Annotated in this window: 103 protein-coding genes, 5 tRNA genes, 1 pseudogene and 1 riboswitch (2 of these 110 only partly in view); of the genes and pseudogenes, 56 read left to right on the top strand and 53 right to left on the bottom strand. The window is 72.3% G+C overall.

Going from position 1 to position 109,928, the window contains the following annotated elements; all coding sequences use genetic code 11:
• Positions 1-782: the 3' portion of a PLP-dependent cysteine synthase family protein gene (locus tag ACZ5DC_RS09775; RefSeq protein WP_366750338.1), read on the top strand. 169 nt of this gene lie to the left of the window's left edge; 782 of the gene's 951 nt are visible here — the last part of the coding sequence; its start codon lies beyond the left edge, outside the window; it ends in the stop codon at positions 780-782.
• A 94-nt stretch (positions 783-876) separates the two neighbouring features.
• On the top strand, positions 877-1,338 hold the full coding sequence (locus ACZ5DC_RS09770; protein ID WP_468651096.1) for a hypothetical protein: 462 nt from the start codon (positions 877-879) through the stop codon (positions 1,336-1,338).
• A 7-nt stretch (positions 1,339-1,345) separates the two neighbouring features.
• Here the strand turns inward: ACZ5DC_RS09770 and ACZ5DC_RS09765 are convergent, their stop codons facing one another.
• Positions 1,346-1,804 (bottom strand): type II toxin-antitoxin system PemK/MazF family toxin, encoded by a 459-nt coding sequence (locus ACZ5DC_RS09765; protein ID WP_468651094.1) that lies wholly within the window; start codon positions 1,802-1,804, stop codon positions 1,346-1,348.
• Between the two features lie 238 nt (positions 1,805-2,042).
• Here ACZ5DC_RS09765 and ACZ5DC_RS09760 point away from each other — a divergent pair, with 238 nt between their 5' ends.
• On the top strand, positions 2,043-2,795 hold the full coding sequence (locus ACZ5DC_RS09760) for an MBL fold metallo-hydrolase (RefSeq protein ID WP_468651092.1): 753 nt from the start codon (positions 2,043-2,045) through the stop codon (positions 2,793-2,795).
• Positions 2,796-2,869: 74 nt separating this feature from the next.
• On the opposite strand, the gene ACZ5DC_RS09755 is transcribed toward ACZ5DC_RS09760, so the two are convergent.
• Together ACZ5DC_RS09755 and ACZ5DC_RS09750 are read right to left on the bottom strand one after the other, a co-directional pair.
• The gene (locus tag ACZ5DC_RS09755) at positions 2,870-4,132 is read right to left on the bottom strand and encodes a PTS transporter subunit EIIC (RefSeq protein ID WP_468651090.1); all 1,263 of its coding nucleotides are present in this window, start codon (positions 4,130-4,132) and stop codon (positions 2,870-2,872) included.
• 156 nt (positions 4,133-4,288) lie between these two features.
• Positions 4,289-5,590, bottom strand: a complete 1,302-nt coding sequence (locus tag ACZ5DC_RS09750) for a PTS transporter subunit EIIC (protein ID WP_468651088.1) — start codon at positions 5,588-5,590, stop codon at positions 4,289-4,291.
• Positions 5,591-5,745: 155 nt separating this feature from the next.
• Here ACZ5DC_RS09750 and ACZ5DC_RS09745 point away from each other — a divergent pair, with 155 nt between their 5' ends.
• The 3 genes from ACZ5DC_RS09745 (at position 5,746) to ACZ5DC_RS09735 (ending at position 7,300) form a co-directional block, all read left to right on the top strand.
• On the top strand, positions 5,746-5,979 hold the full coding sequence (locus ACZ5DC_RS09745; protein ID WP_014672981.1) for a PTS sugar transporter subunit IIB: 234 nt from the start codon (positions 5,746-5,748) through the stop codon (positions 5,977-5,979).
• 78 nt (positions 5,980-6,057) lie between these two features.
• Positions 6,058-6,792 carry a ribonuclease PH gene (rph, locus tag ACZ5DC_RS09740; RefSeq protein ID WP_366750344.1) on the top strand — a complete coding sequence of 245 codons (735 nt, stop codon included), beginning with the start codon at positions 6,058-6,060 and terminating at the stop codon, positions 6,790-6,792.
• 115 nt (positions 6,793-6,907) lie between these two features.
• On the top strand, positions 6,908-7,300 hold the full coding sequence (locus ACZ5DC_RS09735; protein WP_468651085.1) for a prefoldin domain-containing protein: 393 nt from the start codon (positions 6,908-6,910) through the stop codon (positions 7,298-7,300).
• A 24-nt stretch (positions 7,301-7,324) separates the two neighbouring features.
• Here ACZ5DC_RS09735 and ACZ5DC_RS09730 read toward each other — a convergent pair whose 3' ends face one another.
• Genes ACZ5DC_RS09730 through ACZ5DC_RS09715 form a run of 4 tightly spaced genes read right to left on the bottom strand, consistent with a single transcriptional unit; the run spans position 7,325 to position 10,659 of the window.
• On the bottom strand, positions 7,325-7,978 hold the full coding sequence (locus tag ACZ5DC_RS09730; protein ID WP_468651083.1) for a DUF1707 SHOCT-like domain-containing protein: 654 nt from the start codon (positions 7,976-7,978) through the stop codon (positions 7,325-7,327).
• 9 nt (positions 7,979-7,987) lie between these two features.
• Complete coding sequence (locus ACZ5DC_RS09725; protein WP_468651081.1) at positions 7,988-9,001, bottom strand: ABC transporter ATP-binding protein; 1,014 nt, start codon at positions 8,999-9,001, stop codon at positions 7,988-7,990.
• A 1-nt stretch (position 9,002) separates the two neighbouring features.
• Entirely contained in the window at positions 9,003-9,857 is an 855-nt protein-coding gene (locus ACZ5DC_RS09720) for an ABC transporter permease (RefSeq protein ID WP_468651299.1), read from the bottom strand.
• Position 9,858: 1 nt separating this feature from the next.
• Entirely contained in the window at positions 9,859-10,659 is an 801-nt protein-coding gene (locus ACZ5DC_RS09715) for an ABC transporter permease (RefSeq protein WP_468651079.1), read from the bottom strand.
• Positions 10,660-12,009: 1,350 nt separating this feature from the next.
• Between ACZ5DC_RS09715 and ACZ5DC_RS09710 the strand changes: the two genes are divergently transcribed.
• Entirely contained in the window at positions 12,010-14,838 is a 2,829-nt protein-coding gene (locus tag ACZ5DC_RS09710) for a transglycosylase domain-containing protein (RefSeq protein WP_468651297.1), read from the top strand.
• Positions 14,839-14,886: 48 nt separating this feature from the next.
• Here the strand turns inward: ACZ5DC_RS09710 and ACZ5DC_RS09705 are convergent, their stop codons facing one another.
• The 3 genes from ACZ5DC_RS09705 to ACZ5DC_RS09695 form a co-directional block, all read right to left on the bottom strand.
• Positions 14,887-15,207, bottom strand: coding sequence for a DMT family transporter (locus ACZ5DC_RS09705; RefSeq protein ID WP_103810145.1), 321 nt, complete (start codon positions 15,205-15,207; stop codon positions 14,887-14,889).
• 44 nt (positions 15,208-15,251) lie between these two features.
• A riboswitch (guanidine-III (ykkC-III) riboswitch) is annotated at positions 15,252-15,324 on the bottom strand.
• A gap of 64 nt (positions 15,325-15,388) precedes the next feature.
• A complete protein-coding gene (locus ACZ5DC_RS09700) occupies positions 15,389-15,748 on the bottom strand; it encodes a GroES family chaperonin (protein WP_014672972.1) in 360 nt (119 codons plus the stop codon).
• Between the two features lie 22 nt (positions 15,749-15,770).
• On the bottom strand, positions 15,771-16,100 hold the full coding sequence (locus tag ACZ5DC_RS09695; protein WP_366750348.1) for a DUF3618 domain-containing protein: 330 nt from the start codon (positions 16,098-16,100) through the stop codon (positions 15,771-15,773).
• A 93-nt stretch (positions 16,101-16,193) separates the two neighbouring features.
• On the opposite strand from ACZ5DC_RS09695, the gene bcp reads away from it, so the two are divergent.
• The 4 genes and pseudogenes from bcp to ACZ5DC_RS09675 all read left to right on the top strand — a co-directional run bounded on the left by bcp (position 16,194) and on the right by ACZ5DC_RS09675 (position 17,513).
• On the top strand, positions 16,194-16,661 hold the full coding sequence (gene bcp / locus ACZ5DC_RS09690) for a thioredoxin-dependent thiol peroxidase (protein ID WP_468651075.1): 468 nt from the start codon (positions 16,194-16,196) through the stop codon (positions 16,659-16,661).
• Between the two features lie 115 nt (positions 16,662-16,776).
• Positions 16,777-16,927 (top strand): annotated as a pseudogene (locus ACZ5DC_RS09685) (HNH endonuclease); the annotation flags it as partial.
• Positions 16,928-17,284: 357 nt separating this feature from the next.
• A complete protein-coding gene (locus ACZ5DC_RS09680) occupies positions 17,285-17,425 on the top strand; it encodes a zinc finger domain-containing protein (RefSeq protein ID WP_468651295.1) in 141 nt (46 codons plus the stop codon).
• 15 nt (positions 17,426-17,440) lie between these two features.
• Positions 17,441-17,513 (top strand) — tRNA-Leu (locus ACZ5DC_RS09675).
• Positions 17,514-17,569: 56 nt separating this feature from the next.
• On the opposite strand, the gene rdgB is transcribed toward ACZ5DC_RS09675, so the two are convergent.
• Positions 17,570-18,172 (bottom strand): RdgB/HAM1 family non-canonical purine NTP pyrophosphatase, encoded by a 603-nt coding sequence (gene rdgB / locus ACZ5DC_RS09670; protein WP_468651073.1) that lies wholly within the window; start codon positions 18,170-18,172, stop codon positions 17,570-17,572.
• A 26-nt stretch (positions 18,173-18,198) separates the two neighbouring features.
• Positions 18,199-19,533 (bottom strand): SGNH/GDSL hydrolase family protein, encoded by a 1,335-nt coding sequence (locus tag ACZ5DC_RS09665; RefSeq protein WP_468651071.1) that lies wholly within the window; start codon positions 19,531-19,533, stop codon positions 18,199-18,201.
• 195 nt (positions 19,534-19,728) lie between these two features.
• On the opposite strand from ACZ5DC_RS09665, the gene ACZ5DC_RS09660 reads away from it, so the two are divergent.
• Positions 19,729-21,042 carry a DUF445 domain-containing protein gene (locus ACZ5DC_RS09660; RefSeq protein WP_468651069.1) on the top strand — a complete coding sequence of 438 codons (1,314 nt, stop codon included), beginning with the start codon at positions 19,729-19,731 and terminating at the stop codon, positions 21,040-21,042.
• A 64-nt stretch (positions 21,043-21,106) separates the two neighbouring features.
• On the top strand, positions 21,107-22,660 hold the full coding sequence (locus ACZ5DC_RS09655) for an MFS transporter (RefSeq protein WP_468651067.1): 1,554 nt from the start codon (positions 21,107-21,109) through the stop codon (positions 22,658-22,660).
• 138 nt (positions 22,661-22,798) lie between these two features.
• Here ACZ5DC_RS09655 and ACZ5DC_RS09650 read toward each other — a convergent pair whose 3' ends face one another.
• On the bottom strand, positions 22,799-23,269 hold the full coding sequence (locus ACZ5DC_RS09650) for a hypothetical protein (protein WP_468651065.1): 471 nt from the start codon (positions 23,267-23,269) through the stop codon (positions 22,799-22,801).
• A 196-nt stretch (positions 23,270-23,465) separates the two neighbouring features.
• On the opposite strand from ACZ5DC_RS09650, the gene ACZ5DC_RS09645 reads away from it, so the two are divergent.
• Positions 23,466-24,419 (top strand): GlxA family transcriptional regulator, encoded by a 954-nt coding sequence (locus ACZ5DC_RS09645; protein ID WP_468651063.1) that lies wholly within the window; start codon positions 23,466-23,468, stop codon positions 24,417-24,419.
• Between the two features lie 34 nt (positions 24,420-24,453).
• Here the strand turns inward: ACZ5DC_RS09645 and ACZ5DC_RS09640 are convergent, their stop codons facing one another.
• On the bottom strand, positions 24,454-24,756 hold the full coding sequence (locus ACZ5DC_RS09640) for a hypothetical protein (RefSeq protein ID WP_468651061.1): 303 nt from the start codon (positions 24,754-24,756) through the stop codon (positions 24,454-24,456).
• 200 nt (positions 24,757-24,956) lie between these two features.
• Between ACZ5DC_RS09640 and ACZ5DC_RS09635 the strand changes: the two genes are divergently transcribed.
• The 7 genes from ACZ5DC_RS09635 (at position 24,957) to ACZ5DC_RS09605 (ending at position 34,441) form a co-directional block, all read left to right on the top strand.
• Positions 24,957-25,382, top strand: coding sequence for an Hsp20/alpha crystallin family protein (locus tag ACZ5DC_RS09635; protein ID WP_366750359.1), 426 nt, complete (start codon positions 24,957-24,959; stop codon positions 25,380-25,382).
• A gap of 348 nt (positions 25,383-25,730) precedes the next feature.
• Positions 25,731-26,210, top strand: a complete 480-nt coding sequence (locus ACZ5DC_RS09630) for a DUF2267 domain-containing protein (RefSeq protein WP_468651058.1) — start codon at positions 25,731-25,733, stop codon at positions 26,208-26,210.
• Between the two features lie 229 nt (positions 26,211-26,439).
• A complete protein-coding gene (locus tag ACZ5DC_RS09625; protein ID WP_468651056.1) occupies positions 26,440-27,966 on the top strand; it encodes an ATP-binding protein in 1,527 nt (508 codons plus the stop codon).
• An 89-nt stretch (positions 27,967-28,055) separates the two neighbouring features.
• The gene (locus tag ACZ5DC_RS09620; protein WP_468651054.1) at positions 28,056-28,994 is read left to right on the top strand and encodes a PD-(D/E)XK motif protein; all 939 of its coding nucleotides are present in this window, start codon (positions 28,056-28,058) and stop codon (positions 28,992-28,994) included.
• A gap of 40 nt (positions 28,995-29,034) precedes the next feature.
• Positions 29,035-32,013 carry a Z1 domain-containing protein gene (locus ACZ5DC_RS09615; RefSeq protein WP_468651052.1) on the top strand — a complete coding sequence of 993 codons (2,979 nt, stop codon included), beginning with the start codon at positions 29,035-29,037 and terminating at the stop codon, positions 32,011-32,013.
• A 119-nt stretch (positions 32,014-32,132) separates the two neighbouring features.
• Positions 32,133-33,170 (top strand): DNA cytosine methyltransferase, encoded by a 1,038-nt coding sequence (locus ACZ5DC_RS09610; protein WP_468651050.1) that lies wholly within the window; start codon positions 32,133-32,135, stop codon positions 33,168-33,170.
• 62 nt (positions 33,171-33,232) lie between these two features.
• Positions 33,233-34,441 carry a DNA cytosine methyltransferase gene (locus ACZ5DC_RS09605; protein WP_468651047.1) on the top strand — a complete coding sequence of 403 codons (1,209 nt, stop codon included), beginning with the start codon at positions 33,233-33,235 and terminating at the stop codon, positions 34,439-34,441.
• A 13-nt stretch (positions 34,442-34,454) separates the two neighbouring features.
• On the opposite strand, the gene ACZ5DC_RS09600 is transcribed toward ACZ5DC_RS09605, so the two are convergent.
• The 5 genes from ACZ5DC_RS09600 to ACZ5DC_RS09580 all read right to left on the bottom strand — a co-directional run bounded on the left by ACZ5DC_RS09600 (position 34,455) and on the right by ACZ5DC_RS09580 (position 40,157).
• The gene (locus ACZ5DC_RS09600) at positions 34,455-35,411 is read right to left on the bottom strand and encodes a DUF6339 family protein (protein WP_468651045.1); all 957 of its coding nucleotides are present in this window, start codon (positions 35,409-35,411) and stop codon (positions 34,455-34,457) included.
• Complete coding sequence (locus ACZ5DC_RS09595) at positions 35,411-36,388, bottom strand: hypothetical protein (RefSeq protein ID WP_468651043.1); 978 nt, start codon at positions 36,386-36,388, stop codon at positions 35,411-35,413. The genes ACZ5DC_RS09600 and ACZ5DC_RS09595 overlap by 1 nt, the downstream gene beginning before the upstream one ends.
• Positions 36,385-38,499, bottom strand: coding sequence for a helix-turn-helix transcriptional regulator (locus ACZ5DC_RS09590; RefSeq protein WP_468651041.1), 2,115 nt, complete (start codon positions 38,497-38,499; stop codon positions 36,385-36,387). The genes ACZ5DC_RS09595 and ACZ5DC_RS09590 overlap by 4 nt, the downstream gene beginning before the upstream one ends.
• A gap of 157 nt (positions 38,500-38,656) precedes the next feature.
• A complete protein-coding gene (locus ACZ5DC_RS09585; RefSeq protein ID WP_468651039.1) occupies positions 38,657-39,079 on the bottom strand; it encodes a very short patch repair endonuclease in 423 nt (140 codons plus the stop codon).
• A gap of 64 nt (positions 39,080-39,143) precedes the next feature.
• On the bottom strand, positions 39,144-40,157 hold the full coding sequence (locus ACZ5DC_RS09580) for a tetratricopeptide repeat protein (RefSeq protein ID WP_468651037.1): 1,014 nt from the start codon (positions 40,155-40,157) through the stop codon (positions 39,144-39,146).
• Between the two features lie 123 nt (positions 40,158-40,280).
• Here ACZ5DC_RS09580 and ACZ5DC_RS09575 point away from each other — a divergent pair, with 123 nt between their 5' ends.
• Complete coding sequence (locus ACZ5DC_RS09575) at positions 40,281-41,306, top strand: permease (protein ID WP_468651035.1); 1,026 nt, start codon at positions 40,281-40,283, stop codon at positions 41,304-41,306.
• On the top strand, positions 41,303-42,031 hold the full coding sequence (locus ACZ5DC_RS09570) for a TIGR03943 family putative permease subunit (protein ID WP_468651033.1): 729 nt from the start codon (positions 41,303-41,305) through the stop codon (positions 42,029-42,031). The genes ACZ5DC_RS09575 and ACZ5DC_RS09570 overlap by 4 nt, the downstream gene beginning before the upstream one ends.
• 9 nt (positions 42,032-42,040) lie before the next feature.
• Here the strand turns inward: ACZ5DC_RS09570 and ACZ5DC_RS09565 are convergent, their stop codons facing one another.
• Both ACZ5DC_RS09565 and ACZ5DC_RS09560 read right to left on the bottom strand, forming a co-directional pair.
• The gene (locus ACZ5DC_RS09565; protein ID WP_468651031.1) at positions 42,041-43,513 is read right to left on the bottom strand and encodes a glycoside hydrolase; all 1,473 of its coding nucleotides are present in this window, start codon (positions 43,511-43,513) and stop codon (positions 42,041-42,043) included.
• Between the two features lie 382 nt (positions 43,514-43,895).
• On the bottom strand, positions 43,896-45,287 hold the full coding sequence (locus tag ACZ5DC_RS09560; protein WP_468651293.1) for an MFS transporter: 1,392 nt from the start codon (positions 45,285-45,287) through the stop codon (positions 43,896-43,898).
• A 190-nt stretch (positions 45,288-45,477) separates the two neighbouring features.
• Here ACZ5DC_RS09560 and ACZ5DC_RS09555 point away from each other — a divergent pair, with 190 nt between their 5' ends.
• From ACZ5DC_RS09555 to ACZ5DC_RS09540, 4 genes are all read left to right on the top strand, one after another.
• Complete coding sequence (locus ACZ5DC_RS09555) at positions 45,478-46,017, top strand: winged helix-turn-helix transcriptional regulator (RefSeq protein WP_468651029.1); 540 nt, start codon at positions 45,478-45,480, stop codon at positions 46,015-46,017.
• Between the two features lie 44 nt (positions 46,018-46,061).
• Positions 46,062-46,385, top strand: a complete 324-nt coding sequence (locus ACZ5DC_RS09550; RefSeq protein WP_468651027.1) for a DUF6412 domain-containing protein — start codon at positions 46,062-46,064, stop codon at positions 46,383-46,385.
• Positions 46,386-46,502: 117 nt separating this feature from the next.
• Positions 46,503-47,213, top strand: coding sequence for a YidC/Oxa1 family membrane protein insertase (locus tag ACZ5DC_RS09545; RefSeq protein WP_468651025.1), 711 nt, complete (start codon positions 46,503-46,505; stop codon positions 47,211-47,213).
• A 143-nt stretch (positions 47,214-47,356) separates the two neighbouring features.
• Positions 47,357-48,214: a fumarylacetoacetate hydrolase family protein gene (locus ACZ5DC_RS09540; RefSeq protein WP_366750369.1), complete on the top strand. Its 858-nt coding sequence runs from the start codon at positions 47,357-47,359 to the stop codon at positions 48,212-48,214.
• A gap of 169 nt (positions 48,215-48,383) precedes the next feature.
• Here ACZ5DC_RS09540 and ACZ5DC_RS09535 read toward each other — a convergent pair whose 3' ends face one another.
• The 3 genes from ACZ5DC_RS09535 to ACZ5DC_RS09525 all read right to left on the bottom strand — a co-directional run bounded on the left by ACZ5DC_RS09535 (position 48,384) and on the right by ACZ5DC_RS09525 (position 50,928).
• Positions 48,384-49,250 (bottom strand): LLM class F420-dependent oxidoreductase, encoded by an 867-nt coding sequence (locus ACZ5DC_RS09535; protein WP_468651022.1) that lies wholly within the window; start codon positions 49,248-49,250, stop codon positions 48,384-48,386.
• A 95-nt stretch (positions 49,251-49,345) separates the two neighbouring features.
• Positions 49,346-49,855 (bottom strand): heme-degrading domain-containing protein, encoded by a 510-nt coding sequence (locus tag ACZ5DC_RS09530; RefSeq protein WP_468651020.1) that lies wholly within the window; start codon positions 49,853-49,855, stop codon positions 49,346-49,348.
• Positions 49,855-50,928 carry a Gfo/Idh/MocA family protein gene (locus ACZ5DC_RS09525; protein ID WP_468651018.1) on the bottom strand — a complete coding sequence of 358 codons (1,074 nt, stop codon included), beginning with the start codon at positions 50,926-50,928 and terminating at the stop codon, positions 49,855-49,857. Before ACZ5DC_RS09525 ends, ACZ5DC_RS09530 begins: the two co-directional genes overlap by 1 nt.
• Positions 50,929-50,983: 55 nt before the next feature.
• Here ACZ5DC_RS09525 and ACZ5DC_RS09520 point away from each other — a divergent pair, with 55 nt between their 5' ends.
• From ACZ5DC_RS09520 to ACZ5DC_RS09500, 5 genes are all read left to right on the top strand, one after another.
• Positions 50,984-52,222 (top strand): ROK family transcriptional regulator, encoded by a 1,239-nt coding sequence (locus tag ACZ5DC_RS09520; RefSeq protein ID WP_468651016.1) that lies wholly within the window; start codon positions 50,984-50,986, stop codon positions 52,220-52,222.
• Between the two features lie 169 nt (positions 52,223-52,391).
• Entirely contained in the window at positions 52,392-53,417 is a 1,026-nt protein-coding gene (locus ACZ5DC_RS09515; protein ID WP_468651014.1) for a hypothetical protein, read from the top strand.
• A gap of 300 nt (positions 53,418-53,717) precedes the next feature.
• Positions 53,718-54,497 (top strand): HAD-IIA family hydrolase, encoded by a 780-nt coding sequence (locus ACZ5DC_RS09510; protein ID WP_468651012.1) that lies wholly within the window; start codon positions 53,718-53,720, stop codon positions 54,495-54,497.
• Between the two features lie 102 nt (positions 54,498-54,599).
• A complete protein-coding gene (locus ACZ5DC_RS09505) occupies positions 54,600-55,169 on the top strand; it encodes a hypothetical protein (RefSeq protein ID WP_468651010.1) in 570 nt (189 codons plus the stop codon).
• Between the two features lie 8 nt (positions 55,170-55,177).
• Positions 55,178-55,849 (top strand): class F sortase, encoded by a 672-nt coding sequence (locus ACZ5DC_RS09500; RefSeq protein ID WP_468651008.1) that lies wholly within the window; start codon positions 55,178-55,180, stop codon positions 55,847-55,849.
• 304 nt (positions 55,850-56,153) lie between these two features.
• On the opposite strand, the gene ACZ5DC_RS09495 is transcribed toward ACZ5DC_RS09500, so the two are convergent.
• A complete protein-coding gene (locus tag ACZ5DC_RS09495) occupies positions 56,154-56,840 on the bottom strand; it encodes a FadR/GntR family transcriptional regulator (protein ID WP_468651006.1) in 687 nt (228 codons plus the stop codon).
• Positions 56,841-56,918: 78 nt separating this feature from the next.
• A tRNA-Lys gene (locus ACZ5DC_RS09490) sits at positions 56,919-56,992 on the bottom strand.
• 187 nt (positions 56,993-57,179) lie between these two features.
• Here ACZ5DC_RS09490 and ACZ5DC_RS09485 point away from each other — a divergent pair.
• From ACZ5DC_RS09485 to ACZ5DC_RS09470, 4 genes are all read left to right on the top strand, one after another.
• Positions 57,180-58,466 (top strand): peptidoglycan-binding protein, encoded by a 1,287-nt coding sequence (locus tag ACZ5DC_RS09485; protein ID WP_468651004.1) that lies wholly within the window; start codon positions 57,180-57,182, stop codon positions 58,464-58,466.
• 58 nt (positions 58,467-58,524) lie between these two features.
• The gene (locus ACZ5DC_RS09480) at positions 58,525-59,661 is read left to right on the top strand and encodes an SPFH domain-containing protein (protein WP_468651002.1); all 1,137 of its coding nucleotides are present in this window, start codon (positions 58,525-58,527) and stop codon (positions 59,659-59,661) included.
• Between the two features lie 148 nt (positions 59,662-59,809).
• Positions 59,810-60,415, top strand: a complete 606-nt coding sequence (locus ACZ5DC_RS09475; protein ID WP_366750381.1) for a lytic polysaccharide monooxygenase auxiliary activity family 9 protein — start codon at positions 59,810-59,812, stop codon at positions 60,413-60,415.
• Between the two features lie 119 nt (positions 60,416-60,534).
• A complete protein-coding gene (locus ACZ5DC_RS09470) occupies positions 60,535-61,002 on the top strand; it encodes a DUF3592 domain-containing protein (RefSeq protein WP_468650999.1) in 468 nt (155 codons plus the stop codon).
• Positions 61,003-61,058: 56 nt separating this feature from the next.
• On the opposite strand, the gene ACZ5DC_RS09465 is transcribed toward ACZ5DC_RS09470, so the two are convergent.
• The 7 genes from ACZ5DC_RS09465 to ACZ5DC_RS09435 form a co-directional block, all read right to left on the bottom strand.
• Positions 61,059-61,132: transfer RNA gene (locus ACZ5DC_RS09465), tRNA-Lys, on the bottom strand.
• A gap of 96 nt (positions 61,133-61,228) precedes the next feature.
• Positions 61,229-61,981: an IclR family transcriptional regulator gene (locus ACZ5DC_RS09460; RefSeq protein ID WP_366750383.1), complete on the bottom strand. Its 753-nt coding sequence runs from the start codon at positions 61,979-61,981 to the stop codon at positions 61,229-61,231.
• A gap of 230 nt (positions 61,982-62,211) precedes the next feature.
• A complete protein-coding gene (gene ehuA / locus ACZ5DC_RS09455; protein WP_468650997.1) occupies positions 62,212-62,994 on the bottom strand; it encodes an ectoine/hydroxyectoine ABC transporter ATP-binding protein EhuA in 783 nt (260 codons plus the stop codon).
• Positions 62,984-63,634 carry an ectoine/hydroxyectoine ABC transporter permease subunit EhuD gene (gene ehuD / locus ACZ5DC_RS09450; protein WP_366750385.1) on the bottom strand — a complete coding sequence of 217 codons (651 nt, stop codon included), beginning with the start codon at positions 63,632-63,634 and terminating at the stop codon, positions 62,984-62,986. The genes ehuA and ehuD overlap by 11 nt, the downstream gene beginning before the upstream one ends.
• Complete coding sequence (gene ehuC / locus ACZ5DC_RS09445; protein WP_468650995.1) at positions 63,631-64,278, bottom strand: ectoine/hydroxyectoine ABC transporter permease subunit EhuC; 648 nt, start codon at positions 64,276-64,278, stop codon at positions 63,631-63,633. Before ehuC ends, ehuD begins: the two co-directional genes overlap by 4 nt.
• A complete protein-coding gene (gene ehuB / locus ACZ5DC_RS09440) occupies positions 64,278-65,192 on the bottom strand; it encodes an ectoine/hydroxyectoine ABC transporter substrate-binding protein EhuB (RefSeq protein ID WP_468650993.1) in 915 nt (304 codons plus the stop codon). Before ehuB ends, ehuC begins: the two co-directional genes overlap by 1 nt.
• Before the next feature lie 89 nt (positions 65,193-65,281).
• On the bottom strand, positions 65,282-66,235 hold the full coding sequence (locus tag ACZ5DC_RS09435; protein ID WP_468650991.1) for a D-2-hydroxyacid dehydrogenase: 954 nt from the start codon (positions 66,233-66,235) through the stop codon (positions 65,282-65,284).
• Between the two features lie 234 nt (positions 66,236-66,469).
• Here ACZ5DC_RS09435 and ACZ5DC_RS09430 point away from each other — a divergent pair, with 234 nt between their 5' ends.
• The 4 genes from ACZ5DC_RS09430 to ACZ5DC_RS09415 all read left to right on the top strand — a co-directional run bounded on the left by ACZ5DC_RS09430 (position 66,470) and on the right by ACZ5DC_RS09415 (position 68,464).
• On the top strand, positions 66,470-67,201 hold the full coding sequence (locus ACZ5DC_RS09430; protein WP_468650989.1) for a maleate cis-trans isomerase family protein: 732 nt from the start codon (positions 66,470-66,472) through the stop codon (positions 67,199-67,201).
• Positions 67,202-67,325: 124 nt separating this feature from the next.
• Positions 67,326-67,694 (top strand): hypothetical protein, encoded by a 369-nt coding sequence (locus tag ACZ5DC_RS09425; protein WP_366750390.1) that lies wholly within the window; start codon positions 67,326-67,328, stop codon positions 67,692-67,694.
• 136 nt (positions 67,695-67,830) lie between these two features.
• Positions 67,831-68,400 carry a bifunctional DNA primase/polymerase gene (locus ACZ5DC_RS09420; RefSeq protein ID WP_468650986.1) on the top strand — a complete coding sequence of 190 codons (570 nt, stop codon included), beginning with the start codon at positions 67,831-67,833 and terminating at the stop codon, positions 68,398-68,400.
• Positions 68,391-68,464, top strand: a tRNA-Lys gene (locus ACZ5DC_RS09415). The genes ACZ5DC_RS09420 and ACZ5DC_RS09415 overlap by 10 nt, the downstream gene beginning before the upstream one ends.
• Positions 68,465-68,574: 110 nt before the next feature.
• Here ACZ5DC_RS09415 and ACZ5DC_RS09410 read toward each other — a convergent pair.
• Entirely contained in the window at positions 68,575-69,789 is a 1,215-nt protein-coding gene (locus tag ACZ5DC_RS09410; RefSeq protein ID WP_468651291.1) for a M6 family metalloprotease domain-containing protein, read from the bottom strand.
• A 375-nt stretch (positions 69,790-70,164) separates the two neighbouring features.
• On the opposite strand from ACZ5DC_RS09410, the gene ACZ5DC_RS09405 reads away from it, so the two are divergent.
• Positions 70,165-71,967, top strand: a complete 1,803-nt coding sequence (locus ACZ5DC_RS09405; RefSeq protein ID WP_468650984.1) for a putative bifunctional diguanylate cyclase/phosphodiesterase — start codon at positions 70,165-70,167, stop codon at positions 71,965-71,967.
• On the opposite strand, the gene ACZ5DC_RS09400 is transcribed toward ACZ5DC_RS09405, so the two are convergent.
• From ACZ5DC_RS09400 to ACZ5DC_RS09380, 5 genes are all read right to left on the bottom strand, one after another.
• On the bottom strand, positions 71,946-73,043 hold the full coding sequence (locus tag ACZ5DC_RS09400) for an LLM class flavin-dependent oxidoreductase (RefSeq protein ID WP_366750393.1): 1,098 nt from the start codon (positions 73,041-73,043) through the stop codon (positions 71,946-71,948). The genes ACZ5DC_RS09405 and ACZ5DC_RS09400 overlap by 22 nt on opposite strands.
• 101 nt (positions 73,044-73,144) lie before the next feature.
• Entirely contained in the window at positions 73,145-74,482 is a 1,338-nt protein-coding gene (locus ACZ5DC_RS09395) for an AAA domain-containing protein (RefSeq protein WP_468650982.1), read from the bottom strand.
• Positions 74,479-76,068 carry a hypothetical protein gene (locus ACZ5DC_RS09390; protein ID WP_468650980.1) on the bottom strand — a complete coding sequence of 530 codons (1,590 nt, stop codon included), beginning with the start codon at positions 76,066-76,068 and terminating at the stop codon, positions 74,479-74,481. Before ACZ5DC_RS09390 ends, ACZ5DC_RS09395 begins: the two co-directional genes overlap by 4 nt.
• A complete protein-coding gene (locus ACZ5DC_RS09385) occupies positions 76,059-77,315 on the bottom strand; it encodes a hypothetical protein (RefSeq protein ID WP_468650977.1) in 1,257 nt (418 codons plus the stop codon). The genes ACZ5DC_RS09390 and ACZ5DC_RS09385 overlap by 10 nt, the downstream gene beginning before the upstream one ends.
• Complete coding sequence (locus tag ACZ5DC_RS09380) at positions 77,212-78,156, bottom strand: phosphatase PAP2 family protein (protein WP_468650975.1); 945 nt, start codon at positions 78,154-78,156, stop codon at positions 77,212-77,214. Before ACZ5DC_RS09380 ends, ACZ5DC_RS09385 begins: the two co-directional genes overlap by 104 nt.
• Before the next feature lie 240 nt (positions 78,157-78,396).
• Between ACZ5DC_RS09380 and ACZ5DC_RS09375 the strand changes: the two genes are divergently transcribed.
• On the top strand, positions 78,397-78,993 hold the full coding sequence (locus tag ACZ5DC_RS09375) for a histidine phosphatase family protein (protein ID WP_468650973.1): 597 nt from the start codon (positions 78,397-78,399) through the stop codon (positions 78,991-78,993).
• Positions 78,994-79,196: 203 nt separating this feature from the next.
• On the opposite strand, the gene ACZ5DC_RS09370 is transcribed toward ACZ5DC_RS09375, so the two are convergent.
• Positions 79,197-80,705: a hypothetical protein gene (locus ACZ5DC_RS09370; RefSeq protein ID WP_468650971.1), complete on the bottom strand. Its 1,509-nt coding sequence runs from the start codon at positions 80,703-80,705 to the stop codon at positions 79,197-79,199.
• Positions 80,706-80,971: 266 nt separating this feature from the next.
• Between ACZ5DC_RS09370 and ACZ5DC_RS09365 the strand changes: the two genes are divergently transcribed.
• A complete protein-coding gene (locus ACZ5DC_RS09365) occupies positions 80,972-81,382 on the top strand; it encodes a hypothetical protein (RefSeq protein ID WP_468650969.1) in 411 nt (136 codons plus the stop codon).
• A 34-nt stretch (positions 81,383-81,416) separates the two neighbouring features.
• Positions 81,417-82,283, top strand: a complete 867-nt coding sequence (locus ACZ5DC_RS09360) for a spermidine synthase (RefSeq protein WP_468650967.1) — start codon at positions 81,417-81,419, stop codon at positions 82,281-82,283.
• Positions 82,284-82,344: 61 nt separating this feature from the next.
• Here ACZ5DC_RS09360 and ACZ5DC_RS09355 read toward each other — a convergent pair whose 3' ends face one another.
• Positions 82,345-82,893, bottom strand: a complete 549-nt coding sequence (locus ACZ5DC_RS09355) for a hypothetical protein (RefSeq protein ID WP_468650965.1) — start codon at positions 82,891-82,893, stop codon at positions 82,345-82,347.
• Positions 82,894-82,992: 99 nt separating this feature from the next.
• Between ACZ5DC_RS09355 and ACZ5DC_RS09350 the strand changes: the two genes are divergently transcribed.
• The 3 genes from ACZ5DC_RS09350 (at position 82,993) to ACZ5DC_RS09340 (ending at position 86,675) form a co-directional block, all read left to right on the top strand.
• Positions 82,993-83,706, top strand: coding sequence for a response regulator transcription factor (locus ACZ5DC_RS09350; RefSeq protein WP_468650963.1), 714 nt, complete (start codon positions 82,993-82,995; stop codon positions 83,704-83,706).
• Positions 83,703-85,106, top strand: a complete 1,404-nt coding sequence (locus ACZ5DC_RS09345) for a sensor histidine kinase (protein ID WP_468650961.1) — start codon at positions 83,703-83,705, stop codon at positions 85,104-85,106. Before ACZ5DC_RS09350 ends, ACZ5DC_RS09345 begins: the two co-directional genes overlap by 4 nt.
• Before the next feature lie 111 nt (positions 85,107-85,217).
• Positions 85,218-86,675 (top strand): glycoside hydrolase family 18 protein, encoded by a 1,458-nt coding sequence (locus tag ACZ5DC_RS09340; RefSeq protein WP_468650959.1) that lies wholly within the window; start codon positions 85,218-85,220, stop codon positions 86,673-86,675.
• Positions 86,676-86,690: 15 nt separating this feature from the next.
• On the opposite strand, the gene ACZ5DC_RS09335 is transcribed toward ACZ5DC_RS09340, so the two are convergent.
• The gene (locus ACZ5DC_RS09335; protein ID WP_468650957.1) at positions 86,691-88,118 is read right to left on the bottom strand and encodes a GH1 family beta-glucosidase; all 1,428 of its coding nucleotides are present in this window, start codon (positions 88,116-88,118) and stop codon (positions 86,691-86,693) included.
• A 183-nt stretch (positions 88,119-88,301) separates the two neighbouring features.
• Positions 88,302-89,351 (bottom strand): LacI family DNA-binding transcriptional regulator, encoded by a 1,050-nt coding sequence (locus tag ACZ5DC_RS09330; protein WP_468650955.1) that lies wholly within the window; start codon positions 89,349-89,351, stop codon positions 88,302-88,304.
• A 492-nt stretch (positions 89,352-89,843) separates the two neighbouring features.
• Between ACZ5DC_RS09330 and ACZ5DC_RS09325 the strand changes: the two genes are divergently transcribed.
• From ACZ5DC_RS09325 to ACZ5DC_RS09305, 5 genes are all read left to right on the top strand, one after another.
• A complete protein-coding gene (locus ACZ5DC_RS09325) occupies positions 89,844-91,163 on the top strand; it encodes an ABC transporter substrate-binding protein (RefSeq protein ID WP_468650953.1) in 1,320 nt (439 codons plus the stop codon).
• 264 nt (positions 91,164-91,427) lie between these two features.
• On the top strand, positions 91,428-92,420 hold the full coding sequence (locus ACZ5DC_RS09320; protein WP_468650951.1) for a carbohydrate ABC transporter permease: 993 nt from the start codon (positions 91,428-91,430) through the stop codon (positions 92,418-92,420).
• A gap of 14 nt (positions 92,421-92,434) precedes the next feature.
• On the top strand, positions 92,435-93,355 hold the full coding sequence (locus ACZ5DC_RS09315) for a carbohydrate ABC transporter permease (RefSeq protein WP_468650949.1): 921 nt from the start codon (positions 92,435-92,437) through the stop codon (positions 93,353-93,355).
• 265 nt (positions 93,356-93,620) lie between these two features.
• Entirely contained in the window at positions 93,621-95,063 is a 1,443-nt protein-coding gene (locus ACZ5DC_RS09310; protein WP_468650947.1) for a GH1 family beta-glucosidase, read from the top strand.
• A gap of 125 nt (positions 95,064-95,188) precedes the next feature.
• On the top strand, positions 95,189-96,244 hold the full coding sequence (locus ACZ5DC_RS09305) for a LacI family DNA-binding transcriptional regulator (protein WP_468650945.1): 1,056 nt from the start codon (positions 95,189-95,191) through the stop codon (positions 96,242-96,244).
• A gap of 121 nt (positions 96,245-96,365) precedes the next feature.
• On the opposite strand, the gene ACZ5DC_RS09300 is transcribed toward ACZ5DC_RS09305, so the two are convergent.
• The 4 genes from ACZ5DC_RS09300 to ACZ5DC_RS09285 all read right to left on the bottom strand — a co-directional run bounded on the left by ACZ5DC_RS09300 (position 96,366) and on the right by ACZ5DC_RS09285 (position 99,122).
• Positions 96,366-96,438, bottom strand: a tRNA-His gene (locus ACZ5DC_RS09300).
• A 105-nt stretch (positions 96,439-96,543) separates the two neighbouring features.
• Complete coding sequence (orn, locus tag ACZ5DC_RS09295; RefSeq protein ID WP_468650943.1) at positions 96,544-97,146, bottom strand: oligoribonuclease; 603 nt, start codon at positions 97,144-97,146, stop codon at positions 96,544-96,546.
• Between the two features lie 110 nt (positions 97,147-97,256).
• Positions 97,257-98,474, bottom strand: a complete 1,218-nt coding sequence (locus ACZ5DC_RS09290; protein ID WP_366750412.1) for a helix-turn-helix domain-containing protein — start codon at positions 98,472-98,474, stop codon at positions 97,257-97,259.
• Positions 98,475-98,852: 378 nt separating this feature from the next.
• Positions 98,853-99,122: a hypothetical protein gene (locus tag ACZ5DC_RS09285; RefSeq protein WP_468650941.1), complete on the bottom strand. Its 270-nt coding sequence runs from the start codon at positions 99,120-99,122 to the stop codon at positions 98,853-98,855.
• A 326-nt stretch (positions 99,123-99,448) separates the two neighbouring features.
• On the opposite strand from ACZ5DC_RS09285, the gene ACZ5DC_RS09280 reads away from it, so the two are divergent.
• Together ACZ5DC_RS09280 and ACZ5DC_RS09275 are read left to right on the top strand one after the other, a co-directional pair.
• A complete protein-coding gene (locus ACZ5DC_RS09280) occupies positions 99,449-99,976 on the top strand; it encodes a universal stress protein (RefSeq protein WP_366750414.1) in 528 nt (175 codons plus the stop codon).
• Positions 99,977-100,134: 158 nt separating this feature from the next.
• Positions 100,135-100,689 (top strand): hypothetical protein, encoded by a 555-nt coding sequence (locus ACZ5DC_RS09275; protein ID WP_468650938.1) that lies wholly within the window; start codon positions 100,135-100,137, stop codon positions 100,687-100,689.
• A 76-nt stretch (positions 100,690-100,765) separates the two neighbouring features.
• Here ACZ5DC_RS09275 and glmS read toward each other — a convergent pair whose 3' ends face one another.
• Together glmS and ACZ5DC_RS09265 are read right to left on the bottom strand one after the other, a co-directional pair.
• The gene (gene glmS, locus ACZ5DC_RS09270) at positions 100,766-102,583 is read right to left on the bottom strand and encodes a glutamine--fructose-6-phosphate transaminase (isomerizing) (RefSeq protein WP_468650936.1); all 1,818 of its coding nucleotides are present in this window, start codon (positions 102,581-102,583) and stop codon (positions 100,766-100,768) included.
• A 62-nt stretch (positions 102,584-102,645) separates the two neighbouring features.
• Positions 102,646-102,903 carry a hypothetical protein gene (locus ACZ5DC_RS09265; protein WP_171155966.1) on the bottom strand — a complete coding sequence of 86 codons (258 nt, stop codon included), beginning with the start codon at positions 102,901-102,903 and terminating at the stop codon, positions 102,646-102,648.
• 165 nt (positions 102,904-103,068) lie between these two features.
• On the opposite strand from ACZ5DC_RS09265, the gene ACZ5DC_RS09260 reads away from it, so the two are divergent.
• Entirely contained in the window at positions 103,069-104,634 is a 1,566-nt protein-coding gene (locus ACZ5DC_RS09260) for a purple acid phosphatase family protein (protein WP_468650934.1), read from the top strand.
• A gap of 47 nt (positions 104,635-104,681) precedes the next feature.
• Here ACZ5DC_RS09260 and ACZ5DC_RS09255 read toward each other — a convergent pair whose 3' ends face one another.
• Positions 104,682-105,569 carry a DUF4429 domain-containing protein gene (locus ACZ5DC_RS09255; protein ID WP_468650932.1) on the bottom strand — a complete coding sequence of 296 codons (888 nt, stop codon included), beginning with the start codon at positions 105,567-105,569 and terminating at the stop codon, positions 104,682-104,684.
• A 79-nt stretch (positions 105,570-105,648) separates the two neighbouring features.
• Between ACZ5DC_RS09255 and ACZ5DC_RS09250 the strand changes: the two genes are divergently transcribed.
• Entirely contained in the window at positions 105,649-107,250 is a 1,602-nt protein-coding gene (locus ACZ5DC_RS09250) for a beta-N-acetylhexosaminidase (protein ID WP_468650931.1), read from the top strand.
• A 62-nt stretch (positions 107,251-107,312) separates the two neighbouring features.
• Here ACZ5DC_RS09250 and ACZ5DC_RS09245 read toward each other — a convergent pair whose 3' ends face one another.
• The 3 genes in view from ACZ5DC_RS09245 to ACZ5DC_RS09235 are tightly spaced (each overlapping or abutting the next) and all read right to left on the bottom strand, a layout consistent with a single transcriptional unit that may run on beyond the window.
• Positions 107,313-109,082: an IucA/IucC family protein gene (locus ACZ5DC_RS09245; protein ID WP_468650929.1), complete on the bottom strand. Its 1,770-nt coding sequence runs from the start codon at positions 109,080-109,082 to the stop codon at positions 107,313-107,315.
• Entirely contained in the window at positions 109,079-109,636 is a 558-nt protein-coding gene (locus tag ACZ5DC_RS09240) for a GNAT family N-acetyltransferase (protein WP_468650926.1), read from the bottom strand. The genes ACZ5DC_RS09245 and ACZ5DC_RS09240 overlap by 4 nt, the downstream gene beginning before the upstream one ends.
• Positions 109,633-109,928 carry the final stretch of a lysine N(6)-hydroxylase/L-ornithine N(5)-oxygenase family protein gene (locus tag ACZ5DC_RS09235; RefSeq protein ID WP_468650924.1) on the bottom strand. It continues 991 nt past the right edge of the window, so 296 of the gene's 1,287 nt are visible here — the last part of the coding sequence; its start codon lies off the right edge, out of view; its stop codon occupies positions 109,633-109,635. The genes ACZ5DC_RS09240 and ACZ5DC_RS09235 overlap by 4 nt, the downstream gene beginning before the upstream one ends.

Below are 109,928 nucleotides of genomic sequence, written 5' to 3'. Positions count from 1 at the left end.
ACGGCCGGCTGACCCCGGGCTGCACGATTCTCGAACCCACCTCCGGCAACACCGGCATCTCCCTCGCCATGGCGGCCAAGCTCAAGGGCTACCGGATGGTGTGCGTGATGCCGGAGAACACCTCGCAGGAGCGCCGGGACCTGCTCGGCATGTGGGGCGCCGAGATCATCTCCTCCCCGGCCGCCGGCGGTTCCAACACCGCCGTGCGCGTGGCCAAGGAACTGGCCGCCGAGCACCCCGACTGGGTGATGCTCTACCAGTACGGCAACCCGGACAACGCGGGCGCCCACTACGCCACGACCGGCCCCGAGATCCTCGCCGACCTGCCCTCGGTCACCCACTTCGTGGCGGGCCTCGGCACCACCGGCACCCTCATGGGCGTGGGCCGCTACCTGCGCGAGCACAAGCCGGGCGTCCAGATCGTCGCCGCCGAGCCGCGCTACGACGACCTGGTCTACGGCCTGCGCAACCTCGACGAGGGCTTCGTCCCCGAGCTGTACGACGCGTCCGTCCTGACCACCCGGTTCTCGGTCGGCTCGGCCGACGCGGTCACCCGCACCCGGGAGCTCCTCCAGCAGGAGGGCATCTTCGCGGGCGTCTCCACCGGCGCCGCCCTGCACGCGGCGATCGGCGTCGGCCGGAAGGCCGTCAAGGCGGGCGAGAGCGCCGACATCGTCTTCATCGTGGCCGACGGCGGCTGGAAGTACCTCTCCACCGGCGTCTACACCGCGGCCACCACGGAAGAGGCCATCGCGACACTCCACGGCCAGCTCTGGGCCTAGGTGCGGCCTAGGGTCGCTGTCCCGGGACGGCGGATCCGCGCGCGCCGGTGGTACGTCACATCCGTACCAGGACACCGGCAGAAAGGCGGACCCCATGCGCCGTACGACGCTCCTCGCCCCCGCGGCGGCAGCGCTGCTCCTCGCGGGCTGCGGCTCCCAGCAGGACACCGGGAGCAGCGACAAGGTGTCGGCACCGGCCCGCACGGGCACGCCGTCGCCCACCGAGTCCGCCGGAGGCTGCACCGGTCACGTCGAGCTGACGGCCGCCGATCACGGCCGTACCGTGTGCGTGACCGAGGGCGGCGAGGTCCGGCTGACCCTGGACGGCACCCGGGCCCGCCCCTGGCGCCCGCTCGCCGCGCGCGGTACGGGACTGGAGGCCGTCAACGCGGGCTTCGTACTCCAGCCGGGTGACGCCACGGCCGCGTACCGGGCCGTGGCCGCCGGCACGGTGCAGCTCACGTCGTCCCGCCCGCTGTGCGCCGAGCCGACCGCACCGGGCCGGGTCTCCTGCAAGGGCGTCGAGGACTGGACGGTCACCGTGCGCGTCCGGTGAGGCGGAGCTAACCGGCCAGGTGCCGGACCTGGTCCCACAGGACCGGGTCGACCACGCCCACCCGGCGGCGGAAGGCGTCCACCGGGACCTCGCGCAGCTCGTCGGTCCGCAGGAAGCTGGGCCGCCCCTGGGTGTCACCGACCGCGCCGGGCGGCAGCGGGATCACCCCGCAGCGCTCGTCGTGGTACTTGCTGGTGATCTTCGCGACGGTGGCCCGCCCGCCGCGCACGGCCAGCACCAGACAGGGCCGGTCCTTGGCCGCGGCCCCGTCCTCGTAGGGGACCTCCGCCCACCAGATGTCCCCGGGGCGGGGCCGTACGGCGTGTGCCGTCCGCGTTCCCGGGCGGCCCGGTGCCCGCGGGCGCCGGCCACCGGGCCGGTGCCCGCGGCCCCAGCCGTCGACGAGCGTGGCGACCAGCGCGAGCAGTACCACCGCCGCGAGCGCCAGCCACCAGGACGTGTCCATACGACGACGTTACCGGCGCGCGACGGACATCGCGCGCCCTCTTCCGATCCTCGTGCGCCCTGCTTCCAGCCGAACCGGTGACAGTGCAGGTGAGTTCGCCCACAACGGCCCCGGGCGGAGGAGCGACCCGCGCTCTCGCGCCTTAGGCTCGACGGACCGCACGACCCCCGACAGCCCCCGCCCCGCAAGGGGTTTACGTCCCGCCCACCGGTTACCCGCCTACGGAGGTTTCTGCTTCATGAAGCTCACCGTCGTCGGCTGCTCGGGGTCGTTCCCGTCCGCGGAATCGGCCTGTTCGAGCTACCTCGTCGAGGCCGACGGCTTCCGGCTGCTCCTCGACATGGGCAACGGCGCCCTCGGCGAGCTGCAGCGCCACTGCGGTCTCTACGACCTCGACGCGATCTTCCTCAGCCATCTGCACGCCGATCACTGCATCGACATGTGCGCGTACTTCGTGGCGCGCTACTACCGCCATGACGGCGGCCGGTGCGACCCGCTGCCGGTCCACGGCCCCGAGGGCACCGAGCACCGCCTGACCACGGCCTACGCGGACACCCCCTCCGCCTCCTCGATGAGCGAGGTCTTCGACTTCCACACGGTGAAGCCGTCCACGTTCGAGATCGGCCCGTTCACCGTGCACACCGAGCGGGTCCGCCATCCCGTGGAGGCGTACGCCGTCCGGATCGAGCACGACGGCAGGTCCCTGACGTACTCCGGCGACACCGGCGTCACCGCGGCGCTGGACGAGCTGGCCCGGGACACCGACCTGTTCCTGTGCGAGGCCGCGTTCACGCACGGCAAGGAGAGCATTCCCGACCTGCACCTCAACGGCCGCGAGGCGGGACAGACGGCGGCCCGCGCGGGCGCGCGGCGACTCGTCCTCACCCACATCCCGCCGTGGACCGACCCCGAGGTGAACCTGCGGGACGCCCGTGAGGTGTTCGACGGCCCGGTGCACCTGGCGGCACCGGGACAGAGGTACGAGATCTGACGCCCCGGCCGCGCACGACGAGGCCCCCGGAGCGTCCGCTCCGGGGGCCTGCTGTCATGCGGTGACGGCCGGTCTCACGCCTTGGCGAGGTCCTCGACCTCGTCCTCGGGCTCACGGCCCGGGGTCTTCAGGTCGAACTTGAGGATGGCGAACCGGAAGGTCACGTAGTAGATCGCGCCGAAGACGAGACCGACCGGGATGATCAGCCACGGCTTGGTCGCCAGGTGCCAGTTGAGGGCGTAGTCGATCAGGCCGGCGGAGAAGTTGAACCCGGCGTGCGCGCCCAGGCCCCACGTCACGGCCATCGACACCGCGGTGAGCACGGCGTGCAGGACGTACAGCAGCGGCGCGACGAACATGAAGGAGAACTCGATCGGCTCGGTGACGCCGGTGACGAACGAGGTCAGCGCGAGCGAGACCATCATGCCGAGCACCGCCTTGCGGCGCTCCGGACGGGCGCAGTGGGCGATGGCGAGCGCGGCGGCCGGCAGGCCGAACATCATGATCGGGAAGAAACCGGTCTGGAACAGACCGGCGGACGGGTCGCCGGCGAGGAAGCGGGTGATGTCGCCGTGCACGATCTCGCCCGAGGCGTTCTTGAAGTCGCCGAGCTGGAACCACGCCACGGTGTTGACGAACTGGTGCATGCCGACCGGGATGAGCGCGCGGTTCACCGCGCCGAACAGGGCCGCGCCGCCGGCTCCCAGACCGGTCATCCACTCGCCGAAGTGCGCTATGCCGTTGCCGATCGGCTCCCAGACGAGGCCGAAGAAGACGCCCAGCACGATGCCGACGAAGGCCGTGATGATCGGCACGAGCCGGCGGCCGTTGAAGAAGCCGAGCCAGTCGACCAGCTTCGTGCGGTGGAACCGCTGCCACAGCACGGCCGCGAGCAGACCCATGATGATGCCGCCGAGGACACCGGGGTCGTTGTACGTCGCCTCGACGATCTTGCCGTTCTCGATGTGCTGCTCGGTCAGCGGGAAGGCCTGGAGGACCTTGCTGTAGACGAGGAAGCCGACCACCGCGGCGAGGGCCGTGGAACCGTCGGACTTCTTGGCGAAGCCGATGGCCACACCGATGCAGAACAGCAGCGGAAGGGAGCCGGTGAGCGCGCCGCCCGCGTTGTTGAACACGGCGGCGACCTTGTCCCAGCCCAGGCCGTCCTTGCCGAAGATGTCGTCCTGGCCGAGGCGGACCATGATGCCCGCCGCGGGCAGCACGGCGATCGGGAGCTGTAGGCTGCGACCGACCTTCTGCAGGCCCTGGAACAGGCCTGCTCCCCGCTTCTTCCCCGGCTTGGCCGCCGGGGCCGCCGTTTCGGTGGCGGTGCTCATACTTCCTCCATCGGGCAAGGCGCCGCCCGGGAACCATGGAAGGGGACGGCAGCGTCTCTGGTCTACACCACCTGTGGTGTAGACCTGTTGTAGCACGATGAAGGCGGCGTAAGGAACCCGCGAATCCGCTACCGCGGCGCTACGCGCTGTGCGCCGTCAGGCCTCGGTGACGTCCTCGACGTCATCCGCCGGCTCCCGCCCCGGCGTCTTCAGGTCGAACCGCGTGATCGCGACGCGGAACACCAGGTAGTACACGGCCGCGAAGCACAGGCCGATCGGGACGATCGCCCACGGTCTCGTCGCCAGGTTCCAGTTGATCACGTAGTCGATCAGGCCCGCCGAGAAGCTGAAGCCGTCGTGCACCCCGAGCGCCCAGGTCACCGCCATCGACACCCCGGTGAGCACCGCGTGCACCGCGTACAGGGCGGGCGCGATGAACAGGAACGAGTACTCCAGCGGCTCGGTGATGCCGGTCACGAACGACGTCAGCGCGACCGACAGCATCAGGCCGCCGACCTCCTTGCGCCGCTCCGGCCGCGCGCAGTGCGTGATGGCCAGCGCGGCGGCCGGCAGCGCGAACATCATGATCGGGAAGAAGCCCGAGGTGAACTGGCCGGCGTCCGGGTCCCCGGCGAGGAACATGTTGATGTCGCCGTGCACGGGCCTGCCGCCCGGCGGTGTGTACGTGCCGAACTGGAACCAGAGGGGCACGTTCAGGAACTGGTGCAGGCCGATCACGAGGAGCGCGCGGTTGGCGACACCGAACACGCCGGCCCCCCAGGCGCCCGCGTCCCGCAGCCAGCGGCTCAGGCTCTCCAGCGCGTCGCCGACCGGCGGCCAGACCCACAGGCACAGCGCCGCGAACGCGATGGCCACGAACGCCATGATGATCGGCACCAGCCGGCGGCCGTTGAAGAAGCCCAGCCAGTCCACCAGCCGCGTGCGGTGGTACCGCGCCCAGAAGAAGGCCGCCAGCAGCCCCATCACGATGCCGCCGAACACCCCCGGGTTCTGGAACGTGAACGGCGTCACCGCCCCCACCCCCGCGCCGGAGCTCACCTGGCAGCCCACGTCCGGCACCGCCGAGGAGCCCCCCGGGCACCGCTGCGGGAACTGGTGCAGCACGCTGTAGTAGACGAGGAAGCCGGTCACCGCCGCCAGCGCCGTGGAGCCGTCCGCCTTCCTCGCCATCCCGATCGCGACCCCCACGCAGAACAGCAGGGGCAGGCCGAGCGACCCGTCGAGCAGCGCGCCGCCCGCGCCCTTCATCACCTTCGAGACGCCGGTCCAGCCCAGACCGTCCGCACCGAACACGTCGGGCTGGCCGAGCCGGTTGAGGATGCCCGCCGCCGGCAGCACCGCGATGGGAAGCTGAAGGCTGCGGCCCATCTTCTGCAGGCCCTGGAAGACGCGGTGCCGACGGGCCCGGGCGGGACCCGCCGTGCTCGGTGCACTCATGGGTTTGGCGACCTTCCCCACGGTGGTGTAGACCAGTCGACGGACGGTTCCGCTGTCGTGATCGCCATCATCCGGCACGGACGGCATGACCGCTCGCGAAGATGGGCCAACTGTGGGTTACTGCGACAAAGCGGTTCGGAGCAGGGAGAAGGAACATGGCCAGCAAGGCTGAGAAGATCGTCGCCGGACTCGGTGGCATCGACAACATCGAGGAGATCGAGGGCTGCATCACCCGGCTGCGCACCGAGGTGTCCGACCCCGCTCTGGTCGACGAGGCCGCCCTGAAGGCCGCCGGCGCCCACGGCGTCGTCAAGATGGGCACGGCCATCCAGGTCGTCATCGGCACCGACGCCGACCCGATCGCCGCGGAGATCGAAGACATGATGTGAGCCGTCCCGGTTCACCCCGAAGGGGCTCTTCCCGACACCGGAAGAGCCCCTTCCCCGTGTACGGCTAGGCTCGTCGCCATGTCTCGCATCGACGGCCGTACCCCCGAACAGCTCCGCCCGGTCACCATCGAACGCGGATGGAGCAAGCACGCCGAGGGCTCCGTCCTCGTCTCCTTCGGCGACACCAAGGTCTTCTGCACCGCCTCCGTCACCGAGGGCGTCCCGCGCTGGCGCAAGGGCAGCGGCGAAGGCTGGGTCACCGCGGAGTACGCCATGCTGCCCCGCGCCACCAACACCCGCGGCGACCGCGAGTCCGTCAAGGGCAGGATCGGCGGCCGCACCCACGAGATCTCCCGGCTCATCGGCCGCTCCCTGCGCGCCGTCATCGACTACAAGGCGCTCGGCGAGAACACCGTCGTCCTCGACTGCGACGTCCTCCAGGCCGACGGCGGCACGCGCACGGCCGCCATCACTGGCGCGTACGTCGCGCTCGCCGACGCCGTCGCCTGGGCCCAGGGCAAGAAGCTGGTCAAGGCCGGCCGGCAGCCGCTCACCGGCACCGTGAGCGCCGTCTCCGTCGGCATCGTCGGCGGGGTCCCGCTGCTCGACCTCTGCTACGAGGAGGACGTGCGCGCCGACACCGACATGAACGTCGTCTGCACCGGTGACGGCCGCTTCGTCGAGGTCCAGGGCACCGCCGAGGCCGCGCCGTTCGCCCGCGAGGAACTCGACGCCCTGCTCGGCCTCGCCGTCACCGGCTGCCGGGAACTCGCCGTCATCCAGCAGGCGGCACTGGCGGCCACGCGCGCGTAAAGAGATCCCCAAGTCCGCGGGGCAACCCGGCGGACCCCCGCGACGTCCCAGTGGGTACGGGCGCACGGCTCACCGGCGTGCGCCCGGCCAGCCGTACCAGGGGAGGGACACCACCATGGCCGCCAGCCGACGCCGACTCACCGTTGTCGCCGCCGTAGCGACCGCCGCGCTCGCCGCCGGCCTCACCACCGGCTGCGACGCCGTGGACAAGGCGCTGGACTGCGTGCAGACCGCCGACGCCATCGCCGACAACGTCACCGGACTCCAGCAGGCCGTGGAGAACGCGGCGAACGACCCCTCCCAGGCCGACGCGTCGCTCGACTCCATCGAGAAGAGCCTGCGGAAGATCGGCGACAAGACGGACGACACCGACGTCAACAAGGCCGTGGACGACCTTCAGCAGGCGGTCGGCGCCGTACGCACGGCCATCAGGAACGGCGACGGGACACCGGACGTCAGCCCCGTGACGGACGCGGCCGGAGAGCTGACCAAGGTCTGCACGTCGTAGGCGCGGACCCCCGGCGCACCGCGCTCAGCGCAGCTTCCTCAGGCGTTTGCGCTCCCCGCGCGGAAGCTTGCGCTCCACGCCCACCCCGCCCCAGAACGCCACCCCGCTGATGATCACGCGGGGCGCGCCCGGCTCGGGCGGGCCGTCGTCCCGCGGGTGTTCGAAGGCCCCCATCACACCGATGCCGCGCACGACGACCTCGACACCGGGCGGCACGATCACCTGGACCCCGCCCATGATCACCACACAGTGGATCTCGACCTCACCGGCGGCGAAGTCCGCCTCGCGCAGGTCGAGTTCGCCGCCGCCCAGGAACGCGAGGCAGGAGTACCGCCTCGGCACCGTCCAGCGGCCCTTGCGCTCGAAGCCCGACAGGATCGCCGCCGCGCCCCTCGAGGAGCCCTCCGCGCCGGTGATCCGGCCCGCCCAGCCACCGCCCGCCGCCGGGGACTTGACGAAGGAGACCGGCTGGGCCGGTGCGGCGGCGCCGGCCACCGGCAGGTCGCGGGTCAGCGGCGCCAGCTCGCCGTACGTCCGCGCCGTGTAGGCCGCCTCCAGCCGCTCGTCGAACTCCGCCATGTCGAGCCGGCCCTCGGCCAGGGCGTCCCGCAGGACCTCGGCGACCCGGTCACGGTCGGCGTCGGACGCGCGGAGGTCCGGGACTGCGTCGTCGCTCATGCCGGCAGCCTACGAGACGGCCTTCTCCGCGTACATCCGGGCGATGACGGCCTCGATGTCCGGCTCCCGCACCGACAGGTCCACCAGCGGGTACCGGGCGGCCAGATGCGCCACGACCGGTGCCGCCGACTGCCCCGCCGGGAACGCCAGCCACTGCCGGGGGCCCTCCACCCGCACCACCCGGGCCGACGGCACCTGGACCGGCGGCAGCTCCCGCTCCAGGTCCACCACCAGCGTCCGCTCGCTCTCGCCGGCCTCGTGCAGCCCCGCCAGCGCACCGTCGTACACCAGGCGCCCGTGGTCGATCACCATCACCCGCGAGCACAACTGCTCGATGTCCTGGAGGTCGTGCGTGGTGAGCAGCACCGTCGTGCCGCGCTCGGCGTTCACCTCCCGCAGGAACTCCCGCACCCTGGCCTTCGACACGACGTCCAGACCGATCGTCGGCTCGTCCAGGTACAGCACGTCCGGGTCGTGCAGCAGCGCCGCCGCGATGTCACCGCGCATCCGCTGCCCCAGCGACAGCTGCCGCACCGGCACGTCCAACAGGGCGCCCAGGTCCAGCAGTTCCACCAGCCGGTCCAGGTTCTCGCGGTAACGGGCGTCCGGGATGCGGTACATGCGGTGCGCCAGCCGGTAGGAGTCGATCAGCGGCAGGTCCCACCACAGCGTGGTCCGCTGACCGAACACCACCCCGATCCGGTGCGCGAGCCGCGACCGCTCCCGCGCCGGATCGATGCCCGCCACCCGCAGCCGCCCGGCGCTCGGCGTCAGGATCCCGGTCAGCATCTTGATCGTCGTCGACTTCCCGGCGCCGTTCGGCCCGATGTACCCGACCATCTCGCCGCGCCCCACGGTGAACGACAGCGAGTCCACCGCCCGCACCTCGTGCCGCTCCCGCCGCAGGAACCCGGTCCTGCGGCGCACCTCGAAGACCTTCTCGACCCGCTCCAGCGCGATGAAGCCGTCCCCCGGGACGCCGTCCCGTGCGATGCCGTCGTCCCCTGTGATCACGTCACTCACGCTAGCTCCCTGTGCTGCGGTACGAACGAAGTCCCGCCCGCCAGGCCAGCCCCGCGAGCGCGCCGCAGCCGACCGCCACCAGCGGGGGCGTGAACGCGGTCCACTCCGGCAGGCCCAACGGGTACGGCCGCCCCAGCACGTAGGTCGCGGGCAGCCAGTTGACGAAGGCCAGCGGCAGCACGAAGGTCACCCCGCGCACCAGCTCCTTCGCGAACACGGTCGGCGGGTACTGGAGCAGCGTCGTACCGCCGTAGGTGAAGGCGTTCTGCACCTCCGAGGCGTCCTGCGCCACGAACTGGAACGCCGCGCCCGCCACGAACACCGCGCAGAAGATGCCGCAGCCGCTCACCACCATAACCGGCATCAGCAGCAGCCTGTCCGCCGTCCAGTCGATGTCCACCCGGGTCAGCGACCAGCCCAGCACCAGCGCCCCCTGCGTCACCCGGCCCAGCCGCCTGAGCGCGAACCGGTCCGCCGCCACCTGCGCCAGCACCGGCGCAGGGCGCACCAGCAGCGTGTCCAGCGTGCCGTCCCTGACCCGCCGGCCCAGCCGGTCCATCGACCCGATCACCAGGTCCGCCAGCCCGAAGGAGGTCGCGGACAGGCCGTACAGGAACGCCACCTCGGGCAGCGGGTAGCCGCCCAGGGCGTCCACCCGGGAGAACATCAGCATGATCGCGACGAAGTCGAGGAAGGTCGCGGCGAAGTTCCCGAACGTGGTCATGGCGAAGGACGCCCGGTAGGCCATCGTGGAGCGCACCCACATCCCCGCGATCAGCCGGTACGCCCGCACGCCCTCGGCCAGCCGGCGGGCCGGGCCGGGAGCCTGGCGGGGGCCCTGGCCGGGGGCCTGGATCTCAGCCACCCTGCACCACCACCCGGCGCGTGGCCGCCGACTGCACCAGCCGCCCGGCCCCCAGCAGCGCCACCGCCCACGCGGCCTGGAAGAGATAGGTGGGCAGCGGGTCCGCGCGCCCCAGCAGCACGTCCGCCGGGCCTTGCAGCAGCGACGACCAGGGCAGCACCCGTACGACGTCACCGAGCGCGCCCGGGAACACGTTCAGCGGCAGCAGCATGCCCGAGCAGAAGACGCCCAGCAGCCACGCCATCTGCGCCACACCGGCGCCGTCCAGCAGCCAGAACGCGCTCAGCGCCACCAGGTAGCGGATGCCGAAACCGACCAGCATGGCCAGGACCACCGCCACGAGGAACGCCACCCAGGTGCCGGCGTCGGCGGGCAGGTACACCGGGAAGCACAGCGCGCCGAACACGAACGGGACCAGGCCCCGGCCCAGCAGCTGGAAGAACGCCCGGCCGAGGTCCGCAGCCAGCCACCACAGCTGGAGATCGGCGGGCCGGTACAGGTCGATCGCCACGTCCCCCGTACGGATGCGCTCCATCAACTCGTCCTCGACGCCGCCGCCCCCGATCGCGAGGGTCGACAGGAACGCCTGCCCCAGCCAGACGTACGTCACGGCCTGCGCCTGGTCGTACCCGCCCAGATGGGGCCTCTCGTCCCACAGGGCACGGTACGTGTAGACGAGGATGAGACCGAAGACGGTGTTCGTGAACACCCCTGCCGCAGTGGCGGCCCGGTAGGTCGCGTACCGTCTGAATCCCCCTGTCGCCACGGCCGCGTACAACCGTCCCGCGCCCACGCCAGTCGACCTCCTCGGACCGCTCGACACCGAAGCGCAGGAGCCTAGTCCGGAGGCCCGGCGGCCGGCCACGCGATTTCCGGTCGGAAGCGTGCCGGAATCCGGGAACGGAACGCCAGGTGCGAGAGTCTTCAAACAGGGGGAGCGCAGAAGCGTACGAGGCGTACGGGAACGTACGACGCGAAACAGGAGTCCGTGCACGACATGAGCGACGAGCCGCAGCCGCAGCAGCGGAACGAAGGCGTGGCACCGAAAAAGCCGCTGCCGGCTGAAGGGCCCGGAAACCCGGGACGCCGCGAACCGAGCAGCGCACCACCGAATCCCACGGAGGGTGCCAGGAGCGACACCAGCGCACGCGCCGGGGGGCCCGAGGGCCGTGACGGTGGTGTGAGTGACGGGGGCGCCCGGGACGGTGAGGGTGCGTCGAAGGGCGCCGGGGGCACTGGCAGCCGTGGGGGTGCCGGGCGCGCCGAGAGCGCCGGGCGGGCCGGAGGCGCGGGGGAGCCGCAGCGCGACGAGCGGGGGGCCGACGACGCCACCCGTGGCGCCGGTGCGGGTGGCCCGGAGACGGCTGAGCGTGGCGCGGGCCGGACGGCCGGGACCGGCAACGGCCCGGCGGGCTCCCCGGCCCGCCCCGGTTCCGGCACGCCGGGCCCGGCGTCCCGCAACCGCACCGGTGTGCCGGGCACGTCCTCCCAGGACGGCTCCCGCCCCGGGGACCCAGCCGAACAGGACCGGGACCGGACGGCGTCCATCGCCCGAGCCCGCCAGGCGGCCCGCGCCCGCACGGAACAGACGGGTGCGGCGGGAACCGCCGGAAGCACGGCCTCCGGGGTTCCTGGCCGTGGCCCGGCGTCCGGCGACGGCTCGGGGGCCGGCCGTGGGCCGGCGTCCGGGAGCGGCCCGGCGACGGGGCGTGCCGCGGAATCGGGACGTGAGCGGGAAGCCGCCGGCGGCCCGGCCGCTGGCCGTGGCCCGGTGTCCGGCGACGGCTCGGGGTCCGGCCGTGGCCCGGTACCTGGTCGTGGTTCGGCGACTGGACGTGAGCAGGGAGCCGTCGGCGGCCCGGCCGCCGGGCGGGGTTCGCAGGACGGGTCCGGCCGGACGTCCGGCGGTGGCCCGGTGTCCGGGGGGCCGTCGGCCGGTGGTGCCGGCGTGGCATCCGGCCGCGGCGCGGAGCCCGGTCGCGGTCCGGTGCCCGGCCGGCGCGCGGAGTCCGGCGACGGGCCGGTGTCCGGCGCGGCCGCGGCCGCCGACGGTGACAGTGGTGCCCGCGCCGCCGGGGGTGCGTCCGCCGGCGGCGGGAAGCCGGGCGGCTCCGGGCAGGAGCCGCCCGCCGAGAGCACCCAGGTGCTCCGCCGTGTCACCCCGCCCCGCGAACCGCGTTCCGGCGCCCGGCAGGAGGCCGACTCCGCCCCCGCGCCCGAGACCACGCAGGTGCTGCGGCGGGTCAACGCGCCCCGCTCCGGTGAGCCCGCCGGTGAGCCGGACCCCACCCGCGGTACCCCGCCCCCCACCGTGCCCCGCCCCGGCGGCGAGAACCGCGCCGCCCAGGCGTCCGGTGCCGCCGCTCCCTCCTCCCCGGCCGCCGCCCGGGCCGCCCGCGCCGCCCGCGCGGCCGGCACCGCCGCGGCGGGAGCCGGTGCCGGGGCGGCAGCCGGCGCCCAGGCCGCCAAGCCCGCCGCCGCGTCGGCGACCGGCGCCGCGGCCGCCTCGGCCGCCTCGGCCGCCGGCCCCGGCACCGATCCCCAGAACGCCACCGGAGCCCTCACCACCACCCTCCCCGCCACCGACGGTGAGACCGCCGACGGCAAGGGCAAGAAGGGCAAGAAGGGCAAGCGGCCCAAGCGGACCGGCTGGCGGCGGATCATCCCCACCTGGCGCATGGTGCTCGGCACCTTCTTCGTCGGCGTACTGCTGCTCGTCGGCCTCTTCTTCGTCGGGTACTCCCTGGTGAAGATCCCCCCGGCCAACGCGTTCGCCACCAAGCAGAGCAACGTCTTCCTGTACGCCGACGGCTCACAGCTGGCCCGCGACGGCGAGGTCAACCGCGAGAACGTCACCCTCGCCCAGGTCTCCAAGGACGCCCAGCACGCCGTACTGGCCGCCGAGGACCGCGACTTCTACACCGAGTCCGCCATCGACCCCAAGGCGATGCTCCGGGCCGGCTGGAACACCGCGACCGGCAAGGGCAAGCAGTCCGGCTCGACGATCACCCAGCAGTACGTGAAGAACTACTACCTGGCCCAGGAACAGACGGTCACCCGCAAGGCCAAGGAGTTCTTCATCGCCATCAAGCTCGACCAGAACAAGTCCAAGGACGAGATCCTGGAGGGCTACCTCAACACCAGCTACTTCGGCCGCAACGCCTACGGCATCCAGGCCGCGTCCCAGGCCTACTACGGCCGTGACGCCGCCGACCTCGACCCGGCCCGCGCCGCCTACCTCGCCGCGCTCGTCAACGCGCCCAGCGAGTACGACGTCGTCGCCCACCCGGAGAACCGCAAGGCGGCCGTCGCCCGCTGGAACTACGTCCTGGACGGCATGGTCACCAAGGGCTGGCTCAGCGAGTCCAAGCGCGCCGGCATGAAGTTCCCGATGCCGAAGGAGCAGACGGTCTCCACCGGCATGTCCGGCCAGCGCGGCTACCTCGTGGAGGCGGTCAAGCAGTACCTCACCGCCAACAACATCATCGACTCCGACCACCTCACGGCCGGCGGCTACCGCATCACCACCACCATTCAGAAGGACCGGCAGGACGCCTTCGTCAAGGCGGTCGACGACCAGCTGATGTCCAAGCTGGACAAGAAGAACCGCAAGGCGGACACCTACGTCCGGGCCGGCGGCGCCTCCGTCGACCCCAAGACGGGCAAGGTCGTCGCGATGTACGGCGGCATCGACTACGTGAAGCAGTACACCAACGGCGCCACCCGCGGTGACTTCCAGGTCGGCTCCACGTTCAAGCCGTTCGTGTTCACCTCCGCCGTGGAGAACGGGTCCACCACCCAGGACGGCCGCGCCATCACCCCGAACACGGTCTACGACGGCACCAACCAGCGCCCCGTCCAGGGCTGGAACGGCGGCGCCTACGCCCCCGAGAACGAGGACCAGAAGTCGTACGGCCCGATCACCGTCCGCAAGGCCACCGACGCGTCGGTGAACTCGGTCTACGCGCAGATGGCCGTCGACGTCGGCCCCGCCAAGGTCAAGCAGACCGCGATCGACCTGGGCATCCCCTCCGGCACCCCGGACCTCCAGCCGTACCCGTCCATCGCCCTCGGCACCGCCACCGCCAGCGTCCTGGACATGGCGGAGGCCTACGCCACGCTCGCCAACCACGGCAAGCACGGCACGTACACCCTGGTCGAGAAGATCACCAAGGACGGCACCGACGCGGTCAAGCTGCCCGAGCAGCCGGCCAAGCAGGCCGTCAGCCGGGAGGCCGCCGACACCACGACCTCGGTCCTGCAGAGCGTGGTCGAGACCGGCACCGCCACCGCCGCCCAGGCCGCGGGCCGTCCGGCGGCCGGCAAGACCGGTACCGCCGAGAGCGACACCGCCGCCTGGTTCGCCGGCTACACCCCGGAGCTGGCCACGGTGGTCTCCGTCATGGGCCAGGACCCGGTGACGGCCAAGCACCAGCCGCTGTACGGGGCGCTCGGCCAGCAGCGTATGAACGGCGGCGGCCCGCCCACCCAGATCTGGGCGCAGTACACGCACGACGCGCTGCAGGGCAAGCCGGTGAGCAAGTTCGACCTGGAGCTCCAGCGGGGCGCCGACCAGGTCCAGGAGCCGCCCGCCACCAGCACCGCCCAGCCCGGCACCGACGGCGGCGGCAACGACGGCGGCGCCACCGCCACCCCGACGGACGGCGGCACCACCGGCGGGGCCACCCCGACGGACGGCGGCACCACCGGCGGCGGCACCCCGACGAACGGCGGCACCACGGGCGGCGGCACCCCGACCGACGGCGGCACGACCACGGACGGGGGCGCCACCACCGGCGGCGGCACCCCGACCGGCGGAGGGACCACCACGGACGGCGGCGCCACCACCGGTGGCGGCGGGGACACGACCGGCGGAGGCACGCCCACCGGCGGCGGGACCGCCGCGGGCGGCACACCGGGCGGCGGCACCACCGGGACGGACGGGGGGCCGGGAGGCTTCACCGGCACCTGACGCCTGACGTCTGACGTCGTAACCCCGGACGTCGTAAGCCCTGACGCCTCAGTGACCGCTGGTCGCCTTCAGCCCCACCACGGCGACCAGCAGCAGGCACACGAAGAAGATCCGGGCGGCGGTGACCGGCTCACCCAGCACCACCATGCCGAGCACCGCCGCACCGGCCGCGCCGATACCCACCCACACCCCGTACGCCGTACCGATGGGCAGGGACTTCGCGGCGTACGACAGCAGGACCATGCTCGCGACGATGCCCGCGCCGGTGAACAGACTGGGGACGGGCCGGGTGAACCCCTCGCTGTACTTCATCCCGATCGACCAGCCCACTTCCAGCAGACCGGCGACGACGAGCAGAACCCAGGCCATGACGGCACCTCCGAGACGCGGCGACTTTCCTACGGGTCGTTCCAGGTGCGTCGTCTTTGCCTTGGACCCGGTACGGCGCGTCTCGTCGGGCTCCTTCCGAACATAGCAAAAGCACGGCAAAGAGGGCCGGTGACGATGGTCACCGGCCCTCTCGCTCCCTGTCCTCCAGGTACAGCCCGTCCTACAGGTACAGCCCCGTGGAGTCCTCCGACCCCTCGAACCGGTCCGCGGCGACGGCATGCAGGTCACGCTCGCGCATGAGGACGTACGCCACGCCCCGCACCTCCACCTCCGCCCGGTCCTCCGGGTCGAACAGGACACGGTCCCCGGGCTCCACCGTCCGTACGTTCTGGCCGACGGCGACGACCTCGGCCCAGGCCAGCCGCCGGCCGACCGCCGCGGTGGCGGGAATCAGAATGCCGCCCCCCGACCGCCGCTCGCCCTCACCGGTCTCCTGCCGCACGAGAACCCGGTCGTGCAGCATCCGGATGGGCAGCTTGTCGTGGTGGGGAGTGCTGTGCTCGTTTCTGTTGGCGCTCACGGCTCGAACCTACCTGTCCCGGTCAGTCCCTGCGCCGCCGGGCCCCGAGGGCGAGCAGCCCCACGACCCCCACGACGACGAGCGCGACGGGCACCACCCGCTCCAGGCGCGGTGCCCCCTGATCGTTCACGAACTGTGCCCGTACCTCGCTCACGACACGGTTGACCTGCACGTACGCCCGTCCGACCGTGTGGTCGACATGGGCGACGGCCTTGGCCTTCGCATCGCCGACGATGGTCTTCGGATGCACCCGCACCCCGATCTCGTCGAGCGTCTCGGCCAGCACTTCACGGCGGCGCTTGATGTCCGCCTCGATCTGCGCCGGGGTTCTGGTGTCCGACGTGTCCGCCACCGTACGGCCTCCCAAGTCTGCTGATGCTGTTCCGGACAGTTTGTCAGCTCTGGGCGGCGCCGCACCGCAAGGCCCCCCGGTTAGGCTGGCCCGATGAGCGAGCGACTCCAGCCGGGGGACGTGGCCCCCGCCTTCACCCTCCCCGACGCCGACGGCACCGAGGTGTCCCTCTCGGACCGCAAGGGCCGCAAGGTCATCGTCTACTTCTACCCGGCCGCGCTGACCCCAGGCTGCACCAAGCAGGCCTGTGACTTCACGGACAACCTGGAACTGCTGGCCGGCGCCGGCTACGACGTCATCGGCATCAGCCCCGACAGCCCGGAGAAGCTGGCGAAGTTCCGCGAGAAGGAGTCCTTGAAGGTCACCCTGCTCGCCGACCCGGACAAGAAGGTCACCGAGGCGTACGGCGCCTACGGCGAGAAGAAGAACTACGGCAAGACCTACCTGGGCGTCATCCGCTCCACGATCGTCGTGGACGAGGACGGCAAGGTCGAACGGGCCCTGTACAACGTCCGCGCCACCGGCCACGTGGCGAAGATCATCAAGGACCTGGGCATCTGACCCCGCCCACCGCGTGAACGGCCCGCCCCGGGAAGCCCCCGGCGCGGGCCGTTCCCCGTGATCCCGGGCGTGACTGTCCGATAGTCGGTTCGTTACTCCGTACGGGCAGGGAACGCACGCCCGGATGGAGGTCGTCGGGGGTCATCACACGCACATCAGCCGCAGGATCAAGGCCTACGGCATCGACACCTCGTACTTCCGGCTGCCCGGAGGCCCTGCTCGTGGAGCAAGCGGTCGGCCAGGCCCGGCGCATTCCGAGTGACCGGCTCACGTCGACGGGGTCATCGTCTTCTTCGGTGCTCAGCCCAACGGCAAACAGCGCCGGCACCTCTTGCGGCGCCGAGACGCTACGCCGCCTCGGACGGCCGGATACCGGCACGCAGCGCGCGCTGCTGCGCCAACGGGTCGCCGAAGAGGGCATCTCGACCGTGCACTTCCTAGGACAGGCGCACCAACGTGGCAGGACTCGCGCGGACCGCGTCAGACGTCCAGAGGACATCCTGGTCAGGCACGACGGCCGACGTCGGACGCGCACCTACCTGCTCCGACGCGCGCTGAGCGAGGTGGGCGTACCGGAGGAGTGCGCCGAGTGCGGCACCGGACCGGAATGGGGCGGGCAGCCGATGACGTTGGAGGTCGACCACATCGACGGTGACTGGAGCGACGACCGGCGCGAGAATGTCCGGCTGCTCTGTCCCAACTGCCACGCGGCCACGGGCACCTGGTGCCGAGGGGGTCGGCAACGGCATACTTCCGCCCAGTAAGGTGGAGCACGGCAGGCGCTCGTACTCCAATGGCAGAGAGACAGGCCTTAGAAGCCTGGTGTTGTCGGTTCAAATCCGACCGGGCGCACGCAGACGGAGAGGTCCGGGACCTTCGTTTCCCAGGTCCCCGACCTCTCCGCAAACTCAGCCCAACAGCTCCCGCACCACCGGCACCAGCGCCCGGAACGCCTTCCCCCGGTGGCTGATCGCGTTCTTCTCCTCCGGGCTCAGCTCGGCGCACGTGCGCGTCTCGCCGTCCGGCTGGAGGATCGGGTCGTAGCCGAAGCCGTTCGTGCCGGCCGGAGCGTGCCGCAGGGTGCCGCGCAGCTGTCCCTCCACCACCCGCTCCGTGCCGTCCGGCAGGGCGAGCGCCGCCGCGCAGGCGAAGTGGGCGCCCCGGTGCTCCTCGGCGATGTCCGAGAGCTGGGCCAGCAGCAGGTCCAGGTTGGCCGCGTCGTCGCCGTGGCGGCCGGCCCAGCGGGCGGAGAAGATGCCGGGGGCGCCGCCCAGGACGTCGACGCACAGGCCGGAGTCGTCGGCGACGGCGGGCAGGCCGGTGGCCTGGGCGAGGGCGTGCGCCTTGAGCAGGGCGTTCTCGGCGAAGGTGACGCCGGTCTCCTTGACGTCGGGGACGTCCGGGAAGGCGTCCGCGCCGATGAGCTCGTGGGGGAGTCCGGCTTCGGCGAGGATCGCCCTCAGCTCGGTGATCTTTCCGGCGTTGCGGGTGGCGAGGATCAAGCGGGTCATGTCCGCCAGTATTCCTCGCCGCCCGGTCACAGCTCCGCCTGCCCCGCGCCCTTCAGGGTGCCGAGGTCGAAGACCTCGGCCATGGTGCGGTAGCCCAGGTCGCTGGGGTGCAGGTGGTCGCCGGAGTCGTACTCGGGGCGCAGCCGGCGCGGGTCGTAGGGGTCGCGGAGGGTCCTGTCGAAGTCGACGACCGCGTCGTAGACCCCGCCGGCGCGGATCCGCGCGTTGACCTGCTGGCGTACGGCTTCCCGGGCGGGGGTGTAGCCGTGGTGGCCCTGGAACGGCATGAGGGTGGCGCCGATGACCTTCAGGCCGCGGGCGTGGGCCTGGCGGACGAGGGTGCGCAGGCCGGTGACGATGCGGTCGGGGTCGGCGAGCCGGGGGTTGCGCAGGATGTCGTTGATGCCGAGGTCGATGACGACGACCTTGACGTCGGGGCGGTCGAGTGCGTCGCGGCCGAAGCGGTCGAGGCCGCTCGGGTTCTCGGCGGGCCGGCCGAGGCCGTCGGCGAGGACCTGGTTGCCGCTGATGCCCTCGTTGACGACGCTGTAGCGGGGCAGCTCCCGTCCGTTCCGCAGGGCGCTGCGCAGCCGGCCGGAGAGGATGTCGGGCCAGCGGTGGTTGGCGCCGGTGGTGGAGGTGACGCCGTCGGTGATGGAGTCGCCGAAGACGACGACGGTGCCGGTGGCCTCGTTGCTGAGCACGTCGAGGGCCGTCACGTACCGCCAGTACGGGGTCTGTCCGGTGTACGGGGCGCCGGTGGTGTCCTCGGTGCGGTCGCCGGTGGCGACGTAGGAGATCTGCCGGGCGCGCGGGTGGTAGGTGACCGGTCCTGAGGGGGTCGGGGAGTAGGTGGTGATCAGGACGTCGGTGTCGTGCGGGAGGGTGAGGTGCACGGCGTCGCTGACGGCTTGTGCGCCGGCGGGTATGACGACGCCGGGGGCGCCGTTGAAGGTGAGGCGCCGCATCGTTTCCGCGGTGGCGGCCGCGCTGCCGTCGCCCAGGGCGAGGGCGAGGGAGGCGTGGCTGATGGTGAGGGCGGACTGGCCGTACAGATTGGACAGCGTGACGCGGGCACTCGTACCGCCGGCGCTGGTGTGCACGACGTTGCGGACGGAGCGGCCCGCGAGGCCGGTCGTCTCGGTGCCGGGTTCGCCGCCGACGGGGGCGGTGGCCCAGGCGCCGACCCAGGTGCCGGTGGAGGCGGGGGCGGCGTGGGAGTCGCGGTGCGGGCGGTTGTCACCGAGGGTGTCGCGGGGGGTGCCGTCGTCGGCGGCGACGGTGAGGTACAGGGCGGCGGACAGGGCCACGACCAGCGCGACGAGCGCGCTCAGGACGGCATAACCATGACGCTTGGTCACGCTTGTGTTGTTCTCCTCGACAGATGGGAGCCGGGGGCTCCGATCTTTCTCACCCATGATGGGTCATGGGCCGGGGTGATGTGACAGGACCCTGCCACGACAACCCTTCAGACAGACGCCGGGAACTCCTGTTTCGTTCCGGGAGTCGGGCAGGAAGGGACAATTGTGTGCGGGATCACCGAACGGGTGGAGCTGATGGAACCTAGCGAGACGGGTACACCGGGGCGGGTCGCGTCGTACAAGACGATGACGGCGTTCACCCCGGCCGACGAGGAGCGCCGGCGCGGGGTGCGCCGGATGAAGGCCACGGCGACGGGCATGCTGCTGTTCGTCGCGGTGGTCTACGTGCTGGCGAAGGTGGCCGCGAACGCGGGTGCCGGGGCGTGGACGGACTATGTGGCGGCGGCGGCCGAGGCGGGCATGGTCGGTGCGCTCGCCGACTGGTTCGCGGTGACGGCTCTCTTCCGGCACCCGCTGGGGCTGCCCATCCCGCACACCGCGATCATTCCCACGAAGAAGGACCAGCTGGGTGTGTCGCTGGGTGAGTTCGTCGGTGAGAACTTCCTCTCCGGGGACGTGGTGCGGCAGCGGCTGCGGGCGGTGGGCATCGGCAGCCGGCTGGGGGCCTGGCTGGCCGAGCCGGAGCACGCGGACCGGGTGACGGCGGAGCTGGCGACGGCGCTGCGGGGCGCGCTGACGGTGCTGCGGGACTCCGATGTGCAGGCGGTGGTCGGTGAGGCGATCACCCGGCGGGCCAACGCGCAGGAGATCGCGCCGGGCATCGGCAAGACGCTGGAGCGGATCGTGGCCGACGGCGGGCACCGGCGGGTGGTGGACCTGGTGGTGGCCCGGGCGCACGACTGGCTGGTGCTGCACCGGGACGACGTGATGGTGGCGGTGGAGGGGGGTGCGCCGGGCTGGACGCCGCGGTTCGTGGACCGGAAGGTGGGCGAGCGGGTCTACAAGGAGCTGTTGCGGTTCGTGACGGAGATGCGGGACATGCCCTCGCACCCGGCGCGTGGCGCGCTGGACCGTTTCCTCGGTGACTTCGCCTCCGATCTCCAGTCCGACACGGACACCCGGGCGCGGGTGGAGCGGCTGAAGGGCGAGGTGCTGGGCCGGGGCGAGGTGCAGGATCTGATCGCGTCGGTGTGGACGGCCGTACGGTCGATGATCGTGGCGGCGGCGGAGGACGAGCGCAGCGAGCTGCGGACGCGGGTGCGGGCGGCGCTGCTGTCGCTGGGTGCGCGGATGGCGACCGAGCGGAAGGTGCAGGACAAGGTCGACAGCTGGGTGGAGGGTGCCGCGGTGCACGTCGTGACGACGTACCGCGGGGAGATCACCTCGTTGATCACGGACACGGTGGCGAGCTGGGACCCCGAGCACACGACCCGCAAGATCGAGGCGCACATCGGCCGGGACCTGCAGTTCATCCGCATCAACGGCACGGTGGTGGGTTCCTTGGCCGGGTTGGTGATCTACACCCTCTCGCGCTGGCTGGGGGCCTGACCGGACTGTTCCGCGCAGGCCAGGGCACCCGGTATTGCGTCCTTCGGACGTGGAGGGAGCGCCCATGAGCACAGCCGAGGCCGGCACCGACCGGACCCTCACCACCGACATCCCCGCCCGGCTCGACCGCCTGCCCTGGTCCCGGTGGCACTGGACGATCGTCATCGGGCTGGGGACCGTGTGGATCCTGGACGGCCTGGAGGTCACGGTCGTCGGCAACATCGCCAGCCGGTTGTCGGAGCCCGGCAGCGGTCTTTCGATCAGTTCCGGTCAGGTCACCGGTGTCGCCGCCGCGCTGTATGTGGCGGGCGCCTGCGCGGGTGCCCTGTTCTGGGGCCGGCTGACCGACCGTTTCGGCCGCAAGAACCTCTTCATGATCACCCTGGCGGTGTACCTGGCGGCGACGGCGCTCACGGCCGTCTCCTGGGAGGCCTGGTGGTTCTTCCTGTTCCGCTTCCTGACCGGTTTCGGCATCGGCGGTGAGTACGCGGCCATCAACTCCGCGATCGACGAGCTGATCCCGGCGAACTACCGCGGCCGGGTCGACCTGATCATCAACGGCAGCTTCTGGCTGGGCGCGGTCGGCGGCTCCCTGCTGTCGATCGTCGCGCTGGACACGGGGCTGCTGGCGAAGGACGTCGGCTGGCGCCTGACGTTCGCGCTCGGCACCGTCCTCGCCCTGGTCATCCTGCTCGTACGGCGGCATGTGCCGGAGAGTCCGCGGTGGCTGCTGATCCACGGCAGGGACCGGGAGGCGGAGGAGATCGTCTCCGGCATCGAACGCCGGGTGGAGGAGGAGCGGGGGGAGGCGCTCCCCGCGGCCGAGGGCGAGCTGGAGATCCACCAGCGCAAGAGCGTGTCCTTCATGGAGATCGCCCGCACGGTCTTCGGCCGTTACCGCAGGCGGGCGGTGCTCGGCTTCTCCCTCTTCATCGGCCAGGCGTTCCTGTACAACGCGATCACCTTCGGCTTCGGCGCGATCCTGACCAAGTTCTTCGACGTGCCCTCCGGTCACACCGGCTACTACTTCGCGGTGATCGCGGTCGGCAACTTCTGCGGTCCGCTGCTGCTGGGCAAGCTCTTCGACACGGTCGGCCGGCGGGTGATGATCTCCTCGACGTACCTGCTGTCGGGTGTGCTGCTGTTCGCCACGGCCTGGCTGTTCGACCGGGGCTCGCTGAGCGCGGGCACGCTGACCGCCTGCTGGTGCGCGGTGCTGTTCTTCGCCTCGGCGGGCGCCTCCAGCGCCTACCTGACGGTGTCGGAGATCTTCCCGATGGAGACGCGGGCGATGTCCATCGCGTTCTTCTACGCCCTCGGCACCGCGGCCGGCGGCATCAGCGGTCCGCTGCTGTTCGCCGACCTGACGGGCACGGGCCGGGTCGGCGACACGGTCCTCGCCTTCTGCATCGGCGCGGCGCTGATGTGCGCGGCCGGGCTGGTCGCCGCGTTCCTGGCGGTACGGGCCGAGCGCCGCTCCCTGGAGGACATCGCCCGCCCGCTGACGGCGGTGGCCGGCCGGGCCAAGGCCGCGGCCCAGGGCACTCGGCCGTCGAGGGGCACCCCGGGTTCGCAGGGCCCCGGCCCCACGGCACCGCCGGCGGCCAGCAGGCCGTGAGGGGCCGGGGCCGGGGGTGGTGCCGGGGTTTCCCCGGCTGGGCGCCGGTCCGGAGTGGGGCGGGTGAGCGTCAGGCTCTGTCGCGGAGCCCGGCGGGTGACCCGTCAGGCGCCGCTCGCGGAGCCCGGTGGGTGACCGTCAGGCGCCGGTCGTGGAGCCGGGCCGGACGATCATCAGGACGGTCACCGCGGCCCACAGCAGGTTGAACAGCCCGGTGACCATGCCGAGCCGCGCGGTCCGCCCAGCGCCCGCGCTTCCTCCGAGGAGCGCGGACTGGGCGGGCAGCACCAGTGCCGCGAGGACGAGGGCCGCGAGGGCGGTGAGGGCGATCGACACGATCAGCCAGGCGCTGCCGAGCACGCCCATCTCGCTCGCGGTGGCGAACCCGAAGACGGGGACGACGACGCCGACGACGGCGTAGACACGGCAGATGCGGTGCAGCAGGCGCAGGGTGCCGGTGGGGTCGCCGTCACCGTGGCCGGCGTCGTCGCCGGGCCCGGTGGCCAGGGCGCGGCGGGCGGCGGGCGGGAACATGCTGGCGGCGACGGCGACGGGACCGATGGCGAGGATCGCGGCGATGACGTGGACGGAGAGCAGGAACTTGGTCACGGGGGGACGCTAGAGGGCGCGGATGTGCCGCAGAAGTGGCGGGATTGCCAGTGCCCAACGGATTCTCGCCAGAGGGGGCGCCGGTCCGGTGGACCGGCGCCCTTTTCCGTCGCCGATCCCTGGTCGGCGGGGGATGGCAAGGCCGGCAAGGGTACGGCCCGGTTGGCGACAATCCGTCGTACGCTACATTCCTGCCATGCACACGGTGGCCGTACTGGCGCTGGACGGCGTCATCCCGTTCGATCTCTCCGCACCCATCGACGCCTTCGGCCGGGCGCGGCTGCCCGACGGCCGGGAGCCGTACCGGGTACGGGTCTGCTCGGTGCGGGAGGAGGTGGACGCGGGAGCCTTCACGGTCCGGGCGCCGTACGGCCTCCAGACGCTGGCGGAGGCGGACACGATCATCCTGCCCGGGGTGGCGCGGCCCCCCGAGGCGCTGCCGCCCGGGGTCGCCGAGGCCCTGCGCGCGGCGGCGGCGAACGGCACCCGGATCGCGTCGATCTGCGTGGGCGCGTTCCTCCTCGCGGCGACGGGCCTGCTGGACGGACTGCGCGCGACGACGCACTGGGTCGCGGCCGCGGACCTGGCCCGGCGCCACCCCGCGGTGAGGGTGGACCCGAACGTCCTGTACGTCGACAACGGCCAGTTCCTGACGTCGGCGGGCGCCGCGGCGGCCCTCGACATGTGCCTGCACATGATCCGCAGGGACTTCGGCTCGGCGGTCGCCGCGCACGCGGCCCGGCTGAGCGTGATGCCGCTGGAACGGGAGGGCGGGCAGGCCCAGTTCATCGTCCACGACCTGCCCCCGGCCCCGGCCGGCACCACCCTGGAGCCCCTGCTGGCCTGGCTGGAGGACCACTGCGACCAGGATCTGGCACTGGCCGAGATCGCGGCGAAGGCCGGCATGAGCACCCGTACCCTCAACCGCCGGTTCCGGGAGCAGACCGGTACGACGCCTCTCCAGTGGCTGCACCGGGCGCGGGTGCGACGGGCCCAGTACCTGCTGGAGACCACCGCGTACCCGGTGGAGCGCATCGCCGTCCAGACGGGCTTCGGCTCACCGACGGCGTTCCGGGAACGGTTCCGCAAGGTGGTGGGGACGAGCCCGCAGGCGTACCGGAGGGCGTTCCGGGCGGGGGAGGGGACGTGACGTGCCGCGGGCCGGGTCAGGCCGGGGGGCCGGGTCAGGCCTTGCGGTCGGCGACGGCCCAGGAGGCGACGGCGACGGCACCCGCGACACCGAGGACGGACGGCCAGGCGCCGATCTTCTTGGCCAAGGGGTGGGATCCGGCGAACGCGGCGACGTAGGCGGCGGTCAGCGCGCCCGCGGCCTTCCCGCCGGCCCGGGTGCGCCACTGCTGGGCCGCCGCGGCGCCGGCGACGGCCAGGACGGCTCCGCCGAGCTGACGCTTCCGGGTCCAGCGGGCGACGCCGTAACCGCCGAAGAGCCCGGTGGCGGCGACGACCGCGCTGGGAACTCCGGCCATGGTGGCCTCCTCGTTTTCCGTGTTCCGTGCCGTTGGGTCTGGCCCGAGGCTAACGCCGGTCCGAGGGCGACGCGCGAGCGGGGCGGGCGAGCCGCATCGGGGCCGAACCTGAGTCGAGGCTTGTCAAGTTTCCGGCGGAGAGTTATATAAGAAGCCGAAGGGCATCGCACCCCAGCCCCTGATGGAAGGAGTGACCTGTGATGCTCATGCGTACGGACCCGTTCCGGGATTTCGACCGGCTCACGCAGCAGCTCTTCGGCGCGAACACCCGCCCGTCCGCGATGCCGATGGACGCCTACCGTTCCGGGGATGAGTTCCTGGTCCACTTCGACCTTCCCGGGATCGACCCGGAGACGATCGAACTCGACGTCGAGCGCAACGTCCTCAACGTCCGCGCGGAGCGCCGCAACCCCGCTCCCGAGGACGCGGAGATGCTGGTCGCCGAACGGCCCACGGGTACGTTCACCCGCCAGCTGTTCCTGGGCGAGACGCTCGACACGGACCGCATCGACGCCTCCTACGAGGCCGGCGTCCTGACCCTGCGCATCCCGGTGGCCGAACAGGCCAAGCCGCGCCGCATCCAGATCACCGGCGGGGGCGGCGACCGCAAGGAGATCGGCGGCTGAGACCGCCGGATCAGCGGCTGAAAAGCGCCGCCCAGGCCGTGTGCCGGGCAGGGCGCGCGACCGCTCGCGACGCGTGACGACCACGTGCCCCGCATGCCAGGCCGGCAGGCGGGGCACCAAAGCGCACGGCAGGCTCACGCGGCGCATGCGGCCCAAGAGGCTGACGGTCCAGGCGGCCGGTGCGGCCCGAGCGGCCCGTGCTCCCCCAAGCGGCCCATGCGGCCCAAACAACCTGTGCAGCCCAAGCGCCCCGTGCCGCACATTGGCCGAACTCCCGCCCATGCCCGCTGAATTACGGGGTACCGGGCTTTCGGTGCCCCGAAGCGTCCCGGAAGAGGAGCCAGCACGATGACCGTGACGACCCCGCAGCCCAGAACCACCATCTCCACCCCGTCCCTGCGCCCGCGCGTCAAGGAGGAGGCGGAGACCGCCGACTGGCTGAAGCTGACCGAGGCGGTACGCGACGCGGGCCAGTACCCGACGAGGGTGGAGGCGGAACGCGTCACCCGCATCGTCCTGTCGGCCCTCGGCGGCCACGTCACCGGCGACGAACGCGTGGCCCTGGCCCAGGCCCTCCCCCGGGAGGCAGGCCGCGTCATCGCCTCCCAGATCCCCGCGACCCACCCGTTGACGGCCCGCGAGTTCGTGGAGTCGGTGGCCACCCGCATAGAGGGCTCGACCCCGGCGACGGCCCGCTGGGACGTCAGCTCGGTCCTGAGCGTCCTGTCGACCCACGTCGGCGAGTCGCTGACCACCCGAGTCCTGGCGCAACTCCCGCCGGGGTACGCGCTGCTGTTCGGGCGGGCGGAACTGGCGGCTACGGCCTAGAAGTCACGAAGGTCACGGGCGCCGCAGAACGCGGCGTCCGGCCTCGCCGGGTGATGGTGTATCCACGCTCATCGCTAGAAGCCGGAGAGCACCGGCGGGCCTGACGCGCCAGGGCATGGTTCCGGACGTGCAGTTTCCCTCCCCACGGTCGACTACAGTCGCCTCTTCGTCGCATGATGTCCGATGTCCGATTTCCGGGTAAGCGGGCACTCAGGCGAAAAGGCAGGTCATGGTCAGCGAGTGGCAGTTCGAAGTCCCCACGGCCGGCACCAAGCGGCTGCCACCCGACGGGCGCTACATGGAAGCGCTCAGCAGCCAGGGTTACGGCTTCGAAGCGGCCATCGCCGACCTGGTGGACAACTCCATCGATGCCGGAGCAGCGAACGTAGTCATCCACTTCCTGCGCGACGGTGACCAGTTGGTCAGCCTGGTGATCGTCGACGACGGCAAGGGGATGAACGAAGACGAGTTGGACGTGGCCATGACGGTGGGCGGTCGTCGAGGCTATGCCAAAGGGTCGCTCGGTATGTTCGGCACCGGCTTGAAGTCCGCGTCGCTCAGCCACGCCGACTCGGTGACGGTGGTGAGTCGCACCAAGCGCACTCGCCCCGCTGGTCGGCGCTGGCTGATGGAGCACGCGAAGAAGGGTTTCGACTGCGACATCATCGATTCCGACTTCGCCCAGGACTTCGTCGACTTCTATCAGGGACGACCGATCGGGTTCCAGGGCACGATCGTCCGATGGGACGGGGTCAAGGACTTCCCCAAGCAGGGCGGCGGAGGCCAGACCGACCGCTACCTGCATCGCACGGTCAACAAACTGGGCCTGCACCTGGGGCTCTATCTGCATCGATTCCTGGCCCGGCACGACTTCCACATCACCATCTCCGTCCAGGACGTCCGGACCGGCATCGAATACGCCAACTACGGTGTCGAATCGCTCGACCCTTTCGGCTATCCGGTATCGGGCGACGGAGGCTATCCGAGCACTTTCATCGCCGAAACGGCTTCCCTGGGACCCATCGACCTGCACGCCCATATCTGGCCGCCGCGTTCCTCACTGGACGAATACAAGGCTTTCGGTGCGGTCGTCGAGCGGGAGGGTTTCTACTTCTACCGGAACGACCGCCTCGTCCAAGCCGGTGGCTGGAACAACTACCGTCAGCCGGAGCAGCACCTGGCCCTCGCCCGGGTGGCGGTGGACCTCCCGGACGACCCTGAAGGTGAAGTGTTCCGACTGACCGTGAAGAAGGAGGGAGTGCAGGCGTCTCCCGAGTTCACGGCCGCTCTGGACAACGCCAAGGACGATCAAGGGCGTACATTCGGCGGATACCTCGCGGATGCCGAGCGGGTCTACCGAGACGCGAGGAAACGCGCCGGTGTCACACGCAAGGCCGCTGTTCCGCCGGGGCGTGGCATGGATCCGCAGGTGCGCCAGGTGATCGAAGAGGAGCTGCCGTTGCTCCACGAGGAACCATTGCAGTTCCGCTGGCAAAAGCTGCCCAACGACAGGTTCTTCGAGATCGATCAGGAGGCCCAGGTTCTCCTGCTCAACCAGCACTACCGCGCCGCACTACTGGGTGGCCGCAGCGGTACGCTCAATGATGCGCCGATGGTCAAGGCGCTGATGTACCTGCTGATGCAGGACGCCTTTCAGCGTGAACGGCTGGGGAGCCGACTCAAGGACAACATCGAACTCTGGCAGTCCGTTCTGGTCGCCGCCGCACGCACGGAACTCGATCGGGTGGCCGACTGATGGACAGCCGGAGAGGCGGGTTCGCGGATTCCCCCGACGAGGTCGACCCTGCCGCGGAGGCGAGCACGATCGAACTGCCCTGGACGACGGTGGAGCACTACCTCGGACGCGGCCTGGGAGCCAGCTATCGACTCTCGGCCGTCGACGATCCGTTGGTCTCCTACGAGATCGCGGACGCGGGCCGCGGTATCGCCTTGCACGTCGAACTCGCCGGACACCACCATGCCCCACGCTCACCCTTGGCGGCGGTTCGCATAGACCGCGTTCTCCACGGCGGCCGGCGTCTGGCGCGTGTCACGACCTCGGAACCCGAACTGCTCCGGGACTTCCATGACCTCCTACTGGCGGTGGCGGATCGCATCGTCGTCGACGGACACGACCTTGCGCGGGCCTTCGACGAGACGGTGCGTGGTTGGAGCGCTCTGTTGGGGAGGCCGACCGGACTCTCACGGGAGCGGCGCCTAGGACTTCACGGAGAACTCGCCGTCCTGGTGAGGATGGCCGCGACCAAGGGATGGCAGGCGGCACTCGACACCTGGGTGGGTCCGACGGGTGAGGAGCACGACTTCGCCCTCGGTTCGGCGGACCTGGAGGTCAAGACGACGGCCACGGAACGCCGTAGACACACCGTCCATGGTCTCGGACAGCTCACGGAGACGGCCGGACGGCCGCTTTGGTTCGCCTCGTTGCGCCTGACCCGAGGCGGTGTCGGTGGGCGCACTCTCGCGGACTCGGTGAAGGCCGCGCGGGACGCGGCCGCCGCGGAGCGCATCGCCCTGGGACGACGATTGGACGCATTGCTTGACGCGGTGGGCTGGGACGCCGAACAGCCGGACGACGAGCGTTGGACGCCACGCGACAGTCCGCTGGTGATCAGGGCGACCGACATGCCTCGCCTCACGGTGGACGACCTGCCCGAGGGCACGGTCGGACGCATCGACACGGTGAACTACACGGTGGACGTCACGGGGTTGTCGTCCATCGGGCACGTTCCGCCTCTCGACCTCTCCGATCTTCCGCTCCCTTGACCCACGAAGCTCGGCGTTCGCCGGCACTCCGAGGAAACACATGACCAGTAGTTCCACCGACGCCCTTCTCCTGCAGGTGCTCGACGCCGCTCTCGCGGACATGCGCACCAGCCGCCCCAAGAATCTCGAGCGCGCACTGGGCTACCAGGCGGAGAGCATCTCTCCGGAAGCCGAGGATCTGGCACGTGAGGACGTCGTGCGCGCGGCACTCGAAAGATCCCACCCGACGGACCCGCTGGTCGAGGCATGGCGCAGGAGACTGACCGACTGGGACTTCCTGCCGGACGCCCCGTGGTCCAAGAACCTCGAGCGAACCCAACAGCGCCGGGACGACATCTACGGTCTGCTCGGCGTGTCCGAGCAGACGCGCAAGCTGCTGGACAGCCTCGTTCCCGTGTCCCGGGTCGACGCTCCCGTGGTCATCAGTGAGGAATTCGTCCCGTGGTACACGCCGCAGTCGATGCAAGGACGGTCCTGGTATTGGCCGGCCTATCGTTCCTACCTGGAGAGGAAGGGCTGGGGGCCCGAGGCGGTGGCAGGGCTCGACGTCGCCACCGATTCGGTGGTCGAGCGGCTGGCCGATCCGACACAGTCCGCCGCCTACCAGTCGAAGGGACTGGTCGTCGGCTACGTGCAGTCCGGTAAAACCGCCAACTTCGCCGGGGTGATCGCCAAGGCCGTAGACGCGGGTTATCGTCTCGTCATCGTCCTCGGTGGAACCCTCAACATGCTGCGGGCACAGACCCAGCGCCGGCTCGACATGGAATTGGTCGGGCGCGAGAACATCCTGCGCGGAGCGAGCGAGTACGAGTCCGACTACGCCAACGATCCTGCCTGGATCCAGGGCAGGTTCACCAGCTTCGGCGATCTGCCGTCGACCCGAGGCGGGTTCGACATCGTGCGGCTCACCACGCGGGACGACGACTACAAGAGCTTGCTGCAGGGGATCACGGCGCTCGAATTCGAGAAGCAGGAGCCGGCGCTACCCCTGCACGATCCACGCAATCTGCACCGGTCGTCGGCGCGCCTCATGGTCGTCAAGAAACACAAGACGGTCCTGGGCAAGCTCGTCAAGGATCTGAAGAAGATCAAGACGCCGCTGTCGGAGATTCCCGTTCTGATCATCGACGACGAGTCCGACGAGGCCTCGGTCAACACCTCCAACCTGGCGAAGCCCGACGCGGAACGCAGCGCCATCAACCTGAAGATCTCGGAATTGCTGCAACTACTGCCGCGTGCCCAGTATGTCGGGTACACGGCCACCCCATACGCGAACGTGTTGGTCGACCCCAGCGACGCCGAGGACATCTTCCCGAAGGACTTCATCGTCTCCCTGCCGCGCCCGGAGGGATACATGGGCGCCCGTGACTTCCACGACCTCGACGCCGCGCTCCCGGAGGGTGAGCGCGACTTCGCCAACTCCAACGAATTGGCCCACGTGCGCAACATCACCGTGCACGACGAGAGCGGCGACGACGACTTCTGCCTGCAACAGGCCATGGACATGTTCGTCCTCACGGCGGCCATGAAGCTGTACCGAGAGGACAAGGGGGGACTGGGAGACCGCTACTTCCAGCACCACACGATGCTGATCCACGAGTCCGTGCGCACCGACGTGCACCGCGAACTCCTGGGCAAGGTCACCGAGATGTGGTGGAACGCCGGATACATGGGAGAGTCCGGTCGTCGGCGCCTGAAGGAGCTCTTCGAGACGGACGTCGCTCCGGTGTCGGCCGTGCGTGCGGACGGCCATGCCGTCCCGCCCTCCTACGAAGCGCTGGCTCCGTACGTTGGACCGGCCGTCGCCCGTATCGGCGGTGACGACCGCCCGATCATCGTCGTCAACGGCGACAAGGACATCGAGACCGGAGAGGCGGACTTCGACAAGCGCTCCATCTGGAAGATTCTCATCGGCGGCCAGAAGCTCGCCCGTGGATTCACCGTCGAAGGACTCACCGTCTCCTATTTCCGTCGCCGTGCGGGCAATGCGTCCACCCTGATGCAGATGGGGCGTTGGTTCGGTTTCCGCGAGGGTTACCGGGACCTGGTACGCCTCTTCCTCGGCCGCGCGGAGACCGTGGGAACCAAGGAGATCGACCTGTATGCCGGGTTCGAGGCGATCTGCCTGGACGAGGAGAACTTCCGCAAGGAGCTGAAGCAGTACGCGAAGATCATCGACGGCAGGCCCCAGGTCACCCCCGACCAGGTGCCTCCGCTCGTCTCGCAGCACTTGCCCTGGCTCAAGCCGACCAGTCCGAACAAGATGTACAACGCACGCCTGGTCGAGTTGCGGTCCCCCGGGCAGTGGCAGGAACCCACGGCCTACCCGACCCGGGCGGCCGACCTCCGACACAACACCCTGCTGTGGACCCCGGTCCTGGAGTCGCTGTCCTCGACAGCCGAGTCGTTCGCCTATCACTTCCCGGCCGAGGCGGACCGCGACGCCGTCACCCATCGGTTCGAGGCATTCGTTGGGACGCTCACGCCCGCAGCGCTGCTCGACCTGATTCGACGGGTGCGCTGGGGGGCTCCGTCGCAGTTCGCTCCCCATCTCGCGTATTTGGCCGAGATCAACGAGACTGCTTCGTCGGACGTCGACGACTGGCTCGTGCTCGCACCGCAGCACGCGAAGCGCGGACAACGTCTCCTTATCGGTGCCGGGGACCGCTCGTACGCCTGGTTCGGACGCGAGCGGCGGCGGGGTCCGCTCTTCGGCGCCTTGAGCGAGCCCAAGCACCGCGCGGTGCCCCTGCGCATCGCGGGCGGCCTCGCCGACTCGGGGGACCGGAGCACCGAGGCCCTGGTCGCTCCTCGCAGGGGCGTCGTCGTCGTGTATCCGGTGGTGGAGCCGAAGCACCGGGCCGACATCGGCGAGGACGGTCGGCTCGCGCCCGAGAAGATCACCATGGCCTTTTCCTTCGTGGCGCCCGCGTCGGCTCGACGCACCGACGGTCGCGTACTGCGCTTCACCACGATCGACTCGGGCAAGGAGAAGCAGGCGATCATCGACGCCCCGTGATCGAAAGCATCCCTGGTGTGCCCGGTCGGCCAGTACCCTTGATCTGGGGGTTCTTGCCGGCCGGGTAGGTGTGGGCTCGCACGGCCTCCGTTCCAGGACGACGGGAGGACGAGGGCAGCGTGATCGGGGGGAAGGCGCCGTCCGCGGCGGCGCATGGTGACGGGTTTTCGTCGACTCGTCTCACCTCGCTGGAGATCTGTGCCGGGGCCGGAGGGCTCGCACGCGGTCTGGAGGACGCGGGGTTCGATCCGGTGCTGCTTCTCGACAACCGGCCGGTCGCCTGCGAGACGCTGCGTATCAACCGGCCCCACTGGGACGTCCGAGAGATCGATTTGGCCGACTTCGATCCCGTGGACGAGCAGCAGGTCTACGACGTTGAACTCCTCTCCGGGGGACTGCCCCGGATGAAGTCGCCGGCGGCGGCGAATCGCACCAGAGGAAACGACGCGGAACTCGCTGTACTCACGGCTGCGGTCGACCTGATCTACGGCGTGCAGCCGAAGGCGATTCTGCTGGAGAACGTGCCGGATCTGGCGCGAAAGCCCGAGTATCAGCCGATTCGCGAATCGGTTGGTAAAGAACTCTGCCACCTCGGTTACCGCTTCCGGTGGCATGTGCTCAACGCCAAGCATTACGGAGTGCCGCAGCACAGAGAGGTCGGCTTCCTCATAGCCTTCAAGGGCGACCTGATCGACCGATTCAAGTGGCCGATGCCGCATCCGGGACCGGTCCCGACGGTGGGAGAGACACTGCGGGATTCCATGGGAGCCCGTGGATGGACCGATGCCGACAAGTGGGCCGACCAAGCCGTTGCGCCCGCGCCCACCATCGTCGGTGGCTCCTGGGATCGCGGTGGAGCGGATCTCGGACCGACCGGCGCCAAGCGCAAGTGGGCTCTGATGGGGGTTGACGGAGCCACCGTCGCCGACGAGGTGCCGGGCGCGGATTTCGTCTGGAACCCGGCAGTCGGCCGCAGCGGACTCGTCCCGCTCACCGTCGAGCAAGCGGCTCTGTTGCAGGGTTTTCCGCAGGAGTGGCGCATCGCCGGTCGGAAGACCGCGCGCTACAGGCAAGTGGGCAACGCCACACCCCCTCCGCTCGCGCGGGCGGTGGGCGAGGCCATCGCCTCCGTCCTGCGGTCCGAAGCCGGGTCCTGATGCTCTGGACGGTTGGTGAAGGAGGGGTCGGACGGGTCGCCTGACCGATAGACTTTGCCACCATGACCAGCGCACCGCCCGAAGAGGCCCGACGAGGGCAGTTCCAGATCGTCGACCTCTTCGCGGGGCCCGGTGGACTGGATCTGGCGGCCGACGTTCTGGGCATTCCGTCGATCGGGATCGAATGGGACGACGACGCAGTGGCCACTCGAATCGCCGCCGGGCTGCCGACGGTCCACGGCGATGTCCGACTTTTCGGCCCCGATCACCGCGACTTCAAGGATTGCAACGTGCTGGCGGGCGGACCTCCGTGTCAGACGTTCTCCATCGCCGGAAGCGGCTCGGGGCGCAAAGCGCTCGAAGACGTCACGAAGTTCATCCATCGCATGCACGACTGGTACAAGCGTGAGAAGGCGGGCCAGGAGGGGGAGTCCTGGGAGGACATCCAGCGAGAGCTGGAGAAGCTCGACGACGAACGCACCGGGTTGGTCCTCCAGCCGCTTCGGTGGATCTTCGAGGCGATGCTTCGCCCGCGCCACGGCGGGGCGGAGCCCCGGCCCTTCGACGTCATCGTGTTGGAGCAGGTCCCCGCGGTCATCGCTGTGTGGCACGAGTACGAGAAGGTGCTGCAGGCCGTGGGGTACCGCACCACGGCGAAGGTCTTCCACACGGAGCAGTACGGGGTGCCGCAGACGCGTCGTCGTGCGGTGCTCGTCGCTCGGCGTACCGAGTTCCCCAAGCACTTCGTGCCGCCGACGCACCAGCAGTACCGCAAGGGTGTCGTGCCCACCGACACGCTCTTCGGACCCCGCGAGTCGTGGGTTTCGATGGAGAGGGCCCTCAAGGAGGTGTACGCGCGCGGCATTGTGGACGAGGCGGCGCAGCGCGTCGAGCCGTTCTGTGTCGTCTCCAACTACGGCAGTGGTGGCGATCCCAAGGCACGAGGTCGACGCGAATCCGACGAACCGTCCGCGACCATCACCGGCAAGTGGAAGCGGAACCGGATCGTGAGCCGTGGCAGGCCGGAAAGGGAGCTGGACCGCCTGAGCAACGAGGAAGCCGGTGTGTTCCAGAGCTTTCCCTATCGGTATCCGTGGCGGGGTAACGACCAGGCTCAGCAGATCGGCAACGCTGTGCCGCCGCGATTCGGGGTGCACGTGTTGAGCGCGGCACTCGATCTCGGCGTCCCCGGGGACGACGTATGGGAAAAGCTGCTGCGGTGGTCGTCGGAACCGAGGGAGCAGGCCACGCCTGGCGAAGGCGCGGCCTAGCCCGTCATCCGCCTCAGCGCATCCACAGCGGCAGTTCCTTCTCGAGGCTGACACCCGGACGCTGCGCCGGCACGGCGGTGTCCTCGGTTGTCTCCCCCTTGGCGCGATCGCGACGGCGCAGGGGTGCCTCGGACAAGAGCTTGTCGAACAGCGGGACGAGCGCATCGACGGAATCCGGCGGAACGCGACCGTCGTGCGGGCCTTCCGGCAGCCGGTCCCACCGCACGGGGGGCGCTTCCTCGGACGTGGCGATCCAGTCCTGGAGTTCGTCCACCAACTGCGGGTCGTCCGGCGCGATGACGTCGTAGACGAGCGTGCTGCCCGCGGCGTTCACCGCGGAGGATAGCGCGTTCACATGGTCGGCCGGGCGTGGTACGCCGCTGGAGAGCAGCCTCTCGAAGACGCGCAGCAGAGCGTGCGCGGTCGGCCGATGGTCGATGACGTCCAAGCGGAGCGTCGTGTTGAGGATGTCCTGGAGGGTGAAGGCGGTTTGCACGGGGCGGTAGTCGGGGCCGTTCCGGAACAGCTCCGCAGCCCACCACAGGCGAGAGAAGCACTGGGTGTAGTGAGGTCCGCAGAAGCGTGAGCTCTGGGCGATCTCGGCGTTGCCACGCCAGCGCCACACCACGTAGTCGGGCGCCACGAGCAGGGCGAGATGGTTCCACAGCCTCCGGTCGCCTGCCTCCGCCCGCGTCATGCGAAGGGTGGCGTGAAGACGGGGCGCGAGCCAACCATCGGACGCGTGGCGGTCGTCAACGAAGTGCGTCATGGCCTGGTCGACGAGTTCCCGGATCGGCGCGGTGCGCCATCGGGCCTCGGTGTCCGAAAGGGACGTGCTCGCCTTGCGCAAGGCCACCTGAGGCGGGTTCTCCTGGCCCGACTGTATGCCTCGGCTCAGATACTTGGCCACGGCCGCGTCGGGCAACAAGCCGAGTACCTGCGGAATGTCGGACGGCCCGCGACGCGGCATCAGTCGGCGCTCCTCTCGGCGCGGTCGACGGTGCGCACCGCGTGTGTCAGTTTCTTCGCGATCTGTGCGCGACGTCCGGCTGCGTACTGGACGCCCGTCTGCAACTCGGACCACCCGAACCCCTTCGTGCGGCGTTCGTTGATCTCGTACAGGGCGTCGGTGAGTTGCCGGCCGGGCAGTACGTCCGGAAGCATCGCGCGCAGTACGGCCTCACGCCACCCGGTGGGCATCACGGGGGTTCCGTCCTCGTCCCGGTCCAGGTCACCGGCGGCCGTGTGGAACATCGCCGTCCAGGCGTCCTGTGCGATCTGGGAAGCCGCCATCTCGCGCACGACACGCTCCGTCGCACTGCCACCGCGGCCGTCGAGCACCTCGACAAGGCCTTCGACGGCAGCGGTGTTGAGGTAGACCGTGGGCATGTCGCCGGACGTCTCCACGATCCACGGCGCTTCCTTGAAGGGGCGCAGCCACGGGTGGGGACCGTCGCGAAAGTCCACTTGCACGATCTCGATCTCTCGCTGGCGGACTGGTGTGGTCTCCTGGAGATCGATGTACCAATCCTCCTCCGCGGACCCTACGAGGCGGCCGGGGATCCCTTCGATGGTGGCGACGACCAGCAAGGACAGCGTCGCACGCCGCAGGTGATCGGTGCGTGAAAGGGTGATCGAGCCGGTCATGGCACCGTTCGACGCAGGACGAAGGCGGGCCGTGGTACGTGCGTTGGTGGCCTTCTCGGTCAGAACCGCCAGGCAGGTCACGTCCCGCCAAGGGCCTTCCCGCAACTCGGCATCCGGAAGAGCCACGCGGAGGTCCAGTCTTGCCTCCTCCCACCGTGCGCGTCCGGATTGGTGCAGGGCGACCACTCGCTCCGTGGTCGAGACGTTGGTGTAGGGCAGCGGCTTGCCGTCCACCGAGACCGACACGATCTGGCAGGTCACGTCGCCGAGGAGCGTCGGGTAGGGAAAGACCGGCTTCATGCCTCACCCCCGCGGGCCTTGGGCACGTCGACCACCAGACGGGCGTAGCCACCCCTGACCGGATGACTGGCCGGATCGGTGACGCCACTGAACACCGCGGTGCGGACACCGGGCTCGACGACGATCGTCCCGTTCTCCGCGCGGCAGGTTTCGGAGCCGACGAGCAATTCCCACTCCACGGAGGGTCGGCCGCCCGAGCGCACGTCGAACTTGGCCACCGGAGCGAGGACCCACGGGTCGTCCGCGTCGGGCAGCCTCAGATGGACCGTGACGTGCCAGGCGCCCCGGTCGTCGAGCCTCGCCTCGATGTTGCGTACCGTCGGAAACGACTGGGCCCGCCGACCGCCGATGCCCGCCCCGGTGTCCAGCTTCAACAGCTCACGCAGTACCGCCGGACCAGTGCTGCGCGTGATCTCGCGCTTGCCCAGGAGCGAGCGGACCGTGTGGTCGATCGCTGATCGAAACTCCTTGAGCCTGGCGAGAGCGCCCCTTTGGTAGGCGGTCGTCAATTCCTCGGTCCTGTCCCACCGGTCGTGTTCGGGCGGTTCGGAGGCCCTCAGGAAGGCTTCGGCCAGGGCCACGTCCTCACCGTCCCGTCCGGTCGCGTAACCGGCGAGCAGGACGGCCTGGAACGGGGGCGATCCCAGGGGGAGGTCCCGAGGGCGCTGCTCGGTGATGGTCATCCGATTTCCGCGCATGCAGATCACCTGGTTGATGCGCGTGTCGTACTCGTCGGCCGGCGTGAGGAGCAGCACGGCGAGGTGTTCGCAGCCCTTGTCACGCGGTCGACCATGGTCTTTCAGGGGAGACACCACCAACGGAACGTCTGCGCGGACCACTTGGTCGGCGGCAGTCAGTTTGTCGACGGTGTTCCCGTCGAGGTACGCCCGCAGAGCACGGCTCAACGCCGGATGGTATTCGTGGGGATCCACTTGCTGCTCGGGCAGATAGACCTCACCGTTGCGCAGGGTGGTGACCCGGGCGTCGAGAAGAGGCTTGGCGGACCGACCGCCTATCATCGCGGCCCAGAAGTCGTCGGCGAGTGACCGGACGAGCTTGTCGTGCATCTCCTGGAGGGTTTCGGCGGCCCCCGATGCGTCGTAGGCGCCCACGATGAGGAAGGACGTGCCGGGCTCGGTACCGGACCGCTGCAGATGCAGGCGGCCCAGGGTTTCGTCGTCGGCCCACCACGAGCGCGATACTCCGCGATGCTCGGGTTCGGTGTCCGGCTCGCCGAACCAGGCGGGACCGGCGAAGGCCTCGCCGTCCACCTCGTGCCAGGGCAGATCCAGGCGCCCGATCACCCGGCCTTCGGTGCGTCCCTCGTGCGGCTCCGACAACGTGGAGTTGATCAATACGAGGCCCAAGCGGCTGGTCGCCCAGAGAGTCGCCTTGCCCAGGCCGTAGGAGCCGCCGGCCCGACCGGCCGTGATCTTGTGACTGTCGAGTTGGCGACGCACGACCGCGGCGAAGCGGCCGTCGCTGTACTCGGGTCCGGTCAGCCCGGAGGCGTTGTAGTCGTCGATGCGCAGAAGCCGCAGTCGACGCTCCTGGGAGAGATCGGTCAAGGCGGAGCGGAGGCTGCGCGAGACCTTCTGGCTGCCTCGTGCTGCTTCCTCGTAGTGCGGCAGCAGATCCTTCCAGCGCATCGCGGCGAGGAAAGCGTCGAGGTGCGCCCCGTCCAACTCGTGGAGCGTGTAGTGGACGCGAACCGGTGAGCGGGAATCACAGCGCTCGTCGAGCGAGTTCTGCGTCGCCTCGCGCGCGAGCACGGACAGGTCCGCGTCGAAGGCGAACGCGGCCGCGTTTCCGTACTCTCGGCCGCCGTCGGTGTGTGCGAGGCGATGATGCCAGCGGATCGGTCGGTCCATCGGTACGTCCGTCGTTCGCGTCACCAGAGAGGCCAGGTCGGTGCCCAGGATCTCGGCGATGCGCGCCTTGGTCTCGTCGCGGGGTTCGGCGCGTCCGGTGATCCACGCCGAGACGGCCGCGCGCGTCTTGCCGAGCTGAGCGGCGAGGTCCGCCTGAGACATGCCGGCCCGGAGCAATTGGCGACGGAGCCAGGAACCGAAGGCCTCGCCCTCCACGGCGGATGGTGCCGAATGCGGCATCGTGCGTCATGCCTCCTGTCACGGGCCGGCCCGACGGGCTGTCGGCTCGGACCGCACACAGTAACAGCTTTTTGACAATGGTGAGCATGTCAAAAAAAATCTGACGGTGTCGCCGCCGAGGTACGGTTTCCATGGCCCGCGACGGCGCGACCACCCGTCAGCTGCGGTCGGGCCTCGTTCGACGCGCCCTGACGAAAGCGACCACGCGTGCTGCGGCCTCGATCGGGTCTTCGTGCTCCCAGACCCGAACGGCCAGCCAACCGGCCGATGCCAGCCGCTCATCGGTGTCCATGTCGCGCCGACGATTGCCCTCGATCTTGGTACGCCAGAAGTCGGCGTTGTTCTTGGGCCAGGTCGCATGCTGCGGACAGCCGTGCCAGAAACAGCCATCGACGAACACGGCGACCTTCGCCGGGCCGAAGATGACATCGGCTTCGCGGCGCACGCCCTTCAGCGGCCTGCGATGGACTCGATACCTCAGCCCCGCCGCATGCAGTGCACGCCGCAGGGCCATTTCGACTTCCGTGTTCCGGCTCTTCTGTCGGCTCATCCGAGCGCGGGTTTGGGGGGTGGTGTCCACGGTTGGTCGTTCTCTCGTTGCTGCTGGGGGACGTTGCGGAACGGGCCGCCACGCCCCTGTCGGGCTACGCTCCGTGACACTCCCCATACTGCCGCCCTGCCACGCACCAGCACTCCGCACCCTTCGGGGGCGGCCAAGCCACCGCTCGCCCCCGTGCCGCCAGCGTCGTCGCGTACTGGGGCAGCAGGGTCGGGTCCGACGGGGACGTGCCCTCCGAGGCGGCGAACGCCTCGTACGACGGGACCGTGCCCGTGACGATGCCCAGGTTGGCCGTGCCCGAGGCGGACAGTTCGCGCAGGGAGGACTCTATGGTCGACAGGTGCTCGGTGTGGGACGGGTACTCGGACGACAGCGTGGGGTACGCCGCGAGGAGCTCGGAGAGTTCCGGGGCCGGCCAGTGCAGGACGGCCACCGGGAACGGGCGGGAGAGGGCCTCGCGGTAGGCGCCCAGTTCGGCGCGGAGGCGGGAGATCTCCGCCGCCAGTTCCGCCGGGTTGTCCGAGCCCAGGGACCACACGCGTTTGGGGTCGTGGAGTTCGTCCAGGGAGACCGGGGACGTGTGCAGGGTGTCCGCGAGGGTGTCCCGGTCGTCGTGCGGCAGGCCCAGCATGCGGCGGACGCGGTGGCGGCCGTAGAGGAGGGGGTGGGTGGCGGGCGGGGGTTCCTCCGAGGCGTCCGGCAGCAGGAGGTCCGCGGCCTCGCCGAACGTCTCCGCCGCCGCCTCCAGTTCGTCGTGCGACTCCAGGGCCTCCGCCACGATCACCCACGGGGCCGGGTCCCGGGGCGCCGTCGTGCGGATGCCCTCGATGATCGCCCTCGCCTCCGCCTCGTGGCCGTACTCCCACAGGTTCGACGCCTTCAGGGCGCGGACCAGGGCGGGGTTGTCCAGCCCGTCGGCGGACGTCAGCAGGCGGTCGTAGAGCGCGGTCGCCGCGGGGCGGTCGCCGGACAGCTCCAGGTGGGCCGCCGCCCGCAGGAGAAGGGTCTCGGCGTCCTCGGGGTACAGGCCGGCGGTCCGCTCCAGGCGTGCCGCTTCGGCGGTGTGGTCGACGTTCTCGGCAGGCGTGTCGGGGCGCATGGGGGACACCGTACTGCCGGGACGTGACAAAAGTGAGGCGCGGAGGGCTGCCGGGGAGGGGGCCGGCCCCGCGGTCCGCACATCTGGATATCTTCTGTTCCGACATCTACACACGGAGTCGGCATGCGGAACGCGGTTGTGCCGGTCGGGGACGACCGTCCGGCCGGCGCCGGGGAGGGCGCGGGCGCCCCCGCACCGCCCCGGTACTGGCCCCTCCTGCTCCTCGGCGCCGCCGTCGTCCCCGGCGGCGCGATCTTCCTCCTCGGGCGCTGGGGCGACGTCCCCGCCGTGCAGGCCTGGCGGACCGTGTGCCTGGCCGTCACCGTGCAGGCCCTGCCGTTCCTGCTGCTCGGCACGGCCCTGTCCGGCGCGATCAACGCCTTCGTGCCGGAGGGGGTGTTCAACAGGATCCTGCCCCGGCGGCCCGCGCTCGCCGTACCCGTGGCCGGGGTCGCGGGGGTCGTCCTGCCGGGGTGCGAGTGTGCCTCCGTTCCGGTCGCCAACAGCCTCATCGGCCGCGGGGTCACCCCGGCCGCCGCCTTCGCGTTCCTGCTCTCCGCGCCCGCCGTCAACCCCGTCGTCCTCACGGCCACCGCCATCGCGTTCCCGGGGAACCCCGCCATGGTGCTCGCCCGGCTCCTCGCCTCCCTCGCCACCGCCGTCGTCATGGGCTGGCTGTGGCTCCGGTTCGGGAGGGCCGAGTGGCTGCGGCCCGTCGTACGGCACACCGGGCATCAGCACGGGCACAGCCGGTGGGACGAGTTCCGGCGCGGGTTCCAGCACGACTTCCTGCACGCCGGCGGGTTCCTCGTGCTCGGCGCCATGGCCGCGGCCACCTTCAACGTGGCCGTCCCGCGTTCCGTGCTCGACACCTTCGCCACCGCCCCCTGGCTGTCCGTGCTCTTCCTGGCCGGGCTCGCCGTGCTGCTCGCCGTGTGCTCCGAGGCCGACGCCTTCCTGGCCGCCTCGCTGACCGGGTTCCCGCCGGTCGCGCGGCTGGCGTTCATGGTGGTGGGGCCCATGGTCGACCTGAAGCTCATCGCCCTCCAGGCGGGGACCTTCGGGCGGGCCTTCGCGGCACGGTTCTCCGCCGCGACCGTCGTCGTCGCCGTCACGTGCAGCGCGCTGATCGGAGGGGTGCTGCTGTGACACGCGCCGGGAAGCGCTCGCTCCAAGCGGGGCTGCTCGCCCTCTGCGGACTCGGGCTGCTGCACGTCTCCCTCTTCACCGACCTCTGCCTGCGCTACGTCAAGGAGGGCATGCGGCTCCCGCTCATCGCCTCCGGGGTCGTCCTGCTCCTGCTGGGGATCGCGAGCGCCGCCCTCGACAGGACGGAGCCGACCGAAGGACCCCACGACCACTCCGGCCTGCCCCGCGTCTCCTGGCTGCTGCTCCTCCCCGCCCTCAGCCTGCTCCTCTACGCCCCGCCCGCCCTCGGCGCCTACACCGCCGCCCGGCAGCCGGCGAAGTCCGTCACCCATGACAGCGACTTCGATCCGCTGCCCGCCACCTCGCCCCTGCCCATGACCCTCTCCGACTTCACCAGCCGGGTGCGGGAGGACCGCGGGCAGGCCGTCAAGGGGCGCACGGTCCGGATGACCGGGTTCGTCACGCCCCTGTCCGGCACGCGGGGCGGCGGCTGGGAGCTGACCCGGATCATCCTCAACTGCTGCGCCGCGGACGCCCAGTCGGTCAAGGTGCGGATCTACGGCGGCCCCGGGCTGCCCGCCGACACATGGGTGACGGTCACCGGGACCTGGCACCCCGGCGGGCGGCTCGGTACCCGGTCCGCACCGGTCGCGCTGGACGCCCGCACGGTCACGAAGGTCCCCCGGCCGTCGAACGGCTACCAGGACGCCCTCCCCCTGCGATGACCCTCCCCGTCACACGGTGACGCCGTCGATCTGGAGCGTCTGCACCGACCTGCCCTCGAACGGCACGGACACCGACGTGCCGTTCAGGCGGATGTCCGAGTGGGCCGTGTACCGGTCGCCGCCCGTCGTGACCGTGTTCCAGCGGGGCACCAGGCCGGCCGGGCCGCCGGTCGCGGTGGCGAAGCGGGAGAGGTCGAAGGTCAGGGTCTGGGCCGCGGACGAGGTGTTCGCGGCGACGATCACCAGGCGCTTCGCCGGCCGGTCCAGGGCCGCCGCCGCATGGCTCACCCCGGTGTCCAGGATCGTCATGCCGGGGCGGATGTGGCGGGTGAACTGGGCGAGGACGTAGTACTTCGTCTGCACCGCGCCCGGCTGGAGGGTGCCCGGGTCGTAGGCGATCGTCGCCCAGCCCGGACTCGGGTCCATCACCTGCCAGTACACCCAGGCGGTGGGGTGCAGCCAGCGGAAGTCGTACAGGAGGTTGCTCGCCGTCGTCAGGCCGGTGGCGTCGCCGTCGCCGGTCTCCGAGTTCCACAGGGCCTTGCCGGCCGTGGTGACCACGTCCGTGTAGAGCAGGTCGCGGCGGCCTCCGGAGCCCTGGTAGCCGTGGACGTTGACCCGGTCGACGTACCCCTTCGTCGTGGCCGAGAACGAGTTCCAGGTGGTGCGCGCCAGGTCGTAGCCCGTCTCGTCCGACGCGGAGATCCGCGTGCCCGTCAGGCCGCGCTTGTCCAGCTCGCCGCGCAGGTACGGCAGTACGGACGCCTGCGTGCCCGCGCCGATGTGGCAGCCCTCCTGTGTGCCGGTCGCCGTCCACCAGGACGACGAGGGCTCGTTGAAGGCCTCCACCGTCGCGAAGTCCACGCCCCAGTGCTGCTTCGCGTACAGGGCGACCGCGGCGAGGTGGGAGGCGTGCTGGTGGTGGTTCCAGGACTGGAGGTTGTCACCGCCGTCGGCCGCGCCGGACGGGTTGTGGTCGGAGCACATCCACCACATGGGGGAGTTGGCGAAGAGTTCCGAGATCGCGCCGCGCTGGGTCGCCTTCACGAGCATGGCCCGCTGGGCGGCGTCCGCCGTCCACTTCCAGGCCGCGGACGCCGGGTCCTCGTTCGTCCAGTCCTGCCAGTAGCCCTCGATCTGCTTGAAGGAGGGGATGTTCGGGGAGACGGCCATCGACGCGCCGTTCACGCTGTTCCGGCTGCACGCGCCCAGGTTGTAGCGGGCGATGTTCAGGCCCAGACCGGGCAGGGACGTGCCGTTGTACGTGGTGTTCCGGGTGGTGAAGAAGATGTCGGCGAAGTCGTCCCGCGTGCCGAAGACGTTCGCCCACCAGGCCAGGGAGGTGCCCCAGCCCTCCCAGGTGCCGTACGTCGTGGAGGGGTTGACGGCGATCGTCGCGTCCGCCCGGGCCGTGCCCGTGGCCACCGCGCTGCCGAGGAGGCCGCCGCCCGCGGCGGCCAGCAGTGTCCTGCGTCGGATCATGGGTGGTTCGCTGCCTCTCCGTGCGGCTCCGGCACCGCGTTCCTGGGAGCGGTGCCGACTCGTCCCCCCGGCATGCCACAGGAAGCATCGGGGGTGTCGGAGGGCGTTGTCGAGGGTGGTGACGGCCCTTTCCCCAACCGGTTGAGGAAGTCCGGTTCCGGCCTACGGCCCTTCTCTCCCGGGCCAGTTGGAGGCGCCGCGCCTGTCGTGCGGGCGGCTCCCGTGGAGGCGGGCGCGGACGCGGGCCGCGGCGGGCGCGGTGGTCCGGGGACACGCCCGGCCAGGCCCTTCACGCCCAGCCCATGCCCTTCGCACCCGGCTCACACCCCCGCGCCCGGTTCACGCTCGCTTCCGCGGTGCCGGCACGCTCACCGCGCCCCGCTCACGCCCGCTCCCGCAGTGCCAGCACGCTCACCGCGCCGGCCACCGCCAGTCCCGCCGACACCAGCAGGGCGATGTCCGTGCCCCGGGCCAGGCTGCCGGCCGAGGTGGCGATGGCGATGGTCAGGGCCACACCGGCGCAGGAGCCGACGTAGCGGAAGGTCTGCTGGGCGCCGGAGCCCATGGCGGCCCGCTGCGGCGGCACCGAATCGACGGCGAGCAGCGGCAGCGCGCCGTTGAGCAGGCCGCTGCCGAGGCCGCCGACGATCAGGCCGGGCAGCAGCCGGGTCCAGGAGCCGGAGCCGACGGCGCCGAGCATCGTGATCATGGCGATCGTGTGCAGGCCGAAGCCCAGGGCGAGCTGGGTGCGGGCGGGGACGCGACCGGCCAGGTGCTTGACCTGGAGGGCGACGACGAAGCTCAGCCCCGACCAGAGCAGGAACAGTCCGGCCGTGGCCGCCGGGGAGAGCCCGAGCGACTGCTGGAGCAGCGCCGGCAGGAAGCTGAACAGGCCGATCACGGCCAGCCCGGTGAACAGGCCGCCCGCCGAGGAGGCCAGGAAACGGGCGTGGCGCAGCAGTCCGAGGTCGATCATCGGGGTGGCGGTCCGGTGCTCCACCGCGACGAACACGACGACCAGGACGACGGCCGCGGCGAACAGCAGCCCGACCGGCGCGCGCAGCCAGCCGTCCCGGCCCAGCGTCAGGGCCGCGACCAGGGCCACCAGCGCCAGCCCGAAGGTGAGCGCGCCGAGGGCGTCCGGCCGGCCGCCGCGCGGGGCGCGCGACTCGGCCAGGGCGCGGGTGCCGAGCGCGGCCACGACGAGGGCGGCGGCGCCCAGGACGCCGTAGGCCACCCGCCAGCTCGGCAGCGCGCTCGCGAGCAGCGGGCCCGCGGCGATGCCGCCGCTGACGAAGGCGCCCCACACCCCGGTGGCGTGCAGCCGGCCGCGCGGGCTGGGGAAGGCGTGCACGATCAGGCCGAGGGCGCTGGCCAGCAGGGCCGCGCTGGCCGCGCCCTGGGCGACGCGGGCCAGGGTGAACTGCCAGGTCGACGTCGTGAAGGCGCCCAGTGCGGTGGTGAGGCCGAGGGCCAGGGTGCCGGCGAGGAAGACGCGGCGGCGGCCGTGGTCGTCGGCGAGGCTGCCGGCCACCAGGAGGAGGGCGGCGAGGCCGAGGGGGGCGCCGTTGAGCAGCCAGGCCTGGGCGGACAGCGGGGTGTGCAGGGCGGCGGCGGTGGCCGGCAGCGTGACCATCGGGGCCGTGTACGTCATGAGGGCCACGGCGGTGGCGGCGCTGGTCAGGGCCAGGGTGGCGCGGGGGCGTGCCGGGGCGTCCCGGGGACTGGTCCGGCGCAGGGCGGCGGGGGAGGTGGCGGAGTCGAGCCGGGGCATGGCCTGTCCTGTCGTGAGGTCATCGGGTCCGGTCATCGGGCGTGTCCATCGGGTCCGGTCGTCGGGGCCGGCCCGGTCCGTCGGGTCCGGTCCTTGCGGTTCGGTCGTTGAACCGACCCCCTTTCCGTCACCGTAGCACCGTAGGTTCGTTGACTGAACCCATATCCGGCCAGTGGTTACAGTGGAGGGCATGGCTCTGGGCAAGGACTACGTGACGCAGGAGTGCTCGATCGCCCGCGCGCTGGAGGTCGTCGGCGAGCGGTGGACGCTGCTCGTCGTCCGCGACGCGATCTACGGCGTCCGGCGCTACAACGACTTCCTGGTCCATCTCGGCATCCCGCGTGCCGTCCTCTCGGCCCGGCTCCGCACGCTCACCGAGGAGGGGATCCTCGTGAAGCGCCGGTACCAGGAGAGCCCGCCCCGGGACGAGTACGTCGTCACCGAGCGCGGCGCCGCCCTGTGGCCCGTGCTGCGCGCCCTCGGCCACTGGGGGCGCGAGCACGTCGACGCCCACCGGCTGCGGCTCTTCCGGCACGCGGACTGCGGCGGGGAGGTCGAACCGTTCGGGACGTGCGCGGCGTGCGGAACCGTCGTGCCGGTCGCGGACGTTGTCATGGTGCCGGGGCCGGAACTCGACTCCGCGCCGGCGGACCCGGTCAGCAGGGCGCTGCTGCGGCCCAAGCGGCTGCTGGAGCCCCTGGAGACCGAGCCGCCGCAACCGGCATACTGACGACCGGTTCGCACAAGACGAGTGCCGCGGAGGGGGGAGTGCCGATGTCCGGCCGTGTCGCCGCCGCGCGTCCCCTCGCCCACCTGCTGCTCCTCGTGCACCTGCTGCTGCTCCAGGCCACGCTGCTCGGCACCGGCGGCCTCGGCACCGCCGTCGCCCTCGCCGCGACCGTCGCCGCGGCCGTCGCGCTCGCCGTCTGCGCCCTGCCGGCCGCGCGCGGCGTGCCCGCCGCAGCGCCCACGCGCGTCCGCACGGCGATACGCGACCGCGCCCGCCGTACGGCCTTCCTGCCCCAGCGCGATCCCGACGCGCCCGGCCGCCGCCGGCCCCGCGCCCCCGGACACGCCCGTCCGGCGACCGCCGCGTAGGGCACGTCCTCACCCACGTCAGTACGTGACCCCGCGCGGGTCGTCCTGCCGATCACCCCACCGGACCGGCTGCTCCCGGTCCCTCCCGGCACGACGAGACCCCCGGAGGGCTCACCCATGTCCGTTTTCGCGCGCCTGGTCGAGCACCTGGCCGACCTGCTGGCCCCGCTCTTCCACGCCTCCGCGGCAGCCGCCGCGATCGTCCTGTTCACCGCGCTCGTACGGCTCCTCGTCCACCCGCTGTCCCGGGCCGCCGCCCGCGGCCGGCGCGCCCGCGCCGCACTCCGGCCGGGAATCGCCGCACTGCGCGAGAAGCACGCCAAGGACCCGCAGCGACTCCAGCGAGCGATCCTGGACCTGCACGCCGAGGAGAAGGTCTCCCCGCTCTCCGGCTGCCTGCCCAGCCTGCTCCAGGTGCCCGCGTTCTTCCTGCTCTACCACCTCTTCTCCAGCACCACGATCGGCGGCGAGCCCAACGGCCTGCTCGGACACCGCCTGTTCACGGCCCCGCTCGGCGGACACTGGGCCGACGCGCTGGCGGACGGCGGGGTGTTCGGCCCGGCCGGGCTGGTCTACCTCGGCCTCTTCGCCGTCGCCGCGGCCGTCGCCACCGCCAACTTCCGGCGCGCCAGGCGCACGTCGGCCGGACAGCCCGCGCCGGCCGGCGCCGGGGGCGAGGTGCCCGGGCTCGGCGCGGTCGGCCGGGCCGTGCCGTTCCTGTCCTTCTTCACGCTCGTCACCGTGGCGGTCGTCCCGCTCGCCGCCGCGCTGTATGTCGTCACCAGCACGGCCTGGAGCGCGGCGGAACAGTTCCTGTTGTCCCGGTGACCGGCCGAGCCCCCTGTGGCCGTGATGACGGTCCAGTACGTGAACAGGGTCTTGTGGACTGGACGGTCTGATTGGAGGATCAGCCAGTCCTCCGATGGCTGCACCCATCGGCCGGGCGCCGCCGATCGAGGGAGATGGTGACCATGAAGCTGCTGCGAGTCGGTACGGCAGGGGCGGAGCGACCCGCGCTGCTCGACGCCGGGGGGACCCTGCGGGACCTGTCGGGCCTCGTGGACGACATCGACGGCGCGCTCCTCGCCGACGACGCCGCGCTGGGCCGGATCCGGGCCGCGGCCGGGACCGGTGAACTGCCCGCGCTGGACGCCGACGGACTGCGGATCGGGCCCCCGCTCGGCCGCATCGGCAAGATCGTGTGCATCGGGCTCAACTACCACGACCACGCCCGCGAGACGGGCGCCGAGCCGCCCGCCGAGCCGGTGGTCTTCATGAAGGCGCCGGACACGGTTGTCGGGCCCAACGACACGGTGCTGGTGCCGCGGGGCTCGGAGAAGACCGACTGGGAGGTCGAACTCGCCGTCGTCATCGGCCGTACGGCCCGCTACCTGGACTCGGCCGAGGAGGCGCTCGCGCACGTCGCCGGGTACGCGGTCGCGCACGACGTCTCCGAGCGGGAGTTCCAGATCGAACGGGGCGGCACCTGGGACAAGGGCAAGAACTGCGAGACGTTCAACCCGCTCGGCCCGTGGCTGGTGACGGCCGACGAGGTCCCGGACCCGCAGGGGCTGTCGCTGAGGCTGTGGGTGAACGGCGAGTTGAAGCAGGACGGTACGACGGCCGAGCAGATCTTCCCGGTGGGGGAGGTCGTGCGGTACCTCAGCCGGTTCATGACGCTGTACCCCGGCGACGTCATCAACACGGGGACGCCGGCGGGGGTGGCCATGGGGCACCCCGAGCCCAAGCCGTACCTCCGCGGCGGGGACGTGGTGGAACTGGAGATCGCGGGACTCGGGCGGCAGCGGCAGGAACTGAAGAACGCGTAGACGCTCCGCTGGGTTTCCGGGTTGGGAGCTGGGGGTTGGGGCCGGAGCCGGGAAGCCGGGGGCGCCGGGAGCCGGGGAGCCGTCGTACGCCGGTCACGTCCGCGGGGCGGGGCCGTGTGGCTCTGTGCCGGTCACGGCCCCGCCCCCCTTGCCCCTGGCGCCCGGCGGCCTACGCCAGCAGGGTGGCGAGGGTGCGCCATTCCGTCCTCGGGAGGGAGTCGCCCGCGTCCGCCCGGACCACCTGGAGGGCCACGTGGTCCGCGCCCGCCTCGTGGAAGGCGGTGACGCGCTCGCGGACGCGGGCCTCGTCGCCCCAGGCGAAGACCGCGTCGACGAGACGGTCGCTGCCGCCGTCGGCGATGTCGTCCTCGGTGAAGCCCAGGCGGAGGAAGTTGCCGGTGTAGTTGGGGAACTCCAGGTAGGGGGCCAGGTAGGCGCGGGCCGTCTCCCGGGCACGGGCCGGGTCGGTCTCCAGGACCACCTTCAGCTCCGGCGCCAGCAGCGGTCCGTCGCCCAGGATCTCCCGCGCCCGCGCGGTGTGCTCGGGCGTGACCAGGTAGGGGACCGCGCCGGCCGCGCGGTCCCCGGACAGCCTCAGCATCTTCGGGCCCAGCGCGGCGAGCAGGCGGCGGTCGGCGGGTACGCCCGCCGCGTCCAGCTCGTCGAGGTAGCCGACCATGGCCGCGTACGGGCGGCGGTAGTCCTTCGCCAGCGCGCTGTGGCTCACGCCGAGGCCCAGCGCGAAGCGGCCGGGATGGGCCGCCTCCACCTCGGCGAAGCCGGCCGCCGTCGTCGAGGCGTCCCGCTGCCACACGCTCTGGATGCTGGTGCCGACGACGACCCGCCGGGTGGCGCCGATGAGCGGGACCGCGTGGTCGACGGTGCTGTTGCCGCCCAGCCAGATCGCGCCGTACCCGAGTTCCTCCAGCTCGGCGGCGGCCTCGTCCAGTTCCCCGCGCCGTGACGCGTCCTCCGAGCGCAGCTCGACGCTCCAGACGCCGTGGCGGCCGACGGTCTCCTTCAGTGAAGCGGTCATCGGGTGTGAGCCCTCCGGTGGTGGTCCGCGCCGTGATCCCACGGCCTCGCTTCCTGCCAACCGGAGGGCGTCCCCGCCGGATTCCCGCCGTTCGCTCAGTCGGCCGAACGGCCCAGGAACTCCTCCAGCGCCTCCACCACGAACCGGTGGTCCTGAAGCTGGGGCAGTCCGGAGACGGTCACCGCGCCGATCACGCCCACGCCCTCGACCCTGACCGGGAAGGAGCCGCCGTGGGCCGCGTACACGTCCGGGTCGAGACGGGAGGACTCCTCGAACGTCGTCCCCTTGGCGCGGAAGCGGGCGCCGACCAGGTAGGAGGCGGCGCCGTAGCGCTCCACCACCCGTCGCTTGCGGGCGATCCAGGCGTCGTTGTCCGGGGCGGAGCCCGGCAGCGCGGCGTGGAAGAGCTGCTGGCCGGCGCGGTGGATGTCGATGGCGACCGGTGCCTGGCGCTCCCGGGCCAGCTCCACCAGGAGGGAGCCGAGCGCCCAGGCGTCCTCGTGGGTGAACCGCCGGAAGACCAGCCGGCGTTCCTGGGCCTCCAGCTCCTCCAGGCTCGGCGTGAGTTCGGGCGTCGTCCCCGGGGTGGTCCGCGGGTGCTGCATCAGAGGGTCACCGTCACCTTGTCGCGGGCGGACCTGCGGGCCGCCTCCAGTACGTCGAGCGCGGCGGCCGCCTCCAGGGCGGTCACCGGGTTGGGGCCGGCGCCGCGCAGGGCGGCGGCGACGGCGGCGTAGTACGCGGGATAGTCGCCGGGCAGGGTCGGTACGGGGGTGCCGCCGCCGCTCAGCGGGGACTCGCCGGCACCTACCCGGCCCCACAGGGACTCGTCCTCGGCGCCCCAGTCGGGGGTGCCGCCGGGGCGGCTGCCCTCGCGCAGGGCCGCTTCCTGGGGGTCCAGGCCGTACTTGACGTAGCCCGCGCGGGAGCCCAGCACCCGGAAGCGGGGGCCGAGCTGGGCGGTCGTCGCCGAGACGTAGAGGTGGGAGCGGACGCCGCTCGCGTGGGTGAGCGCGATGAAGGTGTCGTCGTCGGCCTCGGCGCCGGGGCGGCGGACGTCCGACTCGGCGTAGACCTCGGTGACCGGGCCGAACAGGACCAGGGCCTGGTCGACCACGTGGCTGCCGAGGTCGTAGAGCAGACCTCCGATCTCTGCCGGGTCGCCGGACTCGCGCCAGCCGCCCTTCAGCTGGGGGCGCCAGCGTTCGAAGCGGGACTCGAAGCGCCAGGCGTCGCCGAGTTCGCCGTCGGCGAGGAGCCGCCGGAGGGTCAGGAAGTCGTTGTCCCAGCGGCGGTTCTGGAAGACGGAGAGCAGCAGGCCGCGCTCCTCGGCGAGGGCGGCCAGCTCGCGGGCCTCGGCCGCCGTACCGGCGACCGGCTTGTCCACGACCACCGGCAGACCCGCCTCGAGGGCGGTGGTGGCCAGCGGGACATGCGTCTTGTTCGGGGAGGCGACGACGATCAGGTCCAGCTCGTCCGCGCGGCCGAACAGCTCCTCGGGGGTGGCGGCGATCCGCACGTCCGGGAACTCGGCGCGGGCCTGCTGCTGCCGCTCCGGCTGGGAGGTGACCACGGTGTCCAGGGCGAGGCCCTCGGTGGCGGCGATCAGCGGGGCGTGGAAGACCGAGCCGGCGAGGCCGTAGCCGATCAGACCGACGCGGAGGGGGGTAGCAGTCATGCCTCCACTTTGGCAACAGTGTTGCGGAAGTGCAAGCGGCGGGGACAATGGGGGTGTGAAGCGGGTGAGGACGGCGACGACGGCGGGGCCGGTGAACGGCGGGGTGGCGGGCGCGAACCTGGGGGCGCTGCGCAGTCACAACACCGCGCTGGTGCTGGGGCTGCTGCGGGACGCCGGGGCCGAGGGCATCAGCCGGCTGGAGCTGGCCGAGCGCACCGGGCTGACCCCGCAGGCCGTCAGCAAGATCACCGCGCGGCTGCGGGCGCAGGGGCTCGCGGCGGAGGCCGGGCGCCGGGCGTCGACCGGGGGCAAGCCGAGGACCGTACTGCGGCTGGTACCGGAGGCGGGCCACGCGGTCGGGGTCCACCTGGACCGCGACGAGCTCCGGGTGGTGCTGGTGGACCTGGACGGCGCCGTGGTGGGGGAGCGGCGCGGCGAACTGGACCTCGGCGCGGGGGCCGAGGCCGTCCTGGGGGCGGTGGGCGAGGCGGTCCGGGGGGTCGTCGGGGAGGCGGGTGCGGGGCCGGGTGCCGGTGCCGGTGCTGGTGCCGGTGCCGAGTGCGGGGGCGGGGATACGAGTGCCGGCGGCGGGCTCGCCTCGGTGGGGTCCTTGCTGGGCTCCTTGCTGGGTGTAGGAGTCGCGCTGCCGGGCCCCTTGGACCATGTGCGGGGGGTTCTGCACCGGGTCACCGGGTTCCCCGAGTGGGACGGCTTCCCGCTGCGGGACGCGCTCGCGGAGCGGCTCGGGGTGCCGGTGGTGGTGGACAAGGACACCAACGCGGCGGCGCTCGGACTGGCCGTCGGGGGCGAGGAGGGCGCGGCGGGCCGGTCCTTCGCCTATCTGCACCTCGGCACCGGGCTCGGGGCCGGGCTGGTGATCGACGGCAGCGTGCACCGGGGGGCGCGGACCGGGGCCGGGGAGTTCGGGCACCAGGTGGTCCAGCTGGACGGACCGGTGTGCGAGTGCGGGGACCGGGGCTGCGTGGAGGCTCTGTGCCTCGCGGCCGTGGCGCGGGGCGAGGTGGCCGAGGCGGCGCGGGTGCTGGGGGTGGCGGCCGGGAACCTGGTCGGGCTGCTGGACATCGACGTGGTGCTGCTGGGCGGCCGGACCGTCGCCGGGGCCCCGGAGACCTACGTGAGCGGGGTCGGAGAGGTGCTCGGGGCCCGGGCCCGGCGGGAGGGCACGGGCGGGGACGCGGTGCCGGTACGGGTGGCTCCGCGCGGGGAGCGGATCGTGGCCGAGGGCGCCGCCCAACTGCTGCTGGCACCGCTGTTCGGGCGGGGGGAGGACTGACGCACGCGCCCACGGGCGGGTGCGGGTGCCGCTGCGGTCGAGGTGCGGGGCGCGGGTCCTGGCCGGTCTCGTCCGGGGCCGTGCCGCTGCGCCGGGCGGGCGGACTTCGCGCCCGGGTCCGGTGTGGCTCGGCCGGAACCCCGGCCCCACCCGGCATGGTCATGTGTTCATGCGACTGTGCACGTCCCTGTCCCTCTGCCTCTCCGCAGCCGCCGCCGTCGTCGTGCCCGCCGCCGTCCCCGCGTCGGCGCACGCCGCGTCCGCCGGTACGACCCCCTCGTGCGTCGCCGCCGACGCGCGGGCCTTCCCGCTGGCCACCCGGATCCGGGGCGGGCCCACGTCCTACGAGGCCGGCGGCGGGTACGGCACCTGGTACATCGACCTCACCAACACCACCCGCCGGACCTGCGCCGACATCCACCCGGTCGTGGTCCTCGTCGACGACAAGCGCGCCCTGCGGCCGGGGCAGCCCCGGCTGGAGTTCTACGACGGCCCCCGGGCCCGGCCCGTGACCTTCGAGACCACCGACGAGCAGGAACTGGTCGGGGTGCTGGACGGCGCCGGGTTCGGCGGCTTCACCGTGCCGCCCGGCCGGACCGTCAGCGTCCGGGTCCGGCTCGCACTCACCTCCGACACCGCACCCGACCAGGTCACCGCCAACGCGGCCGTCGTGCAGCGGCGGGGCCAGGACGGCGACTGGGTCGGGCAGTCCAACGCCTACCGCTTCGGGATCGGCGAGGAGGCGACGGACATCCCGGAGGGCTCCCTGGAGGACGCCCAGGAGGCCGCGCAGAAGGACTCCCCGGAGTCGCAGGGGGTGGGGGCGACCGCCGGCACGCGGACGGGCGAGGGCCTGCCGACCGCGCCGTCCGGCGGCGCGAGCCGGGACGCCGGGGCCCTGCCGACCGCGCCGTCCGGCGGCGCGAGCCGGGACGCCGGGGCCCTGCCGACCGCCCCGTCCGGCGGCGGCACGGCACCGGCCGCTTCCGCCGTCCCCGCCGCGTCCAGCGCCTCCGGCACCGGCCCCCACGCCCCGGACGCCTCCCTGCCCCTCGCGCAGGACGAGGCGGCCGGGGAACGGGCGCGCGAGCTGGCCCGCACCGGTCCGGGGCTCGCCCACGGCCTGCTCACGGCCGTCGCCGCGCTGGTGGCCGTGGGCGCGACCGCGCACCTCGTGGCCCGGGGCCGTCGCTGACGAGCCCCGCCCCCGCCGCGTCCTGGGCGGGGGCGGGGAGGTGTCCGGGGCGTCGGTGCGGGTGCCGGCCTGTACCGGTCGGGGGTTGGCTCACCGCCGTCGCCGTGCCGGTCGTCGTGGACGTGACCCTGTGCTCCCCGGCCCTCGACCGTCACCGCGCCGGGGCGAGCCCCCTGACCAGTGGGTACCAGGTGATCGACGGGGTCAGGACGGGCAGGCGCTGACTAGGCTGGGGGCGTCGGTACGCCGTGGTTCCGGCGCCCCGTTCCCCGACCGTACGTACGCCAGGAGACGCACAGCATGGCAGACCGCAAGCCCATAGAGTCATGGCTCACCGACATGGACGGCGTCCTGATCCACGAGGGTGTCCCGATCCCGGGAGCCGACGCCTTCCTGAAAAAGCTGCGCGAGTCCGGCCGGCCCTTCCTGGTGCTCACCAACAACTCCATCTACACCGCCCGTGACCTGCACGCCCGGCTGCGGCGCATGGGCCTGGACGTGCCGGTGGAGAACATCTGGACGTCGGCCCTCGCCACCGCCCAGTTCCTGAACGACCAGCGGCCCGGCGGCAGCGCCTACGTCATCGGCGAGGCCGGTCTCACCACCGCGCTGCACGACATCGGTTACATCCTCACGGACCACGACCCCGACTTCGTGATCCTCGGCGAGACCCGCACCTACTCCTTCGAGGCACTGACCAAGGCCGTCCGGCTGATCAACGACGGCGCCCGGTTCATCGCCACCAACCCCGACAACGTCGGCCCGTCCACCGAGGGCGACCTGCCCGCCACCGGCTCGGTCGCCGCCCTGATCACCGCCGCGACCGGCAAGAAGCCGTACTTCGTCGGCAAGCCCAACCCGCTGATGATGCGGGCCGGGCTGAACGCGATCGGCGCCCACTCCGAGACCTCGGCGATGATCGGCGACCGGATGGACACCGACGTGCTCGCCGGCCTGGAGGCCGGGATGCGTACGTTCCTGGTGCTCAGCGGCGTGACCCAGCCGAACGACGTGGACCGCTACCCGTTCCGCCCGTCCGAGGTCGTCGCCTCCATCGCGGACCTGGTCGACCTGGTCTGACCCGGCCGAAACACGGCCTCACCCGTTCGGAGCAATCCGGCGCCTTCCGAGGATGCGGAGGCGCCCGGGGCGGGGGAGCCTCCTGATAACTGGAGGTTCACGATGGGCTCACTACGCCTCACGTTCTGTACAGCTTTCCCCGCGGCCGCCCTCGCCGTCGTCGCCGTCGTCGCCCCGTCGGCCCACGCGGCGGACGGCGGCCCGGTCACCGTGACCCCGGCCGGCCCGGCACCGGGCGACGACGTCACCCTTCGGGTCAGCGGCTGCTCCGGCCGGCAGGGCAGCGCCGCCTCGTCCGCCTTCGTCGCCGATGCCCGGCTGACCGGCGACCAGGGCGGCCTGAGCGGCGAGACCCGCGTCCGGTCCACCCTGGAGCCGGGCGCCTACACCGTGAAGGTCTCCTGCGCCGGCACCGTGCTCACCGGCAGCGTCACGGTCGCGCGGCCGGGCGGCGCGGCCGACCGGCGGGAAGAGCCCATCCGGCTGCCCGCCCAGTCCCCCTCGCCGATCGCCCCGGTCCCCGCGGGCGGCGGCGGGACCACCCACTTCGCCACGGTGGCCACCAGCGGCTCCGGCCCCGACGCCGTCCAGGCGGCGACCGGGCTGGCGCTCGCCGGGATCGCCGCGGTCGCCGTCGGGCTGCGCGCCCGCCGGAGCCGCGGCACCCACTGAGCGGCGCCATGTCCGACGACCAGGGGCACACCAGCGGCACCGGACGGCTCGTCACCGGCCTGACCTGGGCGCTGCTGCTGTTCGGGCTGTGGCTGTGGGGGTGCGGCGTGAGCGACGTCCCGCGGGGCACGGACGGCCCCGTCACGGGTGACGTCCTCGCCCCCGGCCGTGCCACCGGCCCCGCCCGGCTGCCGCGCGCCGCGCAACCGCTGGCCGACGCGGTGCCCCAGCGCGTCGACATCCCCCGGCTGGGCGTCCAGGCCCCGGTGGTGGCCCGCGGTCTGGACGCGCGCGGCGCGATCGACCCGCCGCCCTACGACCAGCCCGGCGTGGTCGGCTGGTACGGCGCCGGACCCGTGCCGGGTGCCGCCGGGGCGGCCCTGCTGGTCGGACACGTCGACACCGAGACCCGGCCCGCCGTCTTCTACCGGCTCAGCACCGCCCGGCCCGGTGAGCGGGTCCGGGTGTTCCGCGCGGACGGCAAGGTCGCCGAGTTCACCGTCGACGACGTCCGCGTGCTGCCCCGGGACGGCTTCGACGCCCGGCTGGCCTACGGCCCCCGTGTGCCGGGCCGTGCCGAGCTCCGCCTGATCACCTGCGGCGGTTCCTTCGACCGGGCGAGCGGCAGTTACACGGCGAACGTCGTGGTGTCGGCGTATCTGACGGGGACGGCCGGTTGAGCGTGCGGCGGGGAGCCGGCTGGTGCTGTCGCCGAGGCGGTCCGCCAGGACCGGCCCCGTCCGCCGATCACCTGCGGCGGTTCCTTCGACCGGGCGAGCGGCAGTTACACGGCGAACGTCGTGGTGTCGGCGTATCTGACGGGGACGGCCGGTTGAGCGTCCGGCGGGGAGCCGGCTGGTGCTGTCGCCGAGGCGGTCCGCCAGGACCGGCCCCGTCCGCTGATCACCTGCGGCGGCTCCTGGGACCGGGTCAGCGGCAGTTGCACGGCGAACGTCGTGGTGTCGGCGCATCTCTCCACGGTCATCACCGGGGCGCGGCCAGCGGGGACAGCCGGCTGCGGATGTTGCCGAAGTGGTCCCGTATGGCCCGCTCCGCCCGCAGGGAGTCGCCGGAGCGCACCGCGTCCAGGATCTCCCGGTGCTGGCGGCAGGTGACCCGGGGGTCCTGCGGCACGTCCACCAAATCCCGCTGCACCCGGTGGAAGGCGTCCCAGAACGCCTCCAGCACCTCGCCGAGCAGCACGTTGTCGAGTCCCCGGTAGAGGGTGGCGTGAAAGGCGCGGTCCGTCTCGCCGAGCCCGGTCCCCTCGGCGGCCTCCCGTTCCATGCGCTCCACGAGCGCGTCGAGCTCCACGAGGTCCGCCTCCGGCAGCCGCCCGGCCAGCCGGGACACCAGCCCGGTCTCGACGGCCTCGCGCAGCTCCAGCAGCTGGAGCAGGGAGTCCTCGCCGCGGTAGTGGCCGGCGACGGTGCGGAAGGCCAGGCCCTCGATCATCGGCGCGAACGACATGGAGCCGACGTACGTCCCGAAGCCGTGCCGGATCTCCACGATGCCCATCGCCTGGAGCGCCTTCAGCGCCTCCCGCACGGAGTTCCGGCTCGCCCCGAGCAGCCGCATCAGCTCCGGCTCGGTGGGCAGCGGAGCACCCGAGGGCAGCCGCTCGTCCACGATCAGCTTCTTGATCCGCTCCTGAAGGTCCCGGGCTGCCATGGCCAGAGGGTATCCGGCCATGCGTGTCGCGCGGACATGCGGAAGGCCCCCCGCTTCCGCGAGGGGCCTTCCGGTCGGTGCGCCGCCAGGGACTCGAACCCCGGACCCGCTGATTAAGAGTCAGCTGCTCTAACCAACTGAGCTAGCGGCGCCTGCTGACGGAGAAAACTCTACCCGACCCGTGGGGGTGCTTCCGACCACCGGGAGATGGCGTGACAGCCACGCGGGGGGATCGCGTACATCGTTCGGACCGTCAGAATGCGCGTTCCGTACCCAGTTGGGAAACTGATCAACGTGCACACTCGCGGACACATCACGCCCGAATGTGAGGCAGATCGCATGACCGCTCCGCTGTTCGAGGAGATCGACCCAGCGAGCGACTGTGACTGCCCCGGCTGCGTCCACGGGCGCCGGCCGACTCCCCGCTCCCTGTTCACCCGCGCCCGTCCGGCGGCCCGCGGAGTCGTCGTCGTGGCCGCCGCGTCCGCCGCGCTCGGCACGGTCACGCCCGCCGCCGCCGTCACCCCCGGCCACTCCCCGCACCACCAGGCCCTGCCCGGCGACGGCGTGCCCGACACCCCGCAGGGCGCCAGGGCCCCCCTGCACGGCCGGGCGGGCAGGCCCGCGGAGCCGGACGCCGTCCCGGTGCCCGCCACCACCCGGACCCAGATCATCAACCGGGCCAAGGTCTGGGTGGCCGCCAAGGTGCCGTACAGCATGGCTGACTTCTGGTCCGACGGTTACCGGCAGGACTGCTCGGGCTACGTCTCCATGGCCTGGGGGCTGCCGAACAACGAGTGGACCGGCAGCCTCGGCCAGTTCGGCGTCAAGATCAAGAAGGAGGAGCTGCAACCCGGCGACATCCTGCTCTACCACAATCCCGACAACCCCGAGAAGGGCTCCCACGTCGTGATCTTCGGCGGCTGGAAGGACAGCACGCACACCTCCTACACGGTCTACGAGCAGACGCCCCCGCGCACCCGCAGCCAGACCACCCCCTACCCGTACTGGAGCAACACCGACAAGTACGTCCCCTACCGCTACAAGGGCGTGACGAAGGCCGGGGCCGCCGCCGGGCCGGCGCCCGGCGGGAAGGCGGCGGTGGCCTATCCGGGCGCGGCCTACTTCGGCCCCGGCGCCGACAACGCGTACGTCACCCTGCTCGGCCGGATGCTGATCGCCCGGGGCGGGGCGTCCTACTACGCCAAGGGGCCGGGGCCGGTCTGGGACGCGGCGGACCGGCGCGCCACCGAGGCGTTCCAGCGGGCCCAGGGCTGGAGCGGCGCGGACGCCGACGGGATCCCCGGCCGGCGCACCTGGGAGCTGCTGAGCACGGGCCGGGGCAAGGACATCGCGTCCCCGGTCGCCGCCCCCGCCTCGCACGGGGTGCCCGGCTACCCGGGCCGCGCCTACTTCCGGCCGGGCCGGAGCAACGACCACGTCACCCGGCTCGGCGCCCAGCTGGTGAAGAAGGGGTTCGGCCGGTTCTACGCCCACGGTCCGGGCCCGCACTGGGGCGAGGCGGACCGGCGCGCCGTCGAGGCCTTCCAGCGAGCCCAGGGCTGGCGGGGCGGTGCGGCGGACGGCTACCCGGGCCCGGAGACGTGGCGCCGCCTGTTCGCCTGACCGGCCCGGCACCCCACCCCCTGTTCATGACGCGTCTGGCGCGGAGGCTGGAGCACGCATGAGTACGACCACATCCCACACGCCGCCCGAGTCCGGGGGGCAGTCGCAGGGCGCGGCCGCCGGCCCCGGCACCCGGCCGGCCCGCCTGATCCGGAACGAGGCCACCACCGAGATCCCCGTCCACCTGCTCTTCCGGGACGAGTCCGACCCGGTGAAGGTGCCGCTCCGGCCGGCCGTGGTGGCCCGCCGGCAGGGCACGGGCGAACAGCCCCGGCTCAGGCGCCCGGCCCCGGCGCGCAGACGGCCGCTGCCGGAGGTCGACCCGGAGCTGGCGGAACGCCCGGCGCGGGTGCTGCCCGGGGCGGCCGGGGTGCTCGCCGGGGTCTGCGGGGTCACCGGCTGCCTGGCCACCACCTGGTGGGCGGGGCTGTTCCCGCCGCTCGCCGCGCGGGCACTGGGCCTGCCGGCGGATCCGGGCGGCGGTCTCGGCCCCGCGCAGTGGGCCGCCTATGCCGGGGCCGGGCTGTTCGGGGCGTTCGGCTTCGGCGGGCTGACCCGGGGACGGACCGGGCGGGCCTGGGTGCTGGGGCTGTTCGGGCGGTACCGGGGGACGGTCCGGCGCACCGGGCTGCTGTGGGTGAACCCGCTGGTGCCGCGCCGCCGGGTGGACGTGCGGCTGCGGCACTGGCGCAGCGAGGCGATGCCGGCGGCGGACCCCGACGGGATGGCGCTGCGGGTGGTGGTGCTGGTGGTGTGGCGGGTGCGGGACACCGCGCGGGCCCTGCTCGGCATCGACGACCACGAGACGTACCTGCGGGAGTGCGTGGAGGCCGCGCTGGCCCGGGTGCCGGTGGAGCCGGCGGGCGGGACGCGGGGCGGGGCGACGGCGGCCGGGGCCGCGCTGACCCGGCTGGTGGCGGCGGAGACGGCGCCGATCGGCGTGGAGGTGTTCGCGGTGCGGCCGGTCCGGGTGGAGTACGCGCCCGAGGTGGCCGGGGCGGTGCACCGGCGGCGGATCGCCGCCCTGGACGCCCGGCAGCGGGCCAGCATGCTCAGCTCGGTGGTGGACTCGGTGGAGGACACGGTGACCCGGCTGACCGTGCGCGGTCTGGTCGAACTGGACGACTACGAGCGCAAGGTGCTGGTCCGTGACCTGACGGTGGCGTTCTGCTCGGGGCGCGGCGAGCCGGTGTAGGGCGGGCGTGGTGAGCCGGTGGGCGGCGGGCGCGCGACCAGTCTGCGATTGGTATGGACATGTTCAACTGGCGGCAATAATCTGAGGCTTGGTCTAGACCTACTCTGCACGGCTCATCGAACTCCCCACGTTCTCCAGGAGCGGCAGCATGCGCACCAAGACCAAGTTGTCCGCGGTCGTGCTGGGCGCGGTGACCGCCGGAGCGTTCGCGCTCTCCACCGGCGGCGCCAGCGGGCACGGCTACACCGACCTCCCCATCAGCAGGCAGAAGCTCTGCCAGAACGGCACCGTGGCGAACTGCGGCCAGATCCAGTGGGAACCGCAGAGCGTCGAGGGCCCCAAGGGCTTCCCGGCCGGCGGTCCCGCCGACGGCCAGCTCTGCAACGCGGGCCTGAGCCAGTTCGCCCCGCTCAGCGCGCCCAGGACGCCGTCCGGCGCCGCCTGGCCCACCACCAAGGTGACGGGCGGCCAGTCGTACACGTTCCGCTGGCAGTTCACCGCCATGCACGCCACGACGGACTTCAAGTACTACGTCACCAAGCCGGGCTGGAACCAGGACCACAACCTCTCCCGCTCGGACCTCAACCTCACCCCGTTCCTGACGGTGCCCTACAACGGCCAGCGCCCGCCGGCCACCCTCAGCCACAGCGGCACCCTGCCGACCGGCCTGAGCGGACACCACGTCATCCTCGCGGTGTGGACGATCGCCGACACGGGCAACGCGTTCTACGCCTGCTCCGACGTCACCTTCTGATCCCCGCTCCGTCACGGGACGGAAACTGAGGTTCCCCTGAGGCCCGGCGCCCCGCGCGCCGGGTAGGTTCCCGCCACACCGCTCGACCGGCAGCGGCGGACCTTCCTCGGGGGAACCTCATGTTCGAGTCACTCTTCTACGCCGTTCCGGCCCTCATGCTCGCGGGCATCGGGTCCGCCGCGTACCTGCTGGTCCGCCGCGCTCGACGGATCAGCAGGACGTGGGCGCACGGCCTGACCGCCGAGGCGCGCTGCCTGCGGATGTTCACGACGACCAGCGGGGGCGGCGGGGACACCTCCGTGCGCACGACCGTGCACCACGTCTACGAGTTCACCACCCGGGAGGGCCGCACCGTCCGCTTCGAGGAGGAGGACGGCCCCACGACCGTCCTGGAGGGCGACGTCGTGACCGTGCGCTACCTGCCGGAGCTTCCCGGGCGCGCCACCGCGCTGCCCCCGGCACGCGGCAGGCTCGCCGTCGGCACCGGTGCCGGACTGGTCTTCCTCGGCGTGGCCGGCGCCTTCTGCGTCGGCTTCATGGCCGTGGCCCACATGATGTTCTCCGAGTCCGCCGGCATGCTGCCGTAGCCTTCCACGCCCGGACGCCGAAGGCCCCCCGCTTCCGCGAGGGGCCTTCGATCACGTGCGCCGCCAGGGACTCGAACCCCGGACCCGCTGATTAAGAGTCAGCTGCTCTAACCAACTGAGCTAGCGGCGCGTGACTCCCGCCTGCCTCGGGTTCTGCTCCCCGCGGCCGGCGACAAAGAAAATACTACCTGGTCCCGCGGGGTGCTCGTGACCACCCGTGCGCCCCTCAGATGGTCAGCGACAGGACCACCGGAGCCGCGTTCCGGTTCAGTGTCTCCGCCGCCCGCTTCAGCCGGTGCGCGTGCTCCAGCGGGAGCGAGACGGCCAGGCAGCCGACCGTGGAGCCCGCGGTGAGCGGTACGGCCGCGCAGACCGTGCCGACCGCGTACTCCTGGAGATCGAGCACCGGCACCGTCGGCGGCTGCGACTCCAGCCGGGACAGCAGCAGCTTGTCGCTGGTGATGGTGCGCGAGGTGAGGCGGGCCATCTTGTGCCGGGAGAGGTGATCACGGCGGGCGTTGTGGTCCAGCTGGGTCAGCAGGCTCTTGCCCACGGCGGTGGCGTGGGCGGAGTAGCGGAAGTCCACCCACTCGTTCACCGCCGGGGCGGCCGGCCCGGCGGCGTACTGGGTGACCCGGACCTCGCCGTCGAGGTACCGGCTGAGGTAGACGGCCGCGCCGACCGAGTCGCGCAGCCGGTCCAGGGTGAGCTGGAGCTTCTCGCGCAGGGCCCGTTCCCGGTCGTGCGCCGAGGTGATCCGGCGCAGGGTGTCGCCGGTGACGTAGGCCCCGTCGGTGATCTGTTCGACGTACCCCTCCCGGCGCAGCATCCGCAGCAGGGCGGTGAGCCGCTCGGTGCCGAGGCCGGTGCGGCGGGCCAGTTCGGTGTCGGTGGCGCCGGCGGGGTGCCGGGCCACGGTCTCCAGGACACGCAGCGCGTCCTGTGCGGAGTGGTACGGGGCGGTCGGCTCGATCCTCATGTCGTTCCCCCTCGGCCACGACCCGGGTCGGCGGATCGTCTCCACGATAGCCGTCAAAGCGGCACGGGGGAGAGGGGGTTGCGAGATTGCGCCCCCCGCGTGCGGGCCGCCAACCGGGGCGAACATCCGTTGGCATATGCCAGGGTCATGTCCCATTGCATGGACCTCGGCTGTTCCGCCGTGGGCCGGCCCCGCGCGGGGCCGGCCCACGGCGGAACAGCGGCGACGCTTCACAGCACCGCGCTGACGAACTCCCGCGTGCGCTCCCGCTCCGGGTCGCCGAAGATCTTCTCCGGCGGTCCCGCCTCGATGACCCGGCCCGCGTCGAACATCAGTACCTGGTCGGAGATGTCCCGGGCGAAACCCATCTCGTGCGTCACGCACAGCATCGTGATGTCCGTGCTGCGCGCGATGTCCCGCAGCAGGTCGAGCACGCCCGCGACCAGCTCGGGGTCGAGCGCGGAGGTCACCTCGTCCAGCAGGAGCACGCGGGGCCGCATCGCCAGCGCCCGGGCGATCGCCACCCGCTGCTGCTGCCCGCCGGACAGCCGGGTCGGCTTCGCGTCGCACTTGTCGGCCAGGCCCACCAGGTCCAGCAGCTCCCGGGCCCGCGCCTCGGCCTCGTCCCTGGACAGGCCGAGCACCCGGACCGGCGCCTCGGTGAGGTTCCGCAGCACCGACATGTTCGGGAACAGGTTGAACTGCTGGAACACCATCCCGATCTTCTTGCGGACCTCCCGGACCTGTTTCTCCGGCGCCGGGAACAGCCGCTGCCCGTCCACGGTGATCGTGCCCTCGTCCGGCTTCGCGAGGGTCATCAGCAGTCTGAGGATCGTCGTCTTGCCGGAGCCGGACGGGCCGATCAGGGTGACGTGCCGGCCCGCGTCCACGGACAGGTCGAGGCCGTCGAGGACGGTGTTGTCCCCGAACCGCTTGGTCACGCCCTCCAGACGGATCAGCTCGGTCGGCAGGGTGCCGGTCACGGCCGGCTGCTTGCGGGTCTCAACGGACAAGGCGTCGCTCCAGGGTGCGCAGACAAAGGGAGGCCAGGTAGGAGACGACGATGAAGGCGACCCCGATCACCGTCAGGGGCTCGGTGAACTGGAAGTGCTGCTGGGAGACGAGCCGCGCCCGGCCCAGCATCTCCAGCACGCCGATGGTCATCAGCATCGGCGTGTCCTTCAGCATCGCGATGACGTAGTTGCCGAGCGGCGGCACCACCCGGCGGACGGCCTGCGGCAGCACCACCGCCGTCCAGGTCCGCCGCACCGGCAGGCTGAGCGCCGTCGCGGCCTCCCACTGGCCCGCCGGCACCGCCTCGATGCCGGCCCGGTAGACCTGCATCGTGTACGTCGAGTAGTGCAGCCCGAGCCCGAGGACCCCGGTGGTCAGCGGGGACAGCGTCACACCCGTCTCGGGCAGCACGTAGAACAGGAAGAAGAGCTGCACCAGCAGCGGGGTGTCCCGCACGAACTCCGTGAGGACCCCCACCGGCCAGCGCACCCACCGGGTCGGCGTCCGCAGCAGCAGCGTCCACACCAGCCCCAGCGCGAACGAGATCAGCGACCCCAGGGCCAGCGCCTCCAGGGTGACGACCAGGCCCTTCCAGAAGTACGGCAGGAAATCGGCGACCGCTCCCCAGTCCCAGGTCATCGGGCCACCTCCGCCTTCAGCCGGCGCTCAAGACCGCGCATCCCACGGGTGAGCAGGAACGCGATCACGAAGTAGATCAGCAGCAGGTACGCGTAGATCCGGCCGCTCTGCTGGAGGGCGAGGCGGACCAGGTTGCCGCTGAAGGCCAGGTCGCCCATGCCCGTGATGGACACCAGCGCGGTGCCCTTGAGCAGCTCGACCAGCAGGTTGGAGAAGGACGGGATCATCTCCGGCACCGCCTGCGGCAGCAGGATCAGCCGCAGCCGCTGCCAGGGCGAGAAGCCGAGCGCGATCCCGCCCTCCCGCTGGGCCGGGTCCACCGCCGCGAGGCCGCCGCGCACGATCTCCGCGCCGTACGCGCCGTAGGTCAGGCCCAGCGCGAGCGTGCCCGCCCACATCGGCACCAGCTGCCAGCCGAACGCCACCGGCAGCACGAAGAACACCCAGAAGATCATCACCAGCGCCGAGACGCCGCGGAACACCTCGGTGTAGAACGCCGCGACGAAGCGGACGAGCCGCGACCGGTGGGTACGGGCGGCACCGGCGGCGAACGACACCGCGGTGGCGAGCAGCGCGCTGTAGACCAGCAACTGGAGCGTGGTGCCCGTGCCCCGGAGGACGAGTTCCCAGAGTCCCGCAGTCATCAGCCGCACAACTCCTTCGCGGTCAGGGTCGTCATCTCGGCCTTGGTGAAGCCGAAGGGCCGCACGATCCGGTACAGCTCACCGCTGCGGCGCAGCTTGCGCAGCTCGGTGTTGAAGGCGTCGCGCAGCCGGGTCTCCTCCGGCCGGAACGCGAACGCGCCGCCGTCCACCTTCGGTCTCCCGTCGACGAGCGCGACGAACGGCTCGGTCGACTCGGCCTTGGCGGAGCCCCGGGCGACGAGCCGGGCGGTGACGGCGGTGGCCGCGAACAGGTCGACCCGCCCCGACTCCACCGCGTTCAGTCCGGCGACCTGGTCCGGCACGATGACGAGGTCGTTCTCCTGGTAGCCCGCCTCCACGGCGTGCTGGATCTGCGCGTACCCGGTGCCGGTGGCCGCCTTGGCGTGCTTGCGCAGCGCGTCCGCGTAGGTGCGCAGGCCCAGCGGGTTGCCCTTGCGGACGACGAAGGCGTCCGGCATCCGGTAGTCCGGGTCCGCGAAGATCACCTGCTCGCAGCGGTCCGGGGTGACGTACATGCCCGCGGCCACCACGTCGAACTGCTGCGACTTCAGTCCGGGGATCAGCGAGCCGAACTCCGTCGGCACCGGCTGCACCCGGTCCACGCCGAGCCGCCTGAAGACCGCCTTCGCCAGCTCCGGCGCCTCCCCGGTCAGCTCGCCGTTCCTGTCGATGTACCCGAAGGGGATCTCCCCGGCGATCCCGAGCCGTACGACACCCTGCGCGCGCAGCCGGTCCAGCAGGTCGCCGCCGGTCTTCCCGGACGCCGACGCCACCCGGGTGCAGCCCGCCGCGCCCAGCGCGCCGAGGGCGGCGAGACCCGCGAGTACCGAGCGCCGGGTGTGTCCGTGTTCCGGCCGGAGGGTGTGCACGTCGTTGCCAAGTGGTGGAGCCATGGCGGCGCGGCTACCCAAGCGGAATCAGGCTATGCGCCCCGGTTTCCCTGGCCGGTGGCACGCCCTCCGGCCCACCGCACGCCGGGTGTTCAGTGGCCGGGCACGTAACCACGCGTCTTGTCGACCACGTTCGGCAGGGATCTGCCCGCCGCCCACCGCTCGTACAACTCCACGAACTGCGCGCCCAGTTCGTCCCGCCAGCCGACCGTGTCCCCGCTCATGTGCGGGGACACGACCAGCCCCGGCAGCCCCCACAACGGGCTGTCCCCGGGCAGCGGTTCGGTCGTGAACACGTCCAGGGCCGCGCCCGCGATCCAGCGCCGGGCCAGCGCGCGGGCGAGGGCCTCCTCGTCGACCAGGTCACCCCGGCCGACGTTCACGAAGAACGCCGAGGGCTGCATCACGCCGAACCGGTGCGCGTCGAACATGCGGTACGTCTGCTCGGTCAGCGGAGCCGCCGCGATCACCCAGTCCGCGCGGGAGATCAGCCGGTCCAGGTCGTCCGGGCCGTGCACGCCGATGCGCGGCACCCGCCCGACCAGGGCCGTCGTCACCCCCAGCGCCTTCAGCGTCCGGACGATCGCCCGGCCGATCGGGCCCGAGCCGACCACGCACGCGCGCGTGCCCGCCACCCGCCGGGTCTCCCGGTGCCGCCAGACCCGCTCCCGCTGGAGCTCCAGGGTGCGCGGCAGGTCCTTGGCGGCAGCCAGCACCAGGGCCGCCACGTACTCGGCGATCGGCTGGTCGAAGATCCCGCGCGCGTTCGTCACCACCGTGTCCGACGCGGCCAGCTCCGGGCACATCAGATGGTCCACGCCCGCGCTCGCGGTGTGCACCCAGCGTGGCCGGGGCCCCTCGCCGGGCCACGCCCGCCGCACCGCGTGCGAGGTGAAGTCCCACACCAGCAGCACGTCCGCGCCGGGCAGCCGCTCGGCCAGGTGCGCCGCGTCCGTGCGCACGATCCGGGCGCGGCCGGTGAGACGGCCGAGCCGGGGCGGCGGATCGGCGTCGAGGACGAGAACGGTCGGGACGGTCGGCGTCATGCGGGGCGGCTCCCGGCGTCTGACATGCGCTGACAGCGCGCGGATGGACCACGCTCGCACCCCGGCCCACCGTCGTCAACACGGGCGGACCCACCCTGCCTTGCCCACCGGGGGCACGATGTGGGCTGCGCCGCGCCGATTGGGTACCCGGACCGTGGGGCCTGGTCGGCCGCCGCTCGACGCGGCTGCCCGCGCACGGCCCGTACTGCCCGCAGAGACGCAGGAAGGCTGGACATGACCGCACTCGGTTTCCTCTACCCGGGCCACTTCGCCGAGGACGACTATCCACGCATCGAGCAGCTCCTGGGCAGCGACATCCGGGTGGAACTGGTCCACACCGACATCGGTGAGGACGCGCACCGGGTGGACACGCTGCGCGAGCTGGGCTCCGCCGACCGGCTCGCCCAGGGCATGGAGGGGCTGCGGCTGGCCGGCGCGGAGACGGTGGTGTGGGCGTGCACCAGCGGCAGCTTCGTGCACGGCTGGGAGGGCGCCCAGCAGCAGGTGCGCGACCTGGCCCGGGTGGCCGGGATGCCGGCCTCCTCGACGGCGTTCGCCTTCGTGCACGCGGCCCGGGAGATCGGCGTACGGCGGGTCGCCGTCGCCGCGACCTACCCCGAGGACGTCACCGCGCTGTTCGCGCAGTTCCTGCGGGCCGGCGGCCTGGAGGTGGCCGGCACCCGGTCCTCGGGGACCGTCACGGCGGCGGAGGCCGGCGGCTGGGGCGAGGAGGACGTGCTGACGCTGGCACGCGCGGCGGACGCCGCCGGCGCGGAGGCCGTCCTGCTGCCGGACACGGCCCTGCACACGGCCGCCCACCTCTCCCTCCTGGAGAAGGCCCTGTCCAAGCCGGTGCTCACCGCCAGCCAGGTCACGGTCTGGGAGGGGCTGAGGCTCGCGGACCGCCGGGTGAACGCACCGGCCCTCGGCACCTTGTTCACCCGGCAGCCGCTGGTGCAGGTGTAGCCCCGGGCTCCTCCTCACAACCCGGCGCGGGCGGCCACGGGGGCCTCTTGCGCCGGCGCGGGACAATGGACGGTGGCCCACCTGAAGGCGGCGCCCACCGAACCGTACGAGGAGGAGACAAGACATGGCGGAGCCCACGCCGCGTCGTAACGAACCGCGGCTACGCCCCGCGCCCCTGCTCTTCGAGCCCGCGGAGGCGGCCGCCGACCCCGAGCACTTCTTCGCCCTGGAGTCGATCGACGACCCGCGGGCGCTGCTGGCCCGGGCGACGGAGCTGACCCAGGCCTTTCGGGCGGCGGCCGACCGGGCGGTGGAGTTCCAGGCCATCGCGGCCGCCCAGCTCGCCGACCCGCGCCGGTTCGACCGGCTGACCCCGGCGGACATCGCCGAGCGGGCGGAGTGGACGGAGGACTACGCGAAGAAGATGGTCGAGTTCGGGCGGGACCTGATGCGCGGAGAGGGCGAGGGGCGGACCGGCGCCGATCCCGTGTAGCGGCCGGACCGCGGCCTGCCCCTGGGGCACCCGCACGGCATATGCCAGGCGGGCAAGATACTCCTCTCCGCCGCCGCTGTCCCGGTTTTCGGCAACCCAGGAGAACGGTCCGCTCACTCGCTGTACACCTGGTGTCATGACCAGCGCCCCGAACGTCACCCGTGTCAGCGCCGACGGCGTCGCCTGGCTCGCCTCGGCGGCGACGTACCCCCGCAGCACCCTCGCCCTGTGGGAGGAGCGCCCGGACGCCCCGGTCGTCCTGCCCTGCGGCACCGTCTTCGACGTGGTGAGCGCCCCCGTGGTCTTCGGCCGCCGCATGCTGGACCGGCTCTGGGACGAGGGCGCGGGCTCGGGGCCGGTCGCGGTGTTCCGGGGGCGGACGCTGCTGTTCGCGGCCCCGGGGACGGCCCAGCGGCTGCCCTCGCTGCTGGACTGGGAGGAGTGGGGGTCCCGGCGGGCCCGCGCGGTACCGCCGCTGCTGTGCCACGGCTCCGGCGACGCGGTCACCGTCCCGCCCCTGAACTGCGACGACGCCGGTGGTGCCGCCCGCTGGCTGGTCGCCCCGGACACCCGGCACCCGTGGCTGCCGGGGCCCGAGGTGCTGCTCTGGGCGGCCGTGCGGGCGGCCCGGTCGGCCGTGCGGATTTCGATTTTTCCTCCCGCCGACCAGGATGCTAAGGTCTACGACGTCAGCAGGCGCCGCTAGCTCAGTTGGTTAGAGCAGCTGACTCTTAATCAGCGGGTCCGGGGTTCGAGTCCCTGGCGGCGCACGCGAAGGAAACGGCGGGTCCGGTTCGAAAGAACCAGGCCCGCCGTTTTCGTGTACGAGTCGGCCGGGGCGCGGCGCACCGCGCCCAGCCGCACGGTCAGCCGGTGCCGGTCAGCCACCCACCGCCGGCGTGATCTTCACCGTCCACGCCCCGGAGGCCGTCAGCCCGTCCGCCTCCACCTTCACCCCCTCCCCGGGCACCGTGAAGCTCTCCCCGAGGGAGACCGGCGCGTCGGCGAGCGGGGCGTAGACCGAGTTCTCCCAGCAGGCCTCGGTGCGCGGGTGGGCGTCCACGACCTGGATCGGGCCGTCGCCGGACTCGGCGGCGCCGCGCACCCGGTAGACCAGGATGCCCTGCCGGCAGGACATCCGGTCGTTGCCGGCCGCGTCGCGCGCCTCGAAGGCGAGGGCTCTGTCCGGTCCGGTGCGCACCACGGCCAGTTTGACGCCGTGGCCGAGGCCGAAGCCGGGGCCGTCGGCCGCCCCCGGCACCGGCACGCCGGGCCCGGCCTCGAGGGGCTCCAGGGTGAGGCGGGCCGGCGCGGCGCCGCGCACGCACACCACCTGGCGCGGATCCAGCCAGCCGAGCCGCCACTTGTGCCAGGCGAACAGGTCGGGGGCGAGCCCGAACTGGCTGCCCATCAGGTCCCAGTCACCCACATAGGTGTCCCAGTCGCCCTTGCCGTCGACCGGGCGGTGGTAGAGGTCGGGCAGGTCGAAGACATGGCCGGTCTCGTGGGCGAGGACCAGCCGGTCCGGCGGATGGTGTTCGAACACGGTGACGACCCGCCGGACAGCGGTGCCGTCGACGCGCAGCGGGGTCTCCAGGTTGACGACCTTCGTGGCGTCCGAGTCGACCCCGGGCGCGTCCGGGTCGGCGACGAGGTACACGATCGGGTAGCGCGAGAAGTCGACTTCCTTGTCGGCCACGGCGAACGCGTCGCGCACGTAGGCGGCCCGGTCCTCCACGTCCCAGTCCCGCCGCATGGCGTACGACGTGGACGGGCGCGGCATGCGCAGCCAGCGCCCCAGCGGGTGCGGGCGCAGGGTGAACCTGCCGTAGGACGCCTGTGCGTAGAAGCGGCTGGTGGCCGGGAAGTGGTCGGCGGCGAGTTCGGCGGGGGTGGTGCGCGGGGTGGCGTCCGGGAAGGACAGGAAGATCATCACGGCGTCCAGCGCGCCGGTGGGACGGGTGTAGGCGGGGTTCCAGCTGTCCACGCCCTCCGAGTGGTGGGCCTCCGTGCGGTGCAGGGCGCAGGGGGCCGGGGAGAAGGGCTCGGCGGCCGACGGGCCGCCGAGGATCGAGGTCGCGGCGAGCGCCGACATCGTGGTGCACACGGCGGCGGTGCTGCGCAGCTTGGGCACGGACGTGACCTCCGGATGCGGTTCGGGACCCGCACCCAGATTGCTGGCAATCGGTGTGTTTTGCCCTGTTTACCTGCACCAGAAGGGTGAGAGCGCCCCCAATGCGCCCCGGCGCGCCCCGGCGCTTGACATCCTCGAAACACTCACGGAACGTCACAACTGGTCGGGGGCCCGAAGAACCCGTCCAGGTGCGGGCAGAAACGATCTGTCAGAACCTGTGCTCGGTCCGGGACACTGGACACCGGCTGGAAGGGCCCGGAGCCAGCCTCTATGATCGGCACACTTTCCGGCACGGACAGGCACGGACACAGATCGAGTGCACTGCGGGAGCGAGCGGTGAGCGGAACGTCCGAAGGGCCGACGCCCGCGGCAGACCTCGACCGGTCAGCCGTCACAGACAGTCACTACACCACCTACCACCGTGTCTTCGCGACCGCCCCGCTCGCCATGGCGGTCGTGGCCCCCGAGGGGCTCGTCGTCAGCGCCAACGCCGCGCTCGGCGACCTGCTCGGCGCCGATCCCGGCACCCTCGTCGGGCGGGTCGCCGCCGACCTGGTGGACCTGGCCGCCGACGCCCGCACCCGGCACGCCTACCAGGAGGTGCTGCGCGGCCGGCAGGCCCGCCTGCGCTGCACCCGCCGGCTGAAGCACCCCGAGGGGCACGCGCCGTGGGTGCAGGTCACCGTCGCCCCGCTGACCGGCGAACCCGGCGCGCTGCTGTCGGTCGCCGACATCAGCTCCCGGCGCGAACTCCAGGCGCGGCTGCGGCACTTGCAGATGCACGACCCGGTGACCCGGCTGCCCAACCGCACACTGTTCTTCGAGCGCCTGACGGCCGCGCTGGAGGCGGAGTCGTACGAGGAGGGCGGCACCGGCCGGATCGGCCTGTGCTACCTGGACCTGGACGGCTTCAAGGCGGTCAACGACACCCTCGGCCACCGCATCGGCGACCGGCTCCTCGCGGCCGTCGCCGAACGCCTGACCCGGGTCGCCGACGAGACCGGGTACGCCCGCGCGGCGACCCCCTTGGTGGCCCGGCTCGGCGGCGACGAGTTCGCCCTGCTGGTGGAGGACTCCACCGGCACCGAACAGCTCGCCGACCTCGCCGAGTCCGCGCTGAACGCGCTGGAGGAACCCTTCGACCTGGCCGGCCAGCGGCTGTCGCTGACCGCGTCCATCGGCGTCGTCGAACGGCACGCGGCCGGTACGACGGCCACCGGGCTGATGCAGGCGGCCGACACCACGCTGTACTGGGCGAAGGCCGACGGCAAGGGCCGCTGGACCCTGTTCGACCCGGAGCGCAACGCCCACCGCATGACCCGTCAGGCGCTGTCCTCCACCCTGCGGCCCGCCATCGAACGCGAGGAGTTCGCCCTGGAGTACCAGCCGTTGGTGGCCATGGAGGACGGTCGGCTCAACGGCGTCGAGGCCCTGATCCGCTGGCACCACCCGCAGTTCGGCACCTTGACGCCGAATCGGTTCATCGGACTGGCCGAGGAGGACGGCTCGATCGTGCAGCTCGGCCGCTGGGCGCTGCACACCGCCTGCCGGCAGGCCCGCCGCTGGCAGCTGGACCGTCCCGGCGAACCGCCCATCTTCGTCAGCGTCAACGTCGCCGTACGGCAGGTGTGGGACTCGGACCTGGTGGCCGACGTGGCGGAGATCCTCGCCGAGACCGGACTCGCCCCGCAGCTGCTCCAGCTGGAGCTGACCGAGTCGGCGGTGATGGGCTCGGCCGGACGCCCGCTCCAGGCCCTCCAGGCCCTCAGCGACATGGGCGTGCGCATCGCCATCGACGACTTCGGCACCGGCTACTCGAACCTCGCCTACCTCAGCCGGCTGCCGGTCTCCACGCTGAAACTGGACGGCTCCTTCGTGCGGGGCTTCCAGTACGACGGCGACAAGAAGGCCATCGCCCCCAACCCGGCCGACGAGGTCATCGTGGAGGCGATGATCCAGCTCGCCCACCGGCTCGGTCTGACGGTCACCGCGGAGTGCGTGGAGACCTCCGCCCAGGCCACCCGGCTGCGCCGGATCGGCTGCGACACCGGGCAGGGCTGGCTGTACTCCCGCCCGGTGCCGCCGGATCGTATCTCCGAGCTGCTGGGGGCGCAGTCCTACGCGGTCGGCAAGCCGTAGGCGTCCGCGATCAGCTCGTAGGAGCGCAGGCGGAGTTCACCGCGGTGCGCGTGCGAGGTGATCATCAGTTCGTCGGCGCCGGTGCGCTTGTGCAGGTCGTCCAGTCCGGCGCGGACCTCGTCGGCCGTGCCCTGCACGATGTTGGCCGTCCAGGAGGCGGCGAACTCCTCCTCCATCGGGCTGAACTCGTGCCGCTCGGCCTCCTCCGGGTCGGGGAACAGGCCGGGGCGGCCGGTGCGCAGCCGGATCATGTTCAGCGCCATCGCCCGGCTCTGCCGGCGGGCCTCCCGCTCGTCGTCCGTGGCGAGGGCGGAGACGCCGATGAGGGCGTACGGCTCGGAGAGGACGCCGGAGGGCCGGAAGGTCTCCCGGTACAGGTCGAGCGCCGGGATGGTGTTCTGCGCGGAGAAGTGGTGCGCGAAGGCGAACGGCAGGCCGAGCAGGCCGGCCAGGCGGGCGCTGAAGCCGGAGGAACCGAGCAGCCAGACCGGCGGCCGGTGCGGGGACTGGACCCCGCCGGGGGCGCTGCCCTGGACGGGTCCCGGGATCGCGTGGATGCGGCGGTACGGGTGCCCGTCCGGGAAGTCGTCGTCCAGGAACCGGGTCAGCTCCGCGAGCTGCTGAGGGAAGTCGTCGGCGCCCTCGTTGAGGGTGTCGGTACGGCGCAGGGCCGCGGCCGTCGCCCCGTCCGTGCCCGGCGCCCGGCCGAGGCCCAGGTCGACCCGGCCCGGGGCCAGCGCCTCCAGCGTGCCGAACTGCTCGGCGATCACCAGCGGGGCGTGGTTGGGCAGCATGACGCCGCCCGAGCCGAGCCGGATGCGGTCGGTGTGGGCGGCGAGGTGGGCGAGGATCACGGCGGGGGAGGAGGAGGCGACACCGGGCATGGAGTGGTGCTCGGCGACCCAGTACCGGTGGAAGCCGCGGGACTCCGTGAACCGGGCGAGCGCGACGCTGGTGCGCAGGGCGTCGGTGGCGGTACTGCCCGCGCCGACGGTCACCAGGTCCAGTACGGAGAGGGGGGCGGGGGCGGTGCCGAGCGCGGCGCCCCGGATCTCGTCTGCCTCGTCTGCCGACACGGTGTGCGCCTCCTGATGCGAGCGTGAGCTGTCCTCCAATGCATAACAGGAGACAGTCCCCGCTTATTCCCTCCGGGCGGGAAGAGGCGGCGGGGCGGTGCTCAGGGGTGCCAGGTGATGCGGTGTTCTGTGAGGTGGGACAGGACCGCGTGGTTCGCCTCCCAGCCGTCCGGGAACTTCACGAGCGTTCCCAGCTGGACCGGTTCCGTGGAGGGGTAGTCGTCCAGCAGGTCGGTCACCCCGGCGCGGCAGACCATGATGCAGGCGTGGCGGTGGCGGGAGGCCAGGACGCACAGGCGGCCCGTCTCCAGGTGGAAGGCGGTGGCGTCGGGGCGGCCGGAGAGCGGGTGCAGCACGACCGTGATGTCGTACTCACGGCCCTGGAGACGGTTCGCGGTGTCGACGGTCACGTCCGGGACGCCGACGTCGGTCAGGGCCGCGCGGATCGCCGCCGCCTGGTCGCGGTGGGCCGTGCCCACGGCGATGCGGTCGGCCGTGAGGGGAGCGGGGTCCGGCGCGCGTTCGGACGTGGCCGCGCCGCCCCTGTCCAGCAGCCGGCGGACCACCGCCGCCACCGCCCGCACCGCCTCCGGGTCCGTGCGCGGGGTGTGCCGGGCGGGCAGTTCCAGCAGGCCCCAGCCGGACTCCGCGGCCTCGTCGATCACCCGGTCCGGGCCGGAGCCGTCGGAGGGGACGGCGAAGGCCAGCCGGCGGTCCCCGTGGGACGTGCCGCTGCGGAACGGGGTGTACGGGTAGAACGCGTCCGAGACCAGCGGGGCCGCCGAGGCCGGAAGGCGCCACGAGACCGGCAGACGGTGCTGGGGGAGGTCCGGGTTGTGGGCCAGGAGGGTGGTGACCGCCGAGGCCGAGGGGTCGTACGACAGACCGGCCCACTGCTCGCTGCCGACGATGGAGAACGGGTCCAGCTGGCCCGGGTCGCCCACGAACAGCGCCCGCTCGAACAGGCCGGCCACGGCGAGCAGGGAGTCGGAGCGCATCTGGTACGCCTCGTCCACGATCGCGTGCCGCCAGGGCTCGTCCACCTTCACGTGCGCCCACTTGGCGGCCGTGGACAGGACCACCGGCAGCCCGTTCAGGTCCGCCGCCTTCGCCGACGTACGGACCTGCGGCAGGGCGTCCAGCGCCGCGTCGTACGCGTCCGTGTCGCTGCTGTGCAGACGGCCGACGGGCAGCTCCGGGTTCTTCTCGGCCAGGCGCAGGACCAGGTCGTCCACCTGGGCGTTCGTCTGGGCCACCACCATCAGCGGGCGTCCCGCGTCGGCGAGTTCCAGGGCCGCGCGGACCACCAGCGTCGACTTGCCGGCGCCCGGCGGCGAGTCCACGACCACGCCCCGCTCCGCGCCGTGCAGCGTGTCGTGGAGGATCGCGTCGGTGGCGCGGCCGGCCGCGGCTCCGGGATCGAAGTCGACGGTGGTCACAGCACGTCCTCCTCGGTCACGGTGTCGGGGGCCTCCGGCGCCGGCTCGCCCGGCGGGCCGCCGTGCGTCCACGGGGTCTCCTCCGGGTCGGGCAGCTTCGCGCCGCCGCGCTGCTCGTGCTCGAACAGGGTGAAGCAGACCCGGTCGCCCTTCTCCGGCACCGATCCGGGCTCCGGCTCCTTCCCGCGGCCCATCTTGTCCAGGACGCGCAGGACCAGCACGCCGTCGGCCTCCTGACCGACGAACTCCGCCGACTGCGGCCTGCCGCCCAGCGAGCGGTACACCTTCGCCCGCTGGGCCAGATGCGGCCGGTCCTCGGTGCGGACCGTCACCAGCGGGCGCGGGCCGGGCCGCTTGCCCTCGCTGTACGCCATCACGACGTCGGTCACCTCGCCCGCGAACGCCTCTCCGGCCAGCCGCCGCCCCGCCATCACCAGCGGGTCGTCCAGCGCCTCCTGCGCCTCCAGCCGGGCCTGCTCACGCTCGCGCGTGGCCAGCTTGTTCGCCGCCGTCACCGCGTCGTCCCGGCGCGGCTGCGGCGGCTCACCGGCCAGCACCCGGTCCCGGTGCCCGGTGAACGACCAGCGGTCCCGGGTCCAGCGCCCCTCCACGTGCGCGCCCTCCGGCAGCGCCCGCAGCAGGTCCAGCCCGTGCCACACCGCGTCCCAGGTGGGCCGGGTACGGCTCTCGACCAGGTCGCGGACCTCCCGCTCGGCCCGGCCGAGCGCGGCCAGCCGCTCGTCGGCCTCCAGCGGGTCCTCGGCGGCGGCCAGGGCCGTCCGCGCGCGGTCGTAGCGTTCGATCGCCGGGGCCAGCAGCCTGTTGTCGAACGCCGGGTCGGTGGCGGGGCCGGCCGGCGGGCACAGCAGCTGGCCGTCGGCGTCCCTGGCGAGTTCGGCCCGGCGGGCCGCCTCGGCGCCGGTCAGGCCCTTAGGGGGGTCGATCCAGGCCAGCAGCGCGCCCAGGTGCTCGTCCTCCAGGCCGGACTGGCCGGTCGCCCAGTGCCGGGACAGCACATCGGTCAGGGCCAGCAGCAGCGAGGAGCCCGGGACCCGGGCCCGCTCGCCGTAGTGGGTCAGCCAGCGGCCGAGCAGCGGCACCCGGGGCGGCGCCGGATAGGGCGCGTCCGGGTCCTGCTCGGCGGTGCGCCGGAACCGCATCGAGCGGCCCAGCAGCCGTACGAGGTCCAGGCCCGTGCGGCTCGGCACGATCAGCTGGGGCGCGTCCGCGCACAGCTCGGCCGCCACCTTGACCCGCTTGCCGGTCTCCGGGTCGGTCTCGGTGCGTTCAGCCGCCTCCACGGAAGCGGCGTACGCGTCGATGTAGGGCAGGACGACGTCGGCCAGGTCGGCGAGGAACGTGAAGCGCAGATCGCGGTCCCGGGGCTGCGGCACGACCAGCAGCCGGGGCGTGTCCCGGTCGGTGCCGACCAGCGCGCCGAGCGGGGCGCCCGTCTCACCGGCCGTGGTGAGCGGCACGAACACCAGCGGGTGGTCGGACAGGTGCCGGTGCCGGACGGTCGCGGCGGGCTGCGCCCGGCCCGTGCCGACGGCTTCCAGCCGGGCGAGGGTGGTGATCAGGGACACGGGACCGCCTCGCTCGCCGCGGCCGCCTCACGGGCCTCTCCGGCTTCCCGCGCCTCGCGCAGCGCCTCCGCGCGCAGGGCCGCCGCCCGGCGCAGCGCGGCCACCGCCGGGTCGTCCGGGTCGCCGCGCTCGCCGTGGGCCGCCGCCAGGACCTCCTCGACCGTGGCCAGCCCGCCCAGCTCGGCCCGCAGCGGCCGGCCGAGCCGGGTGACCGCGCCGCTCGCGCGGGCCCGCTCCCGGCAGTGGAAGGCCAGCTCGCAGGCGGACAGGCACTCGGGCGCGTACGTCGCCGGCACCGCCTCCACGGCCGCCGTCAGCTCCTCGGCGGGCAGGTCGGGCGCGAAGCACGTGCCCTCGGGCAGCGCGTCGGCGATCTCCTCGACGCGGGTGAGCCGGGCCAGCTGGCGGGCGGTGACCGCGCGCTGCTTGCGGACGTCCACGGCGGAGCCCGCGGGCAGGTTGGAGAAGTCCTTCGGGCACACCAGCAGCACCTCGTGGCGCACCCGCGGCACCGGAGCGCCTGCCGGGGCGGGCCCCTCCGGCTCAGCGCCGAGACGCTGCGCGACCTCCTCCAGGGCGAGCACGTACACCGCGGCCTGGCGGGCCGCCGCGCCCACCTTCGCCGGGTCCGCCGCGCCGTCCACCATCGGGAAGGACTTGATCTCCACCACCGACCAGCCGCCGTCCGGGTGCACCACGACCGCGTCCGGCTCCAGGAAGGCGAGTGAACCGGCCACGTCCAGGGCGAGCATCGGATGGTCCAGCAGCGTCCAGCCGCCGGCCCGCACGGCCTCGCGCAGCGCCAGCGCCGTACGCGCCGTGCGCCCCTCGGGGCCGTGCGCGGTCAGATCGGGCACGGCCGCCGTGGCGGGCGGTTCGGCGCCGGGGTCCAGCAGGGCGTGCGCCAGCCGCAGCAGTTCGGCGCCGCCGTCCGCCTTGACCCGCGCCTCGAACGCGTTGCCCCGGGTCAGCGCGAACTGCGACTGCCCGAAGCCGGCCGGCGCGCCCAGCGCACCGGCCAGCCGGGCCTTGTCCACCCCGGCGCCGTCCAGGATCGCCCGCCGGGAACAGCCCGGGTTCGCGGCCAGCGCCGCGAGGGCGCGGGCGTCCAGGGCCTTGGCCGGTACGTCGGGACCGCGCAGCTCAGCGAGCCGGTGCCGGAGCCCCTTCGCCCGCGTCGCTGGGGGAGGCGTCCGGTCCGGCCGCGGGGTCGAGCCGCGACTCGCGCTGCCGTGGAATTCGCTCACCCGCCGAAGTCTGGCATCCGGCACTGACAATCGGGGAACCCGCGGTCTGCGGGACCGGTGCGGTACGGCGGGACAGCCGGGTCCGCACGAGGTCCGCCGCCCCCAGCAGCCGCGGCGCCAGCAGCAGGCCGACGCCCATCACGGCCACGCCCGCGACGGCGTCCAGGAAGTAGTGGTTGGCGGTGCCCATGACCACCAGCGCGGTCACCAGCGGGTAGACGACACCGAGGACCTTCGTCAGGCGCGTGCCGCCGTGCCGCCACAGCATCACACCGCACCACAGCGCCCAGCCCACGTGCAGGCTCGGCATCGCCGCGTACTGGTTGGTCATGCCGCCCATGCCGCGCGGGGCGCTGGCCTCGCCGCCCCACCAGCCGTACGCGCTGTACTGCGCCATCGTGTCCACGAAGCCGTGGCCGGCGGAGAGCAGGCGGGGCGGGCAGGTCGGCAGCAGGGTGAAGCCGATCAGGCCGATGAACGTGGACCCCATCAGCCAGGTGCGGGCCGCCCGGTAGTGCGCGGCACGCGCGCGGAACAGCCAGACCAGGATCACGGGCGTGACCAGGTAGTGCAGCGAGGCGTACCAGAAGTCGGCCGGCACCCCGAGCCAGGGCTCGCGCGTGAACAGCCGGTTCAGCGGGTGCTCGGCGTTCAGGCGCAGGGCCTTCTCGACGCGCAGGATCGCCAGGCCGTGGTCGACGGCACTGGTGACGTCACCGCGCGCGAGGAGCCGGCCGGCCGAGTAACAGCCGTAGACCAGCACGATCAACGGCAGCTCGGTCCACCAGCGCAGCCGGGGTCGCGGGACCACCTCGGTGCCCGGTGTCTCGGTCTGCGGCATCCGATCGCCCTTCCCCTTCTGCTGTGCGGCTGCGCCCGGCGGGCGACCGTGCCACTTTACGGTGTCCCTGTTCCGCCCCGGACGGGCGCTCGGGATCACACCCGGTGGGTGTCAGTGCTCGAAGACGCGGAGATCGCCCGGCGGGTTGCCTGGGAGCGGGGTGCGCGATGATGGAGGGACCGCACCCACCCGTCGTGCGTTCCCCCGTCGTTCATCCGCTTGTTCCTTCGGAGAGACCCCATGGCACCGCGCATTCTGCTGGCCCGGCACGGACAGACGGCATGGTCGCTGTCCGGCAAGCACACCGGCAGGACCGACGTGCCACTGCTGGAGGAGGGGCGGCGCGGGGCCAAGCTGCTCGGCGAGCGGCTGCACCGCGCTCCGCTGGACGGACTGGCGGACGCCGAGGTGCGGACCAGCCCGCTGTCACGCGCGCGCGAGACGTGCGAACTGGCCGGCTTCGGGGACCGTGCCACGGTGTGGGACACGCTGATGGAGTGGGACTACGGCGCCTACGAGGGCATGACCCCGGCCGAGATCCAGGCCGTGCGGCCCGGCTGGCTGATCTGGCGCGACGGGGTCCCGGGGGGCGAGACCCTCGCCGACGTCACCGCGCGCGCGGACGAGGTGGTCTCCTGGGCCCGCTCGGCCGACCGGGACGTCCTGGTCTTCGCCCACGGGCACGTCCTGCGGTCGATCGGGGCGCGGTGGCTGGGGCTGCCGCTGGACTTCGCGGCGCGGATACGGCTGAACCCCACGTCGCTGTCGGTACTGGGCTGGGCCTACGGGGAACCGGCCGTCGAGAGCTGGAACGACACGGGGCACCTGGCGGGCTGACGGCGTGCCCGGCGCGGGGCCGGCCGGGCGGGTGCCGCCGGGCCCCGCCCGGTGAGGTGCCCGGGGACGGCGCCGCAGCGGTGTGCGGCTCCGCCGCGCGGGCGCGGCCGCCGTCCGCGTCGACCGGACCGGGACGCCGCGCGCCTGCCGCCGGTCCGCGGACCGGTAGCCACGCCGGCCCCGACCCCGCAGCGCACCACCCGCTACACCCGCCGTGGCACGGACGCGTGGCGGTCCAGGAACTCCGACACCCCCGACGCCCGCCGGTGCGGCAGCAGCACCCGCGCCGTCCCGGCCAGCATCGTCTGGATGCGGGAGGACTGGACCTGGTCCAGCAGCGCCAGCACCCGCAGCCCCGCCTCCGCCGCCTCGTCGGGACGCCCCTCGCGGGCGAGGTCGTCGGCCAGCTCCGCGGTGTACAGCGCGATGTTCCGCGTGAAGTGGGGGTCCTGAAGGCGCGCCGCCCGCCGCGCGTGCCGGGAGGCCCGCCGCCAGTCGCCCAGCGTGGACCAGCACTGGGCCTCCAGCCCCTCCAGCTCGGCCTCCCCGTAGAAGCTCATCCACTCCGGGTCGGCGTCCGAGCGGCCCCGCTCGAACAGGGCGTGCGCCCGGGCCAGCGCCTGCGCGCACCCGGTGCGGTCGGCGAGCCCCGCCCAGCCGCCCGCCTCGCGCAGCGCCAGCAGGGACATCAGCCGGTCCGAGCCGAGCGGCCGGGCGGCGCGCTGCGCGGCCTGCGCGGCCCGTACCGCCTCCCGGGGGCGCCCGGCGTCCCGGGCAAGGAACGCCGTGTTGCAGAAGGCGTGCGCCTCCAGCGCCGGATCGCCGGTCATCCGGGCGGTGGCCAGCGCCTCCGCGTAGTGCGAGCGGGCGTCGTCGAAGCGGCCGGAGTCATGGGCCAGCCAGCCGACGGAGATGGCGAGTTCACCGGCGCCCGCGTGCAGCCGGTCGGCGGTGGTCTGCCGGGTCGCGCCGGCGTCGAGCAGCTCGTACGCCGCGCGCAGCGGAGCCGCCGCGCGCCGGTAGAGCCCGTCCGCGCCGTGCCGGTCGTCGAGCAGCCGGATGCGGCGGACGGCCTCCTCCAGCGCCGCGGCCTCGGAGGCGCCGGCGCGCCGCAGCGGCCGTTCCGCCGCCGTGGCGCCGGTGGTGAGCCCCAGCGGGGCCAGCGTGGCGGCGGCCACGGTGGCGCCTCCGCCGGTCATGAATGCGCGACGCAGCACGTCGCTCTCCTCGTGGTTCAGGGGGTCTTTCGCAAACGGTTCGTGCGGTTCGTACAGCAGGCGCGGCGCACGCGGGCCCCGTTCCCGCGCGTCCCGCGTGTCGCGTGATCCGGGGGCCGCACCGGAGACATACGGCTGCGCGGCCCCGCGGGACTCACCGGGCACCCGCGGCGCGGGGGCCGTCTCCACCGCCGTACGCGCCGCGCGTCCGCGGACGGACGAGCGGGGCGCGAAGCCGAGGTCGGTGAGCGTGCGGCCGGGAAACATGTGCAGGAACACCCGTTCGTACGCGTAGTTGGGGCAGCGGATCTCGCCCGCCTCGACCCTGCCGATGTAGCGCGCGTCACAGCTCACCCGCTCACCGATCTCGCGCGCGGCCCGCCGTACCAGGGCCGCGAACTCCGCCGGTGAGCGCCGGCCGCGCAGCTGCCGGAAGGCGAGGTTCGGCCGCGGTGGCCGTTCGGGCTGGGACGAGGTCACGGTTGACGACGCCATGGCCGGGTCCTCTCGTGCGAACCGTCGAACCACGCCGGGACCCGGTCGCTTCCGGGACGAGTTGCCCGTGTGCCGACCTGGTTCCGGCGGGCATGAACGTACCCGCTGTGCACGACCCGCCACGCGGTGTTTGGCTACAAACCGGATATCTCATGCACTATCTGCCATGAAGTGCCATCCTTTGCGGCGCACTTGTGCCGTTGCCGTTGACGGGTCCGCGCGTTGGACTCCATGGACCGCAACAGGGCTGTGTGGTGGAGGCCGGCATGGAGACCAGCCAGAGCAACGATCCTTGTACGTCGCCGTCGTCGTCCGCGTGCGGGGGAGGTGACGCGAGATGCGACCTCGTCACGGTACCGACCCGCCAGGGGCTGGAGGCGGTCGACATCCTGCGGCGGGGCGCGGCGGACGCGGTCGGGCCCGTGCTGCACGACGACGGCTGCGGCACGCTCGGCTTCCTGGTGCCGGCCGGTACGGCCGCCGGCTGGGACGTGCCGGGCAGCACCTGCACCGAGACCGACGGCCGCGGGCTGCGGCTGAACCCCGGGCCGCCGGTGGAGGGCTCCGACTGGCTGCTGCCGCCCGGCGAGGCGGACCTCGCCACCGACCCGGTGGTCCTGCGCCGGGCCCTCGGCGAGGCGGCCCGCCTGATCGAGGCGGCCGACAACTGCCGGTGACGCGCCTGCCCCCGGCGGCTGCGAAAATGGGGGGATGGGCAGGTCGAGGAGCACACGGCGCGGGTCGGCCGCGGCAGCGGTCGAGGAGCCGGTCGACGGCGGGCTCGCCCAGCTCGTCCCCGACCCGGATCGCGCGCGGGCCTGGACGCTGCTGATCGACGGCGCGCCCCAGTCGCACGTCGACCTGGACGACCCGGCGTACCTGTCCTTCGAGTACCAGCGCCGCCTCGGTCACGTCATCGACCTCGCCGCCCCGCCCGGCAAGCCCGTGCACGCCGTCCACCTCGGCGGCGGCGCGCTCACCCTCGCCCGGTACGTCGCCGCGACCCGGCCCCGCTCCACCCAGCAGGTCGTGGAGCGGGACGAGACCCTGGTGCGACTCGTCCGCCGGGAGCTGCCGCTGGACCCGGGCGCGCGCATCCGGGTGCGGGCCACCGACGCGCGCGCGGGGCTCGCCAAGGTGCCGGACGGCTGGGCCGACCTGGTCGTCGCCGATGTCTTCAGCGGCGCCCGCACCCCCGCCCACCTCACCTCCACCGAGTTCCTGGACGAGGTCAGGCGCGCCCTGAAGCCCTCCGGCGTCTACACGGCCAACCTCGCCGACGGCCCTCCGCTCGCGCACCTGCGCGGCCAGATCGCCACCGCCGCCGCCCGGTTCGCCGAACTCGCGCTGATCGCCGACGCGGCCGTGCTGCGCGGCAAGCGCTTCGGCAACGCGGTCCTGGTCGCCTCCGACCTCCCGCTGCCGCTCGCCGAACTCACCCGCCGCGCCGCTTCCGACCCGCACCCCGGCCGGGTCGAACACGGCAGGCGGCTCACCGACTTCACCGGAGGCGCGGTGCCCGTGACGGACGAGGCCGCGGTGGCCTCCCCGGCACCACCGCCCTCGGTGTTCCGCTAGGAAGCCCCCCGCAGGCGGCACCGTGCAGGCCGTCCCCGCGCCCCGACCACGCTCAGGCGGGTCAGTACGTGCCGACCTCGACCCGCGGCGGCCCGTCGTGCCAGGTGCAGAACACCGACACCCGGTCCGCGCCCCGGCCGAACTCCACGCGGATCCAGCTCTCCGTCTTCCACACCTGTATCGACCAGCCCGTCGCCGGGGTCGCCGACACCAGCGCGGCGTCGGCCGCCCGCAGGTCGAACACCGCCCGGCCGCCGTCGGTGTCGTAGGACCTGACCCGGCCGGACGCGGTGGCGGTCGCGGTGGGGGACGAGGACGAGGACGAGGACGGGGACGGGGGCGGAGACGGTGTGCGGGCCGGCGTGCGCGCGGGCGCGGGCGTCGCCGTCGGCCGGACCGGCCGCTCGCGGGACGGGTCCGGCGACGCGGAGGGCGACCCGGACGCGGACCTCGCGTCCCGGGGGTCCGCGCCGGCGGCCGTGACCGCGAGCGCGCGCGGCGGGTCGTACGCCGTCCCCGCCATCACCGTGTGGACACCCCACCACGACAGCGTGACCGCCGCCCCGGTCGCGAGCAGCCAGGCCAGTACGTGTACGAGTCCTCTGCGCATCGCGGGCCATACTGCCCCAGGGGCACCGCCGTTCGCACATGCCCCGAGTTGTCCACAGGCGACCGGCCGGTGCCGTCCGCATGGCGTACGGTGCGGCGCATGGCAAGTGTGCTCGTGGTCGAGGACGACCAGTTCGTACGCTCGGCGCTCATCCGGCACCTGACCGACGCCGCACACACCGTGCGCAGCGTCGGTACGGCGCTGGAGGCGCTGCGCGAGGTCGCCCATTTCCGCTTCGACCTGGTCATCCTGGACCTCGGACTGCCCGACCTGGACGGCTCCGAGGCCCTGAAGATGCTGCGCGGCATCACCGACGTGCCCGTCATCATCGCCACCGCCCGGGACGACGAGACGGAGATCGTCCGGCTGCTGAACGCCGGGGCGGACGACTACCTGACCAAACCGTTCTCCGTCGAACACCTCTCCGCCCGGATCGCCGCAGTGCTGCGCCGGGCCCGTGCCGGCGGCGAGGCCCCGCCCCCGGCCGTGCTCCGCGTCGGCGGCCTGACCGTCGACCCGCTGCGCCGGCAGGCCGAGCTGGACGGGGCCCGGCTCGACCTCACCCGCCGCGAGTTCGACCTGCTGGCCTTCCTGGCCGGGCGGCCGGGCGTCGTCGTCCCGCGCAGGGAACTCCTCGCCGAGGTCTGGCAGCAGTCCTACGGCGACGACCAGACCATCGACGTCCACCTGTCCTGGCTGCGCCGCAAACTGGGGGAGACGGCCGCCCGGCCGCGCTACCTGCACACGCTGCGGGGCGTCGGGGTGAAGCTCGAACCGCCCTTCGACGGGGAGGCCGGGCGGGCCCCGCGATGAGATGGGCCCTGGTCAAGGTCTGCCTCGCGGTCACCACGATGGTCGTGGTCGCCTTCGCCGTGCCGCTCGGCCTGGTCGTCAAGGAGATGGCCCGCGACCGCGCGTTCTCCAATGCCGAGCGGCAGGCCGCGGCGGTCGCGCCCGCGCTGTCCATCACCACCGACCGGGACCAGCTGGAGCGGGTGGTGGCCTCGGCCGGCGCCGACTCCGGGCCGGCGGTCCACCTGCCCGCCGAGGGCGGCCGGCCCGCGCTCGACCTCGGCCGCCGGCGCGCCGCGGGACGCGACATCGAGGCCGTACGACGACTCGGCCGCGCCTCCACCACCACCGTGCCCGGCGGCTCCGCCCTGCTCCAGCCGGTCGCGCTCGGCTCCGGGGCGATAGCCGTGGTCGAGGTGTACGTCCCCGAGTCCGAGGTGACCCACGGCGTCGGCACGGCCTGGGCGGTGCTCGCGGCCGTCGGCCTCGCGCTGATCGTCGGCTCGGTCGCGGTCGCCGACCGGCTCGGGGTGCGCATGGTGCGGCCCGCGCGGCGGCTCGTCGAGGGCGCGCACGAGCTGGGCGAGGGCAAGCTGGGCGCCCGGGTGCCCGAGGACGGTCCGACCGAACTCCGGCTGGCCGCCGTCGCGTTCAACTCCATGGCCGACCAGGTCGTCCAGCTCCTCGCCAACGAACGGGAACTGGCCGCCGACCTCTCGCACCGGCTGCGCACCCCGCTCACCGTCCTCCGGCTGAACGCGGCCTCCCTCGGTGCCGGGCCCGCCGCCGAGCAGACCCGGGAGGCCGTCGCCCAGCTGGAGCGCGAGGTGGACACCATCATCCGGACGGCCCGCGAGGCCAAGCCGCAGACGGCCGCCGTCGGACCCGGCGCGGGCTGTGACGCGGCCGAAGTGGTCCGCGAACGCATGGAGTTCTGGTCCGCGCTGGCGGAAGACGAGGGCCGCACGTGGCGTGTGGCCGGCGTCGACCGGCCGGTGCGCGTACCCCTGGCCCGCGCCGACCTGGCCGCCGCGCTCGACGCCCTGCTGGGCAACGTCTTCCGGCACACCGCCGAGGGCACCGCCTTCGCGGTCGACGTGCACAACGGGGAGGACGCGGTGATCGTGCTCGTCTCCGACGCGGGCCCCGGCATAGCCGACCCCCAGGCGGCGATGGCCCGCGGCCGGGGCTCCGGGCACCCCGGCTCGACCGGCCTGGGCCTGGACATCGTCCGCCGGCTCGCCGAGTCCACCGGCGGTGACGTCCGCATCGGCTCCTCGGTGCTGGGCGGCACCGAGGTGCGGATCTGGTTCCCGCTGGACGCGCGGAAGCCGGGGGGACGCGGACAGCGGAGCGCCGTGCGAAGACGCCGACCGGGCAAATCGGTCGCCGCCTTTAACCGCTCCCGAGCGCTGCCTTAAGCGAACCCTAAGGCCGGCGACGGGCGTCCCGAACAAGCGGATTGCCCCTTTCCTGATCGCTAGCGTGCTGCCGCACCCCACCCCGTGGACAGCGAAGGCAGGCACACCCGCATGAGCACGCACCGGCGCAGGATCAGTGGCAGGAACAAGGCGATAGGCGGCCTGGTGGCCGCGGCCGTGATCGGCGGCGGAGCGGTCCTGCTCACCGGCACCGCCAACGCGGCCGGGGTGAACGCCGCGTACACCAGGACCAGTGACTGGTCCACGGGCTACACCGCCCAGTACGTCGTCACCAACAACACCGGCCGGACCGAGAAGACCTGGACGCTGGAGTTCGACCTGCCGGCGGGCGCCAGGCTCGGCTCCCTGTGGAACGGCGAGTCCAGCGTCAGCGGTCAGCACGTCACGGTGAAGCCCGCCACCTGGGACACCGACGGCCTGGCCCCGGGCAAGTCGGTGACCGTCGGCTTCGTGGTCAACGGCAGCGGCGACCCGGCCGGTTGCCGCATCGACGACGCGCGGTGTTCCGCGGACGGCGGAGCGACCCCCGAGCCCAGCGGCCGGCCGACGCAGCCCACCCAGTCGCCGACCACGGTTCCCACCTCCACACCCACCTCGACCCCCACCGCGAGCGCGACCCCCACCCCCACCGGCGGCACCGCCTCCGGTTCCACCGTGTCCGCCGGCTTCGCCCCCTACGTCGACACCAGCCTCTACCCGGCCTTCGACCTCCTCGGCGCCGCCGACGCGACCGGCGTGAAGACCTACAACCTCGCCTTCCTCACCGACGGCGGCGGCTGCACCCCCAAGTGGGGCGGGGTCACGGACCTCACCGGTGACGCCGTGGCCGCGCAGATCGGCGCGCTGCGCGCCAAGGGCGGTGACGTCCGGGTCTCCTTCGGCGGCGCCTCCGGCTCCGAGCTGGCCACCACCTGCTCCTCCGCGGACGCGCTGGCGGCGGCCTACGGCAAGGCGGTCGACGCGTATCGGCTGACCAAGGTCGACTTCGACGTCGAGGGCGGCGCGCTGCCCAACACCGCCGCCAACACCCGGCGAGCCCAGGCCATCGCCAAGCTCCAGGCGCAACACCCCGGCCTGGACGTCTCCTTCACCCTCCCGGTGATGCCCGAGGGCCTCACCCAGGACGGCGTGAACCTCCTCGCCAACGCCAGGTCCAACGGCGTGCGGATCAACACCGTCAACATCATGGCGATGGACTACGGCGCCTCGTACAGCGGCGACATGGGCACCTATGCCGAGCAGGCCGCGACCGCCACCCAGGCCCAGGTCAAGAGCGTGCTGGGACTGTCCGACTCCGCCGCCTGGAAGGCCGTCGCCGTCACCCCGATGATCGGCGTCAACGACGTCTCCTCGGAGGTGTTCAAGGCCGACGACGCCACCCAGCTGGTGAACTTCGCCCGCTCCAAGGGGCTCGGCTGGCTGTCGATGTGGTCGGCGACCCGCGACAAGCAGTGCGCCGGCGGCACCAAGCCCACCGCCGACGCCACGTGCAGCTCCGTCACCCAGGAACCGTTCGCCTTCTCCAAGGCGTTCGGGGCGTACAAGTAGTCGCGCCGCCCCCTATCAGGCCCCCGCGCGCACCGGAGGCAGCACCCTCGTCCGCGCCGCCTCCCCGTACCACCGCGCGCTCGACTTCGGCGTCCGCTCCAGCGTGGCGTAGTCCACGTAGACCGCGCCGAACCGCTTGCCGTACCCGTACGCCCACTCGAAGTTGTCCAGCAGGGACCACAGGTAGTAGCCGCGCACGTCGGCGCCGTCGGTGATGGCGCGGCGCACCTCCGCGAGGTGGGCGTGCAGGTAGGCGATGCGCTCGGGGTCGTGCACCTGGCCGTCGGGGCCGGGCTTGTCGTCGTAGGCCGCGCCGTTCTCGGTGATGTGGAGGGGCAGGCCGGGCGCCTCGCGCGTGTAGCGCATGAGCAGGTCGTACAGGCCGGTCGGGTCGATCGTCCAGCCCATCTCCGTGCGGTCCCCGGGGGTCTGGTGGAAGACGACGTCGTCGGCGGCCGGCCAGGGCGAGTGGTCGCTGGAGCCGTGGCCGTCGGCCCGGGGGCCCTCGGCCCCGCCGGAAGCGGCCGAGACCAGCGTCGGGGTGTAGTAGTTCAGGCCGAGCGCGTCCAGCGGGGCGTTGATCGTGCGGACGTCGCCGTCCAGGACGTGCGACCAGTCGGTCACCGAGCGCGTGGCCTCCAGCAGCGACGACGGGTACGCCCCGTGCAGGATCGGCCCGTGGAAGACGCCGTTGGCCAGGTCGTCGATCCGGCGGGCCGCGGCGAGGTCGGCCGGGTCCTGGGAAAGGGGCCGGACGACGGAGGAGTTGAGGCTGATCGCGATCCGGTTGCCGGCCGGCATCGCCGTGCGCAGGGCGGAAACGGCCAGCCCGTGCCCCAGGTTGAGGTGGTGGGCCGCGCGCAGCGAGGCCGCCGGGTCGGTCCGGCCGGGGGCGTGCACCCCGGAGGCGTAGCCCAGGAAGGCGCTGCACCAGGGCTCGTTGAGGGTGATCCACTGCTCCACCCGGTCGCCCAGCGCCTCGCCGACGAACTGGGCGTACTCGGCGAACCGGAACGCGGTGTCGCGGTGCGGCCAGCCGCCCGCGTCCTCCAGCTCCTGCGGCAGGTCCCAGTGGTAGAGGGTGAGCGCCGGGGTGATGCCCCGGGCCAGCAGCTCGTCGACCAGCCGGCGGTAGAAGTCCAGGCCCCGCTGGACCACCGGCCCCCGGCCCGTCGGCTGCACCCGGGACCAGGAGACGGAGAAGCGGTACGCGGTCAGGCCCAGCTCCGCCATGAGCGCGACGTCGTCGCGGTAGCGGTGGTAGTGGTCGACGGCGATGTCCCCGGTCTCGCCGCCGGCCGTTCTGCCCGGCGTGTGGCTGAAGGTGTCCCAGATCGAGGGGGTGCGGCCGTCCTCCCGCACCGCCCCCTCGATCTGGTACGCCGAGGTCGCGGCGCCGAAGAGGAAGGCGGGAGGAAAGGCCACGGTCGTCGGTTCGGGCATGAGGGCTCTCCCCTGGGTCGAGTGCACGCATTATGCATGGGAGCGCTCCCACGGCGAAAGGGGTCGGGCCCGGTCGACATGCCGGCGGCGGCACCCGGACCGACGCGCGTGTTCGCGGGCCGGCGCCCGCTCCTCGGGCCACCCGGCCTCAGGTCGCCCCCGAGCCGCCGCCCCGAGCCCCCCTCAAGCCGACGCCCTTACCACCAGTTCCGTCGGGAGCACCACTTCCCGTCGGCCGGTGCCGCGGTGGGCGATCTCCTCCAGCAGCAGGCTCGCCATCGTGCGGCCCATCTCCTCCAGCGGCTGGCGGACGCTGGTCAGCGGGGGGTCGATGTGCCGGGCCACGATCGAGTCGTCGAAGCCGATCAGCGCCACGTCGTGCGGCACCCGGCGCCCCGCCGCGCGCAGTTCCAGCACCGCGCCGGAGGCCATCACGTCGGAGGCGGCGAAGACGGCGTCCAGGTCCGGGTGCCGGCGCAGCAGTTCCCGCGTGGCCACGCGCCCGCCCTCCTCGGTGAAGTCGCCCGCCGCGATGAGGTCGTCCGCGACGGCGACCCCGGCCTCGCGCAGCGCCTCCCGGTAGCCCTCCAGCCGCGCCCGCGCCACGTCCATGTCCAGCGGACCGGTGATCGTGCCGATGGCCCGGCGGCCGCCCGCCAGCAGATGCCGGACGGCGAGCCGGGCGCCGCCCCGGTTGTCCGCGCGGACATGGCCGAGCCGCTCGCGGTCGCTGCGCCGCCCGGCCAGCACGGTCGGCACGGCCAGTTCCTCCAGCCGGTCGGGCAGGGTGTCGTCCCCGTGGACCGCCATCATCAGGACGCCGTCCACCCGATGGGCGGCCAGGTAGGCGGCGAGCCGGCCGTGCTCCTTCTCGTGGCCCGTGAGCACCAGCAGCAACTGCATCCCGGCACCGGCGAGTCCGGTGGAGACGCCCCGGATGATCCCGGAGAAGTACGGCTCGGAGAAGAGCCGGTTCCCGGCGTCGGGCACGACCAGCGCGACCGCGTCCGTGCGCCGGGTGGCCAGGGAGCGGGCGGCGCGGTTGGGGACGTAGCCGAGTTCCGCGATGGCCTGTTCCACGGCCGCCCGGGAGCGCGCGCTGACCTTCGGGGAGCCGTTGATCACCCGCGAGACCGTGCCGCGGCCCACGCCGGCGCGTGCCGCCACGGCGTTCAGGGTCGGGCGCCGGACGTCCGCGGTCCTGTGCGGCTGCGGCTGTTCGGCAGGGCTCATCGTTCACCTTCCGGTGGTCCGGTGCGGGGGAGATTCATTCTGACCCAGGGATTCCGGCAACCGGTCCGGGTGCGGCCGCAGTTGGCCGCGTGCGGCGATCGTCCCGCCCGTGACCTGCTCCGACGCCGTGGGCAACGCCTGGATGACGGGCTGGTTGCGTCCCGGCGCACGACACGTTCACGTGACGCGCTGAACACGCTTACGCAACAAGGGCGTCTTCAAGACTTGACACCCGGCCTGGCACCAACGAGTCTTCCGGCATGCCGCGTGGGAGCGGTCCCACAGGGCGACCGGGGCTCTCTTCCGTTCGGATCGAACCACTCATGGCCTTCCCCTCTACCTTGCATGGCGCACCTTTGACCAGCACCTTTCCATCGCACTGCGCGTGCTGTTGGCTAGCCGCTGCTCGAACCGAGAGGGCAGGTCCGGACCGCCGTGTCCGGCGGTCCGATTCCTGAGATCCCGTTGCCCACTGGAACAAGGAGTAGTGGAATGCGCATCACCCGTACCGGCGGTGGTCACGGCCGCAGAACGGCGACACTGGCCACGACGGTCCTGACGGCCTCCGCGCTGCTGCTGACCGGTTGCAGCAGTGACGACGACTCGGACAGCTCGGACGCCAATGGGAAGATCACCCTCAAGGTGGCCGATTTCGGGCAGTTCGGCTACAAGGAGGCCGGGCTGTTCGCCAAGTACCACGAGCTGCACCCGAACATCACGGTCCAGGAAGAGACCACCGCCAACGAGCAGGACTACTACCCGAAGCTCCTTCAGCAGCTGAACACCGGCAGCGGCCTCGCGGACGTCACGGGCATCGAAGTCGGGCGCATCAAGGAGGTCGTGGACACCCAGTCGGGCAAGTTCGCCGACCTCAGCAAGACGATCAACGTGAGCGACTGGGTGTCCTGGAAGGAGAAGCAGGCCACCGCCAAGGACGGCACGGTGATCGGCGCCGGTACCGACATCGGCCCCATGTCCCTGTGCTACCGCAAGGACCTCTTCCAGAAGGCGGGCCTGCCCAGCGACCGCGAGGCCGTCGCCAAGGCCGTCGCCGGCGGCTGGGAGGACTACCTCAAGCTCGGCGAGCAGTACAAGAAGAAGGCGCCCTCGGGCACTTACTTCATGGACTCCGCGTCCGCCATGTACAACGCGGTCGTCAGCTCCTCCTCCAAGCAGTACTACGACACCGACGGCAAGCCGGTCTACAAGGACAGCCCGTCCGTGCAGCAGGGCTGGAACCTGGCCGCCGAGGCCGCCGACAAGAAGCTGACCCAGGGCCTGCCGCAGTTCACCGACGCCTGGACCGCGGCGCTCCGCAAGGGGACCGTGGCCACCGTGGCCTGCCCCGCCTGGATGGCCGCCCAGATCTCCGTCAACTCCGGCGACTCCTTCAAGGGCAAGTGGGACATCTCCCGCGCCCCCGGCTCGACCGCGGCCAACTGGGGCGGCTCCTTCCTCGCCGTCCCGAAGGGCGGCAAGCACGTCAAGGAGGCCACGGAGCTCGTCAAGTGGCTGACCGCCCCGGAGCAGCAGGCCGCGGTGTTCAAGGCGATCGGCGTCTTCCCGTCCAACAAGGGCGCCTACGAGCTGGCCGACGTGAAGAACGCCAAGCTGCCGTACTTCAGTGACGCCCCCATCGGCCAGATCTACGCCGAGGAGGCCAAGTCCATCCCCGAGGCGGTGCTCGGCGCGAAGGACGGCGTGATCAAGGACACGATCTCCAACCAGATCAACAACATGGAGAAGCGGGGCACCAAGCCCGCCGACGCGTGGAAGGCCGCGACCGACTCGATCGACAAGGCGCTCGGCTAGCAGTACCGGGTGCGGGGGCCCACCGGGCGCCCGCACCCCCACGCGCTCGACGACGTGAGCGGTGCCCGACGGCGGGCGCCGCCCACGGCACCACCCGGCGGGACCCGGCAGCCGACGGCCGGGCTCCGCCTCACACGCACGTCAGGCCGCGGCGTGGGCCGTCCGCCACCGTACCGATCCGCGCGGGGAGGGGCGGACCGACCCCGGTCCCCGAACGCGCTTCCCGCCCCACCCGGCCGAAACCTCCAGGGAAGGACTCCCTCCGTGGCAACGACAACCCCCGCCCGGGGCGCCTACACCCCGCCGCCCGGCGGCACCGGTGCCGCGTCGAACGGACGCGGCACCTGGCGCAGCCGGCTGTGGCGCTTCGACGACAAGGCCTCGCCGTACGCCTACATAGCCCCCTTCTTCCTGATCTTCGGCGCCTTCGGGCTCTACCCGCTGCTGTACACGGGCTGGATCGCCCTGCACCGCGTGGAGATGACGAGCCTGGACCAGTCCCAGTGGGTCGGCTGGGACAACTTCGCCAGGATCCTCCAGGACTCCGAGTTCTGGACGGCCGTCACCAACACCTTCGTCATCGGTGTCGTCTCCACCGTCCCGCAGCTGCTCGTGGCGCTGGGCCTGGCCCACCTGCTCAACTACAAGCTGCGCGCCAGCACCTTCTGGCGCACCGTCATCCTCACCCCGTACGCCACCTCGGTGGCCACCGCGGCCCTGGTCTTCGCGCTGGTCTTCCGCGCCGACGGCGGCATCCTCAACTGGGTGCTGCACTTCTTCGGCGCCGGCAACATCGACTGGGCCGACGGGGAGTGGACCTCCAAGATCGCCATCTCGGTCATCATCATCTGGCGGTGGACCGGCTACAACGCCCTGATCTACCTGGCGGCCATGCAGGCGGTCCCCACCGACCTGTACGAGGCCGCCTCGATCGACGGAGCGAGCCGGTGGCAGCAGTTCCGCAAGGTGACCATCCCCTCGCTGCGGCCCACGATCCTGTTCACCATCGTGATCTCGACCATCGGCTCGATGCAGTTGTTCGGTGAGCCGCTGCTGCTCCAGGGCGGCACCCTCGGCTCGATCGGCGGCAGCGAGCACCAGTACGAGACGCTCAGCATCTACCTCTTCAACTACGGCTGGAAGCTGGGCCATCTGGGTCCGGCGGCGGCCGTGGCCTGGGCCATGCTCGTCCTGCTGCTGCTCATCGCCCTGATCAACTGGATCGTCGGCCGGTTCATGCGCAAGAGCGCGGCCTGACGGGAGCGACATCGATGACCACGACCAGTCCCACCACGACCGCGCCGGACCTCGGCCCGGCACCGCTTCCCACCGCGCCCGGCAAGGGCCGCGCCCGCTTCAGGATAGGAGCCGGCCAGCAGCTCAGGGGCGGTCCGTTCACCTACGTCGCCCTCGTCGTCGTCGGCCTCGGATCGATCTTCCCGCTGTACTGGACCCTGGTGGCCGCCTCGCACGACCAGCAGCGGGTCCTGGACACCCCGCCGCCGCTCGTGCCGGGCGGCAAACTGTGGCACAACCTCCAGGCGGCCTGGGACCAGGCCCACCTGGGCAAGGCCATCGTCAACAGCGTCATCGTGGCCGGCTGCATCACCGTCGCCACCCTGTTCTTCTGCACCCTCGCCGGCTACGCCTTCGCCAAGATGCGCTTCCGGGGCCGTGGCGTGCTGATGACCGCGGTGATCGCCACGCTGACGATCCCGCCCCAGCTCAGCGTCGTCCCGCTGTTCATGATGATGTCGGACATCGGGTGGGGCGGAAAGCTGGAGTCGGTGATCTTCCCGACCCTGGTCGGCGCCTTCGGCGTCTTCTTCATGCGCCAGTACCTCATCGAGGCCCTGCCGTACGAGCTGATCGAAGCGGCCAAGGTCGACGGGGCGAGCAACATCCGCATCGTGTGGAGCGTGGTGCTGCCCGTGGCCCGGCCCGCGATGATGGTGCTGGGCATGCTCACCTTCGTCCAGGCGTGGAACGACTTCTTCTGGCCCTTCCTCGCGCTGAACCAGGAGAACCCCACCATCCAGGTGGCGCTCGGCCAGCTCAGCGCCTCCTACACCCCCGACCAGAGCATCGTCATGGCCGGTGCGCTGATCAGCACCCTGCCGCTGCTGCTCGTCTTCGTCGTCTTCGGCAAGCAGATCGTCGGAGGGATCATGGCGGGCGCCGTCAAGGGCTGAGCCCAGCCGGTGCCGCGGGGCCGGCCGTCACGGCGCCGGTCCCGCCCCCCGAGGCAGGCGCGCGCCGCGTCCCGTCGGCCCGCCGCCGTGTCCGGTCCGGTACCGCCCGCACAGGCCGCCCCGCAGCGGGCCGTACCGGACCGGGCGCCACCCGAACCGCGCCCCGCCCGCGCACGCCGCCTTCCCTCCCGCCCCCCTTTTACTCCCGCACCGCCGGACCGCCGTCCGTCGTCCGTTTCTCACCCCCTTTGGGAGCGTTCTCACCATGACCGCCGTACGACCCGAGACCACGGCCCAGCCGGCCGCGGACACCTCCTTCCCGACCGGCTTCGTCTGGGGTGCCGCCACCGCCGCCTACCAGGTGGAGGGCGCCGCCGCCGAGGACGGCCGCACCCCCTCCATCTGGGACACCTTCAGCCACACCCCCGGCAAGGTGCGCAACGGCGACACCGGTGACATCGCCGCCGACCACTACCACCGGTACCGCGACGACGTCGCCCTGATGAAGGAACTCGGCCTCAAGGCCTACCGCTTCTCCGTCTCCTGGTCCCGGGTCCAGCCCACCGGCCGCGGACCCGCCGTCGAGCGCGGCCTGGACTTCTACCGCCGCCTCACCGACGAGCTCCTGGAGGCGGGCATCACGCCCGTCGCCACCCTCTACCACTGGGACCTGCCGCAGGAGCTGGAGGACGTCGGCGGCTGGCCGCACCGCGACACCGCCCACCGCTTCGCGGACTACGCCGACATCATGGCCCGCGCCCTCGGCGACCGGGTCGGCGTGTGGACCACCCTCAACGAACCGTGGTGCTCGGCGTTCCTCGGCTACGGTTCCGGCGTGCACGCGCCGGGGCGGACCGACCCGGCCGCCACCCTGCGCGCCGCGCACCACCTGAACCTCGCCCACGGCCAGGCCGTCGGCGCGCTGCGCGCCGTCCTGCCGGCGTCCGCGCAGACCTCCATCACCCTGAACCTGCACCAGGTGCGCCCGCTCACCGACAGCCCCGGGGACGCCGAGGCCGCGCGCCGCATCGACGCGGTCGGCAACCGGATCTTCACCGGCCCCCTCCTGGACGGCGCCTACCCCGAGGACCTGCTGGCCGACACCGCGCACCTGGTCGACTGGGCAGAGCTGGTGCACGACGGGGACCTGACGGAGATCTCCCGGCCGATCGACGTCCTCGGCGTCAACTACTACTCGCCGACCGTGGTCTCCCTGCCCGCCGACGGCTCCGCCAGCACCCGCAACGACGGTCACGGCGCCAGCGACCACTCCCCGTGGACCGGCTCCGAGCACGTCGCCTTCCACCTCGCCAACGACGACCTGACCGCGATGAACTGGGCCATCGACGCGAGCGGACTGCACACCCTGCTGACCGGACTGGCGGCCTCGCATCCGCGGCTGCCGCTGATGGTCACCGAGAACGGCGCCGCCTTCGACGACTACGTCTCCCCGGAGGGACGGGTCAACGACCCGCAGCGGATCGCCTACCTCCACTCCCACCTGGACGCCGTCCGCCGTGCCATCGCCGACGGCGCCGACGTGCGCGGCTACTTCCTGTGGTCGCTGCTGGACAACTTCGAGTGGTCCTACGGCTATTCGAAGCGTTTCGGCGCCGTCTACGTCGACTACGCCACCCAGCGCCGCATCCCCAAGGCCAGCGCCCACTGGTACGCCGGCGTGATCCGCGACAACGCCCTGCCCGCCTGACCCATGCCCGCGGCGGCACGGCCGGGAGGCGCCGGCCGTGCCCGCGGCCGCGGACGGAAGGGAAGCGCCCCGGTCACGGCTGTTACATTCCTGGCCTGAACGGCGGTGAACGGAAGGCGGCGACCATGGCAGGCAACGGTGGGAGAGGCCGGGGCGGCCGGCGGCCGACCCTGGAAGAGGTCGCCGCCCGGGCCGGGGTCGGGCGGGGCACCGTCTCCCGGGTGATCAACGGCTCGCCCCGGGTGAGCGACGCCACCCGCGCCGCGGTGGAGGCGGCCGTCGCCGAACTCGGCTACGTGCCCAACACCGCCGCCCGCGCCCTCGCGGCCAACCGCACCGACGCCATCGCGCTGGTCGTCCCCGAACCGGAGACCCGGTTCTTCGCCGAGCCGTACTTCTCCGACATGCTGCGCGGGGTCGGCGCCGAACTCTCCGACACCGAGATGCAGTTGCTGCTGATCTTCGCCGGCAGCGACCGCGAGCGGCAGCGCCTGGCCCAGTACCTGGCGGCCCACCGCGTCGACGGGGTGCTGCTGGTCTCCGTCCACGCCGACGACCCGCTCCCGGACCTGCTCGCCCAGCTGGAGATCCCGGCCGTGATCAGCGGCCCCCGCTCGGCGGCCGAGCCGCTCCCCTCCGTGGACTCCGACAACTACGGCGGCGCCCGCTCGGCGGTGGAGCACCTGCTGGGCCGGGGCCGCCGCCGGATCGCGCACATCACCGGCCGCCTGGACGTCTACGGCGCCCAGCGCCGCGTCGACGGCTACCGCGACGCCCTGCGCGACGCGGGCCACCCGGTGGACGAACTCCTCATCGCGCCGGGTGACTTCACCGACGAGGGCGGACGCCGGGCGATGACGACCCTGCTGTCCCGCCACCCCGACCTGGACGCCGTCTTCGCCGGCTCGGACGTGATGGCGGCCGGCGCCCGGCAGGTGCTCCGCGAGGCGGGCCGCCGCGTCCCCGACGACGTCGCGCTGGTCGGGTACGACGACTCCGCCATCGCCCGGCACATGGACCCGCCGCTCACCAGCGTCCGCCAGCCCATCGAGGAGATGGGCCGAGCGATGATCGACCTCCTCCTCACGGAGATCGCCGACCGCCGCCCGGCGGCGTCCCGTGGCGCCGACCGCCGGCAGGCGGTCCTGCCGACGGAACTGATGGTCCGCGCGTCGTCGTGACGTCCCCCGCCGGCCGGGGACCGATGCCCCGGCCCGTGCGGGACGCCGGCGCGCGGGGGCGCCCGGACAACGAAACAGCCGGTGACCCGTCTCACGACGGAGTCACCGGCTGATTACTCAGGGTGAGTGACGGGACTCGAACCCGCGACATCCTGGACCACAACCAGGTGCTCTACCAGCTGAGCTACACCCACCACGACCGGATGTCCGAGGAGTGCTCTCCCCGACCGGCCGAGAAGAAGTCTACAGGGTCGGAAGGGGTGCTCGCGCACACGTTTTCGCGCGGTCCACGGTGGCGGCTACCGGGCGGGCAGGACGTGCTTGGCGGCGATCGCCTTGGCGGTGTCGGAGTCCGGCCCGGGCTGCGGCACGAAGATGGCCTCGCGGTAGTAGCGCAGCTCGGCGATCGACTCGCGGATGTCGGCGAGGGCCCGGTGGTTGCCGTTCTTCTCCGGGCTGTTGAAGTACGCCCGCGGGTACCAGCGGCGGGCCAGCTCCTTGACCGAGGAGACGTCGACGATGCGGTAGTGGAGGTAGTCCTCCAGCGTCGGCATGTCCCGCAGGAGGAAGCCGCGGTCGGTGCCGACCGAGTTGCCGCACAGCGGGGCCTTGCCGGGCTCCTTCACGTGCTCCCGGACGTAGGCGAGGACCTGCGCCTCGGCGTCCTTTAGGGTCGTGCCGCCCGCCAGCTCGGCGAGCAGCCCGGACGCGGTGTGCATCTGACGCACCACCTCCGGCATCGTCTCCAGCGCCCGGTCCGGCGGGCGGATGACGATGTCCACCCCCTCGCCGAGTACGTTCAGCTCGGAGTCGGTGACGAGGGCGGCCACCTCGATGAGAGCGTCGTCGGACAGCGAGAGGCCGGTCATCTCGCAGTCGATCCACACCATGCGATCGTTCATGCGACCACCCTAAAGCGGGCCTGGGCTTTTGCGTGCCCCCCGTGCTCCGCGGGAAGCGGCGGGAGGGACGTCAGGGGGACGGGATGCTCCCGCCCCCCTTCCCGTCGCGCTCAGTTACCGCTGCGTGGCCCCGGCAGCAGGCCCACCGCGCCCGCCGTGGCGCGGCGGCTCTGCAGGGGCACCCCGCTGTCCCGGTGCTCGTGCAGCAGGGGGGCCGGGCCGACCGGGCCGGGACCGGACAGGCCCGCGGGCGCGCCCTGCTGGCCGGCCGGCGGTACGGCCGCCTCCGCGTCACCCGGCTTGTCGCCCTGCGGCCTGCGGGCCCGGTAGGCGGCCCGGTAGGCGGCGGGGGACGAGCCGAGCTGGCGGCGGAAGTGGCCGCGCAGGGCCACCGGCGAGCGGAACCCGCACCGGCCCGCCACCTCGTCCACGGAGTAGTCCGAGGTCTCCAGCAGACGCTGGGCCTGGAGCACGCGCTGTGTGATCAGCCACTGCAGCGGCGCGCTGCCCGTCAGCGAGCGGAACCGGCGGTCGAACGTACGGCGGCTCATGTAGGCGCGTGCCGCCAGCGTCTCCACGTCGAACTGCTCGTGGAGGTGTTCCAGCGCCCAGGCGACGACCTCGGCGAGCGGGTCGGCGCCGATCTCCTCCGGTAAAGACCGGTCGAGGTAGCGTTCCTGGCCGCCCGACCGGCGCGGCGGGACCACCAGGCGCCGGGCGAGCGCGCCGGCCGCCTCGTTGCCGTGGTCCGTCCGCACGATGTGCAGACAGAGATCGATTCCGGCCGCCGTACCCGCGCTCGTCAGTACGTCGCCGTCGTCGACGAACAGCTCGCGTGGATCGACGTGCACCGACGGGTAGCGCTTGGCCAGCGTCGGCGCGTACATCCAGTGCGTGGTCGCCGGGCGGCCGTCCAGCAGTCCGGCCGCCGCGAGCACGAACGCGCCCGTGCACAGCCCGACGATGCGGGCGCCCTCCTCGTGTGCGCGGCGCAGCGCGTCCAGTGCTTCCTCCGGCGGCGGCGAGGTGATCGAACGCCAGGCCGGTACGACGACCGTCCCGGCGCGTGAGATCGCCTCCAGCCCATGCGGCGCGGTGAGTTCCAGGCCCCCTGTGGTCCGCAGCGGGCCCTCCTCGCCGGCACACACCAGAAGGCGGTAGCGCGGCACGCCGGCGTCCTGGCGGTCGATCCCGAACACCGACAGCGGAATGGAACTCTCGAAGATGGGGCCGCCGCTGAACAGCAGCACCGCGACGATCTCCTTGCGGCGTCTCCCGGACAGTTTCCGGGCTGCGGCGTCCGGCGAGGCAGTGGAGTCGTGGCTCATACTGCTAAGCCCCCCTCGGTGGTCGCGGCTCCTCGGTTGTGTCGCTCCTGCACGTTTCCCCTCGGTCCTGCACGAGTCCCCCGCCGTAAGACAGTCAAGATCGAATCTACTGGCTCCCGCGGTCGTGCGGTGACCAGTTCCACACGCGGCACATTGTCGACATGACAACTTGGCGTGAAGCATTCGATCACGAAGCGTTGCACTCGCGAGGCGTGCAGGGAAGTGCGCCTTGTGGCAGTGGCCAAACCGCGTAGGGTGCGCAGCGGTCCGTAGACCCTTTCCGTGCAGGTGGAACGGGGGTTGGGGGGTGGTTCGGGCCCCTCCTGGGCGATATCCAGAAGTTGGCTGAAAAGCAGCGTTCCTAGGTATGGAAACAGGTCAGTCGACCGGTGTCTGCTCCCGGGTGTGACGTCCGCCTCTTTGCGCGGCGCAACGCTCGGCACAGCGCTCGGAGCGGCGCAGCAGCACCCGGCAGGCCGCCGTGACGGCGGCGAGGCCCAGCGCGGTGCCCGTGGCGCCGGCCAGCGAGGTGCCGTACCAGAGCAGGACCACGGGCACGAGCACGCAGCTGAAGGCGGCCCAGCGGATCACATCGCTCGCGCTGTCCGGTGCGGGGCGCGGGTCGCGGCGGGGTCGGGCTGCGGGCATCTCGTACTCCCTGTGGCGGTGGCTCACCCCGGTTCAACGTCCGTCCGACCGGTCGGTCACCGAACGCGCATCTGTGAACGCTGTGCAAACCGCCTGTACGGGGCAGCAACCATTGCGTTACGGGCGCGGCTCGTGCATGCTCCGGTGAACCCCCGCGGACGTCGGGGACCGCTCACGGAGCGTGCGCGGGATCTGGGCTCAGGAGGCTTGCCGCCGTACCCTTGGGGGTATGGGCTTGGGAAGATGTTTCCCGGACACAGCTCCGCAGCACGCTTCCGCAGCACACTGTCGTCCCACCCATAAAGGATCACAACGCCGAGACAGCCATGGCCGGTCACGAATTCTCCGAACCCGCGGACCGCAAGCGGCCGGTCGCCGACCCCACGGCGGCCGATCCCCAGGCGGCGGCCGAGTCACGCCCCTCCTGCGACCCCGCCTTCCGGCACGGAGTCGTCGTCGGCTTCGACGGCTCCACCTCCAGTGAGCGCGCCCTCGCCTACGCGATCGGCATGGCCCACCGCTCCCGTTCCGGCCTGATCATCGTGCACGTCGCCAACCGGCTGCCCACCACGGTGTGGGCCGGCTGTGAGCCGCCCGTCTTCGTGGACGTGCCGGACCACCGCACGGAGGTCCTGGGGCTGGAGCTGGCCTGCGCGGACTATCTGGCCGAGGTCCCGTGGATCCTGGTCGAACGGGGCGGGGACATCTGCCACGAACTGGAGGAGGTCGGCCGCGAGTACGAGGCCGACGCGATCGTGGTCGGCTCCACGCACGGCATCGTCGGCCGGATCTTCGGCTCGGTCGCGGGGCGGCTCGCCAAGCGGGCCCAGCGGCCCGTGATCGTCATTCCCTGACGTCCCCCCGACGTCCCCCTCGCATCCCCCTGGCGTCTCACGCTTCGTCAACTCCCTTTGTGCAGCGGGAAACTACTCGTGCGTAGAGGTGGTTTGTGCCCTTGTGAAGGGCATATACCGGTCACCGCACAACTGCACATGCATGAAGGGAGCCCGCCGTGGACAATGACGTCTCCGCGGGAATCGTGAGCACCACCGTGGCCGGCCGACTGGCCCTGGCGATCACCCTGCTGGCGTTCGGACTCGGTACGACCGGTGTCATCGACGGCGTGGGTGCCTCCGACGCCGTGACCGTGGCCCACTACGTGGGCGGGGTCGCCCTCTTCCTCGTCGGCCTGCTGGCCCTGCGCGACGGCGCCTTCGGCGCGGGGTACGCCGCCCTCGGCGCCCTGTGGTTCACCTGGGCCGTGTCCGACTCCGGCTCGGCCGACGCGGCCGGACTCCTGCTGCTGCTGTTCGCCCTGGTCGCCCTCACGCTGACCGTCGCCGGCGGGGACACCCTCGGTCAGCTCACGCACGGGCTGCTGTTCCTGGCGATGGTGGTGCTGGCCGTGGCGGCCTTCGCCGACAGCTCCGCCCTCGCGAAGGCGGGGGGATGGGTGGCCGTCGTCTCGGGGGCGGTGGCCTGGTACGCGGCGACGGCGGCGCTCGCCCACTGGCCGACGGCCCTCCCGGGACGTGCTGCGGGCCGGGGGGTGACGGCCGCCGGCTGAGACGAGCAGCACGGAAAGGACCCCCACGTGAGAGGTGGCCACGTGGGGGTCCGTCCTGTCCGGTCCGTCCCGTCCGCTACTCCACCGTCACCGACTTGGCGAGGTTGCGGGGCTTGTCGATGTCCCGGCCCAGGGCCTTCGCCGTGTGGTACGCCAGGAGCTGGAGGGGGATGCCCATCAGGATCGGGTCCAGCTCGTCCTCGTTCTTCGGGACGAGGATCGTCTGGTCCGCCTTCTCCTGGTGCTGGTGGGCCACCGCCAGGATCTTGCCCTCGCGGGCCTTGATCTCCTCCAGGGCCGCGCGGTTCTTCTCCAGCAGGTCGTCGTCGGGGACGATCGCGACCGTGGGCAGGGCAGGCTCGATGAGGGCCAGCGGGCCGTGCTTCAGCTCGGAGGCGGGGTAGGCCTCGGCGTGGATGTAGGAGACCTCCTTGAGCTTCAGGGAGGCCTCGCGGGCCACCGGGTAGCCCCGGACGCGGCCGATGAAGAGCATCGAGCGGGCGTCGGCGTAGCTCTCCGCCAGCTTCTTGATCTCCTCCTCCTGCTCCAGGATCTCGGTGATCTGCTGCGGCAGCCTGCGCAGGCCCTCGATGATCCGCTTGCCGTCGCGGACCGAGAGGTCGCGGGTGCGGCCGAGGTGCAGGGCGAGCAGCGCGAAGGCGACCGTGGTGTTGGTGAAGCACTTCGTGGAGACCACGCAGACCTCGGGGCCCGCGTGCACGTAGATGCCGCCGTCGGCCTCGCGGGCGATCGCGGAGCCGACGACGTTGACCACGCCGAGGACCCGCGCGCCCTTGCGCTTGAGCTCCTGCACGGCGGCCAGCACGTCGTACGTCTCACCGGACTGCGAGACCGCGACGTACAGGGTGTCGGGGTCGACGACCGCGTTGCGGTAGCGGAACTCGGAGGCGGGCTCGGCGTCGGCGGGGATGCGGGCCAGCTCCTCGATCATCTGGGCGCCGATCATGCCCGCGTGGTACGAGGTGCCGCAGCCGAGGATCTTCACGCGGCGGATCTGCCGGGCCTCGCGGGCGTCCAGGTTGAGGCCGCCGAGGTGCACGGTGGAGAACCGGTCGTCGATGCGGCCGCGCAGCACGCGGTCGACCGCCTCGGCCTGCTCGTGGATCTCCTTGTGCATGTAGGTGTCGTGGCCGCCCATGTCGTAGGAGGCCGCCTCCCACTCCACGGTGGTCGGCTCGGCCGAGGTGCGGGTGCCCTCGGTGGTGTAGGTGCGGAAGTCGTCGGCCTTGAGGGTGGCCATCTCGCCGTCGTCCAGCGTCACTATCTGCCGGGTGTGGGCGACCAGGGCGGCGATGTCCGACGCGACGAACATCTCCTTCTCGCCGATGCCGAGGACGACCGGGGAGCCGTTGCGGGCCACCACGATGCGGTCGGAGAAGTCGGCGTGCATGACCGCGATGCCGTACGTGCCCTCGACGACCCGCAGGGCCTCGCGGACCTTGTCCTCCAGCTTCTCGGCCTGCGAGCGGGCGATCAGATGGGTGAGGACCTCGGTGTCGGTCTCGGAGAGGAACTCGACGCCGTCGGCCTCCAGCTTGCGGCGCAGGTCGGCGGCGTTGTCGATGATGCCGTTGTGGACGACGGCGACCTTGTTGTCGGCCGACATGTGCGGGTGGGCGTTCACGTCGGACGGGGCGCCGTGGGTGGCCCAGCGGGTGTGGGCGATGCCGGTGGTGCCCTTGAAGCGCGCCGGGACCTTGGCCTCCAGGTCGCGCACCCGGCCCTTGGCCTTGACCATCTTCAGGCCGGGCGTCTTCGGGGAGGTGACGACGACGCCCGCGGAGTCGTAGCCGCGGTACTCCAGGCGCTGGAGGCCCTCCAGGAGGAGGGGGGCGACGTCACGCTTGCCGATGTATCCGACAATTCCGCACATGTATAGAGGTATCCCTTGGCTGTCGCTGGGCCGGGCTGCCGCCGGCCGGGTTCCGGCTGGTTTCAGCCGTAGACCATGCGGCGCAGCTGCCTGAGCGTCAGCTCCGGCGGCGCCACCGCCCGGTACTTCAGGTCCGCCCCGATCCGTTCGAAGATCTCCGCGTTCACCAGGCCCTGGGCCTGGAGTTCGCGGTGGCGGCGGCGGACGAACTCCTGGATCGTCTCGTCGAAGTAGGCGAGCACGTCCTGGACCACGCGCAGCGCCTCGCCCCGGCTGAGGGGCGTGGACCGCGTCAGGTGATCGAGAAGTTCGTCGTGCACCCGGTAGATCCTGGAGTACCGACGCCTGTTTCGCAAGAATCGTGCCCGATTCCGGGCAAGCGGCTGTTGAAACTCTTATGGGGCTCTGTTCGCGAGCCGTCCATCCTGCGTCCTGCGACTCGTTGCCGGAACAGACGAGTTTCAGACGCCATGGACATTCCTCGTATGGGAGTACCCGACAAGCTGGCCGCGCGCATGAGCATGGCCGAACAGCACGAGTACCTGCGCGCCAGATTCTCGCGGCGCACCATGATCAGGGGCGGCGCGGTCACGCTGGGCGCCGTCGCGGGTGGCGCGTTCGTGCCGGGCGCCACCGCCCAGGCCGCCGTGCCGACCCGGAGCTCCGCCCCCGCCGCCCAGCACGTCGACGGCGCCCTGGTCGCCCCCTTCGGCCGCCACCTGGCCTGGGGCAACGACCCGCGTACGGAGATCACCGTCTCCTGGCAGGTCCCGGTCGCCGTCAAGAAGCCCTTCATCCGCATCGGCGCCCACCCCTGGGACCTCTCGCGCAGGATCGACGCCGAGGTCCGCACCCTCTACACCCCGGCCGGCGTCGGCGCGAGCGGCGACCACACCCAGTACTACCTGCACGCCAAGCTGACCCACCTGCGCCCCGGCAAGACCTACTACTACGGCGTCGGCCACCAGGGCTTCGACCCGGCCGAGCCGCACCTGCTGGGCACGGTGGGCACGTTCACCACCGCTCCCGCCCACAAGGCGCCGTTCACCTTCACCGCCTTCGGCGACGAGGGCGTCGGCTACCACGGCCTGGCCAACAACAGCCTGCTGCTCGGCCAGAACCCGGCCTTCCACCTGCACGCCGGCGACATCGCCTACGCCGACCCGTCCGGCGCCGGCAAGACCGCCGACACCGGCTTCGACTCGCGCACCTGGGACTCCTTCCTCGCCCAGACCGAGTCGGTCGCCAAGCAGATCCCGTGGATGCCCGCGTACGGCAACCACGACATGGAGGCCTGGTACTCGCCCAACGGCTACGGCGGCGAGGAGGCCCGCTGGACCCTCCCGGACAACGGCCCCGACAAGAAGAACCTGCCGGGCGTCTACTCCTTCGTCTACGGCAACACGGCGGTCATCTCGCTCGACGCCAACGATGTCTCCTTCGAGATCCCGGCGAACCTGGGCATATCCGGCGGAACCCAGACCAAGTGGCTGGAAGGCCAGCTGAAGAAGTTCCGCGCCGCCAAGGACGTCGACTTCGTCGTCGTCTTCTTCCACCACTGCGCCTACTGCACCTCCACCGCGCACGCGTCGGAGGGCGGCGTGCGCCAGGAGTGGGTGCCGCTGTTCGAGAAGTACACGGTGGACCTGGTCATCAACGGCCACAACCACCAGTACGAGCGCACCGACGTCATCAAGGCGGGCAAGGTCACCAAGAAGCTGCCGATCGGCGGCACGGCCTACCCCGAGACCGACGGCGTGGTCTACGTCACCGCGGGCGCCGCCGGCCGCAGCCTGTACGCGTTCTCCGCCCCGGACTCCTACGAGGGTCACGAGCACGAGACCGACTCCGTGGCCTCGTTCGTCAACACCAAGGACGGCAAGGTCAACGAGACCGTCGCCTGGTCCCGGGTGCGTTACCTCAACTACTCCTTCCTGCGCGTGGACGTCACGCCCGCGCCGAAGGGCCGGCAGACCACGCTGACGGTGTCGGGCATCGCCGAGACCGGCGACCGCATCGACCACTTCACGGTGTCCCGCCAGGCCAAGTAGGCCCCGGCGGGCGGTCCTCACCGGCGCTCTCCTCGCCGGAGCCTTCCTCACAGGCGCTTGAGGACCGCCCGCTTGGCCAGGGCGAACTCCTCGTCCGTCAGCACCCCGTCACGGTGCAGTTCACCCAGCTCGCGCAGCCGGCGCAGCAGCGCGTCGTGGCCGTCCCCGGCGCCCTCCCCGGCCGGCCGGGCGGCGTCCTGCCGCACGTCCGGCTCCGCCGCCGGGGGACGCGGGGCCGAGGGGTGCGGCAGCCGCGCCTGTACCGCCGCCGCGACCAGGGCCATCAGCGGATCCCTCTTGAAGCCCCACAGCTCGACCGCGTTCGGGTCGTACTTGGGCGATGCGGTGACCGGAGCGCCGCGCACGAGGAACCGCAGGTGCCCGTTCTCCAGTCCGGCCGCGGGCTGCCACTCCACGCCGGTGACGTCCGCGAGGGGGATGGTGCGCGGTCCGGCCGAGGCCTTGGACGCCTCGGTCTTCCAGTTCCATTCCAGCCGCACCCGGTTCCCGTCGAAGCCCGCCGTGCCGTCGCCGGCCGAGGCGGACACCGGCAAGGACGGGCCCGGCAGCAGGTACGCGTCGGCCGGCTCCGCGGAAACCCCCTCCAGCAGCAGGGCGTTGCGCACCTCGTCGGCGACGTACCCGGCGACGCCGTACCGGTCGGGCTCCACCGTCAGCCGGTACGGGTCGTGCGGCTCGGCGAGCCGGCCCCCGGTGACGTGCAGCAGCGGATCGGCGCCGTCGCGCAGCCGCAGCCTGAGCCGCCCCGACGTCCGGCCCTGTTCGAAGGAGACACCGGCCAACGCACCGAGCGGTACGATGAGTTCACCCAGCTCACGGCGGAGCAGGCCCACGTTCTTGTCCCGGCCCGGGGTGAGGCGCAGGGCGTCCCCGTCGAAGGCCCACGTACCGTCCTTCTGGATGATCTCCGCCATGCGGGGATTGTTCCACCCGATCTGCGGGACAGTTGGTCCCGACCAAGTCTGACGGTCACCCCTTCCGAAGGGAGCGCTTGTGAGACGGAACCACGGCACGACTCCCCGCCTCTCCCACGTCCTCGGTTCCCTGCTGCTGCTCGCGGCGGCCGGCGTCGTCACCCTCGGCGCGGACCGCACGGCGCAGGCCGCCGCCCCGACCCCGCTGGACCGGGTGGTCCCGGCCCCCGCCTCGGTCACGCCCGGCGGAACGCCCTACCGCATCACCCGCCAGACCCGCATCCGCGTCGACGGGTCCGCCGGGGCCCGCCACGTCGGCGGCTACCTGGCCGGCCTGCTGCGCCCGGCCACCGGCTATCCGCTGCCGGTCACCGGCCACGGCGCCGGCGGCATCCGGCTCGCCCTCGCGCGGGGCGACTTCGGCGCCGAGGGCTACCGGCTGCACAGCGACGCGGGCGGGGTCACCCTCACCGCGCGCACCCCCGCGGGCCTCTTCCACGGCGTGCAGACCCTGCGCCAGCTCCTCCCGGCGGCCGTCGAGAAGAAGACCGTCCAGCCCGGCCCCTGGACGGTCGCCGGCGGCACCGTGCGGGACCGCCCCCGCTTCGCCTACCGGGGCGCCATGCTCGACGTCTCCCGGCACTTCTTCACGGTCGCCCAAGTCAAGCGGTACATTGACCAGTTGGCCCTCTACAAGGTCAATGAGCTGCATCTGCACCTCAGCGACGACCAGGGCTGGCGCATCGCCGTCGACTCCTGGCCGCGCCTGGCCTCCTACGGCGGCTCGACCCAGGTCGGCGGCGGCCCGGGCGGTCACTACACCAAGGCCGACTACCGGGAGATCGTGCGGTACGCGGCCTCCCGCTACCTGGAGGTCGTGCCCGAGATCGACATGCCCGGCCACACCAACGCGGCCCTCGCCTCCTACGCCGGGCTCAACTGCGACGGCGTGGCGCCCCCGCTGTACACCGGGACCGAGGTCGGCTTCAGCTCGCTGTGCGTGTCCGCGAAGGCCACCTACGACTTCGTGGACGACGTCGTGCGGGAGGTGGCCGCCCTCACCCCCGGCCGCTACCTGCACATCGGCGGCGACGAGGCGCACTCCACCAGCCACGCGGACTACGTGGCGTTCATGGACCGGGTGCAGCCGGTCGTCGCCCGCTACGGCAAGACCGTCATCGGCTGGCACCAGCTCACCGGCGCCCACCCGGCGAAGGGCGCCCTCGCCCAGTACTGGGGCCTGGACGACACCAGCGCGGCGGAGAAGGCACAGGTCGCCGAGGCCGCCCGGAACGGCACGGGCCTGATCCTGTCCCCGGCCGACCGGACCTACCTCGACATGAAGTACACGCGGAACACCGGCCCCGGTCAGGACTGGGCGGGCCTGGTCGAGGTGAAGCGGTCGTACGACTGGGATCCGGGCGCCTATCTCGCCGGGGTGCCGGCCTCCGCGGTCCGGGGCGTCGAGGCGCCCCTGTGGACGGAGAACGTGACGGACACCGCCGAGATCGAGTACATGGCGTTCCCCCGGCTCGCCGGCGCGGCCGAGCTGGGCTGGTCACCGGCGGCCACCCACGACTGGAACGCCTACCGGGTGCGGCTGGCGGCCCAGGGCCCCCGCTGGGACGCCCTCGGCATCCACTACTACCGCTCACCGCAGGTGCCCTGGCCGGCACGCTGACCGGGAGCCGACGGGCACCCCGCAGGACCGTACCGCGGGGTGCCCGTGGGACCGTGGTGCCCTCAGAACCCGGCGATCGGGTTCTTGAGGGTGCCGACGAGCTGGAGCGCGCCGGAGGGGTCGGCGAGGTCCACCATCTGCCTGTTGTCGCGCAGCTGGAGACGGTTCAGGCAGGACAGCGCGAACTCGGGGGCGAACACGTCGTACTGGCGGAACCGGTCGGCCAGTCGCGGGTTCGCCTCCTGGTACTCGCGGGTGACCTCCGCGACCGTGCGCCAGAAGCCGTCCTCCTCCAGGACGCCCTCGGCGGCGAGGCGGGCGGCGAGGAAGCGGAAGAAGCAGTCGAAGACGTCCGTGAAGACCGACAGCAGTTTCCTGTCCTCGGGGACCTCGACGCGTATCCGCCGGACCTCCGGCGGCAGGGCCGCGTCCGGGTCCAGAACGGCGATCTCCTCGGCGATGTCCTTGTAGACCGCGCGCTGCACGGCCCCGTCCCGCAGCACCAGGATCGTGTTCTCGCCGTGCGGCATGAACACCAGGTCGTAGGCGTAGAAGGTGTGCAGCAGCGGAACGTAGTAGGCCCGCAGGTACTGCCGCAGCCACTGGGCGGGGGCCAGGCCCGAGCGTTCGATCAGGGCGCCCGCGAAGGAGGCGCCCTCGTCGTCCACGTGCAGCAGCGAGGCCATGGTGGCGAGGGTCTCGCCGTCCCGCAGCGAGGGCACCGGGCTCTCCCGCCACAGCGCGGCGAGCATCCTGCGGTACGGCGAGTAGCGATCGGTGGCCCGCTCGTACTCCAGGTGCCGGTAGCCGACGGCGGCCCGCTCCCGGATGATGGACAGGCCCGTCGACCTCAGCACCGGGTCGCCGTCGATCAGCCGGGCCAGCCAGTCGTTGATGGCCGGGGTCGCCTCCATGTAGGCGGCGGACAGACCCCGCATGAAGCCCATGTTGAGCACCGACAGGGCGGTCTTCACATAGTGCTTGGCCGGGTCGCTGGTGTTGAAGAAGGTGCGTATCGACTGCTGGGCCAGGTACTCGTCGTCGCCCTCGCCCAGGCAGACCAGGTGCCGACGGGCCACCTCGGCGGCGAAGGTGACGCTGAGCTTGTTCCACCACTGCCAGGGGTGGACCGGGATGAACAGGTAGTCGGCGGGGTCCAGCCCCTGGTCGGTGAGGACGGCGCGGAAGCGCTCCACCGTCTTCTCGCCCAGCTCGGCCCGCAGGAAGGACTCGTACTCGACCCCGGCGCCGGCCGTGAACGCGGCCCGCGAGCGGTGCGCGGCCAGCCACACCAGCCGCACCGGGCTCGCCGTCTCCGGGGCGTACGACAGGTACTCGTGGACGCCGAAGCCGAGCCGCCCGTTGTTCGCGACGAAGCACGGGTGGCCCTCGGTCATCCCCATCTCGATCGCCTGGAAGCCGCCGCGGGCCAGCTCCGCGGAGGTCACGCGGGGCTTGGCGAGCTTGTAGCAGGTGCTCGACAGGGTGGAGGAGATCTCCTCCAGGTAGACCGGCAGGATCTCGTCGCTCAGCCCCAGCGACTCCTTCAACTCGATGAAGAAGTCCAGGGCGGCGAGCGGGAGTTCGGTGCCCTCGCGGTGCCGGGTGAGGGAGCCTGCGTCGATCTCCCAGTGGTCCAGGGCCCGCCGTACGGCGCCGAACCGGTAGGTGGTGAGCCCGTCGTCGCTGCGGACGACGTACCGGTCGCCGTCCTCCTCGGGCGTGATCAGCCGCTCGTGCGCGAACTCGGCGAGCGCCTTGCGCAGCAGCAGCCGGTTGGCTGTCGCCCAGCGCTCGGGGGACAGATGGGCCACGGCGTCGGCGAGGGTCATGCGGTCACCGCCTTCTCGAACTGCTCGCGGGTGCAGAAGCTCAGCAGCGCCCGCTTCTCCGGTGTGTCGATCTCCCGCTCGGGCACGAACCCGACGGCCGCGTTCAGCGCGTGCACGGCCGTGTTGCGCACGTCCGGCTCGACGACGACCCGCCGCACCGCCGGGTCCTCGAACAGACGGGCCATGACGGCGGTGATGACGGCCTTGGTGAACCCGTGCTCGGGAGTGTCGGTGGCCGGGGTCAGGAAGTGCATCCCGACATCGCCCGGCCGCGCCTCGTACAGCCCGGCCAGCTCCCGGTGCGCGGGGTCGTACGTCTCCATCAGGAAGACGGGAGTGCCGTCGCGCAGCCCGAGCAGCGCGTGGTGGTGCTCGTCCGCCGCGATCTCCCTGTAGACGCGCTCGACGTCCTCCGGCCGCGCGTCCCGCATCATCCAGAAGGCCGCCTTGGGATGGGTGACCCAGGAGTGCAGCAGTCCGGAGTCCGCCGGCGGGTCGACGGGACGGAAGGTGAAGGTCGTGCTCGTGGTCGTGGTCGTGGTCGTGCCGGTCATACTGCGAACTCCTGGAAGGCGATGGTCTTCTCCACCGGGTAGTACTCCGTGCCGAGCAGCTCACGGATGATGTAAGCGTTCCGGTACGCGCCCATGCCCAGGTCGGGGCTGGTGATGCTGTGGGTGTGGACGCCGGCGTTCTGGAGGAAGACACCGCGGCCGGTGACGTCGACGGAGTAGTTGCGGGCGACGTCGAAGCGGCCGTGGCCGTCGAAGCGGAGCCGGCCCTGGACCGGGGCGAGGAAGGCCGGCGGGGTGTAGTGGTAGCCGGTGGCCAGGACCAGGCCCTCGC

The organism is Streptomyces sp. NPDC031445, assembly GCF_055581365.1.
Note: the sequence above shows the minus strand (reverse complement) of the source record. Positions and strands in the feature narration are given on the sequence as shown.

What these genes read in the sequence shown, in the direction of transcription:
- ehuC (WP_468650995.1), bottom strand. Translation starts at nt 64,278, where the DNA reads ATGACTGCGGGACTCTGGGAACTCGTCCTCCGGGGCACGGGCACCACG.
- ACZ5DC_RS09575 (WP_468651035.1), top strand. Translation starts at nt 40,281, where the DNA reads ATGCGGAACGCGGTTGTGCCGGTCGGGGACGACCGTCCGGCCGGCGCC.
- ACZ5DC_RS09355 (WP_468650965.1), bottom strand. Translation starts at nt 82,893, where the DNA reads ATGCGCAGAGGACTCGTACACGTACTGGCCTGGCTGCTCGCGACCGGG.
- ACZ5DC_RS09360 (WP_468650967.1), top strand. Translation starts at nt 81,417, where the DNA reads ATGGGCAGGTCGAGGAGCACACGGCGCGGGTCGGCCGCGGCAGCGGTC.
- ACZ5DC_RS09260 (WP_468650934.1), top strand. Translation starts at nt 103,069, where the DNA reads ATGGGAGTACCCGACAAGCTGGCCGCGCGCATGAGCATGGCCGAACAG.
- ACZ5DC_RS09380 (WP_468650975.1), bottom strand. Translation starts at nt 78,156, where the DNA reads ATGCCGCAGACCGAGACACCGGGCACCGAGGTGGTCCCGCGACCCCGG.
- ACZ5DC_RS09565 (WP_468651031.1), bottom strand. Translation starts at nt 43,513, where the DNA reads ATGATCCGACGCAGGACACTGCTGGCCGCCGCGGGCGGCGGCCTCCTC.
- ACZ5DC_RS09540 (WP_366750369.1), top strand. Translation starts at nt 47,357, where the DNA reads ATGAAGCTGCTGCGAGTCGGTACGGCAGGGGCGGAGCGACCCGCGCTG.
- ACZ5DC_RS09350 (WP_468650963.1), top strand. Translation starts at nt 82,993, where the DNA reads ATGGCAAGTGTGCTCGTGGTCGAGGACGACCAGTTCGTACGCTCGGCG.
- ACZ5DC_RS09545 (WP_468651025.1), top strand. Translation starts at nt 46,503, where the DNA reads ATGTCCGTTTTCGCGCGCCTGGTCGAGCACCTGGCCGACCTGCTGGCC.
- ACZ5DC_RS09505 (WP_468651010.1), top strand. Translation starts at nt 54,600, where the DNA reads ATGGGCTCACTACGCCTCACGTTCTGTACAGCTTTCCCCGCGGCCGCC.
- ACZ5DC_RS09480 (WP_468651002.1), top strand. Translation starts at nt 58,525, where the DNA reads ATGAGTACGACCACATCCCACACGCCGCCCGAGTCCGGGGGGCAGTCG.
- ACZ5DC_RS09550 (WP_468651027.1), top strand. Translation starts at nt 46,062, where the DNA reads ATGTCCGGCCGTGTCGCCGCCGCGCGTCCCCTCGCCCACCTGCTGCTC.
- ACZ5DC_RS09460 (WP_366750383.1), bottom strand. Translation starts at nt 61,981, where the DNA reads ATGAGGATCGAGCCGACCGCCCCGTACCACTCCGCACAGGACGCGCTG.
- ACZ5DC_RS09560 (WP_468651293.1), bottom strand. Translation starts at nt 45,287, where the DNA reads ATGCCCCGGCTCGACTCCGCCACCTCCCCCGCCGCCCTGCGCCGGACC.
- ACZ5DC_RS09495 (WP_468651006.1), bottom strand. Translation starts at nt 56,840, where the DNA reads ATGGCAGCCCGGGACCTTCAGGAGCGGATCAAGAAGCTGATCGTGGAC.
- ACZ5DC_RS09365 (WP_468650969.1), top strand. Translation starts at nt 80,972, where the DNA reads ATGGAGACCAGCCAGAGCAACGATCCTTGTACGTCGCCGTCGTCGTCC.
- ACZ5DC_RS09765 (WP_468651094.1), bottom strand. Translation starts at nt 1,804, where the DNA reads ATGGACACGTCCTGGTGGCTGGCGCTCGCGGCGGTGGTACTGCTCGCG.
- rph (WP_366750344.1), top strand. Translation starts at nt 6,058, where the DNA reads ATGTCTCGCATCGACGGCCGTACCCCCGAACAGCTCCGCCCGGTCACC.
- ehuB (WP_468650993.1), bottom strand. Translation starts at nt 65,192, where the DNA reads ATGGCTCCACCACTTGGCAACGACGTGCACACCCTCCGGCCGGAACAC.
- ACZ5DC_RS09430 (WP_468650989.1), top strand. Translation starts at nt 66,470, where the DNA reads ATGACCGCACTCGGTTTCCTCTACCCGGGCCACTTCGCCGAGGACGAC.
- ehuD (WP_366750385.1), bottom strand. Translation starts at nt 63,634, where the DNA reads ATGACCTGGGACTGGGGAGCGGTCGCCGATTTCCTGCCGTACTTCTGG.
- ACZ5DC_RS09310 (WP_468650947.1), top strand. Translation starts at nt 93,621, where the DNA reads ATGACCGCCGTACGACCCGAGACCACGGCCCAGCCGGCCGCGGACACC.
- ACZ5DC_RS09645 (WP_468651063.1), top strand. Translation starts at nt 23,466, where the DNA reads ATGCACACGGTGGCCGTACTGGCGCTGGACGGCGTCATCCCGTTCGAT.
- ACZ5DC_RS09485 (WP_468651004.1), top strand. Translation starts at nt 57,180, where the DNA reads ATGACCGCTCCGCTGTTCGAGGAGATCGACCCAGCGAGCGACTGTGAC.
- ACZ5DC_RS09590 (WP_468651041.1), bottom strand. Translation starts at nt 38,499, where the DNA reads ATGCCGCATTCGGCACCATCCGCCGTGGAGGGCGAGGCCTTCGGTTCC.
- ACZ5DC_RS09615 (WP_468651052.1), top strand. Translation starts at nt 29,035, where the DNA reads ATGACCAGTAGTTCCACCGACGCCCTTCTCCTGCAGGTGCTCGACGCC.
- ACZ5DC_RS09750 (WP_468651088.1), bottom strand. Translation starts at nt 5,590, where the DNA reads ATGAGTGCACCGAGCACGGCGGGTCCCGCCCGGGCCCGTCGGCACCGC.
- ACZ5DC_RS09635 (WP_366750359.1), top strand. Translation starts at nt 24,957, where the DNA reads ATGCTCATGCGTACGGACCCGTTCCGGGATTTCGACCGGCTCACGCAG.
- ACZ5DC_RS09425 (WP_366750390.1), top strand. Translation starts at nt 67,326, where the DNA reads ATGGCGGAGCCCACGCCGCGTCGTAACGAACCGCGGCTACGCCCCGCG.
- ACZ5DC_RS09770 (WP_468651096.1), top strand. Translation starts at nt 877, where the DNA reads ATGCGCCGTACGACGCTCCTCGCCCCCGCGGCGGCAGCGCTGCTCCTC.
- ACZ5DC_RS09735 (WP_468651085.1), top strand. Translation starts at nt 6,908, where the DNA reads ATGGCCGCCAGCCGACGCCGACTCACCGTTGTCGCCGCCGTAGCGACC.
- ACZ5DC_RS09475 (WP_366750381.1), top strand. Translation starts at nt 59,810, where the DNA reads ATGCGCACCAAGACCAAGTTGTCCGCGGTCGTGCTGGGCGCGGTGACC.
- ACZ5DC_RS09325 (WP_468650953.1), top strand. Translation starts at nt 89,844, where the DNA reads ATGCGCATCACCCGTACCGGCGGTGGTCACGGCCGCAGAACGGCGACA.
- ACZ5DC_RS09600 (WP_468651045.1), bottom strand. Translation starts at nt 35,411, where the DNA reads ATGCCGCGTCGCGGGCCGTCCGACATTCCGCAGGTACTCGGCTTGTTG.
- ACZ5DC_RS09760 (WP_468651092.1), top strand. Translation starts at nt 2,043, where the DNA reads ATGAAGCTCACCGTCGTCGGCTGCTCGGGGTCGTTCCCGTCCGCGGAA.
- ACZ5DC_RS09290 (WP_366750412.1), bottom strand. Translation starts at nt 98,474, where the DNA reads ATGAGCCACGACTCCACTGCCTCGCCGGACGCCGCAGCCCGGAAACTG.
- ACZ5DC_RS09525 (WP_468651018.1), bottom strand. Translation starts at nt 50,928, where the DNA reads ATGACTGCTACCCCCCTCCGCGTCGGTCTGATCGGCTACGGCCTCGCC.
- ACZ5DC_RS09420 (WP_468650986.1), top strand. Translation starts at nt 67,831, where the DNA reads ATGACCAGCGCCCCGAACGTCACCCGTGTCAGCGCCGACGGCGTCGCC.
- ACZ5DC_RS09375 (WP_468650973.1), top strand. Translation starts at nt 78,397, where the DNA reads ATGGCACCGCGCATTCTGCTGGCCCGGCACGGACAGACGGCATGGTCG.
- ACZ5DC_RS09660 (WP_468651069.1), top strand. Translation starts at nt 19,729, where the DNA reads ATGGAACCTAGCGAGACGGGTACACCGGGGCGGGTCGCGTCGTACAAG.
- ACZ5DC_RS09630 (WP_468651058.1), top strand. Translation starts at nt 25,731, where the DNA reads ATGACCGTGACGACCCCGCAGCCCAGAACCACCATCTCCACCCCGTCC.
- ACZ5DC_RS09285 (WP_468650941.1), bottom strand. Translation starts at nt 99,122, where the DNA reads ATGCCCGCAGCCCGACCCCGCCGCGACCCGCGCCCCGCACCGGACAGC.
- ACZ5DC_RS09640 (WP_468651061.1), bottom strand. Translation starts at nt 24,756, where the DNA reads ATGGCCGGAGTTCCCAGCGCGGTCGTCGCCGCCACCGGGCTCTTCGGC.
- ACZ5DC_RS09745 (WP_014672981.1), top strand. Translation starts at nt 5,746, where the DNA reads ATGGCCAGCAAGGCTGAGAAGATCGTCGCCGGACTCGGTGGCATCGAC.
- ACZ5DC_RS09535 (WP_468651022.1), bottom strand. Translation starts at nt 49,250, where the DNA reads ATGACCGCTTCACTGAAGGAGACCGTCGGCCGCCACGGCGTCTGGAGC.
- ACZ5DC_RS09245 (WP_468650929.1), bottom strand. Translation starts at nt 109,082, where the DNA reads ATGACCCTCGCCGACGCCGTGGCCCATCTGTCCCCCGAGCGCTGGGCG.
- ACZ5DC_RS09510 (WP_468651012.1), top strand. Translation starts at nt 53,718, where the DNA reads ATGGCAGACCGCAAGCCCATAGAGTCATGGCTCACCGACATGGACGGC.
- orn (WP_468650943.1), bottom strand. Translation starts at nt 97,146, where the DNA reads ATGAACGATCGCATGGTGTGGATCGACTGCGAGATGACCGGCCTCTCG.
- ACZ5DC_RS09315 (WP_468650949.1), top strand. Translation starts at nt 92,435, where the DNA reads ATGACCACGACCAGTCCCACCACGACCGCGCCGGACCTCGGCCCGGCA.
- ACZ5DC_RS09680 (WP_468651295.1), top strand. Translation starts at nt 17,285, where the DNA reads ATGACGTTGGAGGTCGACCACATCGACGGTGACTGGAGCGACGACCGG.
- ACZ5DC_RS09345 (WP_468650961.1), top strand. Translation starts at nt 83,703, where the DNA reads ATGAGATGGGCCCTGGTCAAGGTCTGCCTCGCGGTCACCACGATGGTC.
- ACZ5DC_RS09280 (WP_366750414.1), top strand. Translation starts at nt 99,449, where the DNA reads ATGGCCGGTCACGAATTCTCCGAACCCGCGGACCGCAAGCGGCCGGTC.
- ACZ5DC_RS09625 (WP_468651056.1), top strand. Translation starts at nt 26,440, where the DNA reads ATGGTCAGCGAGTGGCAGTTCGAAGTCCCCACGGCCGGCACCAAGCGG.
- bcp (WP_468651075.1), top strand. Translation starts at nt 16,194, where the DNA reads ATGAGCGAGCGACTCCAGCCGGGGGACGTGGCCCCCGCCTTCACCCTC.
- ACZ5DC_RS09435 (WP_468650991.1), bottom strand. Translation starts at nt 66,235, where the DNA reads ATGACGCCGACCGTCCCGACCGTTCTCGTCCTCGACGCCGATCCGCCG.
- ACZ5DC_RS09500 (WP_468651008.1), top strand. Translation starts at nt 55,178, where the DNA reads ATGTCCGACGACCAGGGGCACACCAGCGGCACCGGACGGCTCGTCACC.
- ACZ5DC_RS09470 (WP_468650999.1), top strand. Translation starts at nt 60,535, where the DNA reads ATGTTCGAGTCACTCTTCTACGCCGTTCCGGCCCTCATGCTCGCGGGC.
- ACZ5DC_RS09555 (WP_468651029.1), top strand. Translation starts at nt 45,478, where the DNA reads ATGGCTCTGGGCAAGGACTACGTGACGCAGGAGTGCTCGATCGCCCGC.
- ACZ5DC_RS09755 (WP_468651090.1), bottom strand. Translation starts at nt 4,132, where the DNA reads ATGAGCACCGCCACCGAAACGGCGGCCCCGGCGGCCAAGCCGGGGAAG.
- ACZ5DC_RS09255 (WP_468650932.1), bottom strand. Translation starts at nt 105,569, where the DNA reads ATGGCGGAGATCATCCAGAAGGACGGTACGTGGGCCTTCGACGGGGAC.
- ACZ5DC_RS09530 (WP_468651020.1), bottom strand. Translation starts at nt 49,855, where the DNA reads ATGCAGCACCCGCGGACCACCCCGGGGACGACGCCCGAACTCACGCCG.
- ACZ5DC_RS09240 (WP_468650926.1), bottom strand. Translation starts at nt 109,636, where the DNA reads ATGACCGGCACGACCACGACCACGACCACGAGCACGACCTTCACCTTC.
- ACZ5DC_RS09370 (WP_468650971.1), bottom strand. Translation starts at nt 80,705, where the DNA reads ATGGCGTCGTCAACCGTGACCTCGTCCCAGCCCGAACGGCCACCGCGG.
- ACZ5DC_RS09730 (WP_468651083.1), bottom strand. Translation starts at nt 7,978, where the DNA reads ATGAGCGACGACGCAGTCCCGGACCTCCGCGCGTCCGACGCCGACCGT.
- glmS (WP_468650936.1), bottom strand. Translation starts at nt 102,583, where the DNA reads ATGTGCGGAATTGTCGGATACATCGGCAAGCGTGACGTCGCCCCCCTC.
- ACZ5DC_RS09595 (WP_468651043.1), bottom strand. Translation starts at nt 36,388, where the DNA reads ATGAAGCCGGTCTTTCCCTACCCGACGCTCCTCGGCGACGTGACCTGC.
- ACZ5DC_RS09605 (WP_468651047.1), top strand. Translation starts at nt 33,233, where the DNA reads ATGACCAGCGCACCGCCCGAAGAGGCCCGACGAGGGCAGTTCCAGATC.
- ACZ5DC_RS09330 (WP_468650955.1), bottom strand. Translation starts at nt 89,351, where the DNA reads ATGAGCCCTGCCGAACAGCCGCAGCCGCACAGGACCGCGGACGTCCGG.
- ACZ5DC_RS09655 (WP_468651067.1), top strand. Translation starts at nt 21,107, where the DNA reads ATGAGCACAGCCGAGGCCGGCACCGACCGGACCCTCACCACCGACATC.
- ACZ5DC_RS09305 (WP_468650945.1), top strand. Translation starts at nt 95,189, where the DNA reads ATGGCAGGCAACGGTGGGAGAGGCCGGGGCGGCCGGCGGCCGACCCTG.
- rdgB (WP_468651073.1), bottom strand. Translation starts at nt 18,172, where the DNA reads ATGACCCGCTTGATCCTCGCCACCCGCAACGCCGGAAAGATCACCGAG.
- ACZ5DC_RS09335 (WP_468650957.1), bottom strand. Translation starts at nt 88,118, where the DNA reads ATGCCCGAACCGACGACCGTGGCCTTTCCTCCCGCCTTCCTCTTCGGC.
- ACZ5DC_RS09515 (WP_468651014.1), top strand. Translation starts at nt 52,392, where the DNA reads ATGCGACTGTGCACGTCCCTGTCCCTCTGCCTCTCCGCAGCCGCCGCC.
- ACZ5DC_RS09580 (WP_468651037.1), bottom strand. Translation starts at nt 40,157, where the DNA reads ATGCGCCCCGACACGCCTGCCGAGAACGTCGACCACACCGCCGAAGCG.
- ACZ5DC_RS09705 (WP_103810145.1), bottom strand. Translation starts at nt 15,207, where the DNA reads ATGGCCTGGGTTCTGCTCGTCGTCGCCGGTCTGCTGGAAGTGGGCTGG.
- ACZ5DC_RS09410 (WP_468651291.1), bottom strand. Translation starts at nt 69,789, where the DNA reads ATGTCGGCGCTCGCCGCGACCTCGATCCTCGGCGGCCCGTCGGCCGCC.
- ACZ5DC_RS09340 (WP_468650959.1), top strand. Translation starts at nt 85,218, where the DNA reads ATGAGCACGCACCGGCGCAGGATCAGTGGCAGGAACAAGGCGATAGGC.